The organism is Pseudomonas sp. FBCC-B545, assembly GCF_059134095.1.
Genome location: NZ_CP101441.1, coordinates 2171264 through 2285961, shown reverse-complemented (window position 1 = coordinate 2285961; position 114698 = coordinate 2171264). Strand labels below are relative to the sequence as shown.

The following is a 114698-nucleotide window of genomic DNA, read 5'->3' as shown; positions in this document are numbered from 1 at the left end:
CGCTGATGTGCTGACTGTTTGCGGCGTGCTGGCGGCGGTGTGGTGGTATTGGCGTGGGCCGGACGACACACGACTGGGGCGCTACACGGTATTTTTCCTGCTGTTGGCAGCCACCTCACTGTTCAAAGGCTTGATCGGTTTCGTGCTGCCGGGGCTGCTGCTATTGCCGCACCTGCTCAACGGGCAGCGCTACAAACGTCACCTCAATCTACGCCTGCTGCTGGCCGTGCTCATTGCCGCAGCGTTCTACGCGATCCCTTTCGTACTGTCCCATCACTACGGCGCGCCCACTTACGGCCAGAGCGGCCTGGAACTGGTACTGCGGGAAAACGTGGTGCGCTTCTTCGACCCCTTCGACCATATGGGGCCGATCTACACCTATCTGATCTACCTGCCGGTCTACACCCTGCCCTGGGCGCCCTGCTGGCTGCTCGGCCTGTGGCTGGCCGTGCGGCAGTGGCGCCATACCCCGCCCAACGTGCGCTGGCTGGTGTGGGGCCTGGGCCTGTTGTTTGTGTTCTTCACCGCCAGCGGCAGCCGTCGCAGCTACTACGTACTGCCGCTGGTGCCCTTTGCCCAATTGCTCGCCGCCTGGTGGCTGAGTGAACGCCTGCAAACAAAACCGGCGAGTTGGCCGCGTTGGCAGAAAGGTTTTGGACTCAGCGCAGGCTTGATGGTGTTGGTGCTGGGCGTGATCTACCCCTGGACCAACGGCAACGGTGGCGTGACCCGCTTTGCCGCAGACCTACAGGCCCAAGCGCTGAAAAGCGTCCCCTGGAACCAGTGGCAAATGGTGCTGGTGGAGGTCGACAACAAGCTGCCGATGTACCTGCAAAACCATGGCAAGCCCTTCTACTACGTCAGCGAAGCCCAGGACTTCCCCCGCCAGGGTGACAGCGCCGCATTCATGGCCTGGCTGGACAAAACCAGCGGCCAACGCTTCGACCCGCAGCGCACGATTATCGTCGTGCAGCATTCCAAGCAAGAGCCGATGCCGCTGGAGTTCCTGGGGGTGGATCATCAGCTGGTCAGGACGCAGCCGGATAATGGCGAGCGGTTGTTTCAGCCGCGTGAGGATGGGAGCGTGGCGTTTGTGCCTGCGCCGCGGTGAGCCTGTGTCGCTACTGGCCTTTCGTCATGGTTTGTAAAGGGCCAGCAAGTCGTATCCCTTTAAATTGCAGGACGTTTCCGAGACAATCCCCGCCGCCTTGTGCCGGTTGGAATCGGTGGCTAGTCTGCGATCCGTCACTGCTCATCAGTGATCGGGTTTAGTCGCCCGGATTCCAGTTGTGCGCAAGCTGTCACCCCGATCGTGGTGGCTGTGCGCAGGGCACCTTCGGGTGCGCCGGATCCAACTGGCCGGTCGACTAACCTGCGTACAGCCGCCTCCCAACGTTTAGTCGCGAAGGGTTCGGCTCCTTACCTACCAGTTGGAGTTACACCATGAATAAAGTCCTACCCGATCCACCCTTCGATCCCGCCAAAACCCGCGCCGCGTTCAACCGCGCCATCGACCACTACCTGCCCAGCCAGGGTTTCCACAGCGTCAACGACGACCTGAGTTTTGAAGATGCGTTGCTGTACACCGCCAGCCTGCTCGACAGTGCTTCGGCGACGGCGCTCGATTGTGGTGAATTGCTGGATAGCCCGGGGCGGGCGAAGATCCTCGCGGTGTGGCATTTGCTGGAGATTGCCAGGACCACAGTGGATCGCTCTATCGAGTGTATGAAACCCTTGAAGACAACACCTTAAAATGTGGGAGGGGGCTTGCTCCCGATGGCGGTGGCTCAGCTGATATATCCGCTGCTGACACTCCCTCATCGGGGGCAAGCCCCCTCCCACACTGTGCGCATTCCAATGCTTGGATTCGGCTTCAGCAGGCGAAGAGTTGAACGTTCCATCGAGTGTATGAAGCCCTTGAAGACAACACTTTAAAATGTGGGAGGGGGCTTGCTCCCGATGGCAGTGGGTCAGCTGATATATCCACTGCTGACACTCCCTCATCGGGGCAAGCCCCCTCCCACACTGTACGCATTCCAATGCTTGGATTCGGCTTCAGCAGGCGAAGAGTTGAACGTTCCATCGAGTGTATGAAGCCCTTGAAGACAACACCTTAAAATGTGGGAGGGGGCTTGCTCCCGATGGCAGTGGGTCAGCTGATATATCCACTGCTGACACTCCCTCATCGGGGCAAGCCCCCTACCACACTGTGCGCATTCCAATGCTTGGATTCGGCTTCACAGGCGAAGAGTGGAACGTTCCATCGAGTGTATGAATCCCTTTAAGGCAACGCCTTAAAATGTGGGAGAGGACCTGTCTGTCAGCCGAACCCCGGGCATTCAACTGGTTAAAACGGGGTTAGCGAGCGGTTCATTGCTGAAACGATTAAAGCCCTGTAGGAGATTGGCTATATGTAGCCGGTGCTAGCAGTCGATCATTTATCTAAATTAATATTTTTATCCTGAATATCAGCTACTTAACTGTCTGTAAAGATAATCCACCTGCCTTCGTTGCCGTTTTTACTCGCCAGAAACGTCGAATTACTGACGCGACTTTTATGGCAGCCTTTGTCCCGCGTTTCCGCTACATACGTAGGATAAATCCCTATGGCTTAATAAAATCTCGAACGCCGAGTTACGTTCAAGCAGTACGGACCGTCCCGCCCAGGCCTAGCGCGTCGGTTGACGGTTTTCGACATCAAGGACGAGATGGCTATGAGTCTGACCCGTAATATTGGCGACACACAGGGCCCGCATTTTTTTGCCGAAATGGGCGAGTTGATTTCAAGCAGTGGCAATGAACACTTCGCTGCCAACATGCTGCATCTGGTGGACAAGTGGGTGCCAATCCATTTGGTCGGCCTCAGCGAATGGACCCTGGACGAACTGCGCGACTGCGTGCTGGACATCAAGTTGCTGGGCAGCGCCGGGCTGAACAAGGATTTGTCTGTAGCCCAGACCCTGCGCCCGGTGAGCGACCACCCGTTGCTGCGCCAGATGCTGCGCATGCAAGACCCGTTGTTGATCCAGATGAAAGCCAAGGCCGACAGCGCACACCCACGGGGCAGTTCGCACCAGTGCAACCTGGTATCGCGCCAAGGCAATCGACGCTGCGTGATTTCGTTCTATCGGCCTGCGACCCAGCGTGGGTTTTCCCTGGCGCAGTTGTCGTTCCTCAAATGCTTGTCGGACACCCTGTTGCCGCTGATGGAGCGGCACGCGCAGCTTCTGCGCCAGGCACCGCAGGCCGAGACCGACCCGGCCCATACCCTGCTGGAGCAATCGCAATGGCAGCGCGAATTCTACAAACGCCTGACCCTCAGCGATATCACCTTGTCGGCACGGGAGCAGGAGGTTTGCCTTGGCCTGTTGACCGGCGGCACCGTGCCGCAGATCGCGGAAAAACTCAGTGTCAAAAACAGTTCCATCGAGACCTACCTCAAGCGTGCCGCCGCCAAGCTCGGCGTGAGTGGCCGGCACGGCCTGGCCAAATGGATGGTCGGCGCCTGATGAACAAACTGACACCGCAACCTGCGGGTGGCGGCCCTGAATGTGCAGGCGTTCCAGGCACAGTACCGCATCCAGCGCGCAGACCTGTTCCCGGCGATCACCCCGACTGCCGCAGCCGATACTCCCCCGGCGTCATCTGCGCATAACGCAGGAAAAACCGGCTGAAATATGCCGGGTCCTTGAACCCCAGCTGGTAGCAGATTTCATTTGCCGAACTACCGGTAAACAGCAGCAGGCGCTTGGCTTCCTGCATCAGCCGTTCAAGAATCAAACGCTTGGAAGGTAAGTCGGCGATGCGTCGGCATACCTCATTGAGCCGCGCCGGTGTCACGCCGATTCCCTCGGCATAGCGCGCCAACGACCAATGTTCCAGGTAATGGGCTTCGACCAGTTCGTTGAAACGATGAAAAATGCGCAAGTCTTCATGGGCCATCGGGCGTGCCGGCAACGCGTGGGCGCACAGGCGCAGCAGGCGGATCATGATCAGGCGCGTCAAACTGTCGAGGGCGGCAGCGCGTCCTGCCCGTTCGGCGTTGATCTCGCTGCACAGCGCTTCGAAGAGCTGATCCAGCCCTTCGGCGGCATCGCCCAGCGCGACACAGGCCGCACCTGAGGCGAGGCTTGGGTCGGCGTCGATCAATCCCCACACCAGTTGCTGGCGCACCGTCAACACATGCCCGTCGGCATCGGCTTCGGTAACGAAGGCATGCGCCACCGTGGGCGGCGTGAGAAAAAACATCGGCCCCGACTCGACGTATTGACGGTCATCCAGATAAACCCGCACGGCGCCACTCTTGACGTAATGCACCTGGAAAAACCGGTCATGCCGATGCACGGCCATGTTGCGCCCGAAAAACCCCGCCAGGTTGCCGAGCTTGTCGTAATGCACCTCGGCATCGCTGTAACGCTGGTCGTAGACCTGCCCGATGTTGATATTGGGAATCGGCTTCACGCGGCCCTCCTCTTGTTGTTCTGATGCCGTTGGAGTTTGCCATGCTTGACGTTAGTTAACATATTAATTATAACGTTAACAACTTAACGAACTGCCAACGCAGCCTTCGTCACCGCCAGGAGAAACGCATGAGCCGTACCCTGCATGATGTTGCCAGCGGCACCCTGTTCGGCGTTGCGCTGAACTACCAGGGCCTGCTGGAGCAACATCTCGCCGCCTTCGAGCAGGCGCCCTACCAGAAGCCGCCGACCAAGCCGGTGTTGTTTATCAAGACCCCCAACACCCGCAATGCCCATGGCGGTGTGGTGCTGCAGCCTGCGGGCGAGCGCCTGCAACCGGGCCCGGCGTTGGGCGTGGTGATCGGCCAGCGCGCCAGCCGCGTCAGTCTGGACAATGCCATGGCCCATGTCGCCGGGTATGTGGTGGTCAACGAGTTCAGCCTGCCGGAAGACAGCTACTACCGCCCCGCCGTCAAAGCCAAATGCCGCGATGGGTTCTGCGCCCTGGGGCCTGAGGTGGTTGCCCGCGACCAAGTGGCTAACCCCAACAGCCTGGACCTCAAGCTCTTCGTCAATGGCCAGTTGCGCCAGGAAAACTCCACCGCTAATTGGGTGCGCGATATCCCGCAATTGATCGTCGAGATCAGCGAGTTCATGACCCTGCATCCCGGTGACGTGCTGATCACCGGCACACCGGAAGGCCGCGTCGATGTGCAGCCCGGCGACCGGGTCGAAGTTGAAATCACCGGTGTGGGCCGTTTGCTCAACACCATTGAGGCAGAGGTATTGGCATGAAGCGCGCACGTATCCGCTTTGAAGATCAAATCCATTCCGTGCAGGTCGACGGCGACTGCAGCGTGCGCCTCAGCGATGGCCGCCGGCTCGCGCAAGAACAGGTGCAATGGCTGCCACCCGCCACCGGCAACATGTTCGCCCTCGGCTTGAACTACGCCGACCACGCCGCCGAACTGGCTTTCACACCGCCGACCGAACCGCTGGTTTTTATCAAGTCAGTCGGCACCTACACCGGCCACCGCCAGGTCACCTGGCGCCCGGACGACGTTGCCTACATGCACTACGAGTGCGAGCTGGTGGCGGTGATCGGCAAGACCGCCCGCAACGTCAAGCGTGCCGACGCCCTGGATTACCTGGCCGGCTACACGGTGTGCAACGACTACGCGATCCGCGACTACCTGGAAAACTACTACCGCCCCAACCTGCGGGTAAAAAACCGCGACGCCACCACCCCGGTCGGCCCGTGGATCGTCGACGTGGCTGACGTGCCCGACCCGGGCAACCTGAAATTGCGCACCTGGATCAACGGCGAGTTGCGCCAGGAAGGCAGCACCAAAGACATGATTTTCGATATCCCCTACCTCATCGAATACCTGTCCAGCTTCATGACCCTGCAACCTGGCGACATGATCGCCACCGGCACGCCCGAGGGCCTGGCCGATGTGGTGCCGGGGGATGAAGTGGTGGTGGAAGTCGAAGGCGTGGGCCGCCTGGTCAACCATATTGTCAGTGAGACGCAGTTTTTCTCCGTGCGCAAAGAGGCTTGAGCAACATGATCAAACATTGGATCGATGGCCGTGAGGTCGAGAGCAAAGACGTGTTCGTCAACTACAACCCGGCCACCGGCGAGGCCATTGGTGAAGTGGCCAGCGGCGGCGCCGAAGAAGTCGCCCAAGCCGTGGCGGCGGCCAAGGCGGCGTTCCCCAAGTGGGCCAACACCCCAGCCAAGGAGCGCGCACGCCTGATGCGCAAGCTGGGTGAACTGATCGAACAGAACGTGCCACGCCTGGCCGAGCTGGAGACCCTCGACACCGGACTGCCGATCCACCAGACCAAAAACGTGTTGATCCCACGCGCCTCGCACAACTTCGATTTCTTCGCTGAAGTCTGCACGCGCATGGACGGCCACAGCTACCCGGTGGACGACCAGATGCTCAACTACACCCTCTACCAGCCGGTGGGCGTGTGCGCGTTGGTGTCGCCATGGAACGTGCCGTTCATGACCGCCACCTGGAAGACCGCACCGTGCCTGGCCCTGGGTAACACGGCGGTGTTGAAGATGTCGGAGCTGTCGCCCCTGACCGCCAATGAACTGGGACGCCTGGCAGTGGAAGCCGGGATCCCCAATGGTGTGCTCAATGTGATCCAGGGCTACGGCGCCACCGCTGGTGATGCCCTGGTGCGCCACCCGGATGTGCGGGCGATTTCCTTTACCGGCGGCACCGCCACCGGCAGGAAAATCATGCAGACCGCCGGCCTTAAAAAGTATTCCATGGAACTGGGCGGCAAGTCGCCGGTGCTGATCTTTGAAGACGCCGACCTTGAGCGTGCCCTTGATGCCGCACTGTTTACGATCTTTTCCCTGAACGGCGAGCGTTGCACCGCCGGCAGCCGGATCTTTATCCAGGAAAGCGTCTACCCGCAGTTTGTCGCCGAGTTCGCGGCGCGGGCCAAGCGCTTGATTGTGGGCGACCCCCAGGACCCCAAGACTCAGGTCGGCTCGATGATCACCCAGGCCCATTACGACAAGGTCACCGGTTACATCAGGATCGGCCTGGAGGAAGGCGCTACGCTGCTGGCCGGCGGGCTGGAGCGGCCGGCCAACTTGCCTGCGCACTTGAGCCGCGGCCAATTTATCCAGCCGACGGTATTCGCCGATGTGAATAACAAGATGCGCATCGCCCAGGAAGAAATCTTCGGCCCGGTGGTGTGCCTGATCCCGTTCAAGGACGAAGCCCAAGCGCTGCAATTGGCCAACGACACCGAGTACGGCCTGGCCTCCTATATCTGGACCCAGGACATCGGCAAAGCCCATCGACTGGCCCGCGGCATTGAAGCAGGCATGGTATTTATCAACAGCCAGAACGTGCGCGACTTGCGCCAGCCGTTCGGCGGGGTGAAGGGTTCGGGCACCGGCCGTGAGGGTGGCCAGTACAGCTTTGAAGTGTTTGCCGAGATCAAGAACGTGTGCATTTCCATGGGCAGTCATCACATTCCGCGCTGGGGCATCTGAAACAGGCTCCTACCGACCTTACAAGAATAATTATTCAGGAGAATCATCATGGGCGAAGTGGTTCTGGCAGCGAAGATCTGCCACGTACCGTCGATGTACCTGTCGGAACTGCCCGGCAAGCATCACGGCTGTCGCGAAGCGGCGATTGCCGGGCACAAGGAAATCGGGCGCCGCGCCCGCGAACTGGGGGCCGACACCGCCGTGGTGTTCGACGTGCACTGGCTGGTCAACAGCGGTTATCACATCAACTGTGGCGAACGGTTCCAAGGCACCTACACCAGCAACGAGCTGCCGCACTTCATCAAGAACATGGACTACGCCTACCCGGGCTGCCCCGAGCTGGGTGAGCTGATCGCCGCCGAAGCCAACCTGGCCGGCGTGCGCAGCATGGCCCACAACATCCCCAGCCTGGAGCTGGAATACGGCACCCTGGTGCCAATGCGCTACATGCACATGGGCGTGCCCGAGGATGAAAAATTCAAGGTCATTTCCATCGCTGCCTGGTGTGCCTGGCATCGCCTGGAAGACAGCTTCGCCTTCGGCGCCGCCGTACGCCGGGCCATCGAAAAGAGCGAGCGCAAGGTGCTGGTGCTGGCGTCCGGGTCGCTGTCCCATCGTTTTTCCGACGACCGCCAGGCCGAAGCGAATATCCATAACTGGACCCGCGAATTCGACAAGCAGGTGGACCTGCACGTGGTCGAGATGTGGCAGCAAGGCCGCTTCAAAGAGTTCTGCGCCATGCTGCCGGACTACGCCGAACACTGCTTTGGCGAAGGCAAGATGCACGACACCGCCATGCTCCTGGGCCTGTTGGGCGGGCGGGACTATGCCCAGCCGGCCGAGATCATCACGCCGGCGTTCGGCAGTTCGGGCACCGGCCAGATCAATGCGATTTTCCCGCTGTAGACCAGGGAGAACACCATGCCGCACTTTATTGCCGAATACACCGACAACCTCGAACAACAGGCCGACCTGCCCGGCCTGTTTGAAAAAGTCCACCGCGTGCTGGGAGACAGCGGCGTGTTCCCCCTCGGTGGTATCCGCAGCCGCGGCGTGCGCCTGGACACCTGGCGCATGGCCGACGGCAAGCACGACTATGCCTTTGTACACATGACCCTCAAGGTCGGCCACGGCCGCGACCTGGCCACGCGCCAGGCGGTAGCCGAAGCCTTATTCGGGGTGATCACCGCGCACTTCGCCGAGCTGCAGGCGCAACGGTTATTGGCGCTGTCGTTCGAGATGGTCGAACTGCACCCGCAGCTCAACTTCAAGCAGAACAATGTGCATGCGTTCCTGAACAACGCGGCGAACTGAAAAGGGCCCCGCCCCCCTGTAGGAGCGAGCTTGCTCGCGAGAAACCTCCAGGCACCGCGGATCCAGCAGCGCTGCGTTTTCGTTGACGTTTTTCGCGAGCAAGCTCGCTCCTACAACAAAAAGTACAACATCATGAGCACAGCCCACTCCACCGCAAGCCTGCGGCTTGCCGAGCACGACCGCACCCATCGTTTGGTGACCTGGCGCCTGATGCCCTTGTTGCTGGTGTGTTACCTGTTCGCCCATCTGGACCGCATCAACATCGGCTTCGCCAAGATGCAGATGAGCCACGACCTGCAGTTCAGCGACACGGTGTACGGCTTCGGCGCCGGGCTGTTTTTTATCGCCTACGCGCTGTTCGGCGTGCCCAGCAACATGGCCCTGGACCGCGTCGGGCCACGGCGCTGGATCGCCTGCCTGATGGTGGTGTGGGGCCTGCTCTCCACCGGCATGCTGTGGGTGGAGAGCGCCCGCGGTTTCTATCTGCTGCGCTTTTTACTGGGGGTGGCCGAGGCCGGTTTTTTCCCTGGCATCCTGGTGTTTCTCAACCGCTGGTACCCGGCGCGTCGGCGTGCCCAGGTCACCGCCTTGTTTGCCATCGCCGTGCCCATGGCCGGGGTGTTGGGCGGGCCGATTTCCGGGGCGATCCTGGAGAACTTCCACGACGTCGGCAGCCTGCGCGGCTGGCAGTGGATGTTCCTGATCGAAGGTGCGCCCGTGGTGCTGCTGGGGCTGGTGGTGCTCAAGTGCTTGCCGGACAGTTTCGAGTCGGTAGGCTGGTTGAGCACCGAGCAAAAACAGCAACTGCGCACCCAGTTGAGCAACGAGGAACAACGCAAGACCATCACCTCGTTCAGCGGCATCCTGCGGGACCCGCAAGTGTGGCTGCTGGTGGCCGTGTACTTTGCGGTGATGCTGGCGGTCAACACCCTGGCGTTCTGGATGCCGACCCTGATCCACGGCGCCGGCATCGGCCGCGACAGTCAGGTCGGCTTGCTCAGCGCCGTGCCCTACCTGGCCGGCTGCTTCTTCATGATCGGCTGCGGGCGCTCCTCCGACCGTCACCGCGAACGCCGCTGGCACCTGTGCGTGCCGCTGCTGATGGCCGCGGCCGGCATCGCCGTGGCGGGCCTGGCGCCTGGCAACGCGCTGCTGGTGATGAGCGGGCTGGTGGTTGCCGGCATGGGCGCCAGCGCGGCGCTGCCGATGTTCTGGCAACTGCCGCCGGCGTTTCTCTCCAATACCACCCAGGCGGCGGGCATCGCCATGATCAGCTCGTTCGGCAGCATTGCCGCGTTCCTGGCGCCCTACCTGATTGGCTGGATGCGCGACGCCACCCAGAGCGCCAGCCTGGCCCTGTACGTACTCGCCCTGTTTATCGCCCTCGGTGGCCTGCTGGTGCTGCGCACCCACGCCGCCATCGTCAACCCCCACTAGAGACCGTTGCCATGCTCGACTCCCAGCAAATCCTCGCGGCCGCCGCGCACCTGGACCGCGCCGAACGCAGCCGCGAACAGGTGCGCCAGTTTTCCCTCGACTACCCCGGCATCACCATCGAGGATGCCTACGCCATCCAACGCGCCTGGGTGGCACAAAAAATCAACGATGGACGCACGCTCAAGGGCCACAAGATCGGCCTCACTTCACGGGCCATGCAGGTCTCTTCAAACATCACCGAGCCCGACTACGGCGCCCTGCTCGATGACATGTTTTTCGATGAAGGCAGTGATATTCCCTTCGAGCGCTTCATCGTGCCGCGTGTGGAAGTGGAACTGGCGTTCATCCTCGGCAAGCCGCTCAAGGGTCCGAACTGCACAGTGTTCGATGTGCTTGATGCCACCGAATGGGTGATCCCGGCGCTGGAAATCATCGACGCTCGCATCCAACAGATCGACCCACAGACCAACGCCACCCGCAAGGTGTTCGACACCATCTCCGACAACGCCGCCAATGCCGGCGTGGTACTCGGTGGCCGGGCTGTGCGCCCCACCGAGATCGACCTGCGCAAAGTGCCGGCGGTGCTGTACCGCAATGGCGTGATCGAAGAATCCGGCGTCTCGGCGGCAGTGCTCAACCACCCGGCCAAGGGCGTGGCGTGGCTGGCCAACAAGCTGGCGGCGCATGACGTCACCCTGCTGCCCGGCCAAGTGATTCTAGGCGGTTCGTTTACCCGCCCGGTGGCGGCCCGCCCTGGGGATACTTTCCACGTCGACTACGATCTGCTCGGCTCGATCGCCTGTCGCTTCGTCTGAATACTGGAGCACTGTCATGGACATGCCTGTCAACCGCTTCAAACAACGCCTTCACCAGGGCGAGGCGCAGATCGGCCTGTGGCTCGGCCTCGCCAATGCCTATAGCGCGGAGCTGGCCGCCAACGCCGGTTTCGACTGGCTGCTGATCGATGGCGAACACGCCCCCAACCACCTGCCGGGCATGCTTGCGCAATTACAGGCCATAGCGCCCTACCCCAGCCAGGCGTTGATTCGCCCGGTGATCGGCGACACAGCGCTGATCAAGCAACTGCTGGACATCGGCGCCCAGACCCTGCTGGTGCCCATGGTCGAAAGCCCATCCCAGGCCCGGGAACTGGTGCGCGCCCTGCGCTACCCACCCCAGGGTACTCGCGGCGTCGGCAGTGCCCTGGCCCGTGCTTCGCGCTGGAACAGCATCACCGACTACCTCGACCAGGCCGACGCGCAGATGTGCCTGCTGGTGCAGATTGAAAACCGCGAGGGCCTGGCCAATCTGGACGCCATCGCCGCCGTCGAAGGCGTGGACGGTGTGTTCATCGGCCCGGCGGACTTGAGTGCGGCCATGGGGCATCGCGGTAACCCCGGGCATCCTGAAGTGCAGGCGGCGATAGAGGACGCCATCGTGCGCATTGTTCGAGCGGGCAAGGCGGCAGGGATTCTCAGTGCGGATGAACGCCTGGCGCGGCGCTATATCGAACTGGGGGCGACGTTCGTGGCGGTGGGAGTGGATACCACGGTGTTGATGCGCGGGTTGCAGGCATTGGCTGGGAAGTTCAAAGACACTTCAGAGGCCGTACACACAGGCGGAGTCTACTGAGCTCAACATGTGGGAGCGGCGGTGCGACGATTCGACTTGCTCCCGATAGCGGTGTGTCAGATACACATAGGCTGGCTGACACACTGCTATCGGGAGCAAGCCCCCTCCCACATTTTGACCTGTTTTGATCATGAGATTGATTCAGCGCTTGATGTTCTTCAAGTCATCCAGCAACCCCAGCAAGGTCTGGAATTTCTCCTCGCCAAACTGATCCTGCAAGCGCTGGTAGTTGGCCTCCATGCACTGGCTCATGGACTCGAAACTGGCCTTGCCCTTGTCCGCCAAAGTAATGAGCACCCGGCGCTGGTCCTGTTCGGCCTTGCGTCGGTGCACCATGCCGGCGGCTTCCATGCGCACCAGCACGCCGGTCATGCTCGGCTTGAGGATGCAGGCCAGTTCCGCCAGTTGGTAAATCTCCAGCTCACCGTGCTGTTCGAGGATGCGGATGATGCGCCATTGCTGTTCGGTCAGGCCGTGCTCATTCAACGAGGGGCGGAAAAAACTCATCGCCGCTTCACGGGCTTGCAACAAGGCCAGGGTCAGGGATTGTCGAGGTTTGGACATAGGATCAGGGTCACGAAGTATTTAGTTAATAATTTAACGAAACTCTAACATTCCCCGCCAGTGAGCGCGCTATAACTTGTGTGTGCCCTCGCCCATGGCGCGCTGAATCAAAAACCCGGGCACGCAGGATCAAGACTTCCAGCCCGCCAGGGGCCCTAATGGAGGCATCCGCTTCAGCGCCTTCCTTCACTTTTTCAGGCTGCGCCATGATCAACATCGAAACCCCTACGTATTACACCGCCACCAAGAAATACAACCTCAGCTTCCCTACCCTGGAGCAAGACATCGACGCGGACGTCGTGGTGATCGGCGGCGGTTTTTCCGGAATCAATACCGCCCTTGAACTGGCGGAAAAAGGCATCACCAATATCGTCGTGCTCGAAGCCCGCTACCTGGGCTTTGGCGGCACCGGCCGCAACGGCGGGCAGATCATGGCGGGCATCGGCCATGACCTGGAGAAGATCAAGAAGGACGTCGGCGAAGACGGCCTGCGCCAGGTGTTCGAGATCAGCGACCTGGGCGCCGACATCATCAAGAACCGCATCGCCAAGTACAACATTGATGCGGACTTCTGCCACGGCTACGGCTACATGGGCTTCAACGCCCGCCAGGAAAAAACCCTGCGCGCTTGGGAAAAGGACTTCAAGTCGATCAACAGCCAGCACGAGATCCGCTTTCTCGGTGGCTCGGATGTGCAGCAGATCATCGGTTCCAACGCCTACACCAGCGCCCTGCTGCACATGGGTGGTGGGCATGTGCATTCGCTGAACCTGCTGCTGGGCGAAGCCACCGCGCTGGCCAGCCATGGCGTGCGCATCTTCGAGAACAGCCCGGCCCTGGAAGTCAGCTACGGCGAGCGCATTACCGTGCGCACCGGTCGTGGTTCGGTGCGCGCCAGCAAGTTGCTGTGGGCTTGTGACAGCTTCCTCAACAAGCTGGAACCGGAACTGCACCGCTCGACCATCAACACCTACGCGTTCCAGATGATGACCGAGCCATTGTCCGAAGAGTTGATCCGGCGCATCAGCCCGATCCGTGGCGCCTACAGCGACATCCGCCCGGTGATCGACTATTACCGCGTAACCAATGAAAACCGTTTGCTGTTCGGCGCCGCGACGCCCCTGGTGGAACACATTCCCGGCGACCTGAAAGCCTGGAACCGCACGCTCATGCTGAAAATCTTCCCCTACCTCAAGGACGTCAAGATCGACCTGGCCTGGGGTGGCCCGATGGCCTGCAGCCCCAATCTGTTCCCGCAGATCGGCACCTTGCCGGGGCGCAGCAATGCGTTTTTCGTGCAGGGCTATTCGGGCTTTGGCGTCACCCCCAGCCACATCATCTGCAAGGTCCTGGCCGAGGGCATGAGCGAAGGCTCGGCGCGCTATGACCTGGTCAGCTCGATCCACCGCCCGACCATCATCGGCAAGGACGCGATCCGCCCCTTGCTGCTGACGGCGGGTAAATCCTGGCACCAACTGTCCGGCTACTGGAACGGACGTCGTTGATCCACTTTTTCATTCATCAGGAACCACTGCCATGTCCCTTACTCCCCTCAAACACAACATCCAGCTATCGGAACTCGATGCCTGGGGCACCGTGGCCGACCTCGGCTCGCAGATCCTTGAAGGCGAGGTGCGCGCCTTCGGCAAGATGACCTTCGGCGTCCCCACCGATGCGGTCAGCAGCGCCTACTTCGGCACCACTCAGGGCAAGTTCCGCATGGTCTACCCCTTCGCCGAACAAGCCACCGTGGTCACCGGCGAAGTGGTGCTCACCGATGAGTCCACCGGCCAGTCGACCCGCTACAAGGCTGGCGACAGCTGGTTCGTGACCAAGGGCACGCCGGTGCTATGGGATGTGGTCAGCGAGAGTTTCGTCAAACACTACTTCGCCGTCGTTTAAGGGAGCATTGCCATGACCACTTCTTCTGACTGGATCACCGTAGGCGCCCTGGCGGACGGTTTTGCACCCGAGGCATTCATCCTGCCGAACCTTGCCGACCTGGCCGGGCAGACCTTCACTTTGCACTTCGCCAATGGCTGGCAGATCGAACACCGTTTCGAGCAAGAGCGCCTGGCTTGGCACGCCGCCGACGGCCACTCCAGCGGCAGCGCCGCCTACCGCGCCAGCTCGATTCGCCCGGGCCTGTACCTGGTGGACTTCATCAAGCATGAGGCCGGGCAAAGCTGGTCGATCAGCCTGGTGCTGGACACGCCAACGGCCTCCTTTACCGCGGTGATTGGCCGTATGCCGGAGCCGGCAGAGACCCACGAAGGTCTTTACCACCGCGCCCTGGCCGGCAAACCGCTGACCTCGGTGCACGCCGAGTTCCTCCACGGCAGCCTCGACCGGCCGTGGCAGGAAGGCCATTGCCTGCACGCCCCCACCGAGGAACTGGTGGGCCTGCGCAATCACTACCGCTACAGCCCCAGCGAGGTCTACGAGCACATCTACCTCAACCCGCAGTTCTACGCCTGGCAATGCCTTGAGGGTGTGGAGAAAGGCTTGTGCGACACCGACCGCTGCCATTACTACAAGATCGCCGAGCAGCTGTACCTGTTCGTCTGGCAGGAGAAGATCGTGCCCACCCTCGGCCTGGTGTTGATCGACCTGCAACAGCACCGCAGCGACGGCAAGATCTTCGGCTATGCGGGGGCGTCCTTCGATGCGCTGTCGAACTTCCCCATCAGCTCCTATTGCCAGGTGCTCAACCACACGGAATATCCCCGTGACTGAGGCGCGCACGGTGGTGATCACCGGGGCCGGCACCGGCATCGGTGCCGCCTGTGCCCAGCTGTACGCCGAGGAAGGCGCACGGCTGGTGCTGATCGGCCGGCGCCGTGAGCCGCTGGAGCAGGTGGCGCAGGCAACCGGCGGCCTGGTCCTGGTGGACGATGCGGCCTGCCCTGACAACTGGGACGGCTTTATCCGGCAGATCCACACGCACTACGGACGCATTGATGTGCTGCTGGCCTGTGCTGGCGGCCATGGCCTGGGCAGCGCCACCCAGACCAGCCCGGCTACCTGGGAAACGGCGCTGCGCAGCAACCTGGACAGCGCGTTCTACAGTGCCCGCGCCTGCCTGCCGCTGTTGCGGGAAAGCGCCGGCAGTATCGTGCTGATCGGCTCCATCGCCTCCCTCGCAGCAGGGCCAGAAGTGTGCGGCTACACCACGGCCAAACATGCGTTGCTCGGGCTCAATCGCTCGTTGGCACGGGACTATGGGCCCCACGGCGTGCGCGTCAACGCGGTGTGCCCAGGCTGGGTGCACACGCCGATGGCCGATGCAGAGATGCAGCCGTTGATGGACGCCTACGGCGACACCTTGCAGCAAGCGTACGAGCGTGTGTGTGCCGATGTACCCCTGCGCCGCGCCGCCCGTGCCGATGAGATCGCCAAGGTGTGCCGCTTCCTGGCCAGCGACGACGCTTCGATCATTACCGGGGCGACCTTGGTGGCGGACGGTGGGTCCAGCATCGTCGACGTGCCGACGCTGGCGTTTACGCGCCTGGAGCCTGCCCATGCCCAATGACCTGGATTTCAGCGGCCAGGTGGTGCTGGTCACCGGCGGTGCCCAAGGGATTGGCCTGGGCATCGTCCAAGCCTTTGCCCAACGTGGTGCGCGGGTGGTAATTGCCGATCGCCTGCTTGAACAAGCTGAAAGGGTGGCCGCTGGGTTGTGCGCGCAGGGCTATCAGGTCGAGGCCGTGGGCGTTGACCTGGCGCAAGCCGAGGCGGTAGTCGCCTGCGTTCAAGAGTTGGCGCAACTGGATATTCTGGTGCACAACGCTGGCTATTTCCCGCTGACCGCGTTCGCTGACATCACCCCGCAGATCCTGCAACGCACCTTGGCGGTGAACCTCTCGGCGCTGTTCTGGCTGACCCAGGCGGCGCTGCCGATGTTTCGCGAGCAAGGCCGGGGTTGCGTGCTGGTGACGTCTTCGGTCACCGGCAATCGGGTGGGTTATCCGGGGCTGAGCCACTATGCAGCGTCCAAGGCCGGGGTGAACGGGTTTATCCGTAATGCGGCGCTGGAACTGGCGCCGTTGAATGTGCGGGTCAATGGCGTGGAACCGGGCATGATCGCCACGCCGGCGATGGGTAACCTGGGTGATGCCGCCTTGAATGACAGCATCGCCAGCCGTGTGCCGTTGGGGCGTTTGGGTACGGCGGCGGATATTGCCGGGGCGATGGTGTTTCTGGCTTCTGATTTGGCTGGCTATATCACCGGGCAGACCCTGGTGGTAGATGGTGGCTCCACCCTGCCCGAAATCTGACACTCAACTCGGTCCAATGTGGGAGGGGGCTTGCTCCCGATAGCAGTGTGTCAGCCAGCACATGTGTAGCTGAAACAGCGCTATCGGGAGCAAGCCCCCTCCCACATTGGATCTCCTGCAGCCTGAAGGACCTGTTTACGCCCCCACCGCCTGCAACCGGCTGGTGCGAAAATCCTTGGGCGACACCTCGAACTGTTTCTTGAATGATCGGCTGAAGTGCGCCGAGTCGGTAAACCCCCATTTGTAGGCAATCGAGGTGATCGATTCACTGCGCAGGAACGGATTGGTCAAGTCGTCCGCACTGCGCTTGAGCCGCGCCCGCTGGATGTAGCGGCAGACGCTGTCGTCCTGTTCCTCGAACAAGCGGTACAGGTGCCGCACCGAGATATTCAGGCGGTTGGCCAGGCCAATCGGGCTCAGGCCAGGTTGGCCCAGTGACTCGTCGATGACTTTTTGCACATAGCTGCGCAGGTTATTGCCCTGCAACGAGGCTACACCTTCGTGGCAGTCATCGCCCTGCTCCAGCGCCGAACCCAACAGTGAGACGAAGGCCGCTTGCAGTGCTTCCACTTCCGTGGCGTTGTCTTCGGTATCGTCCTTGCACAATTGATCCATCAGCACATGCAACATGCGCCCACAGGCCTTGGTCGATGAAATCTTGCCAAAGGCCCGCCCCTGGCCGCGCAGGTGCTTGCACACCTCAGTGCGCGACAGGGACAACGAGGCGTGTTCGATCAAGCCGAAGGGCGTGATTTCGATGGAGCCTACCGAGTCCATCAGCAGCATCTCGCCAGGGGCCAGTTGCACAGTCTGGTCGTTCTGGGTGATCTGCGCATAGCCGCTGCGCTGGCTGACCAGGAAACATTCCTGGTCGTTGTCGTGGTCGGCATGGTGCGTGAGGCGCTTGATCAGCCCGGCATTGGTGCGCAGGATGGCCAGGCCACGGGGCAGGTTGTGAATCTCGCCGATAAACAGCGAACGGTTGAAGGCCAGTTCGGTGTCGAAGTGGCCGCACGCGGCGCGCAGTTCGCGGTTCCAGCTGTCGAGCCCGTCGGGTGCATGCTGTGGGATGCTCATGGGGTGTCTCCGCAGTGGCGTTCTTTTTGTTGTTCTGGTGCAATAGTTAACATGTTATCTATATGCGCGCAACAACAACTCGTTTGGCCTTTGCAGAAGCACTAATGATGCCAATCAGAGATTCGACAGTACCCGCTTCATGCCAGCCAACGCCGCCAGTAAATAGTTGCGTTGCTCCGGGCTTACAGCGATATAACGCCGAAACGCCGGCATGCGGTTGACCACTTCGCTGCCGCCCATATGCTCCAGGCGCACGCACCATTGCCGGTCCTTGAGGTCGATACGCAGACGCTTGAAATCCAGGGGCATCAGCGCTTCGAATAACCCTTTGTCCGCCAGCAAACGCGCCTGCAGCTCAGGCCCCAGGGCCTGGTTGCCAGAACGTTGCCGCACGCGGATGCCGTTGCGCCGAATAGCCCCGCCATGGTGCACCTCGAAGCTGCCCGCCCCTGGGGTAGGCGTGGGTACGTGCAACACGAACTCCGTCATGACCAGATGCATCAACAACTGCGATTCGGTGCGCTCGACCAGCTCAAATACCGCCCCACCCACGTCGAGTTTCGCCAGGCCAAGATCACGCCGCAAGCGCGCCAGGGTCACCCCGGGTCGATAGCCGCTCGGTGCGCGATCAGCGCTGAACAGTTCAAACAGTTTTTGCCGCAAAGTCGCTATAAGGCTCATGGGCATGTCCCGGTTCATGACTGAATTCCTTGGCCAACACCTCCTCGACGCAGGCGGGCTTGAAGGGGTTGACCTTCTGTACCACCAAGGTCCAGAACAACGCGTAGGTCGCCGTTACGCCAAGCATCACCCCGAACGGCACATAGATATCCGCCGGGTTCATGCCGGGTGGGGTGATAAACCACATGCCCAGCAGGATGCCGATGCTCGACACCACCTGCGGCAGCGGGAACCACGGCGAACGGTACGCCCGGGGCAAATCCGGACGGCGAATGCGCAGGATCACCACCGACAACGTCACCAGCAGGTAGGCAAAACTCCACGCGCACACCGCCGCCAGCACCAGGTGCATGATGTTGTCGGTGTTACCGCCCAGGTACAGCGCATGCAGGCACGGGATCAACATCGCTACGAGGATGCACAGCAGCGGTGTCTTGAAGCGCGGGTGCAGGTAGGTGAACACCTTCGGTAACGCGCCATCCACCGCCATGCCATAGAGGATGCGCGGTACGCCAGCCATCAGGGTATTAATGGTTGCAGCGCCGGCAAACAGGAAGCCAATGCCCAGCCACAACGGGCCGATCTGCCCCATCACCTGTTCAGCGAACCGTGGGATAGCCATGGGTGTGTCCAACAGGTGCACGCCGGAGGCGGCGTCGAGCACCACGTTTTCCACCTGGCGCTTCATCGCGGCGCCATAGATAAACATGCACGTCGCCACGCCCATCAGCCCGAGCATCATCGCCCGTGGCATCACCTTGGCCGATTGGCGCAGGTCCGGCGCCAGCGGGGTGACGAACTCGCAGCCGACGAACATGAACATCGCCATGCCCACCAGCGACAACACGGTGACCAGATCAGTGCCCACCAGCGATTCCCCGAACCAGCCGTCCAGTTGCACCGCTGGCGCGGCGATCAAGCCCAGCACGCCGAACACCATCAGGGTGGTCCACATGCCGAACGTAAGGATGATCTCTGCGCGGCCAAAGGCGCTGACCCCGAACGCGTTCAGCACCCCGAACACGATCACGAAACCCACACCCAGCAGCCATGAGCCGCCGGCCGATTCTGCCAGGGTATTGAGGTGTTCGAAGTTCACCAGCGCCATGACCCCGGCGAGGATGGTTTCGGCGGTGCCGGCGAACACATGCACGATCAGATACGCCGACAGGGTGCCGGTGATCGCGAAGAACCGGCCCATGCCGCAATTGATGTAGTCGTACACCGAACCGGTGGTGGGCAGCATCGACGCGGCCTCGGCGAAGGTGGTCGCCTGGGCCAGCATCATCACCACGGCGATCAGCATTGCCAGGGCAAACGCACTGCCGCCGATGCCGAAGCCCATGGTGGCGGTAAGAATCACCGGGCTGGCCATGATCAGGCCAATGGTGCTGGCCAACGCGGTGGGGAAACCTACCGTGCCTCGGTTGAGGTGCGCGGTGAGTCGGTCGTTGATCGACATGGTGGGGTCCTCGAAAGCGGTTTTTTTAGTGTGTCGGCACTCTGCGCCCCACCCGCGTTGATCGTCTTGCCCCTGTCTGCCGCTGGTTTTGTAGCTGCCTGCCACGGCGTAGCACCTGGCGGCCAGGGTCAATTCCCTGGCACGCATGGCAAAGACTTGGCTTGACGCCCCTCGCCCTAATGCGCCCTCACTCTTAACCAAGATGAGGACAATAACAATGGAGCACACACTGAAAAACCGCCGTCTACGCCAAGCGGTCGTCATAGGCGTCGCGCTGTTGGCCGGGCAAGCTCATGCCGTCGAGTTGTACGCCGATGCCGACACCCAGGTCACGGGAAACTTCCTCGCTGTGTATGGGATGTTCAACAGTCCGAAAAATTACGACGGCCGCCGCGGCGGCTCCACCTGGCGCGAGGCGTTTATCAAGTACGGCCTGAGCGTCGAGCAAAACCTGGGTAGCCTGGGCGGCGTGTATGGCACGGCTAACCTGGTGAGTTCCGGTACCTGGGGGGATGGCGATGCGTCCGGGGTCACCAATGGCACCGAGCGCACCACCAAGTTTGACGAAGCCTTCGCCGGCTGGCGCTCCGGCGAGCTGTTCCCGGCATTGGGCAAAGACGGTGTAGACCTGTCGTTCGGCCGCCAGATCATCATGCTGGGCGACGGTTTTATCATCAACGACGACGGCCCCAACCTCGGCAATGGCGTGGGCGATGGGGAGTTCAATCGCGGCGGCGCCTATTACATCGCTGCGCGCCATGCCTTCGACAAGACCGCGGTCATTCGCCTGGGCGGCAAGGATGGCGTGCATGGCAGCCTGATGTGGATCAAGTCCGACAACCGCGCCCAAGCCAGGACCGAAATGGCTGCGGGCACCCTGGAATACAGCGCCGCCCCGGGCACCCTGGGGCTCACCTATATACACGGGATCGACGTGGATGAGCGTTTCGCTACCGACCTGCAACGCCAGCGCAAAGGCATGAACCTCTACAGCCTGCGCGGTGCCGGCAGTGCCGGCATCGACAACGCCCACTTCGCCTTCGAACTGGCCCGCCAGGACCGCCGCGACAGCCAGCAGAGCGCCGGCTACGCCGAAGCCAGCTACACCTTCGCCGACCTGCCCTGGTCACCGGACCTGACCTACCGCTACGCCCGTTATTCAAAAAACTGGGACGGCATGTTCTCAGGCTTCAACCGCGGCTATGGCACCTGGGTACAGGGCGAAGTGGCGGGCAACTATTCCGGCCCCTACAACAGCAACACAGCGGTGCAACACGTGGCGCTCAAGGTCAAGCCGCTGGAGAACCTCACCCTCGGCGCGCTGTTCTTCGACTACAACACCGTCAGCACCCGCGGCCAGTTGAACCTGGATGGCCGCGAACTGGACCTGTACGCCGAATGGGCCGTCAATCAACACCTGATCATCACGCCGCTGCTGGGGCTGTACAAACCCGACAAAGATGCCGACACCGGCGGCAACCAGGTCGGCGGCAACGCTACCAATGTCTACAGTCAGTTGGTGGTGGCCGTACCGTTCTGACCCCCCTCGGGCGCGCACGGAGGCAGCGCCCGCACCTCGGCATAGGCGCCTTGATGATAGAGCAGCGGCGCACGGCCAAAGTCGTCGAAGGCCACCACCTTGCCGATCATGATCCAGTGGTCGCCGCCATCGATCTGCTGGTATTTCTCGCAGTGAAAGCGCGCCGAGCAATCGGCGAACACCGGCGAGCCGCCCTCCCCCGGCTCGTATTCGATCAGGGCGAAGCGATCTTCACGGGGGCGCGCAAAGTTGTTGGACAGGTGCACCTGGTCGGCCGCCAACACATTCACGGCAAAGTGGCTGGCCTCCTCGAACACCTCATGGCTATTGGAGCGTTTGTCGATGCTCCACAGCACCAGCGGCGGGTCGAGGGACACCGAGTTGAAACTGTTGGCGGTCACGCCCACCTTGCGCCCGGAAGCGGTGGCGGCGGTGACCACGGTCACGCCGGTGGCGAAGTTGCCCAGGGCGCGGCGAAAGGCACGTGGGTCAAAAATATCAGACATGCAAGGCTCCCGGGTGGCGTCTATTGGCCGCCCTGATGGTTATGGAGGAATACGCGACTACACCATGCTCGGGTCGGGCTCCAGGCCCATCAGCTCACGGCCGAGGATCTGCGCGCAGACGTCGTAGTCGGTGTAGGCATGGGCGCCGGTCATATGGGAATCGCGGAACAGGCGCTGCATCTCGTTATGTTCGAACCAGGCGTTGCCACCCGCGGCGGCAAACAGGCGATCCACCGCTTCGATGCACATTTTGGTGGCATAGGCCTGGTTGGTGCGCCAGAACGCCAGGGTCTGGCGCGTCGGGTAACGCTGGGCGGCGCTGTGTTCAGCGTGTTCCTGCCAGGTCTTCTCCAGGAACGCCCGGGCGGCGGCCACCTGATGGGTGGACTCGGCCAGGCGCATCAACGCCGGGGTGGCGGCGCCCACAGCGGCACCGGTGTAGGCGCGCACCCGGGTCTTGGTTTTTTCGCGGAACACGTCGAGCATGCGCTCGGCCACACCGAGGCTGACGGTGGAAAAGCCACTGGCGAAATACGGTCGATAAGGCGCATAGAAAATCTGGCTGTCCGGGTAGAGGCCAAAGCCTGCGGACTTGCCCTCCATCATGTCCTTGGCCTTCTGGATACGGTGCTCGGGCACCCAGGCGTTGTCGATGACCAGGGTTTTGGTGCCGCTGCCTTTCATGCCGGCAGCGAACCAGTCGTCGCGAATCTGATAGTCACTGCGCGGCAGCACGGCAAAGCAGTAATCCTGGGTGCCTTCGGCATTCTGGCGGCGGCAGCCGACAATCGCCCACTCACCATGGTCGCAGCCGCTGCTCCAGCCCATCTCGCCGCTGAAGTACACGCCGCCTTCGCCCTCGGTGACCCGACCAAACGGCGCAATACTGCTGCTGGCCGTGGCATCCGGGTTGGCGCCCCAGATTTCCTCCTGCAACCGAGCCGAGAACAGCGCCAATTGATGGCTATGGGTGCACAACAAACTCATGGCCCAGGCGGTGCTGGCACAACTGCCGGCAAGCAAGGCGATACAGTCGGCGAATTCGGGCAATGACAGCTCGAGGCCGCCGTACGCCTTGGGCTGAAAGGCGCGGTGCAGGCCGATGCTTTTGAGCAAGGCGATATTCTCATCCGGCACTTGGCGCAGCTGTTCGGCGCGGCTGGCATTGGCGGCGATGGCCGGCAGGATGGGCTTGAGGTCTTCGAGGAGCGGGTTTGGCTTTTTCATGGACGGCCCTGCTTATTATTGGAAGTCCGGCAGGCGCTCCGGATCGCGGAACGGCGCGGGATGCAGGGCCAGTATCGAACGGCTCACGCAGGCGGAGAATGCACATTCGGCAGGCAAACTTGTACTTTTCACAGGTGCGGCAGGCACAGGCATAAAACCTGGCAGGCACAGTCAAGCCGCTTATCGGTGCGTTGGTTACCCTCGGGTTTTCTTTATGAACTGCCAGGAACCTGCCATGAGCGATATCCCGCTGCTGCCCCAAGTCGAAGCCTTTCTGCGTCGCCGCCATGGGGTGTTTATCAACGGTGTCAGCGTACGCAGCCACGCCACTGAAAGCCTGAGCGTGACCAACCCTGCCAACGGCCAGGTCATCGCCGAAGTGGCCGACGCTGACCTGGCGGACATCGACGCAGCGGTCGCGTCCGCCAACCGTGGTTTCCAACTGTGGTCCCAGGCCGCCCCCGCCACCCGTGGCAACGTGCTGCTGAAACTGGCCGATCTGCTGGAACAGCACCGTGAAGAACTGGCGCAGATCGAAACCTGCCAGTCGGGCAAGATCATCCAGATTTCCCGCGCTTTCGAGGTCGACCAGGCCGCGCACTTCCTGCGCTACTACGCTGGCTGGGCCACCAAGCTCAGCGGCCAGACGCTGACTCCATCGCTGCCGTCATTCAATGGCGAGCGCTACACCGCCTTCACCCTGCGCGAACCGGTGGGCGTGGTGGTTGGCATCGTGCCGTGGAATTTCTCGACCATGATCGCCATCTGGAAACTCGCTTCGGCACTGGTGACCGGCTGCAGCATCATCATCAAGCCCAGCGAATTCACGCCGCTGACCCTGCTGCGCATCGCTGAACTGGCCATCGACGCGGGGTTACCGGCGGGGGTGCTCAATGTGTTGACCGGCAGCGGCCATGTCGGCAAGGGGCTGGTGGAACACCCCGGCACGCACAAGGTTTCATTCACCGGCTCAGTGCCCACCGGCATCGCCGTCGGCCGCAGCGCCATGGGTGCCGGGCTGACCCGTGCGACCCTGGAACTGGGCGGCAAGAATGCTGCGGGCTTCCTGCGTGACATGGACGTGGACAAAGCAGTGGACGGCATCATCGAAGCAGGCTTTTTGCACTCGGGGCAAATCTGCGCGGCGGCCGAACGCTTCTTCGTGCACCGCTCGCAAATCGACGCCGTGCTGGAAAAACTCGCGGCGCGCCTGAGCCGCCTGAACATTGGCTCGCCCCTGGACGAACACACCGAATTCGGCCCGGTCACGCACCAGCAGCACCAGCAGAAACTGCTCGGCTACTTCAACCAGGCCCGCACCGAAAACAACACGATCATCCACGGCGGCCACCTTATCGACCGGCCTGGTTGCTACGTCGAACCCACGGTGATCCTCGCCAACCACCTGCACGACACCCTGCTCAACGAAGAAACCTTCGGCCCCATCGCCACCTTCCTGCCCTACGACGACGAAGACGAGCTGCTAGCGCTGATGAACCACGGGCCCTATGGGCTGAGCGCCAGCCTGTGGACCAACGATTTGGGCAAGGCCCTGCGCATGATTCCGGCCATCAAGGCTGGCACCTTGTGGGTAAACATGCACACCTTGCTCGACCCGGCAGTGCCGTTTGGCGGCAGCCGGTCTTCGGGGGTTGGGCGGGAGTTTGGCAGTGCGTTCATTGAGGATTACACCGAGCTTAAGTCGGTGATGATTCGGTATTGAGGACTGAGTGCCGGCGACCGGAATCAGGGCTCAGGTTTGGCTGGTGGGCCACGAAACAGATTCCTGGAAATGATGTCGGCCTTCAGCATCTTGAGTTGCAGATGACGGTTTACTGCGCCAACGACTTCCATATAACGGGTGACGTGGCGCTTCCACGTATCGACCAGCAGGAAGGGCACCAAGCCAATAGCAACAAACGGCAAAATAACCACACCGAACAGGATTTTCAGAAGCTCCCAGCACCCTTGCAGCAAATCCACAGGTCCCAAGGATTTTTCATAATGCAACTTCTTAGTCAGTACGTCGGAAATCAGGTTCGTGCCGATGGCGGCGGTTACAAACGGGAAAACAAACAGGAACAGGTTGGAACGGTGTTTGACCTGGTCAAACAGATCACCGCTGATTTTGCCTTTTTCGTGTAGTGACTGAGCCAGCCCATTGAATGCGTCGATAGAGACCACGGCACACGCGGCAATCGAAATCAGCGCAACGCCGGTCGCCACGACAACTTGCGGCGTGGTGTCTTTGTCAAGAATGAAACCAATCACCGCCATCACCAACACAAAAGCCATCACCAAAAAGCCCAGTTGCACATCCAAGCCAAACAACAACGCATAATTCATCCGTGAATTCCTTTATTAAGACTAATTAAAATACCCAACTGTCACTGATAAGGAATCAAGCGATCGTGGTCCAGATCTCGCATCAAGTCGCTCAACATTTCGCTTTCACTGCGGGGCTCGGTCATGGGGATATACCAGGTCGTGGCCGTCCAGCCACCGCGTTTGTAGGCATAGGTTTTGAGCAGGTGCCCGTCTTTGTACAGCGAGCCGTGCAACTGGCGCTCATAGGTGTAGGGCACCGGCACGGTCAGCAGCGTCAGCGCGCCGAGTATCGCCGGGAGCGCACCGGCACCTTTACCGCCGCGTTGATCGACCAACAAGCTGTAGCCGGTCTTGCTGAAGCCGCCATCCATAAAACTGAAGGCACCTGTGTCACGCAACAGCTGGATGACCTCGCGCTGCGTCTGCTGTTCAAACCTCGACGTGGGCGACGGCATTGTGACGCTCATCGGCACATAGGCACGCTCTGCCTTGTAGTCCAACGGTTTGAGGGCGGTACCGCAACCGCCAAGCAACAGCACGGCAGCCAGTAGCGTAGTCCTGATCATTGTGCGTGCTCCTCGGGCAGCAAGCCGTCGCGCTGTACATCCTCGGCAAAAGCACGTGCAACACGATGACCGTTCTGTAACTCCATCCCGCCAGGGCCATCCAGCAACCAGGAGTATTTGTGGGTGACGTTGCGGTAGCTGTACTGCTTGAGCTGCTTTCCATTGTGCTGCAGGGAAAACTCGGTGGTGGTGTCGACGGTCACTGAAAGGGGCATTAGAAACAGGGTTGCCGCACTCAGCAATACCAAGGGGAAAGGCGGCATATCACGCTGGATGTTGTAGCGCACCCACACCGAATAATCCCCCGGGTTGCCCCTGCCGGTTTCGACACTGCGAAACACCCCGGTCTCGCGCAACTGATTACGGATGAGTGCGGCATTGAGCGGATCATCGATCATGACGTGGATCGGCTTGAGGTATTCCTTGCCATCCGGCAATGCACGCTCAGGCAGCGTATGGGTGGTTGCACACCCGGTCAGCAGCGCCAGGGCGCCGAGGGTCATAAAGCGGTTCATGGACGTGTCTCGTGAAGGGTGTTCTGGCCCGCGCCGGCTGGCAGAGGCACGATGATGTAAGGGGCGGCGCTGCGATAATCCAGGGGCAGCAAATCCAGGGTCGGCAGGCCCGGAACATAGTGGCGCGCAAGCGGCTCGTCACGACCTTGCTGGTCACGCCAGTGGAAGCCACACAGGGAAGCGCCAAGGCATAACGAGCGAAATTCTCCGAGGTAATAGGCGTTGCCGGCCTTCAGACGCAGTGGCAGGTTGAACTTCTCTCGCGCCTGCACCGAGGTGTAGGTGGTCCCCAGAGTCGGTGAGTAACTGCTGGAGAAAAACTGAAAATCATAAAACTCATAATCCCCAGGCTTGAGCGCCAGCACAAATACACTGGCGGCACCGGCCGCATCTTTCACATCCTGAGGGGTTTGGCGCCCCGCACCGACCCATATCGCCGCGGCACCAAACTCCGAACCACGCTTGCGAAACAGCAGACGCTGATTAGGCGCGGGGGACGCACTGAGGCTCTGCGGGCCGATCGACCCGACAACATAAGCGACTGGCTCCAGAGGGCCAGGTTGCAACGGCTGGCTGACCAGCGATGCCGGCTGAGTACCGCAACCCGTCAGGGCCGCCGTGATCAAGAACAAGGCCAAAGGCCGGGAGAAGCAAGACATATCGAATCCTGAACGCTGGCAAAAAGTACACTGCAGTCGCCAGGACAAATATGGGATGAGCCTTCCTGGCGCTGCGCCTCGCGTCACTGCGAGGGGGGGCGAATGGTACGGCGGGAATCGGGGTTTGACTACAAATGATGCTCAAAGCAGCGCAGATCAAATGTGGGAAGGGGCTTGCTCCCGATGAGGTAGTGTCAATCAATACATCTGTGACTGACCCACCGCCATCGGGGGCAAGCCCCCTCCCACAGTTGGATCGCAGTCCCCCGCGCCTGCGCCTCCATCTCGATCAACCTTGCGGCAACGACCACCCGCTGACGTTGATCCAAGGAGTGAGTTCATCAGACCGCTCTTACACAAACTTCGGGTTGCGTCCGATGAACCTCGCCGCTAACCTTCGCGGGTCGCTGCAAAATCAGCGAACGGGTGTGGAAGCCCGAACTCTCCAGGCGTATAAGCGCCCATAGCCTTAGCGGGCGCTTTTTTCATGCTCGCTATAAAGTGTTATGGCGGCTGTGCGCGGGGCACTTTCGAGTGCGCCGGGGTCCTGGAGTCCGGTCTTCCACACCTGCGTACAGTCGCCACCTCATCATGTGGAAGTGATTGTGGCGGCTCCTCTAACTCCAGGAGCAACCGTATGAAAAAAGTCACACCCAATCCCCCGCCATCCCCCTCGGATGACAACCCTCAGCTCCCCTCAGATGTCATCTTCACCGTCCGCCCCGGACTCAGCACTGAAGCGGCCTTGTGCAATGCCAGCGAAATGCTGGAGTCAGCGACTGTCTGTGCCTATGACTGTGCCGAACAGCTTGACGGCCAGAGCCGCAAGCATGTGCTGGCGGTGGTGCAGATGATCGAGATTGCGCAGTTACTGGTCGATGAAGCGCTGAACCGGGAATGCCCGGTGGCCTGATTAACAAGCGCAAACTCAACAGGCAATGACGTTCCTATGTGGGAGGGGGCTTGCCCCCGATGAGGTAGTGTCAATCAATACATCTGTGACTGACCCACCGCCATCGGGGGGCAAGTCGAATCGTCGCACCGCCCATCCCACATTTTGATCGGATTGCATCAGTGAGATAGCTGTCGTTTTCAGCCCCAGCGCCTGCGCCTCCATCTCGATCAACCTTGCGGCAACGACCACCCGCTGACGTTGATCCAAGGAGTGAGTTCATCAGACGGCTCTTACACAAACTTCGGGTTGCGTCCGATGAGCCTCGCCGCTAACCTTCGCGGGTCGCTGCAAAATCAGCGAATGGGCGTGGTAGCCCAGTTCTTTCATAGACCCCAAAACGCTCAAGGGCGTTTTTTTGTGCGGGCTGCTTTGTGGCGGCTGTGCATGGGAGGCTTCGGCCTGCCGGGTTTCTATGACCGGTCTACCACCCCGTGTACAGTCGCCTCCTTACTTCGTGTGGTAGCGAAATGGATGTGCTCATTCATAGGAGCTTCGCCATGAAGAAAGTCACACCCAATCCCCCGTCATCCCCCTCGGATGACAACCCTCAACTGCCCCCCGACGTCATCTTCACCGTCCGCCCCGGACTCAGCACTGAAGCCGCCTTGAGCAATGCCAGCTAAATGCTGGAGTCAGCGACTGTCTGTGCCTACGACTGTGCCGAACGGCTTGACGGCCAAAGCCGCAAGCATGTGCTGGCGGTGGTGCAGATGATTGAGATTGCGCAGTTGCTGGTCGATGAAGCGCTGAACCGGGAATGCCCGGTGGCCTGATGAACAAACGCAAATTCAACAGGCAATGATGTTCCTATGTGGGAGGGGGCTTGCTCCCGATTGCGGTGGGTCAGTCACAGATGTATTGGCTGACACTACCTCATCGGGGGCAAGCCCCCTCCCACATTTTGATCTCACTGCATCAGTGAGATAGCAATGCCTGGGAGCGGGTGCCAGGCTACCAGGTGCCCATCGCCAGGCTGTGCGGTGAGAACTGCGCGAACTGCCAGCGCAATGCCAAGGCTGCAGGACGGCGGACCACATGCTCCACCGTCACTGTCCACAAGCGTTGCGCGCCTTCAAACTCGGCCACTTGCGGCCCGCCAAGAATCAACGATGTACGCCCCGCCACTTGCAGCACGTCGCCGGTTTCAAAATCGACAAACAGCAACCCCGCTACCGGGTTGGCTTGCAGATTACCGAGGGTGTTGAAGAACAGGTTGCCGGCAAAATCAGGGATGGTCAGCACGTTGCCTTCTACCCGCACAAACCCCGTGTTGCCGCCGCGATGGGAAACGTCCACCGAGCGTTCGCCGTGCTGGTCCACGTAGCTGGCGACGAAGAAGGTGTCGGCGTTGCTGATCAGCGTTTGGGCGGCAGCGTCCAGGCTGGTGCTGCGCTCGGCTGTATCGCCAGGTTTGCGCGCAACCCCAGCGACGGGCCGCAGTTGGATGTACTTGGGGCAGTTGCCGAAAGTGTGCACCACATCAACCGCAAAGCCGTCATGATCCAGCGCTCCGATCCGACCGTTCATGCGGTTGCGACGCCGGTTGCCGAGATCGATGCCCAGCAGGCCAACGGACGCGCCACGAGTGATGCCAGCCGAGGCCGGATCGCTTCTGGTGGGCAGGCTGTCGATTTGCAGCGCCTGTGGATCCGGTGAATGGGCAAACCCTGGCGCACCCTCCAGCATGGTCGCCCAGGGGATACCCTGTTCGTCCACCACACCCAGAATGAGGTAAGGCAACAACGGATAAAAATCACGATGCTGCTCGGGCAAATGATCACGAATGACCTTCGGCCCGATCATGGCCATGCGTTCGGCAACGCCGGCGCTTTCCTGCAGTTGCCGTTCGCCGGCATGCCAAGGGGATTGTTCGATCGAGTTCATGGCGATCACCTCTGGTTGGATAACCGAATGCTGCGCCTGCCCAGCCATGCAGAGAATGCCCACCCCAGGCAATCCACTATTACGCCAACTGAAATGCCGGATGTTCGCGCAACGCGGTGACGCAGTAGTCGACAAAACTGCGCACGCGCATCGGCGCATGACGGCCTTCGCGGTAGATCACATGCACTGGCAGCGGCGGCAGTTCAAAGGCCGGCAAGACACGGCGCAGTCGGCCACTCATCAAGTGATCGTGAACCGGATAGCTCAGGCAACGAATCACCCCCGCGCCCTGCACCGCCGCATTGATCGCGCCTTGCACCGTGGCGCAACTGAGGCGTGCGCGGGCCTTGAGGGCGTAGTGGGGAAAACCCCAATGCACCGCTTCGGCGCTGGCAATCAGGTGATGTTGCTTGAGGTCAGCCGGATGCCGGGGCTCGCCCCTGGCCGCCAAATACGTGGGGCTCGCGCAAAGCAGGGTGCGCACTTGCCCGACCTGTCGTGCAATCAGCGATGAGTTGGGCAGCTCACCCACCCACACCGCCACGTCAAACCCCTCTTCGTGCAGGTTGGGGTAATAGTCGTGGTAATGAGCGATGACACGCACCGCCGGGTAGCGATCCATATAGCCAGCCAGCAGCGGCGCCATCACATAGCGGCTGAACAGCAACGGCAGGCATATCCGCAGGTTGCCCTGGGCGTGCACATGGGCGCCGTTGGCCGAGGCTTCGGCCGCATCCACCGCTGCCAGCAGGCGTACACAGTCGGCAAGATAAGCCTGGCCTGCATCGGTGAGGTTGACCCCGCGTGTGCTGCGCTGCAGCAACACCACCCGCAGGCGTGTCTCCAAGCGCGCAACCGCACGTACCAGGGTCGGGCCGGAAACCCGGGCATGGCGTGCCGCCGACGCCAGGCTGGGTTGCCCGGCCAGCGCCGCAAACAACTGCATATCGCGAAAGCGCTCCATCAGGCGCGCCGCTTCGTCGCTGGATTGAGGGCCGCGTCCTGTCCGAGGCGCTGGCTTAAGAAATCCACAAAGGTGTTGACCTTGGCCGGTATGCGGCCGTTTTGCTGGAACACGATGTGAATCGGCAGCGGCGCCGGTTCGAAAGCCTCCAGCACCAGCTCCAGCTCTCCCGCCGCCACCGCTGCCGCCACTTGATACGACAGCACCCGAGTCATGCCCCAGCCCAGGCGAGCCAGGTTGATCGCGGCATTGTTCGCCGTGACGCTCAGACGCGGCTCAATGGCTATCTTCAGCGGCTGGCCGGCGTCGACGAACGTCCATTCACTGACCAGTTGGCTGGACGATGAGGTGACGATCTTGGCTTCTCGCAATTGCTCAGGCCGCTGCGGGCGCCCATGTTGGTCCAGATAAGCCGGCGATGCACACACCACCCGGCGCACTTCGCCGACCTTGATCGCCTGCTGTCCGGGTTCTTGCAGATGGCCGATACGCACCGCTACATCAACGCCTTCGTCGGTCATGTTGACCACACGGTCGACCAGCAAGGCACTGATGTTCACCAGGGGGAACTGGTCCAGGTACTCCCCCAGCACAGGCGCCACATACAGCTCGCCAAACAGTACCGGTGCGGTCACTGTCAGGTGGCCGCCGGGGATGGAGTAACTGCCCGCTGCCGCTTCCTCGGCCTCTTCCAGTTCGGCGAGGATGCGCCGGCAATCTTCCAGGTAACGCTGGCCGGCATCGGTCAGGTGCAGGCTGCGTGTGGTGCGTGCCAGCAGTTGCGTACCGATGCGCTGTTCCATAGCGGCAATGGCGCGGGTCACGCTGGGTGGCGATGTCTTCAGGCGGCGTGCAGCAGCCGCAAAACCCTCCTCCTCGGCCACCGCCAGGAATACCTGCATCTCATGAAATCGGTCCATCGCTATCCCTTGATCGTTACTGTGATTGCAGCCCCACCGCCGTGCGCGGCATAGCGACAAACCCTGGCAAGGCTTCGATGCTGGCAAGCCAGGCACGCACCTCAGGGTAGTCGGCCAGCGAGACGTTGCCTTCCGGCGCATGGGCCACGTAGGTATAGAACGCAATATCGGCAATGCTTGGCTGATCACCAGCCAGAAAACGGCTCTCGCCCAGCTGCTGCTCCATCACGTTCAGCAGGGCATAGGCTCGGTTGATTGCGCTGACAGTGTCCACCTCGGCGCCAAACACTGTGGCCAAGCGCGCCGTGGCGGGCCCCGCATGGAGTTGACCGGCGGCGGCCGAGAGCCAGCGTTGGACCCGCGCTTGGCCGATGGGCTCGCTCGGCAACCACTGCCCTTTGCCATAGGTACTGGCAAGGTAGACCAGAATCGCATTGGAGTCGGCCAAGACAGTACCGCCGTCATCGATCACCGGTACCTGGCCGAAGCGGTTGAGATTAGCAATGAATTCGGGCGTTTTATGCGCACCTTGCTTGAGGTCCACCAGGATAAATTCATTGGGCAAGCCCAGCAGGGACAACATCAGCTCGACCCGATGGGAGTGGCCGGACAATGGAAAATCATAAAGTTTGATCGCAGGCTGGGTCATGAAAGGCTCCAAAAGAATGGGTATCGACGCCAGGCATATTCCACTGCCGCCTCAGTCGGCGGAATGACCAGGATTTACAATCCAGCATTTCATTGGACGAAACAATCACCTGTTGGAAGTTCTCGGCGCCGGCGTCGCAATTTCATGAAAAAAATTCAAACTATCGTCCTCCCCATCGTTCACACCTTCACGTGCAACGTTAAGTAGGAGGCGACATGCAATACCGACAACTGGGTCATTCCGGCCTGCTGGTATCGGAAATCATCCTGGGCACCGTGCCCTTTGGCGGTCGTGCGGAGTTCGAAAAATGCGGCGCGGTGGACGTGCCCCTGGCCAAGCGCATGTTCGACATCGCGTTCGATGCCGGGGTGAATATGGTCGATACCGCTGACCTCTACTCCCACGGCCTGGCCGAAGAGGTGGTCGGCAAGGCCCTGGGTGACAAGCGCAACGATATCCTGCTGGCTACCAAGGGCCGCAGCCCGGTGGACAGCAACCCGAACAATTCCGGCTCATCGCGCTATCACCTGATCCGCGCCTGCGAAGCGAGTTTGAAGCGTTTGGGTACCGACCATATCGACCTTTACCAACTGCATAACTGGGACGGCATGACGCCGATCGAAGAGACTCTCGAAGCCCTGCGCCTGTTAGTCGGTTCGGGCAAGATCCGCTACTTCGGCACCAGCAACTTCACGGCCTGGCAGATGATGAAGACCCTGGGTAAGGCCGAGCTGCACGGCATGCTCAAACCCATCACCCAGCAGATCTACTACACCCCGGAATCCCGTGAAGCCGAGTACGAATTGCTGCCGCTGGCCTTGGACCAGCACGTCGGTACTTTGGTATGGGGCCCGATGGGAGAAGGCCTGCTGACCGGCACGACCCGCCGCGGGCACAAGCCGCCACCCAATACCCGCCAGGGCAGCGGCTGGCCGGAACCCTATGTGCATGACCAGGAGCGCGCCCTGGACATTATCGAGACCCTCGCCGCCGTCGGCGATGAGCATGGCGTCTCGGTCGCCCGTACCTGCCTGGCCTGGCTCAAGGATCGTCCGGGGATCACCTCGCTGATCGTCGGAGCGCGTACCGAAGAGCACCTGCGCGACAACCTCGCCGCCACTGAGCTGAAGCTGACCGAAGCACAATCGTCACGCATCGAGGCGGTCACCCGTCGCCAGCCGCTGTACCCCTATTGGCATCGTTTTACGGCCGGGATCGATCGTTTTGATCCTGCGGAACAGCCGTTCCTGGCCGAGCATCAAAAGACCATGGATGCGCGCAAAGACAAATAACAGTGCGGTTCAAAAGTGGGAACACACCCTTCCCACCTTTGAATCAAGTGTCCCCAGCAAAGGAGTCTGGCTTTGATCGCGCAAATCATGATCGCCGCCCTCGGCGTCGTCGCTATCTGGTTCAGCCAGAGCAAACGCTTGAAAGTGCGCCGCTACGCCTGCCTGTTTGGCATGGCCGGCCAGCCGTTCTGGTTCTGGTCGTCGATCAACGCCGAGCAGTGGGGCATCGTCTTGCTCAGCTGTTTTTATACAGTGGCCTGGGCCAAGGGCATCAAGACCCATTGGATCGATCGCAAGGGTGATGGGCAAGGTTGATTTGCAATCGTGCGTCGCGCTGCCTATATTTGCGGCCTGGCGCTCTCCACGCCACCTTCCGCGGAAAGGGCTGCGCCCAGGACATCACAGCTCTACCTCATTTCTACGACTCCCAACCTTAAAGCGGAAAAGGTTCGAACAAGGAGCTCGTATGTCGCAACGCCCTTTCGCCTCAAACACCGACGGCCGCCTTAACCTTGAGCAGCAGCGCAAGCGCGCCAAGGAACTGTTGTCGCGCCTGAAAAGCCAAGACCCCAGCGCAACCTTGTCCCAGGCTCAGTGGCAGCTTGCCAAACAGCTGGGCTTCGCCAGTTGGCCCAAGCTCAAGGCCCATGTCGACGCCCTCGACTTTGCCGCCCGCCACCCTGGTTTCGAGGCCAGCGATGAATCGCGCACCACCCATTGGCGGTGTGGCAACGATATTGCCCACAGCCTGCAACTGGCCGGGTTCAAGGGCCAGTTCCGGATGCTCACGGACCCGTTGTGCATGGGGCCAGTGCGTGAACTGCCCAGCCAAGCGTTCCGCGCGATGCGCAGTACCTTTATCAGTCAGGCCTTTGCCCTTGACTCCACTGAAGTCGCGCATCGCGTCAACGATGAATACGACCAGCTACAAACCTTGGCCAATGCCGATCACAGTGTGCTGTGGTGCGAAGCGGACGCCTACGACCAACTGTTTCTGGTGCGCGCCCTGGCCGGCCTGGAGCGGGCGCCGCACAAGCTGGAGCTGATTGAGGCAGACCGCATTCCCGGGGTCGAGCGATTTATCGGCATAGGCCAATTGGCCCCCGATGTGCTGGCCTGGCTCTGGCCGCAGCGGCGCTTGATCGACGACAACGCAGTGCAATTGGCCAAACGCGCCTGGTCGGCTTATTGCGACAGCTCACCGCTCAAGCTCGCGGAACTGGCCCATGGCAATTACCCCTGCCTGCCCTTTCTCGCTCCGGCGCTGCTGCGCCAATTGCAGGAGTTACCCGGAACGCATGATGGCTTGTCGTTGACCGAACGCCTGGGCCTGACGTACATCGCCGAGGCCGGACCGGTGCCATTCGGCCGGGTGTTCGCAGAGCTGATGGGTAAGCGCGAGCCGTTGCCATTCCTGGGAGACATGATGTTCCATGCCCTGCTGCGGCCGTTGATTGATGCAGAGCAGCCGTTGCTGTTGGAAACCGAGACGCATCTGGAATGGCCTCGGCGCCACCTGGAACTGACAGCCTTGGGGCGGGAAGTGCTCAGCGAGAGCGCCTATTGGCCAGACCATAGCTCAGAAGCACGTTGGGTAGGCGGTACCTGTATCGAGCCAGGTCAGTCGCATTGGACAATCGACAGGTACGCTCAGCTTGTCTGGCGCAACGTCATCGCGTAAGCCTCCTCATCAGAGAAGCCCTCCATAATGAGCTCGATGATGGCTTCTCTGTACTCACTCACGTTAGCCGGGAGGTTGGATTTGTTCGCCTGATAGTAAGCCGCCATGCGTTCGCGTGCCTGCGGCTTCTTGACCTTTTTACGCGGCTTCACCGCTTTCTCGGTCACTTCGACAAAACCTGCAAAATCCGTAGTCGCGGTGTTCCAGTCAAACGCAAAGACCTGCTCACGCGCAGCCACCGGATCGAAATGGCGGGTGAAAAAGCTCCCACACTCCCCCGTGCCTTTACTGATTACCAGCGACGTCAGGACTGGCAACTTGCGCTCGTCAGTGAACAGCCTGACTACATCCAAGCGCCGCCCGGTGGATACAGGGATGGCATTCTGAACGACCCTATGGTCGGGGTTCTCATGCTTGGCCCGATCAACCAACTCGGTGTAGGTCAGGCAATGTTTATGCTTGGCCAGGTCGACCAGAATCGGGTAATAGACAGACGCCAATTGAATGTCAATAAGCGTGACATTTTCGTAAAAACCTTGTTGTGCGTTCATGTTGATCCTGAAATGCGCATGGTTTCCTTGAGTCGGGTAACATCTCACGCTTTGCAAATTATGGCTAATCGCCACTTATCTTTATCAAGGATGAACCTGTGCACTTGAAAACCGCGGCTGAGCTTTGGGACAGCTTGAATTCAGAGGGCCGGCTGGCCCCCATGAGCCACGATAAACAATTCGTCGTGGACCTACGGGCGGCGTTGCACATCCCCGCGTTCCAGGACGTTGGCGCTTACTTGCGGCTGCACGACGTCGACATCACGTCGTTCCTGATCGCGGTACTCAATGCCTTGCAGCCGTTCAGCATGATGCTCACTGACATCTATCAGATGATGATTGAGACAGGCGTATCCCATAGCAATGAGCGCCTGTTACTCGAGTTCAACTTTGATGAAGGCGAAAAGCTGTCTTTCGATGCAGAGGCCTTTCGCAGCGCACGCAACATCATGGAGCGACTCAATAGCACTGTTGCGCAACGCGCTTATAACCCCAGGGACTTGGTAGCGATCAGCGGGGGGCTTTTGACCACCTTTGCAGACACACTGGGCGAGGAAAATGCTCGGGCCGCCCTCAAAACGCCCATCGCGAGCGATGAGGTAAAAAACTGGATAAACAATTTAGACTGGCCTTACCAGACATCCGTACCACTGCCCCAGGGACCGATCACCGACCCACTGACCCGCGCACTCCAGCCTATCGCGGACCTGACCGAGCAATTGTGCCGTCGCACAGGCCGCTACGCCAGCCAGGCTGAACTGCGCAGCGTGCGCAGGACCGACGATCCAGCCATGCCGGGCCGCACACCTATCAGGCAATGGAGCGAGTCCTTGCTGGCTCATATCCAGGAAGACCACATTGCGCGCTTTCGTCTTCTGCCGGCGCTTTGGTATTGCCACCAACAGGTCCCTCATTCCCAGCGAGCCGTTTTGGCGAAAAAGGTCGAAACGCTGGTCAACGCTCACTCAGACGTGGTCGCGGCCAACGCGTTATCCCATGAACTGGAGGACTTGCTCGACCTGCCCATCTGGAAACACCGCTCACAGCTCTACTCCGTGTGGCTCGTTACCCTGCTCAAACGTGAACTGCAATACGCGGGTGAGCACTTTGAATTAATGGGCACGGACAATCGCCTGACATTCGCTTTCAGTCCCAGCCATATAGCTAACCTGCGCATCGGTAATGACGTTCTCGAATTGATCGCGGAGTTTCGCGTCGCGGCCCAAGGTATTGGGCTGACAGGAACGGGTCGCAAGCAACATATTCAACCAGACTATTCACTCCTGCAGCGCAAAGCGGATGGAAGCCATCGCATCATTTATGTACTTGAAGCCAAACAATATGCCAGGGCTAATACACGCAACTTCAATCAAGCATTGCGTGACTATGCAAAACTCAATACAGAGGCGCTGGTAGCGCTCGCCAACTATGGGCCGGTGCCCGCCTGCCAGCCCAGGAAACTCCGTGAGATGTGCAAACATAAAGGCGACGTGAACGTTAGCGAGCGCTGCGAGGCATTCGCCTGCGTGACACCCTCCAATGCGGCTTCAGCGCGCCAGTTGCGCGAGCACTTTCGTCGTGTCCTTACGGAACATATTCGGCCGCTACCCAAGCTGATTGTCGATGCAACAAGTTCGATGGCACATGTCTTGGCCCCTCGGGCGCAAGCCTGTTGGCCAGACATTGCCGGGTATATTGCCGACGCAGGCATGGAGTTGATCGTTAACGAATATTATCCGAGGTCGGTTCGTGCAGGAGTGCCTGCCCGCCACGCCATGCTTGGCTTGTTCGAAACCGCCAAACACGGCCCGTTGCTGGACATTTACGCCATCACCAGAACAGAGCGCGGTCCGTTGATGTTGTTTACCGACGAGGGCGGCTTCCATGAAGTACGCAGCTATCATGACAAACTCGACGGGATCATCATCCTGCAATCGGACGGTTCCCTGATGCTACGCATGAACACGCATGCAGAGAGCCTATTAAGAAGAGCACTCGCGCAATTGATTGCACACTGCTCGATCGGCGAGCCTTATTGAGTCATCCACGCCCAGGCGTCCACTGCGAGACCATTCCATGCGTAATCTGATTGTCGCGAGCCTTTGCTTGCTCACCACCGCCCTCACAGGCTGCCAACAGACCCCGCCGGCCAACGACCAACTCGACGCCGTGCTCTGGACCCAGACGTCCATCGAGCACGAGCTGATCTACCGCCAGCTCTTCGCCAACGCCACCCGCCAACTCGATGTAGCGCTGGCCGACCCCACCTGGGACGCCCTGCCCTTCCCGGCGCGCAAGCTGGCCGGCCTGCCACCGGCGGTGGTGGTGGATATCGACGAGACCCTGCTGGACAACGTGCCGCTCAACGCCCGCGACATCATCAATAACCAGGTGTATTCCTATGATCGTTGGAACACCTGGGTGGAGCAGGCCAAGGCCCAGGCACTGCCAGGTTCCGTGGCATTCCTGCAGGCTGCCAGGCAAAAAGGGATCAAGGTGTATTACCTCACCAACCGCGAACACAGCCAGGTCGCGGCTACGGCCAACAACCTGCGTTTACGCGGCTTTCCGATTGAGAGTAATGAACAGATCCTGGCGGCCAGCACGCCTACCGGCCACTGCGAAAGCGCCGGCTACGGCAAGAACTGCCGCCGCCAATGGGTCGCCAGCCAGGCACGCGTGCTGTTGATGGCCGGTGACTCCCTGGGAGATTTCGTGCAGGCCGAACACAACACCCTGGCTGCGCAGCGCAAGGCCGTCGAACCCTATGTGAACTGGCTGGGGCAACGCTGGTTCCTGCTGCCCAACCCGAGCTACGGCAATTGGTACAGCGCGCCGTATGGGGATGATGAAAAGTTGCCGTTTGCGCAGAAGCGCAGGCTCAAGCAGCAGGCGTTGTTGTTGCAGGAATAGGGAGTAGCCATGTGGGAGGGGGCTTGCTCCCGATAGCAGTGGTTCAGTCAACACATGCAGTGACTGACAATCCGCTATCGGGGGCAAGCCCCCTCCCACATTGGAAACCAGAGCGCCGTTCATCCCACTCATTTGCACCGCGGCCCTCTTATCATCACACTCGTCATCCACCCGCCGGCTCAGGAACCGCAAATGCCTCACTCCTTGCTCAAGCCTGCGCTGCCCGGCATTGCGCTGCGGCGATGGCGTTTGCTGCACCGCGTCAAGCAAAGCCATGCGGCGCAGCTATTCAACGTCACTCAATCGACTATTTCGCGCTGGGAAAGTGGCGTACAAGCGATGGATCCGGCCGCGCACCAACAGCTTGAGCAGTTGTTGGCAGCCCGGCTTGATGCAGCCGCCGACCAGGCATTGGCCCGGCTGGTCAGTGAGAGTTCGCAAGCGATGCATCTGGTGTGCGACCTGACGCACCGCCTGCTCGCGTGCTCGCCCTCCCGCGCACGCCAGTTCAGCAGCCCGCTCACCGATCTTATGGGCCAGTCGCTGTGGCGCTTCGCAACCCAGGAAATCCAGCTGATCGAAGCCACCCTGGAACACACCGGCTGGCGCGAAACCCAGGTCCCCCCAGCCCTTGAGTTCACCACTGGAAGCAACGATTCCAGCCTCGTGCCGATACGCCCAAGCCTGTGTCGCTGGACACGCATGACCCTGAGCGATGGCAGCGCCGCGCGCCTGGTCGAGACGCTCTGACTGAACACCGCGCATATTTTATGCGTGGACGATCTACGCTCGCGCACCTAGGCTTAGCTGCATAACCGACCTTGTGGGGGCAGCATCATGGACCTGGAAAAAATCAAAGGCCGTCTCGATTTCCTGCGCGAAGCGGAAAAACTCAAGGATGTGCTCAGAAGCGCCCACACGGCTTCGGGTCGCACTGAAAGCACGGCCGAACACAGTTGGCGCCTGTGTCTGATGGCGATGGTATTCGCCGATCAACTGCCCGGCCTGGACCTGCTGAAAATCCTCAAGATGTGCGTTATCCATGATTTGGGCGAAGCCATCCACGGCGATATCCCGGCGGTCAGCCAGGCGGCCTTTCCCAACAAGGGCGAACAGGAGCGGCTCGACCTGCTGGTGTTGGCGCAGTCCCTGGACAGCCCCCTGAAAGCCGAGATCCTGACGTTATGGGATGACTACGAGAACGCGCTTTCGCCGGAAGCAAAAGCCGTCAAGGCCATGGACAAACTGGAGACCCTACTGCAGCACACCCAAGGGCTGAACCCGCCCGATTTCGATTACGCCTTCAACCTGGCCTACGGTAAAAAACACACAGATGCCGACCCCTTGTTCGAAGCGCTGCGGGCGTTGATTGATCGGGCGACAGAGCAAAGGCTCCACGCCGCAGAGTGACGGGCGGCATCACACCGCCCGGGCAGCAATCGCCTCCACTTCCACCAACGCCCCCGGCAACGGCAGCGCCACCACTTGCAACGCGGTCCGCGCCGGTTTGTTCGGCTGCTCGGGCGTGCCGAAGAACTGCGTATACCCACGCTGCAGCCCGGCAAAATCCAGCTTGCCGTCGGTTTCTTCGGTCCCGACCAGAAATACCCGCAACTGCACGATATCGCCCAGGTCCAGGTCGTGTTGGCTCAGGATCTGGCGCAATTTGTTGAACACCGAAACAGTCTGCACTTCGGTATCGCCAAAAACCCCAGGCACGCTCGGGTCGGCAAGGTCCGGCAGGGTGCCACTGACGAACACCAGGCTGGCGGAGGCCGGCACGGTGACGGTTTGCGAGATGGGGAAGTCGCCGACGCTGGTGCGTTGGATGCTGTTGCTCATGGTGTTACTCCTTAGGAAGCGGCCACGGCCGCGGTCTGTCGTTGTTGGATGACGCGCTCGGCCAGTTGCGCGACCATATGGCGCGCTGAGTTGGCGGCTGACTCCTGCCAGATCCCCACGCCGCTTTGCACCAGGCCGTCGCCGGCGAAGTACACGCGGCCGTGGGGGCGCTCGAGCAAGGCGCTGGCCTCGGCCGGGAAGTGCTCACGTTGCAGCCATGGGCCTTCGCTGTAGGGGATCTGTTCCCAGGACACCGCCAGCGGATTGCGCAGGTGCCTGGCGTAACCCGGGTGCAGCAACTCCACGGCTTGTCGGGAGCTGGCGTATTGCTGATCGAGCGGCTGCGCACCAAACACCTCGGCGCCCTCCCCCGTCACATAACCAGCCACCAGCACACCGTCGCGGGTGTTGAGGTCGTTGCTGGGATACCAGAGCAAGCGCGCTGGGTGTTCGATCCACGACAGGCCGCCGTAGGTGCGGTAATCGGTTTCCCAGAAGCGCGGGGATTGCCACGCCACCTTGGTCGCCTGATCGCTGCGGGTGCTGCGCAACGCGGCCTTGATCGGGTCGCTGAAATCCGTATCGAGTTTGGCCAGCAATGGCAGCGGCAAGGTCGAGATCAAGTAATCGGCGCGCACCACCTGTTCACGGCCGCTGTGCTGGTCGTGATAGGTCACCGCCACGCCGTCCTCCAATTGGCGGATCTGCCGCACCCGGGCGCCCAGTTGCACCTGCTCATGCACGCGCCGGTAGAAGGCATCGGTGATGCGGTCCATACCGCCCACCGGTTGGAACATGGTGGCGGAAAATTCCGGAAACTCGGTGTGCAGCAAGGCGCCCCAGAGTTCCGGGTGCAGCAGGCGTTCGAGCCCCAGCGGGCGACAACGGGCGGGCAAGGCGCCAGGGTGGGCGGCGGATTCCAGGTGCCCCGAGCGCAGGGTGCCCTCGAAGGTCAGTTCCTGGGACAGGTCGCCATACACCTGCAGGAAACCCAGCAAGCGCGTGCGCTCTTCGCCGCTCAACACATCATCGAGGGCGTCACGCTGCACCGCCTTGGCCAACAGCCCGGACAGGTGCCCACGGGTATCGTTGAGCGCCTGGCCGACGCTGAACGCTGGCTGGCCCAGGTCCGGCCGCACTTGGGCGCCATGGCTGCTGTTGACCAGCACTTCCAGGGGCACACCCAGCTCACTGCAGTAATCGAGGATCGTGCGGTGTTGGCTGGGAATGCGCGCGGGGCCGGCGTTGAAATACTGGCCCGGATCAAACCCTACGGTCTGCGAGCGACCATCCTTGTAGTCCACGCGGTCACCGTTGCGCAGGGTCCAGGTGCGGCCCCCCACGCGCTCTCGGGCTTCGAGCACTTGCACGTTGAAGCCGGCGCGGCTCAGTTCCAGTGCCGTGACCAGCCCGGCAATCCCGGCGCCCAGTACCAGCACGCGGGTGCCCTGCCCCAGGCCGTCCTTGAGTTTCAGCGGTTGCGGCCGGCGATGTGAGGATGGGCCCAGGCCCAAGACCGCCAATGCATCCTTGACGGCCTTTTCACCGCCCACTGCGGCAATGCTCGACAACGCTTCACGTCGTGTCAGTCCCATGTCCAAACCTCCTTAGTCCGGCAGCCCGGGCGGGTTGATCAGCGATTGGTCGACCCGCTCCACATCCAGGCCCCAGCGCTGCAAGACCTGTTCGTATTGGCCACCGGCAATCGCGCCTTGCAAGGCGGTGTGGATCGGCTGGACCAGGCCGTTGTCCATGCGCGTGGTCACGGCGATATCGGCCTGCAGCGGCCAGCCACCGTTGACGGTGCCGACGCGCTTGATACCGCCGGTGATCGCCGCCGAATAGGCGTACACCGAGTTCGGCCCGAACAGCGCATCACTGCGCCCTGACTGCACCGCCAGTTGCGCGGCGGCCTGGTCGTCGAAGTACTGCAACAGCGCAGGCTTGAGGCCGGCTTTTTCATTGGCCTCGTTCCAGGCCAGCAGGACCTTTTCCTGGTTGGTGCCGGAGCCGACGATGATCTTCAGCCCGGCAATGTCCGCCGCCTGCTTGATCTCAGTGATCTTGCTGGTGCTCTTGACGTAAAAGCCGAGCACATCCTGGCGGTAGGTGGCGAAGTCAAAACGCTTTTTGCGCGCTTCGGTGACGGTGACGTTACTGATCACCACGTCATATTTGCCCGAGCTGACGCCCAGGGGCCAATCCTCCCAACTGGTCTGTACCACGTTGAGTTGCAGGCCGAGGCTGTCGGCGATCAGTTGTGCGGTGTCGGCTTCGCTGCCGATGGTGGTCTTGTCGTCACTGGCGAGCAGCGCCAGGGGCGGCCCGGCCACGCCGGACACGGCCACGGTGAACTTGCCCGGCTGGGCGAACTTGAACCCCGGCGGGATCTGCGCGATGGCCGCTTCATTGCGCGGCACATGGATGCGCGGGCGGTCGGGGCTCAGATCAACCTGTTGCACGGCGAAGGCGTATTGCGCGGTGCTGACGGCAAGCGCCAGCAAGGCCACGCGGGTGGTGTTGATGAACATGGGCAGTCACTCCTTGAACTAAAGCACCTTGCCGAGAAAGGCCTGGGTGCGGGGATGGCGGGGTTGGCGGAAGATCTGTTCGGGCGGACCCTCTTCGATCAGTTGGCCGTCGCAGAGAAACACCACGTGGTCGGCAACTTCACGCGCAAAGCCGATCTCGTGGGTGACGATCACCAGGGTCACGCCCAGCCGGGTCAGGCCCTTGATCACGTCCAGCACCTCGCCCACCAATTCCGGGTCGAGGGCCGAGGTGGGCTCGTCGAACAGCAGCACCTTGGGGTCCAGTGCCAGGGCCCGGGCGATGGCGACGCGTTGCTGCTGGCCGCCGGAGAGCTGGCGCGGGTAGGCGTCGGCCTTGTCCGCCAGGCCGACCTTGGCCAGCAATTCGGCGGCCTTGAAGTGGGCTTGGGCTTTGCTCCAGCGCTTGTGGGCCAACGGCGCTTCGGCGATGTTTTCCCAGGCGGTGAGGTGCGGGAACAGGTTGAAGTTCTGGAACACAAAACCCACGTCGATGCGGCGCTTGAGGATCTCGCGTTCCTTGAGTTCGAACAGCAGGTCACCCTTGCGCCGATAGCCGACGTACTCACCGTCGATAGTGATATGCCCGCTATCGATCTTCTCCAGGTGGTTGATGGTGCGCAGCAGGGTGGACTTGCCCGAGCCGGACGGCCCGAGGATCACCGTGACCTTGCCGGGGTCGATGGTCAGGTCGATGTTATCGAGCACCTGCTGGTTGCCAAAGCGCTTGCCCACGCCCTGGATCTGGATGCGCCCGGCGCGTGCTTCAGCCATGGGCCTTCTCCTTGAACCAGCGGCGCAGGCGCTGCAACGGCGTCGGCGGCAGCACCCGGGCGGTGCCGCGGGCAAAGTGGCGTTCGACGTAGTACTGGGCGCTGGTGAGCACGGTGGTGATGATCAGGTACCAGACGGTGGCGACGATCAGCAGCGGAATTACCGCCTGGGTGCGGTTGTAGATGACCTGCACGGTGTAGAACAGCTCGGGCAAGGCCAGCACGTAGACGATGGAGGTGCCCTTGACCAGGCCGATGATTTCATTGAACCCCGACGGCAGGATCGAGCGCAGCGCCTGGGGCAGGATGATGCGAAAGATACGCCGCGACGCCGGCAACCCCAGGGCCGCCGCCGCTTCATGCTGGCCGGCCTCCACGCCGATCAGGCCACCGCGGATGATCTCCGCCGCGTAGGCCGCCTGCATCAGGCTCAAGCCCAGCACCGCCACGGTGAATTGGCTGAGCACATCCACCGTCGACCATTGCGCGAACACCAGGTCGGTAAACGGCACACCGAGCAGGATGTGGTCATACAGGTAGGCAAAGTTGTAGAGGATGATCAGCACCAGCAGCGCCGGCATCGAGCGGAAAAACCAGATATAGCCCCAGGCCAATGCGGCCAGCAACGGCGAACCCGACAGCCGCGCCAGGGCCAGCGCCGTGCCAAGAATGACGCTGAACACAGTGCTCAGCAGCGTCAGCAACAGCGTCTGCCCCAGCCCGCGCAGCACTGACGGCGAGAAGAACCACTGGCCGAACACGCCCCATTCCCAGCGCGGGTTGGTGGCCAGGGAATGCACGATGGCCAGCAGCACCAGCGCGGCGAAGATCGACCCGGCCCAGCGCCAGGGATGTCGGGCGGGCACTACTTGCAGCGCCTTGATCGGCGTGGCGACACGGCGCTGACGCAGCGGTTGGACGCTGACCTCATCGAGCAGGTCGTAGGGTTTGGCAACAATGGGCATGTGCTATTCCTCGCAGGCCTTAGAAGGCGTAAGTCAGCCGGGTGTAGTAATACCCGCCGGTAAAACCGTAGGGCGAATAAGTGCCGTAGCTGGCGACCATGGTGCTGCTCGGCACCCCTTGCTTCTTGGGGTATTGGTCGAACAGGTTCTTGGCGCCGATGGCGATGTTCAGGTCTTGGGTGAGGTTGTAGCCAAGGTCGAGGTCGGTGATCCATTTGGCGCTGTAGACCCGGTCCAGGTCGCGGTTGGCCGAGGAGTTCACTTCCTTGTAGGAGCCGTAGCGGGTCAGGGCCAGGTTGAGGTTCAAGCGCCCGATGCTCCAGTCGCCGCCGAGGATCAGCTTGGTAGTGGGCTGCACGCCAGTGATCAGGTTGCGCGCCTGGCGGTCCATCAGATCAAAGGAAGTGCCGAGGATGTTGGTGGACTGCTTGTAATTGAGGATCCGGGTCTGGTTCCAGTTGAACGCGGCGGTCCATTTCAGGGCGCCGAACGTGCCCAGGTCCTGGTTGTAGCTGCTGACCAGGTCCAGGCCCTTGGTGCGGGTATCGGCGCCGTTGATAAAGTACTGGCCGCCGGAGGTGGAGTTGACGCCATTGTTCTGCAGCACCTGGGTGACTTGCGGGCCGAGCAAGGTGCCGGTGAGGGTGATGCGGTCGCGCAGGTTGATCACGTAGGCATCGGCGGTGAAGCTCAGGCGGTCGGTGGGGGTCAGGGTCAAGCCGAGGCTGAAATTGGTCGAGCGCTCGGGCTTGAGCTCTTCGGCGCCCAACGCCTTGGCCGCCGCCGAACCCACTGGCAGCACGCCGTAGTTGATCGACTGGTACACCCCGTCCACCACGCCGTAGGTGGTAGAGCGCGCACTGAACAAACTGTTGGCCAGGGACGGCGCACGAAAGCCATTACTCACCGTGGCACGCACCGCGATCTGCGGCGTGAAGTCGTAGCGGGTGGTCAGCTTGCCGCTGCGGGTAGCGCCCACGCCTTGGTTGTAATGCTCATAGCGCAGGGCGGTGCCGACATACCAGTCCGGCAACGGGTTGAAGCCCACGTCCACATAGCCGGCCAGGCTGTTGCGCGAGGCGCTGCTTTGTTCCTGCGCAGAAATGCCGTTGGTGACCTGGGCTCCCGAGGACGCACAATTACCCGGCGCCACGCAGTAGCCGCCGTTGGCATAGGAGGCGTAGTCACCGGCCTGCACCTCATAGGTGTCGCGCCGATGCTCGAAGCCATAGGACAGGTCCAAGGGTTTTTGCAGGCCGATATCAAAGCCGCGCTTGAAGTCCAGGTTGGTGGTCAACTCGGTGGAAATCCAGGTGCCGGACGTGAAGCTGTTCGGCGTGGCCTCGCCCAGGGACGGGTTCTGGTTGTGGGTGGTGCCCTGCTCCGCTTCGTTACGCCCGTAGGTGGTGGACAGGTCCCAGTCCCACTCGCCCACGCTGCCCTTGCCACCGAACGCCGCCTGGAAATCGTCCTCGTCGATGTACCAGGTCGGGGTGTACCCGGCCGGGTAGCCGTTGGGCCCGGTAGTGATGGTGTTGGTGATGGTCGGCAAGCGGAAGTTCTGGCCCTGCTCGGCCTTGCGTCGCGAGTAGGTGGTGAAGGAGTACAGGCTGAAACTGTCGTCAATCGGCAGCTCGGCGTTGTAGCCCAGGGTCAGCAGGTTGGTCTTGGGTGTGCCGTAGCCACCGTAGGTGGACTTGCCTGCCAGGTCATAGGCTTGTTCATAGCTATAGCCGTTGGCACTGGCCTTGTTATCGTCGTTCTGGCTGCGCGCATCCAGGGCCAGCTGCACGATGCCGCCATTGCCGATCTCGAAGCCCTTGTTGAGGCTTTGTTGCACGGTCTGCTTCTTGCCGTCATAGCCAAGCCCCGCGTTCGTTACCGAGGTGCCGCTGGCGTCGGCCTTGAGGATCACGTTGATCACCCCGGCGATGGCATCGGAACCGTACTGGGCGGCGGCGCCATCGCGCAGCACTTCCACATGGTCGATGGCGCTGATGGGAATCAGGTCCAGGTCGGCCGGTGCCGCACCGGTGTTGATACCGTTGATATTCAGGGTGGCGCTGGTATGGCGGCGCTTGCCGTTGACCAGCACCAGCACTTCGGCGGCGCTCAAACCACGCAGGTTCGGCGCCCGGGCGATGCCACTGGCGTCCCAGCCGGTTTTTTCCGGCAGGGTCAGCGATGGGATCACCGCGCTCAATGCTTCCATCAACCCGGGCTTGCCGGTGCTTTGCAATTGCTTGGCGCTGACCACATCAATGGGCACCGGGCTGCTGGTGACCGTGCGCTGCTCGGCGCCACGGTTACCGGTGACCACGACGGTGGAGAGTGTGCTGTCGTCCTGGGCCTGTGTCGCTGCGGCCAGCAGGGTCAACGCCAGGGCGGTGGTGGGTGGTAGAACGTGCTTCATATCCATTCCCAGCTTGTCCAAATCGCGAAGTCGGGCAGGCACGCTGCTTGGTGCGGCGTGGCCGGCGTTCCAGGGGGTGGGCGCGGTTTGGGCTAGGTGTGGGGCAAGCGCGGGGTGTGAGGTGGCAACATACGTTGAGCTCCCGTCCAACGATTCTGCTGCGGCGGGATTACCCGGTCAGGCGCGCAGAATCTGAATCACGCTGGGTACCATCCGAGGTCAGGGGTAGGCTGTTGAACTCAAACATAACGGAATGAATTTTAAAAATATAATGCTGTTTTGGTATAAGCTAATATTCTCTAATTTCATTATTTACAAATATCTTTATTCATAAAAATGATTATTTTTTTAATTTGAACGTGCGCATACCCTTGTGGGCGGGTTCTACACCCCGATGGCGTTGGGTCAGTCACAGATGTGCTCACTGACACTCCCTCATCGGGGCATGGGTATCTACACAACTCTGACGTAGCGACCGTCAGTAACCACGATGCGAAACGAGCCGCTCTTGATCTTGATCTGCTTTTGATCTTGATCTTAGGCGCCCCGTCAAACCACGCTGGCCGGAATTCGACAGGGATTTGGGGGGTAAACCGGCAGGGATGCCGGTTTAGCTGCCCCGCGCCATGGATGGCGCGTGGCGGCGGCCCCCCAAATCCCTGTCGGATTACGGGCACACCGAGCCTGGGCGAGGTGCCGAGTGGTGGGGCATGTACGGGACAACCACATGGGTTACAAAAAAGTATCTCTACATAGGTGACACTTTTATCGAAACGTACCCGTTCTTTGCCTCTCTAGCATAGACCCGGCCTAGGATCACCGGACCGAAGATCACCTCCCATATATCATCACCAATCATCTCCATTCCAATGGTCTGATGCTTAAGCACATTAGCGATGTAAATTCGCAGACCTGATCGATTGATAATTCCATTGCTGTCAGTCAGGTAACACTCTACGTGGCTTGGATAACTCATTTCAGGTAGCTTTTCTGGGTAAGGCCGGGTCGAGGGCGAATAGCAGGAAGCAGGCGTTTTTTGATCAAGCGCCTCGTGCCCTCGCTCATAATTGTAGTGCTGCATAAAGCGGTTAAAGTGTTTCTGCTGAGCTTCCCAAGGAGTCGCTGGCGGTTGTGGCAGGGTGCTTTTCAGCGTTCGGTGCATGCGTTCGTGACGCCCATTCTGATCTGGTCTGCCGGGTTCAATTCGCTCAGGAATAATCCCTAACCGCAGCCACCAGATCGACAGCTGCGATAAGCCGGCCTGGCCCGTACTAGCAAATGGCACGCCGTTGTCTGTCCTGATGCGTTCCGGTAAACCGTACTCGCGAAAAACCCGTTCAAAGGTCTGTTGAGTTTCCTTGAAGTTAGTGCTGGGCATGCTCTGACAGGCCAGTAGGAAACGGCTGGCGTGATCCATGATCGTCAGCGGATAGCACCAAACCCCCGCGCCTGTCAGAAACTGGCCCTTATAATCAGCGCTGAATAGCTGATTAGGCGTTTCCGCCTTGCTCAAGGGTTTGGGGTAGACCGCTACACGCCGCCGAATGCGTTGGGGCGTAATCAGGTCAGCTGCTTTGAGGATGTTGTAGATGGTCGTTTTTGACGGTGGATCCTGATCCGGAAAACGCTTGAGCAAGTCATTCTGGATTTTCTTCGGCCCTGGAGTCGTTTCTCCGATAGAGCGAAGCTCAATGATTGCCTGCCTGACGGCAACAGGCACTACATAACTCTGATTGTGTCGACGACGACTGCGCTCCTCTAGCCCGCCTGGCCCCTCAGATTCGTATCGCTCGACCCATTTGTAACCAGTCTTTCGACTGATCTCATAGTCGCTGCACAGTTTGCTAAAGGTGTGTTTCCCCTCCAGATAAGAGGCTATGAACATCACTTTAAGATCCATTGGTTTCAGCTCATTCCAGGGCACGGTCAGATCCTCTCGAAGTCAACCGTGCTAGTTAATAACTGTTACCTATGTGCGTGAACTGATTTGTAACCCATGTGGGTGAGTCATACCGGCAAGAGCGTTTTGGTTACTTTTGCGCTTTTCAAAAGTGACCCGCTGTAAAAGCGGAACCCTAAGTGGCCGTTGCCCAAATAACGGATATGTACTCGGTCTGATCCAGCATCTTGGTCGGCCCTAAGGCCGCCATCGGGGGCAAGCCCCCTCCCACATTTGGATCGCGGTGCATCAGTTAGATAGCTATAAGCTGCCAGGCAGCAAGCTCCATTGCAGAAGAGCAGCGGCGTACCAAAGTTGTGTAGATACCCATGCTCATCGGGGGCAAGCCCCCTCCCACATTGGTACTCGGTGCAGCCAGGATTATTGAGCGGGCCGCAACAGCTGCATCTGCTGGCGATAGTCATCCGTCACCTGCCGCGCCTGGCTGCTGCTGGTAATTACCCGAGGCGTGATCAACACGATCAACTCCGTACGGTCCTTGGACTTGCTGGTATTGCCAAACAACCAGCGCAACCCCGGGATCTTGCCCAGGTAAGGCACGGCACTGACACTCTCAGCGTTGTCCTGCTTGATCAACCCGCCGAGCAACACCGTCTGCCCACTCTGCACCGCCACCTGGGTGGACACCGAACGCGTGGAGATCCGCGGGTTGACCGGCGTGTCGCTATTACCGACCTGATTCTCGGCATCGCTGACCTGCTGCTGGATATCCATGTACACCAGGCCACCCGGATTGATGCGCGGCACCACGTCCAGAATCACCCCGGTCTGCACATATTCGACGCTGCTCAGGGTGGTGTCGGCGTCACCGGTGTTAACGGTGGTCTGGCTGATGGGAATGTTGTCGCCCACCTGGATCTGCGCCGGCTGGTTGTTCATCACCACCAGCGACGGCGCCGACAGCACCTGGGTACGGCCGTTGGTTTCCAGGGCGTGCAGGGCCACTTGCAGGTTGGAGCTGACAAAAGAGTAGAACAACGAGTCCGCCGCCCCCAGCCCTGCCCCACCACCGCCCAGTGCGCCCTGGCTGCCGGAAGCATTGGCCACCGTGGTGCTGGTGGAATTGCCGGCCAGGCGGCCGAGATACCACTGCACGCCCAGGTCCAGTTCACCGGTGAGCTTGACCTCGAGGATGCGGGTTTCGATCTGCACTTGCAGCGGCGGGTTGTCCAGGCGCTTGATCGCCGCTTCGATCTCTTTCCACTGCGCCGGGCGGGTGCGCACCAGCAGTTGGTTGCTGCTCTTTTGCGCAGTGATGCGGGTGCCGGCCTCGAGGTCGCTGGTGGGGGTCGCCGGGGTGTTCTCGCCGCTCTGCGGCTCGGGCTCCTCGGGGGCTGGCACAGGAGTGTTGGCTTGCAAACCGGCGCTGGTGGACGATGACAATGTAGTCGTACGCAAGCCCGGGGCGACCTTGGCGGGGGTGTCGTCCTTGATCGCGCCGTTGCCGTAGATCTGCCGCAGGTACTTGGCCAGGTCGGCGGCCTTCATATTGCGCACGTCGTACACATACATCTGCGGCTCGTTGCCGCCGCCCTCGTCAATGGTGCGAATCCAGTCGCCCACCTCGCTGAGGTACTCGGGCTGGGAAGAGATCGCCACCACCGAATTGGTGCGCTCGACCGGCAGGAAGCGCAGCATGCCTGCCAGGGGCGTGCCGCTGTCGGCGCCGAACATGGCTTGCAGCTCGGGCATCAGCTCGGCCACCGAGGCGCGTTGCAGGCCGAAGACCGCCACCGACATGCCCTTGAGCCAGTCGACGTCGAAGGTGTCGATGGTGTCCTGGTAGTTGGCCAACTCTTCCGGGGTGCCGGCCAGGCTCAGTACATTGCGTGCCGGGTCGACCAACAGAAATGCATTCTCTCGGGCAAACGGCTTGAGCAGTTTCTGCATCTCGGTGGCGGAGATATAGCGCAGCGGGAACAGCCGCGCCGAGAGGCCGCTGGACGGTTGCGCCACGCGCATCTGCGGCACCAGCTTGCCCGCCACCGCCTGGTTGGCCGGCAGGATGACGTAGCGGTTGCCCTGCTTGATCATCGCGTTGTCGGTCCACGACAGCAGCGTCTCGAGAATCGACAGCGCCTGTTGCTTGTCCACCGGTTTGGAGGTGGAGAAGCTGACATTGCCCTTCACCCCCTCGGCGATGCTGTAGTTCTCGTGCAGCAGGTCGCCCATCACGCTATTGATTACCGCCTCGATGGGCTGGTCGGCGAAGTTGAACACGATGTCGCCGCCCTGCTCCGGCACTTTCGCGGGCGCGGTGGGCTGGCGCACGAAGCTTTGATTGCCGCGAATCAACTGGCGTTGCGGCGGTGCCGGGGTGGCCGGCTGCGGGTTTTCAACCACGGGCGACTCGGGCGGCGGGCGTTGCGAGCCGGTACCCTGCAGTGCTTCGTGCAGCAGGTCGGCGTCCGGGTCGAGGGTATCAGGCAACGATCCACAGCCGCCCAGGGAGACGGCAGTGGCCAGGCAAAACAGCGAAGTGCGCATATCGATCAAGGGAGGGGCTCGCGGGGATGGGAAATCAGGGGTAACCGCTTGCCGTAGAGGCTCAGGGTCTGGGTGCGCCCGTCCAGGGCGAAACGGGCGTATTGCGGGGTCAGGTGTTCCAGGCGCCAGCCGTTGGGCAGGGTCTGGCCCAGGCGTACCGTCAGCGCCGGGCCATCGGCTTGCTTGAGCATGGCCATTTGCAGGTTGCCGGTGATCATGATGCCGCTGAGGGTCAGGTTGGCCAGGCTTGCCACCCGCACCTTGCCCATCACCCGGTCCGGGCGGCGGTCCGGGCTGAACAGCGGTGCTTGCCAGGTGGCAGCCAGATCCGGCAACGCCAGCGCAGGAGCGGCTTGCACACTGACGGAGGGCTGCGCAGGCACCGGCGCTGCGGGCAGCCACCGCGGTTCGTCGCCGATGCTGCTGAGGATCACCGCCATCAACAGCCCTAATAAGCCGGCCAGGCCGAGCAAGCTCCATTCCAATGGGCGTAGTGAGCCGATCATGGCGTCACCCGCGCAGGTTGCAGGTAACCACGCACCAGCAGCTGCACCGTCAGCTTGCCCGCCCCGCCAGTGGACGGCGCCTGTTTGCTGCGGCGAATGCGCAGCTCATCGACAAACAGAAACGGCGGCTGATATTCCAGCGCATGCAGGATCGCGGTCAGCGGTTCGATGGCGCAGTTGAGCGTGAGGCTGACCTTGACCTGGCGGTAAGGCTCGCTGTCGTCCTGTTCGGCAGTGATGGGTTTGCGTTGGGTCAGGGTGCAGCCGCCGCCAAGGTTGGCGTGGCTGTTGATCAGGTCGGCGAGGCGCTGCATCAGGTCGGCAGCGACCACATCGGGATCATCGCCGGGCAACAGGCTGGCGCTGCTGGCCGGGTCTAGCCGCGCCCGCTCAAGCTGCTCGCGCAACGCATCGCCCTGGCGCAATACGTTGGCGTAGCGTTGCTGCTGTTCACGCAATTGTTCGGCTTGTTCGCCCATGGCCCGCAGCGGCCCGGCAAACCAGCTGTCGATCAACAGCCAATAGGCCGCACCGAGCACCACGGCGAGAATCAACAAGGCCCCGCCGCGACGTTCACAGGGTGTGAGGGGTCGGCGCATCGGCGGCCTCCTGGCGTAAGTGGGCACGCAAGGCAAACTGGTCCTTGCCGGTGCGCGCATCGGGTTGGATCACCCCTTCGAACTGAGCATTTTCCAGGCGTCGGCAGGCTTTGATGCGGGTGATCAGGCCACTGGCCTTGGCACTCTGGCCAGAGAACGTCACCTCGCCCTCCTTGACGGCCAACTGGTCAAGCCAAGTGTCGGCGGGCAGGCAGGTGGTCAAGTCGTTCAGCAGTGCGGCCAGGGGCGGCTGTGCCAGTTTGCGCTGGGTGAGGTACTGTGCTGCGCCGCGGGTATTGAGCAGTTGCTGGCGTACCGCGTGCACCTGGGCGACCTGGGCTTTTTGCTGCTGTACGGTGGCGTGCATGGTGTCGAGTACGCGCTGGCGGTCGTTGAGCCATAGCAGCATCGCGGCGATCAGTAAGGCGCCGCACAACCACGGCAAGCTGCGCTGCAACTGCTTTCCGGCTGGACGTTGGCGCGGGCGCAGCGGCGCCGGCAGCAGGTCGATGCCCAGGCCCGCCACGTCCACGCGGTGCGGATGCAAGCCAAGGGCGGCGCAGTCACTAAGGATCTGGTCCAGGCGCTCGCGCAGGATCGCCACCAGTGTTACCTCAAGGTGACTGGACGTGCGCCGCTCCTGGCGAGCCACGAAGTACAGCTGCTCGGCGTCGAACGGGGTGTAGCGGTCCAGTTCATAGCCGACCACCTCCGTGAGGTTGCGCGCGGCAGCCAGGGGCAGTTGCACGCGTTGCTGCAACACCATGTCGTGGGCGAGCATCAGCACCTGGCGTGCATTGCCCGGCGCAACCGGTGCTGTCAGCGGCCAATGATGGACCTGCTCAGGTGGCTCTTGCAGGGCCAGCCACTTCGGCACACAGCCGCGCAACTCTGTGAGCCACAGCTGCCAGCCTTGTTGCAACAGGCTGCCGCGCCACTGCCTGGCGATAGGTTCGAGTCGATTCATTCTTGCCACCGCACGACCCGATAGGGCTGTGCGCTGTCCTCCGCGGGGCTCAATAAGACGGTGAGTTGCAGGCGCGCCTGATAGCCGCCGGGGCGTTCGGCGCGGCTGTCGATTTCCAGCACCTGGCCAGGGTCGACGCCCTCGGCGTTTTGGCGCGGCAGGTTCAGTGCCTTGCGCATCAAGGCGCTGGCGAAAGCCGGATCGGGTCGGTCCAGGTCGCTCCACAAGGTGAGTTCCGGCACCAGTTGGCTGTAGAGTGCCTGGGTCATACCGGGCAGTTGACGTACTTCTTCCAGCACCCGAAACGGTGCCAGGCCCTGTTTACGACGGGCCTCGAGGGCCTTGACCAATTGTTGGGCCTGGGCCGGTGTAGCACCGCAGGCCAGGGCCAGGCGCAGCAGGTCCTCGGTATGGACGTTGACCAGGTACAGCTTGCCGCGCTCACTGCGCAGGCGCACCTGTAGGCGGGCGTCGTCGAAGGTCAGCGCGATAGTGCGCCCATCCGCCACCCAATGCCCATCAGCCATGACCTGGGCGATCCCGGCTTCGGCAGCCAGCAGCGTCTGAGTGTGCTGGCGATGCCACAGCGCCTGGCGGCTTTCCAGCTGTACCCAACCCGCCAGACCGCCGAGCAACACGCTGAGCAAGGCCAGCACCCACAGCACCAGCAACAGCGCCGCACCGCGTTGGCGCCTCATTCCTCAATACTCGCGCTGGACAGGTTCAGGCGCAGGGCAATCACCTGGGTCACCCACGGCACCGGCCCGTTGACGCTGGCGTCGACGCGCACCGCAGCGGGCAACCGCTTGGGCCAGGGCCATGTGCTCAGCCAGCCGGTGGGCTGGCCCAATGGCGAGACACCACGAAAACTGAATCGCAGCGCCTCGACGTTATGCAGCAGCACCTGGGGATCGTCGCGCAGGGGATGTTTGTGCGATTCCGGCTGCGAGAACGCCACCTGCAGATCCTGCTCGACCCGTTGCAGGGTAAAGCGCTGGATGCCACCGCCGAGCACGCCGGGCAAGGTCGACACAAACTGCAAGCGCTCTGGCGTCGCGATAAAAAACCCATCGGCCTGGCTGTCGTCTTCAGCAACATCCAACGGCAGCGCCTCGCTGATGGCGGTGCGCAAGAACTGTTGGGCGGCGCGCATTTCATCCAGGCTGGCGGTATAGCCCTGGGCCTTGGCTACCGCCCGGTTGGCCCCGAGCAACGCACCGCCCACCAGCAGCACCAATACCGAGAGCAGGCTGAGCACCACGAGGATCTCCAGCAAGGTGAAGCCCTGCTCGCGGCGCTTCACAGGCGTGCCTTCAAGGTGCTGAAACGGGCCTGGTGCGAGCCTTCGCGCAGGCTCAGGTCGAGGCGAAACAGACGGGGCTGTTGTCGCGTGCTGGTCAACTGCCAATGGATGCCATCGAGTTCGCCCTGGCGGGTGCCCTCGGTCAACGGGCCGGCCGCTTCCTGGTCGAGCACCGTGAGCGCAGCATGGGTGAGCCGGTCGCTCCGGGCCACTTGCGATAACGAGCGCGCACTCTGGCCGAAGGCAACCAGCAACACACTGCTGCACACCGCCATCAACGTCAGGGCGGCGAGCATTTCCAGCAAGGTAAAGCCGGCCTGGTACTTCATGGCAGCGCCTTGGACTGCACGCTGCCCGTGAGCCAGCCAATGTCGATACGCCAACGCCGCGTGCCGTTGGCCAGCAACAGGTTGCCGCCGGTGGAGCTGCCATCGGGGTAGAACACCACGGCGGCGCCCGCCGCCTCGGCACTGTGCAACGTCACCTGCAACTGGGCCGGCCAGTGTTGCGGCGCACGCCCTGGGGCCTGGAAGCTCAGGCCCTGGAGGTCGAACTCGGTGCGTGCCGCCTGGCCGCTGATAATCGCCCCCGCCCGCGTGGTGCGCAGTGCCTCGACCATCTGCCCGACCACCCGGCGCTCCTGGGCCACCTGCAGCCCCTGGCGCACCCCGAACGCCAGCAACCCGGCCGCGATGCCGATCAATACAAGCACCACCAGCATCTCCAGCAGGGTAAAGCCGCGCTGGGTCATGGGCGGGTTATTCCCAGTTGCCCAGGTCGGCACTGTAGCCCTCACCGCCGGGCTGGCCGTCCTGGCCGTAGAAGACCAGGTCGAAGGCGCCGTGCTCACCGGGGAAGCGATAGCCGAAGCCATGGCCGAACGGGTCTTTCAATTCCGAAGGCTTGGCATAGGGGCCAGCCCAGCTGGAGGCGTTGGCAGGCTTGTCCACCAACTGTTGCAGGCTGTTGGGTGGCGCACCCACGTCCAGGGCGTAACTGTCGATCTTCATGCTCAAGCTGGCCAGTTGCGCTTTGCCCGCGCCGTATTTGCCCTTGTCCACATTGCCGCCGACCTGGCGCACCACAATGGTCGCGACGATACCCAGCAGCACGATCACCGCGAGCATTTCCAATAGGGTGAAGCCGCGTTGGCGATGCCTGGTTTTCATTGATTCAACTCCATGAAGGTTCATATATGGCTGGTAAGGCTCATCAGCGGCAGCATGATCGCGAGCATGATCACCGCCACCAGCACGGCCATGACCACGGTCAGGGTCGGCACCAGCGCCGCGAGCAGACGTTCGATTGCGCGTTTGGCTTCGATGTCAAAGATGTCGGCGACCTTGAGCAGCATGCTGGGCAGTTCACCGGCTTGTTCGCCGACCTCGATCATTTGCAGGGCCAACTCCGGCAGCAGCGGCTGGCGGCCAAACGCATCGGCAAGTGTGCCGCCGCCTTTGACCCGTTGCGCCGCCAGCGTCACTTGCGCCTGCAGTGCACGATTGCTGCAGACCTGCCGGGCGATGACCAACGCCGGCAGCAACGCCACGCCATTGCTGAGCAAAGTGCCGAGGGTGCGGGTCAGGCGGGCAGCTTGTACCCGTTGCAGCAGCGGGCCGATTACGCGCACGCCCAACAGACGACGGTCAAAACGTTCGCGCCGACCGGGGTCGCGCAGGCGTGCTGCCAGGGTCCATGTACTAATCAACAAGCCGGCCAGCAACACCAGGCCATGGGCGCCCAGAAACTCGCCAAGCCCCAGGATCACTTGGGTAATAAGCGGAATCGGCACGCCCAGGTCCTGGAAGATCGGCACGAATTGCGGCACCACATAAGCCAGCAACAGCGCCAGCGAACCCAGCACGCCGACCACCAGGAACGCCGGGTAGATCAGTGCGTTGATCACCTCGCCACGCAGTAACTGACTGCGTTCCAGATAATCGCTGAGCTGGCGCAGGGTCGCTTCCAGCGCCCCACCGGCTTCACCGGCGCGCACCATGCTCAGGTACAGCGGGGAAAACGTACCGCCCTCTTCCTCCAACGCGACCGACAACGGCTTGCCGGCCTTGACCTGCTCGCGGATACGTTCGATCAATGCCCGCACCTGGGGTTGGCCAGGTTGCTTGAGCAGCAGGCCCAGCGAGCGCTCAAGGGGCTGGCCAGCGCCGAGCAGCGTGGCCAGCTGCTGGGTGAAACTCACCAGCGCGGCGCCTTTCAACTGCCCGCGTGTCTTGTGCAACAAAGGGCTGCCCGCCGTTTCGATGTGCAGCAGCAACCAGCCACGTTTGTGCACGGCGGCGACGGCGGCGGCCTGGTCAGCGGCGTGCAGCGTACCGCTCTGGGCAACGCCCTGGCTGTCCAGGGCGCGGAATTTGAACAGGCTCACACGTCCTCTCCACGGGTCACGCGCAGCACTTCTTCCAGGGACGTGACGCCCGCCAGCGCCTGGCGCAAACCGTCTTCATTCAAGGTGCGCAAACCGCCGCGGCGGGCAGCCTGCTCAAGGGTGGCGGCGTCGGCGTGGCGCATCAGCAGGCTGCGCAATTCGTCGTTCATCACCAGCAATTCGGTGAGCGCGCTGCGGCCGTGGTAATCGCCACGGTAGAGCAGGATCGGACGTTGCTCGGTCAATCGATCCAGGCCATGTTCCTGGATCAATGCCGGCGGCGCTTCGAAGGCCACCCGCGTGGCCGGGTCCAGGCGCCGCACCAGGCGCTGGGCGAGAATGCCGCTGACGGTGGAGGCAATCAGGTAGCTCTCCACGCCCATGTCGAGCAAGCGCGTGATACTCGCGGCAGCGCTGTTGGTGTGCAGGGTTGAAAGGACCAGGTGCCCAGTGAGGGAGGACTGCACGGCGATGCGACAGGTTTCCAGGTCACGGATTTCGCCGATCATGATCACGTCCGGGTCCTGGCGCACGATGGCGCGCAGCACTCCGGCAAAGTCCAGGCCGATGGCCGGCTTGACCTGGATCTGATTGATCCCTTCGAGCTGGTATTCCACCGGGTCTTCCACGGTGATGATCTTGCGTTCGCTGGTGTTGAGCCGCGACAAGGCGGTGTAGAGCGTGGTGGTTTTGCCCGAGCCGGTGGGCCCGGTCACCAGCAGGATGCCGTGGGGCCGTTCGAGCAGGTCGAGGAAGGCCGCCAGGCGCTGGCCGTCAAAACCCAGGCTGGGGAAGTCGAACTGCACGGTTTGCCGGTCCAGCAGGCGCATCACCACCGATTCGCCAAAGCTGGTGGGCACCGTGGACACGCGCAGGTCCAGTTCCTTGCCCTGGATGCGCAGCATGATGCGCCCGTCCTGGGGCAGGCGCCGTTCGGCAATGTCCAGGCGCGCCATGATTTTCACCCGCGAGATCACCGCCGCCGATGAACTGGCGGGCGGCGCTTCGGCCTCGTGCAGCACACCGTCGATGCGATAGCGCACCTTGAACTGGTTTTCGAAGGGCTCGATATGGATGTCCGAAGCGCGCTGTTCCACCGCACGTTGCAGGATCAGGTTGACCAGGCGAATCACCGGCGCTTCGGACGCCATGTCCTTGAGGTGCTCGATGTCTTCAAGGGCGCCGTCCTGCTCGTCGAGATTCTCGATCAGGGTGCCCATGGCGGAACGGCCCTGGCCGTAATAGCGTTCGATCAGTGTGTCGACTTCATTGCGCGGGCCGACGGCCAGCCACACCGGCACCTGACAGGCATAGGCCAGGGCCTGGAACGGATACAGCTGCGCCGGGTTGGCGGCCAGTACGCGCAGGCCACCTTCACTCCAGCCCATGGGCACCACTTGGTAGTGCCGCATAAAGCGCTCGGTCAAGACCGGCAGCGGGTCAAGCAGCGGCGGCGCGGCGTCGGCCATCAGCAAGGGCGCATCCAGCAGATCGGCCCAGGCACGCGCCAGCTCGACCTCGGAAACCAAGCCCAGACGCGTCAGTAACCCCAGCAGGTCGCGGGGGTCAGTGGATAAGCGCTGGGCGCGCTCCAGGTCGAGGGATTTGAGCCCGGCATGCTGCATCAGCCACGTGCACACCTGGTCGGTGTGCGGGATAGGCAGCTTGCAGGCATCAATGGGGGCTGACGACATCATCTAGGAATATCTAAGATTGCGAAAAGTATGGCTATTTGGAACTACCGAACAATGCCATTAGTTCGCCACAGCCCATACGGGAGTTAGCCGGGGGTATCGACTGGAAGTTATAGCGCTAGTTCCGGATCACGGGAGAATTAAATACAAAACATTGCCAAACGCACTGATATAGAGCGTTAGCAGCCAATAGCCACTAGTTGCAATTAGCCATACTTCTTATTAATTCAGGCACTTTCCCGTTCAATTAACCGGCAATGCAAGAAGATCGTGTCGGGCCTGCTGGCTTGGCCCATCAGCGGATGGGTATCTACACAACTTCAGGTGCACCGCAGGCCCCTGTGGGAGGGGCGGTGCGACGATTCGACTTGCTCCCGATGGCGGCCTGGCAGCCCACCAGGATGTTGGAGTTAGCGACTATTGTTTTGTCGCCAAGACAAAACGGTGCACGAGGCCACCAGCCACTGCGCCAAGCAAAGGCATCACCCAGAACACCCACAACTGGGCCATCGCCCAATCGCCCTGGAACAGCGCCACACCCGTACTGCGCGCCGGGTTAACCGACGTGTTGCTTACAGGAATACTGATCAGGTGAATCAAGACCAGGGCAAACCCGATGGCCAGCGGCGCAAAACCCGCCGGCGCCTGTTTATCGGTGACGCCCAGGATGGTCAGCAGGAAAAACGCCGTGAGCACAAACTCGGTGACCGCTACCGACAGCAACGAGAAGCCCCCGGGTGAATGCTCGCCATAACCATTGGTGGCAAACCCCGCCGTTACATCAAACCCGGCCTTGCCGCTGGCGATCAGGTACAACACCCCGGCCGCCGCAATCGCGCCCAGAACCTGAGTGAGGATATAGGGCACCACATCCTTGCCATCAATACGCCCAGCGGCGAGCAAACCCAAGGTGACCGCCGGATTGAAATGCCCGCCGCAAATATGGCCGACGGCGTAGGCCATGGTTAATACCGTCAAGCCAAATACCAATGCCACGCCTACAAAACCAATGCCCAACTCAGGAAATGCGGCAGCCAACACAGCACTGCCGCAACCACCCAGTACCAACCAGAATGTACCGAAGAACTCGGCGGCTAGACGTTTTGTCATCGGGAAACTCCTTGAAGTAGGTCAAAGAGTTGGAGCCTAACAACCGGGTATCGGGGTTGGATGTGGGAAATTTCCTTGGCGCGTGTCTATGCGGTTTCCAGCGCCACTGAGGTGCTTGCCGCTTTCGGCGCCCTGCCGAGCATAGACACCGGGATAGCCAGGATCAGCCCGCCACTGACGAACAGACACAGGGCCAACACATAGGTGCCATTGTTGATGTTGCCGGTGAGGTTCTCAGCCACTGCAGTGATCATCGCCCCGGTGAACCCCGACAGGTTGCCGATGGCGTTGATCATGCCAATGCCGGCTGCAGCCGCTACGCCCGACAACAAGGTCCCCGGCAGGGTCCAGAAAATCGGCATCAGGCTGAGAATCCCGGAGGCGGCGACGCTCAGGAAGAGTACGGACAACACCAGGTTGTCGGCGAAGAAAGCGCTGAAGATCAAGCCGCCCCCACCGATAAAGGCAGGTATGGCCGCGTGCAGGCGCCGCTCGCCGGTACGGTTGGAGTGTCGAGCGTTGAGCAGCATCACCACCGTGGCGACCGCATAGGGTATGGCGGTCAGGAAGCCAATGTGCAAACTGTTGGTGATACCGCTGCTCTTGATAATCGAGGGCATCCAGAATGCCAGGCCGTAGAAGCCCGTGTTGAAGGTCAGCAAAATCAACACCAGCAACCACACCTTCGGGTTGAAGAACACCTCACTCAAACGCGTCGCCTTGCCGTGGTTATCGGTTTGCAGGTTGGCCTTGAGCAGGGCTTTTTCCGCCGCTGAAAGCCACTTGGCCTTGTCGATGTTGTCCGCCAGGCAAACGATCACGATGAAGGCCATGATGATCGACGGAAGACCCTCGATGATCAGCATCCACTGCCAACCCGACAGGCCGTGCACGCCCTGCATGCTGTTCATCAGCCAACCGGACAACATGCCGCCCAGTGTCAGGCTGATCGGCATGGCCATCAGGAAGCCGGACATCACGCGGCTTTGCCGGTGCGTTGGAAACCAATAATTGAGGTACAGAATCACGCCGGGGAAGAAGCCGGCTTCACACACACCCAGGAGGAAGCGCAACACATAAAACATGCTGCTTGACTGGATACCAAAGAACCCCGCCAGCGGCACGGTGTAGGCCACTGCCATGGAGATCACTGCCCAACTGAGCATGATCCGGGCGATCCAGAATCGTGCCCCGAAGCGATGCAGCAGCAGATTGCTGGGGACTTCGAAGAGGAAATACCCCCAGAAAAACATACTGGCGCCCAACGCATAGACCGTGTTGCTGAACTGCAGCTCATTGAGCATATCCAGTTTGGCAAAGCCGATGTTGACCCGGTCCAGGTAGGCTGCCATGTAACACAAGAGCAGGACGGGAAGGATGCGCCAGATGACTTTGCGGTAGGTCTGGTTTTCAAAGTCGAGTTCGCGAGATGGCGCCTGCGCGGGCGAATGCTCGGATATGGTTTGCATGAGGTAACCCCTGGGCATATGGATATGCCTGATTATTTTTATCGAATGGGTCAAGCCGAATGAGCACTCATCCGGCAGTGCAGCCGTTATTACAGTGACTGGGCCGTGTGTTCTCCATTGACCAGGCGCATCAGCCCCAAGGGATTGCTGTTCTTCAAGGCGTCGGGAAGCAAGCCATCGGGGAAGTTCTGGTAGCACACCGGCCGCAGGAACCGATCGATGGCCAAGGTGCCTACCGAGGTGCCACGGGCATCGGATGTCGCCGGCCAAGGCCCGCCATGGACCATGGCATCGCAAACCTCCACCCCGGTCGGGTAACCGTTGATCAGCACCCGCCCAACTTTTTGCTCAAGCACGGCCACAAGGTCAGCACACTGCTCGAGTTCAGCCGGCTCACCGATCAGGGTGGCTGTCAGTTGGCCGCGCAAACCCTGCAAGGCTGCCAACAGTTCAGCCCGATCAGCCACTTCCACCACCACCGTGGCCGGGCCGAAGATTTCTTCCTGCAGCATGACATTGCTCGTCAGAAGCAGCTCGACATCGGCCTGGAACAACTGCGCGCTGGCCTGATTACCCTGCCGTACGTGCCCGGCCAAATGGTTGATCTGCGGATGCTCCAGCAAGGCTTCACAGCCCTGGACATAGCTGCGCAGGCCATTGGCATTGAGCATGGTTTGCCCCGGCTGATCGGCCAGCAATGTACTCAGCGTTTGCACGAAGCGGCTGAATGCCGCTGAGCGAATGCCGATGACCAAGCCAGGATTGGTGCAGAACTGCCCTGCCCCCATGACCACCGAAGCCGCCAGCTCGGTCGCGACACGCTCGCCCCGTACCTGCAAGGCTTCCGGCAATACCACTACCGGATTGATGCTGCTCATCTCGGCAAACACCGGGATCGGTTGCGGGCGCGCAGCCGCCATGTCACACAGCGCCCTGCCGCCCTTGAGTGAACCGGTGAAGCCGACGGCTTGAATCATGGGGTGCTTGACCAAAGCTTCTCCCACACCGGCACCGAAGACCATGTTGAACACGCCTCTGGGCATGTCGGTCTGCTCGGCGGCCCGGATGACGGCTTCGGCCACCCGCTCCGCGGTCGCCATGTGCCCGCTGTGGGCCTTGAATACGACCGGGCAGCCCGCGGCGAGCGCGGCAGCGGTATCACCGCCTGCGGTGGAGAATGCCAGCGGAAAATTACTCGCGCCGAATACCGCTACCGGGCCGAGGCCCAAGCGGCACTGGCGCAGATCGCCCCTGGGCAAGGGTTGGCGGGCGGGCAACGGCAAGTCGATACGCGCTCCGTAAAAGCCGCCGTGGCGCAGGGCCTGGGCGAACAGGCGCATCTGGCCACTGGTGCGGGATCGTTCACCCTGAATACGCGCCGCCGGCAATGCAGTTTCCTGACAGACAAGGGCCACGAAGTCATCGCCCAAGGCGTCCAGTTCACTGGCTATGGCCTCCAGAAATTGCGCCCGGCGCACGGCCGACAGATTGCGAAAGGCGGGATAAGCCCGGGCAGCCGCCACGGCAGCGGCATCCACTTCCTCGACCGTGGCCTGGACGAAACCTGTGGGCAGTGGTTGCCCGGTGGTAGCATCAACGCTGTGCAGCAACACCGACCCGGCAGCGCTGCGGCCACCGGCGATAAAGTTGTATCCGGACAGTTCGGGCATGAGAGTCTCCTGACCCAGATGGGCATCTGGTGGGTACTCTACTGCCGCCAAACGATTCTTTCCCAATGGCATTTGTTGATTATCCGATAACGATCCGTTATCGCAACAACCGCCATTTTTCGCCCCTTAACCCGGTTGATCCCTGGCCAGGCGTGCGTTTTCCTTGAGTATTTCGGCGAACTCCAGTGCCGCCCCTACCAGTTGTTCGCCTTTGCGCGTGAGAATTCCGTAGTCCTGCGGCACCAAGTGCAGCGGGGTGTCGAGCGTCTTCAATTGGCCGCTTTCGAGCAGCGGGTTGACCATGGCGCTGGGCAGCATCCCGATCATCGGCCCGCGCTGCAAGACCTGGAGGAAGGTCTGCATGGAAATGGTGTCAATGGTGTTGCGTGGCATCCCGACCCCGGCTTCGGCAAAGGCTTGTTCCATGCGACCACGAATCGGTGTGCCGACCGGATAGAGAATCCACGGCAAGTCCACCAATTGTTGCAACGAGAGGCGGCCGGCGTCCGCCAGCGGGTGACGACCGTTAACCACGATCGAGAACGGTTCGGGGGCCAAGGGCTCGAAGTCATAGCGTCGCTGCTGGCTTTGATCGGTAAACCGGGCCACCGCAAGGTCCAGCTGCTTCTCTTCAAGCATCTCCATCAGGCGATTACTGGTCTGCTCCACTACTTCAATCGAAAGCAGCGGCCAGCGCTGTTTGATCTGCAGGACCGCTTCGGGCAAAGCCGCCGCCGTTGCGGCAAAAATCCCGCCGACCTTGAGGGAGCCATGACCGCCCTCGCGCAGGCTGCTGATTTGCTCGACAAACGAACGCGCGTCGTTCAAGGCAATCTGCGCATAACGCAGCACGTGCTCACCCAGGGCGGTCGGCGGCATGCTGCGCGGCAATCGTTCGAACAGGGCGAAGCCGAGCAGGCTTTCGATTTCCTTGAGCATCTTACTGATGGCCGGCTGACTGAGGTTCATCTGTTGCGCCGCCAGGTGCATGTTGCGCGTGCGTCCCAACGTATCGATCAACACAAGATGACGGAATTTCAGCCAGCCGCAGAAGCTGGAGAAGGACAGATCGGACATGACTATTCCCTGGGCTACTAATAACCTGACGTTATCAAATACTGAATATATCTCATTGGAGTTTATCGACTCGCCGCCCTAGCGTGAAGGCTTTACGAACCAGGAAAATTCGCCATGCCGTTATTGCTGACTCCCGAAAATACCCTGCCGGTCGATGGTATGGCCGCCACCCTGATCGGCCGCGCATGGGTGCCAGGCAGTATCGCGGGCCCCTCGCCGATAGTGCTGCGCAGCGACGGTGTGTTTGATCTGTCGGAGCGTTTTGCAACACTGAGCGACCTGCTGGAAACGCCATCTCCACTGGCGGCCGTAAGGCAGACGCCCGGCACCTTCATCGCCAGTGTCGAAGCGCTGCTCGCCAACACTGGCCCCGCTCCCGATCCGTCCAGACCCTACTTGCTGCCGCCCCTGGACTTGCAAGTGATCAAGGCCGCCGGGGTCACGTTCGCCGCCAGCATGATCGAGCGCGTGATCGAGGAGCAGGCCGGCGGTGACATGGCAAAAGCCGAGGCTGTGCGCGCCACCGTCCGCAGCGTAATTGGCGACAACCTGCGCTCGATCGTACCGGGCTCGGAGCAAGCCATGCGTCTCAAGGCATTGCTGATCGAACGGGGGATGTGGTCGCAATACCTGGAAGTCGGCATTGGCCCGGATGCGGAGATCTTCACCAAGGCACCTATCCTCGCGGCGGTGGGAAGCGGTAGCCACATCGGCATTCATCCCGGCTCGCAGTGGAACAATCCGGAACCCGAAGTGGTGCTGGCGGTGAACAGCCGTGGCCAGATCCACGGCGCCACCCTGGGCAACGACGTCAACCTGCGCGATTTCGAAGGCCGCAGCGCGCTGTTGCTGAGCAAGGCCAAGGACAACAATGCCTCCTGCGCCATTGGGCCGTTTATTCGCCTGTTCGACGAACACTTCGGCCTGGATGATGTGCGGGCCTGCGTGGTCGATCTAGAGGTACAAGGCGAAGACGGTTATCGGCTGCAAGGCTCAAGCTCCATGAGTCAGATCAGCCGCGACCCACAGGACCTGGTGGGTCAGACGCTCAACGCCAATCACCAATATCCCGATGGTTTTCTGCTGTTTCTCGGTACGCTGTTCGCCCCCACTGAAGACCGCGATCAGGCCGGCAGCGGTTTTACCCACAAGCTGGGCGACCGCGTCCGTATCAGCAGCCCGTTGCTCGGTAGCCTGCATAACCAGGTGACCCACAGCTCTGCCGCTACCCCCTGGACATTTGGGGTCGGCGCCTTGTTGCGCAATCTGGCGTCCCGCGGCCTGCTCGCCCGCTGAATCCCAACCGATTGTCGATTCAGCCAATAATGACAAGAGAGAAATGAATCATGAATGAAATGCCAAAACGTCGCCTGCGCAGCGAGCAATGGTTCAATGACCCTGCCCACGCGGACATGACTGCCCTGTATGTTGAACGCTACATGAACTACGGGATGACCCGCGAAGAACTGCAATCGGGACGCCCGATCATCGGCATCGCCCAGACCGGCAGCGACCTGACCCCCTGCAACCGTCATCATCTGGAGTTGGCGCAACGCGTCAAGGCCGGTATTCGTGATGCCGGCGGCATCCCCATGGAGTTCCCGGTGCATCCGATCGCTGAGCAATCGCGTCGGCCCACGGCCGCACTGGACCGTAACCTGGCGTATCTGGGGTTGGTGGAGATCCTCCACGGTTACCCGTTGGACGGCGTAGTCCTCACCACCGGTTGCGACAAAACCACGCCGGCCTGCCTGATGGCTGCCGCAACCACCGACCTGCCCGCCATTGTCCTGTCCGGCGGCCCGATGCTCGACGGTCACCACAAGGGCGAGTTGATCGGCTCCGGCACCGTGCTCTGGCATGCGCGCAATCTGATGGCCACCGGCGAAATCGACTACGAAGGCTTCATGGAGATGACCACGGCGGCCTCGCCGTCCGTTGGGCACTGCAACACCATGGGCACCGCCCTGTCGATGAATGCGTTGGCCGAAGCCTTGGGGATGTCATTGCCTGGCTGTGCGAGCATTCCCGCGCCCTACCGTGAGCGCGGGCAAATGGCCTATGCCACCGGCAAGCGCATTTGCGAGCTGGTCCTGCAAGACGTAAGGCCGTCGCAGATCATGACGCGTGAGGCATTCGAGAACGCGATCGCCGTCGCCTCGGCACTCGGCGCATCCAGCAATTGCCCTCCGCACCTGATTGCGATCGCCCGGCACATGGGCGTCGAACTGAGCCTGGATGACTGGCAACGGATTGGCGAGGACGTGCCGCTGCTGGTCAATTGCATGCCGGCGGGTAAGTACCTCGGCGAAGGCTTCCACCGCGCCGGCGGGGTGCCGGCCGTGATGCACGAACTGCAAAAAGCCGGGCGTCTGCATAAAGACTGCGCGACGGTAAGCGGCAAGACCATCGGCGAAGTCGTCAGCAGTGCCATGACCAGCAACGCCGATGTGATCTACCCCTTTGAAACACCGCTCAAGCACCGCGCCGGCTTCATCGTGCTCAGCGGCAACTTCTTCGACAGCGCCATCATGAAAATGTCGGTGGTGGGCGAAGCGTTTCGCAAGACCTACCTGTCCGAACCCGGCGCAGAAAACAGCTTCGAGGCCCGGGCGATCGTGTTCGAAGGGCCAGAGGACTACCACGCCCGCATCGACGACCCGGCGCTGGATATCGACGAGCGCTGCATCCTGGTCATCCGCGGTGTGGGCACCGTGGGCTACCCCGGCAGTGCAGAAGTGGTGAACATGGCGCCTCCCGCCGCCCTGATCAAACAAGGCATCGACTCCCTGCCCTGCCTGGGCGATGGGCGCCAAAGCGGCACGTCGGCAAGCCCGTCAATTCTCAACATGTCCCCCGAAGCAGCGGTAGGCGGTGGCTTGGCGCTGCTCAAAACCAACGATCGCCTGAAGGTCGACCTGAACACACGCACGGTCAACCTGCTGATAGACGAGGCCGAGATGAGCCGGCGTCGACTCGAGTGGACGCCGAACCTCCCACCCTCCCAGACACCCTGGCAGGAACTGTACCGGCAACTGGTGGGACAGCTTTCTACAGGTGGGTGTCTGGAGCCTGCAACTCTGCATCTGCGCGTGATTGCCCGCAGTGGTGAGCCGCGACATTCGCATTGACAAGCGAGCGAGGGCATAGCCGCCCCGCTTGAGAAGCCAACGCAGAAAAGCCCAGCAGACATGCCGGGCTTTTACCGTTTAATCAAATAGGCGTCAGGCGTTTTATTGCTGATCAAAGGCCAGGGTCTTTGCGAACGCAATGCCGGTGCGATTGGCAAGGAATGCTCCGGACACCGAACGTTTGCGCGGCGCCCCACCTCCATTACCCCTTGCTCAATTTAGGTATGGCGATGCGACTACCGGCCTTGATTTCGCGCAAAGCCAGGCTCGACTGAATAGACGCGATACCCACCTGCCGCCTCAGCACTTGCTCGATAAAGTCGCTATAGCTATCAAGATCCTCTGCCAACACCTGGAGCACGTAGTCGGCGTCACCGGTGATCTTGTGGCAGGCCAATACCTCTGGCAATTGCGCAATCACTGCCTCGAAGGCGTCCGGAGCGTGATCGGCGTGGGTAGAAAAGCGGATGTGCACGAATGCCATGATATCCAGCCCCAGCATTCTTCGATCAAGGGTTGCCTGATAACCCTTTATCACCCCCGCCTCCTCCATTCTCTTGCGCCGTCGCCAGCAAGGCGTGAGGCTCAACGAAAGTCGCTCACTGAGTTCGGCGTTGGAAATGCTCGCGTCCTCCTGCAATAACTCAAGAATGGCCAGATCAGTCTCATCGAGGCTGATACGCCTGGATATATTTTTCTTCATTACGTCATTTCCGAGTTAAATCACCCGATAAATATAGAGAATCCCGAAAACAAAGCAAAGAAATCGCGCCCTTACCAGAACAGAATATTTTCACTGGCTCACATTAACGGATGCGCAGAATGTTTACAGTTTTCAGTGATTCCCACCGTCTGCACCATGGCACTGAATTGAAGGATGGCGTGCTCAAGCCGTCGTTCGAGCAGCCCAGTCGGGCCGACACCGTTCACAACCGTGTCAAGCAAGTAGGCCTTGGCCAGATAGTCGAACCCCGCGTGTTTGACCGGTCGTGCTACGTCAACGCGCACAGCGAGCGCTACGTGAGCTTCCTGGAAAGCGCGTGGTCAGAATGGTGCGCGACAGGACGCACTCATGATGCATTGCCACTGGTATGGCCTGTACGCGATTTGGCCAACGACCAGGTGCCAACCTTTATTGACGGCAAACTCGGCTTTTATGCAATGGATGCCGGTTCACCCATCACCGCCACCACCTGGCAGGCGGTCAAGACCAGTGCCGATATCGCACTGACAGGTCTGGCACTTATCGATGAAGGCCACGACAGCGCCTTTGCCCTCTGCCGTCCGCCGGGCCATCACGCGGCGCGTGAATACATGGGGGGTTACTGCTATCTCAACAATGCGGCAATTGCCGCACAGCAGGCGATCACCCAGGGCGCCAAACGTGCCGCGGTACTCGACGTCGATTTTCATCACGGCAACGGCACCCAGAACATTTTTTACCAGCGCAATGATGTCATGTTCGTCTCGCTGCACGGCGAGCCAAGCGTGTCCTATCCGTACTACTCAGGGTTCAGCGGTGAGGTCGGTGCCGGCCGTGGCGAAGGGTTCAACCTCAATTACCCATTGCCGAAAAACACCGCCTGGGACAGCTACCGCGACGCCCTGCTTCACGCCTGCAAGAAACTTCAGCAATTCGCGCCGGAAGTATTGGTGATCTCATTGGGCGTCGACACCTTCAAGGACGATCCCATCAGTCATTTCCTGCTGGAAAGCGAGGATTTCATCGGGATTGGCGAGCTGATAGCGAACGTTGGTTGCCCCACCCTCTTCGTGATGGAAGGCGGCTACATGGTCGATGAAATCGGAATCAATGCGGTGAACGTATTGCATGGCTTCGAGAGCAAACGCGCCTGAACGCCCCCGGCCAAAGCCGCCTATATGCGCACGGCCAGTTCACCTGTAAGTGACGCCACAGGCATGTGCAGGGGGACGTCATCACCCAGATAAACCAATGCCGTCACCCGCCATTGCATCCTGACAGTGGCGCTGGATACCCACTTTTCTGCCAAAACTCAAAAACATAAGATCAAGAGGTTTTGAAATGAAATCGAATTCATCAGAGCGGGTTGAACAACCCACGCTGCAGCGCACGCTCAGCAATCGTCACATCCAGCTAATGGCAATGGGCGGCGCCATTGGTACAGGTTTGTTCATGGGCTCCGGAAAGATCATCGCCCTCTCCGGCACCTCGATCATCCTCATCTACATGATCATTGGCCTGTTCGTTTACTTCGTCATGCGTGCCATGGGCGAAATGCTGCTTTCCAATTTGAATTTCAGAACCTTTGCCGATTTTGCCGGCGCTTACCTGGGACCTCGCGCCGCATTTTTTCTCGGCTGGTCGTATTGGCTGAGCTGGTGCGTTGCCGTGATCGGCGATGCCGTCGTCGTTGGTGGCTTTTTCCAGTACTGGTTCCCCCATCTGCCTGCCTGGATACCGGCTATCGGGATGCTGGCGACACTGTTTGCCTTGAACGTACTGACGGTCAGGCTTTTCGGTGAAGTCGAATTCTGGTTCGCGATCATTAAGATCATCGCCGTCGTGACGCTTATTGGGGTCAGCATCGTGCTGATTGCCAGCTCGTTCGTATCCCCCAATGGCGTTACCGCGTCCCTGAGCCATCTAGTGAACAAGCAGGCTGCATTCCCTAACGGTTTGCTTGGTTTTTTTGCCGGTTTTCAGATGGCGATATTCTCATTTGCCGGCACCGAGCTGATCGGCACCGCTGCGGCAGAAACCCGGTCTCCGGAGAGGACCTTACCCAAGGCAATCAACTCGATTCCGTTGCGAATCATCCTGTTCTACGTGTTGGCATTAGGCTGCATTATTGCGGTAACGTCCTGGCAACAGGTGTCACCTGTAAAAAGTCCTTTTGTCGAACTTTTCCTCGTCGCCGGCTTTCCCGCAGCTGCCGGCATCGTTAACTTCGTGGTGCTGACATCCGCCGCTTCATCGGCCAACAGTGGCGTATTCTCCTCCAGCCGTATGCTGTTCGGGCTGGCGAATCAGGACAATGCTCCGGGTATTTTTCGGCGACTGTCGAGCAACAGCGTGCCTCTGCTGAGCCTGGCCTTCACCACGCTGTTGATGCTGCTGGGCGTACTCGTGCTGTTCATCGTTCCGGAAGTCATGACGGCCTTCACCATCGTTTCCACTGTGTCAGCGATTCTGGTGATCTTCACGTGGTCGACCATCCTCGTGTCCTACATCGCCTATCGCAAAAAGCGTCCTGAGCTTCACGCAAAATCTGCTTACAAGATGCCAGGTGGCGTGCCAATGGCATGGCTTTCACTGGCTTTTATGGGTTTCGTTCTGTGCCTGCTGGCATTGAGACCTGACACCCGCGTTGCCTTGATGGTCATGCCAGGATGGTTTATATGGCTGGCCGTTGCTTATCAGCTAACGCGCAGCAGGCGTGACACAGGAAGATCAACGCAGGCTGCGATCTGAGCCGCAGGGGGCCGAAAGCTTTTGAGAATCGTCTCATTCCTACCCGAGCCCCACGTCTCTATGTTTGTCACAATGAAACTCAAGACGTACCTGCACCAGATCAATCCCCTCCTCTCCACCCCAAACGCCGCACGCCGTTTACTGCGCATTTTCGGTGTGGTGCTGCTCGTTGGCATATTGAGCGGTGTCTATAGTTTTCTGCTGCTGACGTTCAATGCCGAAGTGTCGCGCAGGCGCAGCCATATGAGCAGTGCGATTGCCGAGGCACATACGTTTTTCACCACCCGTGAAGCCGGTAGCGAAATACGCCGGTCCGAGGATCTTTAACGACCAACCGAAGCGGTCGGCTTTGTTCGCGTGTTAGCACCAACTAGCGAGCAAAGGGGCGGTTAATCTATTTGCCGCTCCGTCGCGTACCTCTGAAACCGTTAATACCCAAACAATGACTTGTTCTCCAGGTATTCTTCAAACCCCAACTCGCCCCACTCCCGCCCATTACCCGACTGCTTGTAGCCTCCAAACGGCGCTGCCTGGTCGGCCCGGGCGCCGTTGAGATGGACCATGCCGGTGCGCAATTGCCGCGCAACCCTACGGCTGCGTTCAAGACTGGTCGAGGCGACGTAGCCTGACAAGCCATAAGGGCTGTCGTTCGCGATGGCTATCGCCTCGGCTTCGCTGTCGTACGGTATGATCGCCAGGACCGGGCCGAAGATTTCTTCCCGCGCCACGAGCATGTCCGGGGTGACGTCGGCAAATACCGTAGGTTGCACGTAGTACCCGCGCTCAATCCCCCGTGGTCGTCCCAGTCCTCCGGCGATCAATCGCGAACCCTCGGCGATGGCCTTAACGATCATGGCCTGAACCCGTTCAAATTGCAGGGCGTTCGCCACAGGGCCGATGGCGCAGGTCGGCTGACTGTCGTCGAAACACACCTGCGCCAGCACTTCCCGGACGATATCAATCACAGCCTGTTGCTGCGCGCGCGGTACTAGCAGGCGCGTCGGCGCATTGCACGACTGGCCGCTGTTACGGATGCACGCCTGTAACCCGTGACGCACCGCGCTAGGCAGATAGGCGTCGTCGAGCAGAATATTCGCGGATTTGCCGCCCAGCTCCTGGGACACACGCTTGACTGTATCGGCCGCCGCCTTGGCCACTGCGATGCCGGCGCGGGTCGAGCCGGTAAACGACACCATATCCACCTCGGCATGGCTGGCCAGCGCAGCGCCAACCACCGGCCCATTACCGTTGACCAGGTTGAACACCCCCTTCGGCACCCCGGCCTCATGCAGGATTTGCGCGACGATATGCGCCGACAACGGCGCACACTCACTTGGCTTGAGTACGACGGTGCAGCCCACCGCCAGGGCGGGTGCGAGCTTGCAGGTGAGTTGATTGAGTGGCCAGTTCCAAGGGGTAATCAGGGCGCACACACCGATAGGCTCACGCACCACTAGCGTCTGGCCGACGCGGCGTTCGAAGCGGTAATCGCGTAGCACTTCCAGCGCCTGCACCAGATGGCCCAGGCCTGCCGGCACATGTGCACTGCGGGCCAGGGACAGCGGCGCGCCCATTTCCAGGTGAACCGCTTCGACCAGCGCTTCGCTGTGGAGTTTGTAGGCCTGGATAATGCGTTGCAGCAGGTCGACACGCGCCTCAAGCGAACTTGCTGCGAACCCGGCAAACGCTTGCCTGGCCGCGCCGACTGCGCGGTCCACATCGTGGCTGTCGCCAAGGGTGATGCGCGCAACCACCTGCTCGGTGGATGGATTTACCACGGGCTCAATGGCCGTGCCGTGAGGCTTGACCCAGGCACCGTCAATATAGAACTCAAACAGATCCGACATACCTTGGACTCCCTTCAGGCGACGTGTTTCAGGGCACTCGCCAGGGTTTCGAACACCTGGGCGATCTCCTGCGGGCTGATGACCAGCGGCGGCGAAATCACAATGGTGTCACCCGAGCCGCGCACCAGCACGCCGTTGTCGAAGCACCACTGCGCAACCTCGCTGCCACGCGCGCCGGGGAAACCAGGACGCGGCTCGAGCTCCACCGCGCAGAGCAAACCGATCGCGCGTACGTCCAGCACCGCGCCGATGCCTTGCAGCGCGAGTGCGGTCGACTGCCACAGCCCACTCACCGCGTTGACGTGCTGGTTGATGCCCAATTCACGATGCACCTCCAGGGTCGCCAACCCGGCCGCACACGCCAGTGGGTGCGCGGAATAGGTGTAGCCGTGCATCAGTTCGATGACATTCTGCGGCCCGGCCATGAACGCTTCATACACCGCGCCACTGACCAGCACGCCGCCCATGGGCACGGCGCCGTTGGTCAGGCCCTTGGCGGTGGTGATCAGGTCCGGCAGCACGCCAAAGGCTTGCGCGGCAAAGGGCGCGCCGACGCGGCCAAAACCGGTGATTACCTCGTCGAAAATCAACAGCACGCCGTGCCGTGTGCAAATCTCGCGCAAGCGTTGCAAATAGCCTTGGGGCGGCGCATAAACCCCGCCGGAGCCGGTCACCGGCTCGACAATCACCGCGGCCACGGTGCTCGGGTCCTGGATATCCAGCAGTTGTGTCAGCGCATCAGCGTAACTGGCGCCCTGCTGCGGCTGCCCAACGCTGAAACGCATGCCCGCGTCATAGGGCAATGGCAGGTGCGAGACCTCCCCCAGCAGCGGGCCAAAGTCACGTTTCTGGCGACCGATACCGGATACTGACAGCCCACCGAAGCCCATGCCATGGTAGCCTTTGGCACGCCCGATAAATTTGGTCCGACGGCAATCACCACGCGCCTGGTGATACGCCCGCGCGATCTTCAACGCAGTATCCACCGCTTCAGATCCGGAGTTGGTGAAGAACACCTGCTCCATACCGGCGGGGCTGATGTCGATCAGGCGCTCGGCCATTTCCAGGGCCTGGGGATGGCTCATCTTGAACGACGAGACAAAGTCCAGGCGCCCCGCCGCTTCGCGAATGGCTTCGACTATTTTCGGCTGGCCATGCCCGGCGTTCACGCACCACAGCCCCGCCATTGCGTCGAGTACGCGGCGCCCATCGGTGGTGGTGTAGTGCATACCGTCGGCGCTGGCGAACATCATCGGTTGTTGCTGGAACTGGCGCATCGGGGTAAATGGCGCCCAGAACGCGCCGCGCGCGGAAACTGAAGGGTTGGAAAAATCGTTCATGGCGACTCCTGCGAAGCGATGGTTGGATGGCCGGCCAGCGTCGGGCGCTGCAACGGGCCTGCGTTTACGTTGACGCTGCGGTCCACGTACAAGGTGCCGTGTTCGATACGGCAGGTGACCCGATCACAAAACGCCGTCTCGACAAACTGCCAGGTCATGCTCAACACCCGGTCTTCGGTCCAGCGCGCCTGCGCCACCACGGGGGTGAGTTCCGGCTGGTATTGGTGATGCAGATAGTGGCCGGTCATGCTGGTCTGGGTTTCGATGCCGGCGCTCAACCCGGCCCGGATGCAATGGGTGCCACGGGGGTCGGTGAGGTAAAAGTCACAATACTCAGGCCCGAACTCCAGGCGCACTTCGCTGACCTGGTCTTCGTTGGCCTGCATGGCAAACGTAGTGCTGAATTCAGCCTGGCGCGGCGAGCTCGCGGCGCCAGACATGACTGGCCGTTGTTGATGGGCCAGCAGCGCCGCCAGCGCGGCATCCGCCGAGCCTTCGCTGGGTACGTCCAGCGCCGGCAAAAGATGCTCCCAGAGCAGGCTGTGCAAGCGCCGCTCGCCCAGGGCGAGTCCCGCGGTAAACGCAATCACCGCGTTATGGCGCGGTAGCACAATGCACTGCTGGCCAAACACGCCGGAGGCGTAATACCCACCGTGCAGGGTCATCCACCACTGGTAGCCGTAGCCTTCGCGGCGCGTGACAGCCGCGCCGCTCGACTCGTCGCGACTCAGGTAGCGCTTGCCATCGAAGGCGCCCATCCATACATCATCGACGTGCCCACGGGTCGCTTCGGCCACCCATTCTCGGGACAGCAATTGCTGCCCCTGCCAATTGCCGTGTTGCAAGTGCAACACGCCGAATTTGAGCAAGTCTTCGGTGCGGCAACTGAGGCCATTGCCACCGGTGTTGAAACCGCCAGGAGCCAGATCCCACTCGATGGGGCCCATGCCCATGGGTTGGAAGATACGTGCGTTGCACAGCTCGAACGCCGTCTGGCCGCTGACTACGCTGACAATCGCCGAGAGCATGAAGCTCGACGCACTGCTATAGATAAACCGGTGCCCTGGCGGGTCTTCGACCGGCTCATTGAGGAACAACCGCACCCAACTGTCACTGCGCCCGCGCCAGGCGCCACCAGAAATGCCCTGGCGATGGCCGGTGCGCATGGTCAGCAAATCCCGCACGGTCATGGCCGCCAGGTTGGCGCTGATGGATGCCGGGCAATCGGCGGCAAAAAAATCCACCACCTTGGCGTCCAGCGACAGCACGCCGTCATCCACCAACAGCCCGACGGCCATGGACACCCAGCTTTTTGTCGCCGAATGCTGGACATGCAGGCGTTCGGCGCAATAAGGCGCCCAAAACGCTTCGGCTACCACCGCGCCATCGCGGTACAGCATGAAGCTGTGCAACTCCAGGTCCGCAGCGTTCACCGCTTCGATGAAATCACTTACGCCACGCGCCGATACGCGTTGTTGACTGGGCAGTGCCCGCCGCAACGGCAAACTCGTCATCTGATCTATCCCCTCTTTCCACTGCTTGGGCGTGCAACAGGCTGTTCCTGTTGCACGCCATTACCGCTACCAGAGCGCCACGGTGTAGCCCAGGATCACTCTGTTTTCGTTGGTGTCACGGGCGAAGTTGCTCGTAGCGCTGGCGTTCTGCCAACGCAGCGAGACATCCTTGAAGGTGCCGCTCTGCACCACATAGCCGAGGCTCAAGTCCCTCTCCCACTCGCGTCCTTCGCCGTTGAAGCCGATGACCTTGGCGTTGTCGCCCTTGGCATAACGCGTCGAGAACAGCAGGCCCGGAATGCCCAGCAAGGCGAAGTCATAGTCATAGCGGGCATGCCACACGCGCTCGCCGGTTTGGGAGAAGTTGGCCAGTTGATACTCGGTGAACAGGTAGGTGTTGGTTCCGTCCACATAGGTGAACGGCGTCGAGCCGTACTGTTCCTGGTAACCGCCGCTGAGGTTGTGGCCGTAGAGGCCATAGCCGATGCGCGTACTCAACGCCCGGTTATCCACCTTGCCGGCCAGGCCTGCAGCGTCTTCACTGGCGCTGAAATAGCGGATATCGGTCTTGAACGTGCCCGGGCCCAACTTAAAGCTGTTTTTCAAGCCCAGGTAATGCTGTTGGTACAGGCTTTCCAGTTGCGCGAACTGGTAGGTCACAAAGGTCGTCGGCGTGAGTGCGTACTCGCCGCCGGCGTAGCGGAACTCATCGCTCTTGGCGCTGCTTTTGTAGGCGCCGTACTGGCTGGTAAGCCCCATATCCTCGTAGTGGGTTGAGTCGCGCTGCTTGACCTGGTCCAGTTGGCCGGCGGTCAGTGTCAGCTTGTCGATGTCCTTGGAGGTCACTGCGGTACCGCTGAAACTCTGCGGGAACAGGCGGCTCAGGTTCGGCTGCAGCGTCGGCAGGTCAGGCACCATGTAACCCACGCGCAACTCGCTTTTGGCCAGGCGCGCCTTGCCGGTGAGGCCCAGTTTTGAGTAGTTGTCATGGGCGCGGCGGGCGTAGCTGGGGGAGCCTGGCTCGGCCATGCTGGAGCGTGCCAGCAGCCCGGTGCCGGAGTTGGCCGGGCTCGAATCGAGCTTGATGCCCAACATACCCACCGCGTCCAGGCCAAAACCCACGGTACCGTCGGTAAAGCCCGACTCGAGTTTGAGGATAAAACCCTGCGCCCATTCGGCACGTTTGTTCTGCCCGCTGGACTCGCGGTAGTCGCGGTTGAAGTAGTAGTTCTTCAACTCCAGCGCCGCTTTGCTGTCGGCGACGAAGTCGGCCTGGGCAAACAAGGGCATGAAACCGGCGCCCATGACGCTGGCACTAGCGACAACTTTGTTGATGCGGTTATTCATGTGTAGGTTCCTGGCAGACAGGTTGAGTGGGGTTGTTTTTGTTTTCTTCGGCCATGGCTTCGCCCGCTTCGCAAATCGTCGATTTGCGAAGGGCTGGGTTTAATGCCGTGGCCTGGGGTGCAGCAGTACCTAAATCACACTGGCACGGAGGCGATAGCTGCCGTCCGCACGTTTCTCCAAGGGGCTGGCCGCGGCGAGTAGCCGACGGGTGTAAGGGTGTTGTGGGGCGTCGAAAATCGCGTCACGCGGGCCCATTTCGACCACCTCGCCCTGGTTCATCACCGCCACACGGTGGGCGATGCGTTCCACCGCTGAGAGATCGTGGGAAATGAACAGGCAGGCAAAGCCGTATTGGCGTTGCAAGCGCTCGAACAGTTCGAGGATCTGCTTCTGGATGGTCATGTCCAGCGCCGAAATCGGCTCGTCGGCAATCACCAGCTTGGGCCGGCGCACCAACGCCCGGCCAATCGCCACGCGCTGGCGCTGACCACCGGAGAGTTGATGGGCAAAACGCTCGCGAAACTGTTCGGGCAGGCCCACGTCGACCAGGGTGTCGGTGACCCGCTGGCGCTTTTGCGCAGCCGTCAGGGCGGGTTCATGGCGCAGCGGTTCGGCGAGGATCTGGCCGACAGTCATGCGCGGGTCGAGGGACGAATACGGGTCCTGGAAGATCATCTGGCATTGCAGGCGATGTGCCCGGTTGGCGGCTTTGAGGATATCCACGCCTTGGAACAGGATCGCCCCGGCACAGGGGTTGACCAAGCCGACGACCGCACGCCCGAGGGTGGTCTTGCCCGAACCGCTGCCACCAACCAGGGCCAGGGTCTCGCCCGGCGCGATACTCAGGCTCACCGAGTGCACCACGCGCTTGGGCACGCTGCGCCCCCAGAAGCTGCGCGGCCCCGGGTGTTCGATACACACATCCCGGACCTGCAACAACCCGCTGTCGGCCGCCGGCACTGGCACCAGTTCCCCGCGCCGTGGCAGCGCTTCGAGCAATTGCCGGGTGTATTCGGCCTTGGGCGCAAAGAGGATGTCTTCGATACGGCCCTGCTCTACCGCCTTGCCCGAGCGCATCACCACCACTTTGTGGGCATAACGCGCCACCAGGGACAGGTCGTGGCTGATAAACAGAATCGCGGTGCCCTGCTCGCGAGTCAGTTCCAGCATCAACTCGATCACATCCAGTTGCGCCAGGCAATCCAGGGCCGTGGTGGGTTCGTCGGCAATCAGCAGCGCCGGGCGCAGCAGCATCACCGAGGCCAGCATGATGCGTTGGCGCATGCCACCGGAGAATTGGTGCGGGTAGGACACCAGGCACTTTTCGGCGTCCTTGATGCCGATGCGTTGCAGCATGGCGATGCAGCGCTCACGGATCGTCGCCGCATCCAGCGTGGTATGCAGTTTGAGTGCCTCGCTCATCTGCCGGCCGATGCTCAGCGCGGGGTTGAGCGAGACCATCGGCTCCTGGAACACCATGCCGATCCGTGCGCCGCGCACTGCACGCATGGCCTTGGCATTGCTGCTGTCCAGAGCCTGGCCCTGAAAGATGATGCGCCCACCGCACACCTGCATCGGTGCTGGCAGCAAGCCAATGGCAGCGCGCGCGGCCATGGTCTTGCCGCTGCCCGACTCGCCCACCAGTGCGACGATCTCGCCGGGGGCCATGGTGAAGCTGAAGTCATCGACGGCCAGCGGACCGTCCACGCCGACGCGAATCTGTAGATTTTCAACGGCCAACAAAGGCGCGGGTACGCTCATGCTCATTTCCTCATGCGCGGGTCGAGACGATCACGCAAGGCATCGCCGAACAGATTGATAGCAAGCAACGTCAGGCTGATAAAGATGCCCGGGAAGATCCCCAGCCACGGCGCGTTCGAGATATAGGTGCGGCTCGCCGAGAGCATGCTGCCCCAGGTCGCGGCCGGTGGTGGCACGCCAAGGCCGAGGAAGCTCAGCGCGCTCTCCGAGAGCAACGCCCAGCCGAACATGCTGGTGGCCAGCACACACAACGGCGCGAGGCAGTTGGGCGTGATGTGGCGGAACATGGTGTACAGCTCGGAGTTGCCGATCACCCGCGACGCCTCGATAAACTCCAGCTCACGCAGTGACAGCACACTGCCGCGCACCACCCGCACCACCGAAGGCGTGTAGGCAATGCCCAGGGCGAGCACGATGCCGTACTGGCTGGCCCCGACAATCGCCATGATGCCCAGGGCCATGAGGATGCCGGGGAACGCGAGCAGCGCATCGTTGAGCATCATCAGGATGCGGTCGGTCCAGCCGCGCAGGTAACCGGCGAGCATGCCGATCAGCGTGCCGCAGACCACCGCCACACTCACCGACAGCAGGCTGATCCACAGGCTGGTGCGCGCACCGATGATCAAGCGGCTGAACACATCCCGGCCAAATTCATCGGTGCCCAGCCAGTGCACGGCATTCGGTGCGTGCAGGCGCGAGAGCAGGTCGAGCTTGAGCGGGTCGTATGGCGTCCACACCACGCCGAGCAAGGCCAACAACACCAGGGCTGCGAGCAAGCCGCCGCCAATCAGCGCATTCAGCGGCGGGTAGCGTCGGCGTCGACGCGGCGGGATCGCCGCAACGCCGGGCAAGGCAGGCGTCTTCAAGTTCATAGCTTCACCCTTGGATCGAACAGCGGATACAGCAGATCCACCAACAGGTTGACCAACACATAGATGCAGGTGATCAGCAACAGACAGCCCTGCAACACCGGGTAGTCGCGGGAGAAGATCGCGTCGACCATCAGCCGGCCGATACCGGGCAAGGTGAACACGGTTTCCAGCACCGCAATGCCGCCGAGCAGGTTGCCGAGGATCAGGCCGATCAGGGTCCAGGTCGGTGCGAAGGCATTGCGCAGGGCGTGTTTCCACAGCACCGCGCCCTCCGACAAGCCCTTGGCCCGGGCATGGGCGATATATTCCAGGCGCAACACTTCAATGGTGCTGGCCCGTGCCATTCGGGCGATGGCGCCGAACTCAACCAGGGTCAGGGTCACGATTGGCAGCACCACATAAGTCAGCGCTTTCATCGGGTCGCTGCCAAAGCCGACGTAGCCGATCACTGGCAGCCAGCCCAGCTGGATACCGAACACGTAGAGCAGCAACAAGCCCAACCAAAAGCTCGGAACCGACAGCAACAGCGTCGCCGTCATCACCAGACCCAGGTCCATCGCGCTGTTTTGCTTCCAGGCCGCGAGCAGACCCACCGGCACCGCCAGCAGGGTTGCCAACAGCACCGCCACCAGCACCACCGTGGCGCTGACGCTGAAGCGCTCCACCAGCAAATCCAAAACCGGCTGGCGGCTGCTGATGGACACCCCGAGGTCGCCACTGAGCACCGACTTTATCCAGATCAGGTACTGGGTCACCACCGAGTGGTCCAGCCCCAGGCTGCTGCGCATATCGGCCAGGCTTTGCGGGTCGGCCATGTCGCCGAGCATCAGCAAGGCCGGGTCGCCGGGGATCAGGCGGATCAAGGCAAACACAATCACCGAGATCAGCAACAGGGTCGGCACCGCCATGCCGAGCCTGTGTGAGATGAATCGAAACATAGCGCTACGCCTTACTTGGAAGTGTCGGCCAGCTTCACGCCCCACAGGCGCGGCTTGGCAACAGGCCAGGAACGATAACCCTCGACACGCTTACCCATGGCGCCGATGGCAGTGCCGTTGTAAATGACCACCATCGGTACATCCTTGAGCATCAGCGTGTGCAGTTGGTCGAACAGGGGCCGGCGCTTGGCGGGATCCACTTCGCGCTGGGCCTCACGCAGGATCGCCAGGGCCTCGGGGCTGTCCCAGACTTTGCGCGGTTCCTTGTCCTTGTCGCCGATCACCGACTCGTAGCTTTGCGCCGCATCGAAACGTCCCGAATAGGAGAACGACATCATCTGGTAGCTACCGGTCTGGTAACGCTCCAACTGTGTGCCCCACTCCAGGGTTTCCATCTCGATGTTCAGCCCTGCCGCCTGGGTCATGGCCTGGCTGAGCAAACCCATGTCGAACATCTGCGGGTAGCGTTTGTTGACCAGCATGCGGATTTTTTCACCGCGGTAGCCGGCCTCCTTCAACAGGCGCCGGGCCTCGTCGAGGTTGTAGGTATAACCCTGGTGCGCGGTGCTGTCGTAGTACGGACTCGCAGTGGGAATGATTGAGTTGTTGGCCACCGACAAGCCGTCGGACAACGCCGCGACCATCTGCGAGTAATCCAGGGATAACGCCACCGCACGGCGGATGCGCACATCCTTGAGCAACGGGTCGCGGGTCTGGAAAAGCAGGCCGCTGATGGTCATGATAGGGCTGACCTGGACCTGCAGATTCTTCACCTGCTTGAGTTGCGCAGCGTCCATCGCCGTGACATCCGGCAGCAGGTCCACGCCACCCGACAGCAACGCGGCCTTGGCCGAGGCGGAATCGGGGATCACTTCAAACCGCACCTTGTCGACAAACGCCTGCTTGTTGCCGGTGTAGCCGTCCGCCGTGGCCTCGGCCCGTGAGCTGTAGTCCTTGAAACGCTCCAGCTCGACGTACTGGCCCTTCTGCCATTTGCCCAGGGTGAACGGCCCGGTGCCAATAGGTGCGTGCCAACTGCCATCGGCAGCCAGGGAGTCCGGGTGCAGGATGCCGCCGCCGGCACAATCCGGGCGCGCCATGGCGGCGAGGAACAAGCCGTTGGCCTGGTCCAGGGTGAACACCACGGTGTTTGCGTCGGGGGCGGCGACATCGATAATCTTGGCCGCACCGCGCCCATCGAACTCCGCCAGGCAACGCCACTGGGTCTTGGGGTCGAGGTAACGCTGCCAAGTCCATTGCACGTCCTTGGCGGTCAGCAACTGGCCATTCTGGAAGTGCACGCCGTCGCGCAGGGTAAAGGTGTAGCGCAGGCCATCCGGCGACACGGCGACTGCACTGGCGAGCATCGGCGCGACGCTGGTGTCTTCGCGGTACGCCACAAGGCCTTCGACGATATGCATCATTACCGCATCGGTATTGTCATCACGGTTGACGCCCGGGTCGGTGCTGCGGATATCACCGTTGAGGCCAACGCTGATGACCTTGTCTTGGGCGACGGCCATGGAAAACGTGCACGCCGATAACGCGACGGCCAGTGCCGTCTTTACGTAATTGTTCACGGGAGAAAGACTCCTTGAAGAAATGTCCCGGTCGTTGGCGTGGGCCAAGGCAGGACCGGCATCAGAATGAGTGAATCCTTGGTTATTGTTATACGGTCTGTTCTGAGTGCAGCTTGCAGCGGTGAATCAGCCCAGGCTGCGCTTGTGGCGCAACACCTTGGCGAAAAAATCCTGGGCCGCCGGCATGGCCTTGATGCCCTGGTGCGCGACGTTGGGCAGCAGGTCAAAGTGCACCTGCACACCGGCGGCCTCGAAGCTGGCCTTCAAGGTAGCCAGACGTTCCGGTCGCGTACGCCCGGCAGCGTTGGCACCGGCCATGAAGTGCTTGCCGCCTTCACGGTGGGTAATTTCCCAGGTTTCGAGGTCTGAATCCCCCACCACCATATGCACGGGCAATCGCCGCAAAGCTGGCAGGTTCAACGGTTTGCCAAAGCGTGTGGCAAAGTCCCGCACGCCGACCCACCAGTCCTGATCGGCATCGAGCAGGGTCACCGAACCCGGTGCGCCGATGGACGCCGCCCAGAGTTTTTCGGGATGCAGGTAGCAGAAGCGATGGGTGAATTGCCCACCACCGGAATAGCCGAACAATGCAAAGGTATCGAAGCTGCGACCGTAGCGCTTGCCAACGCTGGCAATCATGTCGAGCAACACTTGGTCGTAACGGATATCGCCTTCGACCATCTGCTTGTAGCCATCACCATTGCCGTCGCCCAACACGCCGACCGGGAACAGCGGCGACAGGATCACACAATCGTTCCAGCGGCCAAATTCCGCGAAACCATTGCGATAAATCTCCATTGCGCGGGTCGAGCCGTGCAGCGAAACCACCAGGTCTACCGGCCGGGTGCGGTCCTCGATGCTTTCAGGCACGTAAAGGGTGTAGGCAAACCGGCTGTCCTCATAGTGGGAGTACACGGTGGTGGCGCCGAGGTGATACACGTTTTTTGCCGCACGTAATGCTGCGCTTTCAGGGCTGATATCTGGATTGCTCATTTGGAAAGTTCGCCGAGTCAGTTCGGACTTGAGTATTGGTCGAGCACTATAAAAAGAAAAACTAATTTAACTTTAACCAGAGTAAACAAAAGCTTTACTATGCCGACGTACCCATGAGCGCGGGTCTACCCATGAGCAACATTCGTTTCTTCAAGACGTTTATCGCCGTCGCCGAGTACGGCAGTTTTGCCGCCGCCGCCGACCGTGTGGCCCTCACCAACGCCGCCGTCGGCCAGCAAATGCGCGCCCTCGAAGAAGAGATGCGCCGGCCGCTGTTCGACCGTAGCCAGCGGCAGATCAAGCTGAGCCGCGATGGCGTGTTGTTGCTGCCCAAGGCCAAGCGCCTGTTGGCGGACTACGAGCAAATGATTGCAGAGGCGCCCGATGGCATGGCCATGGAAGGGGAAGTGTCCATCGGCGGCATTACCTCCGGCATGGGCCTGCTCGCCAATTGCCTGGTGCAACTGAAAAAGCTGCACCCGCGCATATCGGTCAACCTGATGACCGCCCGCTCCGACGAAGTGGTCAACCTGGTACACGCTGCCAAGCTCGACGCGGCATTGCTGATCGAGACCGCGCGGCAGAACTTCGATGGATTGAGCTGGACCCTACTCTACAACGAGCCCATCGTCATGCTCGCCAATACTGCGCAAACCGCAGGCATCAATGACGCTGTGGAACTGCTCAGGACCCAGCCGTTCATTCGCTATGACCGTTCCACCGCCGTGGGCCGCAAGGTGCAGTCGATCATCAAGAGTGAATCGGTCGAACCGCTGGAAATCCTCGAGCTGAACTCGATCATCGGCATCGCAGACCTGGTACGCCAGCAAGTCGGAGTTGCTATTGTGCCGCTGCTGAAAAATTTCGACTGGCACAAAGACCCAAGCCTGCGTGTACTGCCATTGCCGGGAGACTTGGCGGTGCGCCGAGTGGGGATCTTGGAGCAAGGCACCAAAAGTGCAATTACCGGGGAAATTCGCAAGCTGCTGATGTCGGCTGTGGCAACGTAATCATCCCCTTTTGCCTGTAGTACACAGCCCCTGAAATCGCAGACAAAGAAAAGCCCGCGATGGGGCACGGGCTAAGAGGTTTTCACCAGGAGCTGGAGTAACCATAAACACATAAATGTGAAGAGGGTGTGAAAGGTTGTACTCAGTACGCCACGACGATCGCTCGCGCCAACTGCATGTCAGACATTAGCGGCGAGTTATAGGTCGAGCGATAGTAGCGAGAAGCTTGCTCAAACTGCGCGCCGCGGATCTCACCATCAGAGCCTATGAATGCGAGCGCATCGTTCTTGGCTTTTTTCATCAACGAGGGACCATACATTGTGAATGCTGTTGTTCCGCCGAGGATCATGGTCGGAAACAGCGTCGTGACGGTCAGCGCCCGCTCTACTGGATTTTCGACATACCACGCCATTACGTCAGCACTGATCGACACCGTGATGATGGCTGCCAACGTCTTCCATAAATCCATGCTTCGATGCTTCCACTGCGATACGAGCGGGCAAGATAGCAAAATAGAGGGCTAGCGCAAGCGATGGGAGTGAGCAATGCGGGTGCACTGACCACTCCCCAATAAAGCTATAAAAATCACACTGACGGTTCGCTGCCAAGGCGCCAGGACGAACGCCCGGTCGCTGATGGACCCGACGTGATCGGCTTTCAACTTCAATCCGCACTCGCACCAAGGGTTACGCAATAGTCATGTATGCCTCCTGCCTTGGCCTGATTGGGTAATTTCAGCCAATCAATGACTTCTATGTCGAGGCCCCTTATGTCACTTACTCACACCGCCTGCGTCATCCTGTATTTCCTGTTGCTCGGCACTGTCTGGCCCAGCCACGCCAGAGACCTGGCTGAGGGACTTACTGAACAGTCACCTTCCGTGGCACTTGAAAATAAAAACCAACGGTATCCGCAGTGGACCGGCATCGGTTCACTGAAAAACGCCTTAGGCCAGACCTGCAATGCCGTTCTGCTCGACACGCGCAACCGCCAGGGTAAGGCCGTCGGCCCGGCTTATGTGCTGACCGCCGGGCATTGTGTGTTCTACAGCTACGGTACGGCGCGCGTGCGCCAGGCATTTACCGCAGAGGTGACCTTCAATTACTTTCATGACACGCCCGAACAGCGTGTCACCTACACAGTCAAGACAGCACATTGGAGCAGCATGGCGGGCACTGACCTGGCCGTGCTCGAACTGGATACATCACTGGGCGTGCTGGTGGCCGGCGCGATCATGCCACTCAAGCTGGCCTCCCAACGGCAGACGTCGGATCGAGAAGTGATTAACGTGGGAGCGCCGACCGGATTCCTGAAAAAAGGCCTGCGCATGAGTGCCTGCGTAGAGTCGACCCTCAACAGTTTTGCCGAACATCCCGGCGTGTTCCCCAGCGCCTTGCGCAACCGCTGCAACGGCCTGCGTCCAGGCAGCTCCGGCAGTCCGATGCTGGACCGTAACACCAATGAGATCACCAGCATCATCAGCAAAGTCGCGTCTGCCATTCAGAAGGACATTCTCAATAGCTGCCAGAACAACTCGGCGTGCGAAGCTGCCAAATTCAACTACAGCTACCCCGCCAACGACTTGTACTACTGCTTTGTAGACGGCGTTTTCCGTAACGACACCCCGACCTGCCAGCTCAAGGCCGTTGAAATCACGCTGGACGAACCGTGGAACCTGAAACCCTATGTGCATTTACAACGTGACGCCGCCGACAAAATTATTCGTCCGACCTGGAACCTGAGGTTTTCAATCCAGGAACCGTTCTACCGATTCAAAGCCGTGAATGACATCAGCGATTGCGCACGCACGCACGGTTACCAAGTGGCTGCCGCCTCTGATGAAGCCTACATCAATCAGCCCATCGGCCCAGAGCTGGGGCCGCATGTGCTGTGCATACTCGGGGTGCAAAAGGCCGAGCAGCCGCTGACCGAAGCGCTGCTGCGCAATGCGTTCACCCATTCGGTATTCCTGACCAACCCGGCACCGGCACCGCAGCTCAAGCACCGCTATCACGTCGCCTGGGAAACCCAGCACAACGGTTTCAGCCAGCATTACTACTACAGCGTGAACGCGGCGGTCAGCACCACATGTGGCGATATTGACGACGATCGCTACACCCTGGCCATGGACGGCATTTTCATTGACATAGCAGAGTTGCCGATCACGTTATGCAGCTATGCACGCAACAACGCTGGCCAACCGTCGGCCATTCGCACAGATGTGATCAGAGGAGCAACGGTTCGCTCGCAGCGTCATGCCAGGTGATGCGGCAATCTCTGATCTTGCTAACCAGGGTGACTACCATCCGGATTCGACCATGCACTCACTGTGGCACGCCCGCCCTGGCGATCAACTCACGCAGTCGGGAATCTTTAGGCTCAAACACATCGAGGAGCCCGATCGCCTTTAGAGCGGGTAAAGATTGAATAATCTCGCGCTCGGCTAGCAGTTGATCATCCATGCTCGCGTCCGAATCACTCCAAACCCGTACGTTTGCCAAAAAGGCGCCCACCGTCCCTTTACGTACGGTCACGCCTTCAAATGTTGCTTCGTTTGTGTCGTCGGCGAGAATGTCTTCGGCACGCATATCAGTCTCCGCAGCTGGGTTGCTTTAACTTCTCGGCCTTTTCGATAAGCCTCATGCCGACAATAGCGTAATTATTTTGCGCTGGCATTTAAATGCAAACCGAGCCCCGACAGCGACTTGTACGTCGATCTATCCAGCTTCTAACGCTGAAAAGCCAATGGCCTATTAGGCAAACCCGGCGCTTGGCCGGGTCCGTTGATCTAAATGCTCAGTTATCAGGATGCTCACTGGCTACTGAGTCGGCAGCGTCCACGTCCGACATATCTTCCTCGAGGGGTGCCTCATCGTCCGGTGGCAACGGGACATGCTCCTCATCGCGCTTTGGATCATGACCGGTCTCGTTGTCCGTGCCGCGCGTTACTGCCTGCTGTGAAATATTGCCTGGGGCGTTCTCGTTGATTTCCATGCTGTCTCTCCGCTGTAAAAGCACGACAAATACGCACTTAAACCATTGGACTTGGCCTGTAGCTGCGAGTGCCGGGCATTGGACGAACGGAGGATCGGAAGGCTGTGTTGGGGCGTAAGGGTGGTAGCTGCTTCGCTTAAGCACTCCTACAACCCATCCAGCGGTCATCTCCTAAGGAATTTGAAGGCAAGAAACGGATAGCGAGCCTGCGAGGGTGCCTGTCTTATGCGCAGACACAAACGACAGGAGCCACACATGACTTTTCGTATTTCCGGCCTTTCTCCAGAGCCGTTCAAGGCGCTTTTTGGGCTATCTGACCCCGAGCTGGACTCGCTTAATATCAAGCGCTACCGCGTGGACATCAGGCCAGGATTCCCTGATCGCATCGAAATGAAAGAAGCCGAGATAGGCCAGAACGTACTTTTGCTGAACCATCTTTGTCAGCCCGCCCACACGCCTTACCGTGCCTCACACGCTATATTCATACGTGAGGGTGCCAGTCAACAATACAGCGCCGTCGATCATGTGCCCGAATCCGTTAGAATTCGGCTCCTGTCACTGCGCGCTTACAGTGAGAGCGGAATGATGATTGATGCTGATGTGGTCGAAGGGGCAACTGTTGAGGAGGGAATAGCTAGGTTGTTCGCTAACCCGGAAGTCAGCTATATCCACGCTCATAACGCAAAACGAGGTTGCTACTCTTGCCGGATAGATCGCGCGTGAGTGTCCGTGTAGAGTAAGCGTCCGGTAATCCCACCTCTAGATCCTAGGCTGCACAGCGCTGCCCATTCAGCACTGACGCACCTGAATCAAAGCAACCAACTGAATACCTGAAAGCAGCTGCATTAAGCTGGCTTTCAATGTGAGTTATGGTCGAGCCAACCTGGGTCGGTCAACCAAATTCTGATTTACAACAGTCAACGTCTTGGATTTGTATAACGCGTATTCGCCGCGGCTCGACAACTTCATCAGCTCACTTGGGCATTGCTGTCAGCACCGATAAATCCCTGATAGCGAAAAAGACCGCCCCCCCACGCAGGCCAGTGACAATTCATCCCGTCTTATCGAAACGAGCTATGGAGAAAGCAGGGGCGATGTGCTGCAGCGACTCACCAAAAACCGCCTGGGACAGCCACTCTCCCAACCCCGTTGCAAATTTAAAACCGTGTCCCGAACAGGCAGACGCATAGAACACACCTGGCAGTTGCGCTGACTCCCCCAAAATAAACGACTCATCCGGGCTCATTGTGTAGACGCACTTTTTAGCGGCATAGGGTGTTGGATCCAGGGATGGAAAAAGCGCTGCCACACACTCGGCGATTTCCTGCCTTGCCGCAAGACTGACGGGCTCGAGCTGGGTATCCATATCCAGCTCCACTTGCTGACTGTTATGGAAGCCTATCTTGATTCCCGGCTCGGCCTCAGTGATCTGTGGGGTGCCATATAGCAAGCGTCCATCAGAGAGTTCATACAGGAAAGCAGGAAAGTTCTTAAAGGCATCTGCGCTGCCGGGCCGAGGATTGAACCAATAAATCGGCACGCTCTTGGGACGCAACAACCCCGCCAGATCGGGGATAAGACTATCTGTCAAGCGGCCGCCGGTCGCCAAAACAACCCGCTCCGTCTCAATGACTTCGCCATCGGACAATTGGATTAAAAGACTACCTTCGCTGCGATGTATTTCAAGAACGTCGCTACCAAAACGAATCTGGGCACCACTGCACACGGCAAGATTGAGCATGTGTAGCCTGCTGGCATCAGCTGCGATCGTGTAGGCACCGTCCTCGACGATACCTTCCATGTCTGGCAATACTCGAAACGCCGGAAACATTTGCGTGATCTGTTGCGCATTTAATTGCTGATGGTCAATCCCGCCTGCTCGCGCCGTCGCGGCACTCTTGGGTACCACGCCTGAACGCTGCGGCCCTATGAAAAGACCACCACTACGCAACAGCAATGGCTGATCGCTGGACCCGTCCAGTTCGTGCCAAAGATCATTGGCTTGGGAAAGCAAAGGGAGGTATTGCGTCCCTTCCCAATATGCTTGCCGGAAAATCCGGGAGCCACCATGGGATGACCCTAATCGGTTGATCGGCGCTCCAGCGTCGATGCCCAGGATGTTGGTCTCGCGAGTCGACAGACGCCACAACGTCGCGCTTCCGACAATGCCCAACCCAATGACGACAGCGCTATATTTTCGTGCCATTTTCTTCAACTCCGTTTGATCCAGAAAAGCGTTTCAATACAGGCTCAAGGATGGCCAGCATCATGCCGAATGTAATGGCCGCAAAAGCCAGCAACGTATACGTAGAAGCGGGTTGCCCGTAGATCTCGACCGCCACAATGAACTGGGTGAGCGGCAGGATGAACTGCAACAGCCCCATAACCGAGATGGGCAAACGCCCGGCAGCGAGCGAAAACAACGCCAGCGGAATGATCGACACTAGCCCGCAGCCAATCAGCAACGCCTGTTCGTACACGCCGAAGCTGACGGGCAAGGGGACGAACTCTCCGAATAGAAACAGCAGCGGGCACAACGCGCAGGTGAGCACCAGGGACTCCACGAACAACCCATTGAGCGGGCTTAATGACGTGAGCTTCTTCAGCCAGGTGTACAGCCCCCATGTCACGCCAATGACGACGTAGACTCTGGCATCCAGATCGCCGCTGCCGATGAACAGAAAAAGGACGCTCAAGCAAACGATGCCCAATGCCACCGCTTTAAGGTTGCTGAGCCGTTCCCGATACATCAGTAAACCCACTGCGATACTCAAAAAGGGCGCGATCAGGTAACCCAGCCCACTTTCAAGTACCCGACCGTGAATCGACGCCCAGATAAAGGTCCCCCAATTAACAGCCACCAGTACCGCCGCACTGCCATGAAGTAATATTTGACGTAGTTTCAGCCTGCGAAACAGTATGAACAGATCTCGCCTCACCCACAGGATAAGCGTGACGGTCGCCAGCGAAAGCACCACTCTGTAACCCACCAGAGCAATAGCATTCATGTCGTGGAATATCCGCCAATAAAGCGAAGACAGCCCTAAAAAGAGGTTGGACAGCCCGGCAGCGAACATCCCGCCCAGAAAAGGTAAACGTTTATTGCCCGTCGCCATCAATTGACCTTCTGCTGAATGTCAGCTCAAGGATTTCATAGGACCAAATGATTTCGCCCTGCTCGCTGAAGCGACAATAGGCCGTGCCCTGACGTTGCCAATCGACGATTTCCTCGTGGATCAATCCCTGAAGTTGCCGCCACTGTTGCGTGTACAACATCAGCGGAAATTCATGCCGCTCCAACAAGCACCAGTCAATGTGGTAATCGGCATCGTGTTTTTGACACAATGCCTGCATCACGGCCGGAATGCCCACCAGCGAGTTCAGACCAATGATAAGTTTTGCGCCAGATTTGAGAAATAAAGGCACTTCATCAAAGAAGCGCTTGAGCGTGCGATCACCATAAAACATCGCCTCAATGGCCAGCCCCTGGGCAGACTCCGAGTGTTGCAGTGCCTGTAGAAACTCTGCCGACGGGGTCTGCCAGCCTGGCGGGTTGAACAGAATCACATCAAAGGCGTCGGTGGTGGGGTCCATGCCATCAAACAGATCACTGAGGATAAACCGGACATCCTCAGTGCCAAGATTGGCGACCTCATTGATCTTCGCCACGTCGATAGCCTGGGCTGAAATGTCCGTGGCAGTGACCGACTTCATGCCCAGGCGGCGCAAAAGCAGCGAGTGCACTCCACTGCCCGTTCCTATATCGAGAAAGCGAGCATCGGCGTATTGCCTTCCGAAGCGCCTTGTCAATAATGAACCGAATGCTTTTCCGGCTGCGCTGACCTTGAACACTTCAGGGTGATCCAAAAGCGTGAGTGACTGACCCAAACCAAAATAGAGGGAATAACTGACATCCTCCTTCGGCTGAGGATCGATGTTCGGAGAGTCTGATTGCAAGTTTACCTGAGCACTCATCGGGCTATCCTTTTCTGGTTATTGTCCCAGCTCTACCGAGCGACGCGCCGCCGCCTGTAGGGCTGCCTTGACGATACCCTTGAGATCCGCATCAATGAACGTATCGATGGCACGCTCCGTTGTACCGCCTTTGGTCTGTACATCCTTACAGACTTGCCACGCGGGCTTGCCGGTTTCACGTATCAACCGGGCAGTGCCGTGCAGTAACTGAGTGGCAATCAGCGCAGCCTGTTGGGCATCGAAACCTTCGTCATGAGCATACTCCTGCAAGGCGTCGGCAAAAAAAGCAACCAACGCTGGGCCGCCACCGCCCAGGGCCGTACCTGAATCAATCTGCGTTTCGTCCTCAACACGAATCACAACGCCGATTGCACCGAACACCTGCTGTGCAGCAGATGTCAGCTCAGGACTGGCTGACTTCGGGGCGTAATACAGCGTCACGCCTTCCCCCACCTGCGACGGTGTGTTGGGAATCGAACGCACGACGTTGCAATGTCCCAACTCACGGGTCAGCGTATTCAAAGTAATGCCTGCCATGACGGAAATAACCGGGCCGCGATGCCGTTTGAGTCGTTCGTTCTGCATCAACGCCTGCGCGAACTGCTGCGGAGGAACTGCCAGAACAATAATGTCGTCATCCTCAATCGTTTCGAGGCGGGTACTGACTTGGAAACCATCACTGGAATACCGGGCGCTACGTTCGGCATCAACCTCGATGACACGAAGACTATCAGTACCCTTCAGTTGTTGGCGAAGGCCGTAAAGAATGGCTCCCCCCATGTGCCCTGCGCCCAACATATGTATAGTTCTCATAAACAGTCCTTTATGTATGAAACAAGCCTGAGCAAACTCGATACGACACAATTACATCAATGAAACGATTCAGGCACTCCCCTGCACAGCGCATAAATTTCCTGCAACTCAAAGGGCAAAACTTGTTGCTCAAGGGCACCAGACAACACACTCAACTTCCATTGATTGACGAGCGCATCCCCTTCGGCTCCCGCTTCAAGGCAGGATGCCCCTAACGCCTCAAGTTCCCGATAACAGGCACTGAATACATCCGCCATAGCGTCCAACTCGAAATCCAACTTTCCAGTCACCTGATTAATGGAGAGGGCCCCGGCGTCGCGCAACCTCACCCACAGGTAAACCCCGCCCCAAGCATCATTGTCAGTGTTCAAGTCACCGTGCTGTACGCTGACGCTATATCCCTTGCGGGCATACCAGAAAATACGATTCAAAAAGATGAACAGCACAAGCTCCGGGAATTCCTTGGCATTTTCAACAAGCTGTAGATCAGCCCAGAGCTCTCCAACAATCGCTAGGTTCATGCCACTGATGCACAACGATTTGTCTTTTGAAGGAATCACTCGCCACACGCCAACCCGATGACACATTTCATGCAACAGGGAGTACAGGCAAACAACCTCTTCTAATCGTTTGGAAAGCCGTTCTTCAACTAACGCCTTTGCATTTTTCGAACCGATAATTTCCAATGCCGGAATACGTATTTCATTGAAAATCCTGGTGGACACCGCTACCAGTTCGAAGCCGAATATATGTTGTTCTTCTTCGCTGCGAAGTCCGGCCCCGAACGGAAAATAGAGAAACACATTATTCAACAATGCAGCATTGTAATCGGAGTCGACGATCTGTACTGGAAAGTGCTGTGGCCATTGCACCCTTTCGCCCAAGCGACAACGGTGGGAGAGGCGAGAAAGCAGCATGTCTGCAGAAACGCGGGAGGCCACCCAGTCCTGCATGCGAACCTCCAGATCCAGCCTCCTGACCAACGTGGCTCGCAAATAAACCTCTCGGTCTTTGGTAAAACTGTATTTACCCTCCAATAAGACAGGCTCTACGGCACAGACCTTCCTCCCCAATTCGGCGAGGTCCTCCAATGAGCGTACTTGACTCACTCTGCGCACCCCTGCGGCTCGGTAATAGAGGTAAAGATGCTACCCGCGGCACTCAGTACCGTGATGGCGTGATCGAGCGACTTTTCTTTTACAAAAAAGTAGTCACCGGCAAAAGAGGAAATCGTCAGCATACTGATACCTGCGCCGGCTAAAGTATTACTGACAAAGGCTATCAAACCCACGACATCCGCTGGATGTTCGCTGACCACTTCAAGGCAACGCCAGGCAAGACTGGCCTGCTCGACTACACAACCCGCGAGTTGAATATTGCTCGTGCAAATCAGAGTGGTTTCATTCAGTGCAATCGATAACGATACAAAATCCGTGCCCACTGATAAGCAAGCAGCCTCTGGAACACCTTTCAACTTATATATCGAATACGCAGGTGCGTGCACTCTGAACACCAACTCAAAATTGACCATACCCATTTACCATTCCGTTAAAATATTCCGACCAAACAACCGCCCACAACCCTTCAATTCAAAACTTAATTAGACTGACGTCAACGCACAACTCACTCATCCTGAAGGCACGCAAATAATATTGTCAAGCCATATCAAAAACGAATACCTTACAGAAAATCGGATATTTTTCTTCTCTGCAGTTTTGATATAGCTTTGACACAAAGTAGGCGGTGCGTTTCTTATACCTACCTCAGTCCGCAAACTTTTCACTTAGCCTGCATCACTTTGAAGATGCCTATTACAGCACCGCTGTATAAGTCTTCATAACGACTGGGCGCTGCAAAATTTGACAGCATCACATGGATTTGAATAGATAGAGGCCCAGGGTATGTTTAACGAATGCTTACATGACTTTCTGACTGCGCGAGCAACGCTGGCTCCCGACGCTACAGCGGCGATGTTCAATGACTTACCAATAAGCAATGCGCAACTGGAACAACGGGCTGACCAGGTTGCACGCAGCTTGATCGCCGAGGGCATCCCCACCGGTAGCAGAGTTGCGATCCAGGTTCCGCGATCATTGGACATGCTGGCGGGGGTCATTGGCATCCTCAAGGCCGGCTGCACATGCGTCCCCATCGACCCGGAAGATACGGACGAGCGCCGAGCTGCGATCTTGAACCATTCCGACGCTCAGGCGTTGGTGACAGACCGGGCAAGCGAGCACTTTGTCGGTTCATGGGCTGGAGTCAGGCTGACCCTGATTCGACTCATTGACACGCTGCACGCCCACGACCTGCAGAACCTGCCTGCCGTCGACGCCGATAGCCTAGCCTTCTTGTTTTACACCTCGGGTTCCACCGGGCAACCTAAAGGGGTCATGCTATCCCATCGCGCCTTGGTCAGCGGACAGCGCTGGTTGCAAACGCGATTCCCTCTAAGCAAAAAAGACCGACAGTTACTGCGCACCACCTTGAGCGTCACCAACCTTGTCCGGGAAATTTTCTGGCCTCTGCTGTCAGGCTGCGTGATCGTTGTACTGCCGCCCGGCGAGCATAGAAGCCCGTCGAAACTGGTCAATGCCATCAATCAGAGCGGGATCTCGGTATTCCTGGCGGTGCCAGCCCTGTTGGCCGGGATGATTGAAGAACCTGAGTTCAAACAGAACCGGACGCTACGCTATGTGTTCAGTAGCAGCGATGTAATGCCTGGCGATCTTCCCTCAAGATTTTTCGCCTGTGATATTCCCGCCCGATTGTTCAACCTGTACGGCCTGACAGAAGCGCTTTATAGCTGCCATTGGGAGTGCCACCCTGAACAAGAATATGCCGGCTTCGTGCCGGTGGGTTTCCCTGCGGAATTGACGCCTATCATTGTCGATGAGTCGCTGCGCAAAGTCACCGACGCACAACCTGGCGAACTGCTCATCACCGGCCCCGGTATTGCCGACGGCTACTTCAAGCAGCCCGAGCTTACCCGCGAACGCTTTATCGATACCCCATACGGAATGGCGTTCCGAACAGGGGACATCGCAAAACAAGATGCTGATGGCCGCATCGACCTTTTGGGACGGATAGACGACCAGTTGAAAGTGGCCGGACATCGCGTAGAGCCCGGAGAGATCGAGGCGCACCTGAATCGTTGCCCAGGGGTAAAGGAAGCTGTGGTAGTGGGCATTCGGGCGCCGAGTGGCAACACCCGTCTTTCGGCATATCTAACATTCGAACCCGGCGTAGAACTGAGCGCGGCGGCTATTCGTACCAGCTTGGCTGATCGCCTCCCCGACTACATGGTACCGGCCAGGTTCCTGGTGGTAGAGGCTATTCCCTATACCGATAACGGCAAAGTCGATCGCAAGACACTACGTGAGTCACACTCTTGGGAACTTGAGTTGTCGGAAGACAAGACTCGCCCCACTACTGAGACCCAGGCCCGGATCCGACTCTCTCTCAAATGATCAAACATTTATGTTGGGGCTTGCGGCGCTGGCGGCACCCTTCCTGGTCTCCTCTAGCGCCCTTGTCATACCGACCTACTTTATTTTCATGTTCATCTTCGAAGTTGTTTTCATGCGTGCTTACAATGACCTGCTGACCGAAACACCCGTACAAGAGATCAGCGTCGTCATGGTGACCTTCCATTCGATTGCGCCTTTGGGCATGGCTGTTGTGGCGGTGGCAGGTGGGTACGCAATTGATCATGTCAGCGCGCTCCCCGTAATCGCCAGTCTCATTATCGTTGCTTTGTTTACTTTATGTTCGGCCCGCTGGTTTTCAACCCGTCCGGCCAGCGCTGCTCAGTAACCGCACACTCGTTAAGGATTATCATGACAAAAGATCTACTCGATTCAATCATCCCGGCGATCCACTCAGTTGGCACGCCGCTCTGGTTATACGACGCGCCAATCATCCGTCGGCAGATCAGAAAACTGAAGTCCTTCGATTTCATACGTTATGCGCAGAAGGCTTGCTCCAATATTCACATCCTGTCGCTGATGCGCGAAGAAGGCGTGTTGATCGACTCCGTGTCGCTGGGAGAGGTCGAGCGTGCCCTGAGCGCGGGCTATTGCGTTGACGGCCCCCACTCACCCATCGTTTTCACCGCAGACTTGATTGACGCAGGCACCCTAGCCCGCCTGGTTGAACTGAAGATCCCGGTCAACGCAGGCTCCCCGCAGATGCTTGAACAGTTGGGAGCCCTGAGCCCTGGGCATGAGGTATGGTTGCGGATCAATCCGGGGTTCGGTCATGGCCACACGCGCAAGACGAATACGGGTGGAGAGCACAGTAAACACGGAATATGGCACACCGAAATCCAAAGCAGCATCGAGTTGATTCACCATCATGGGCTGAAACTGGTGGGCCTTCACATGCACATCGGTTCGGGAGCCGACTATGAGCATCTGGCGCGTGTCTGCGACGCTATGGTGAACGAGGTCAAGCTCCTGGGGGTCGATATTGAAGCGATATCAGCGGGCGGCGGGCTGTCGATTCCATACACTGACCGTGAGGAGGAAATTGACCCCGAGCATTATTTTCAGCTCTGGCACTCAGCACGTCAGAAGATAGAAGAATTCCTGGGACACCCAGTCAGCCTGGAAATCGAGCCTGGCCGCTATCTGGCTGCGCAAGCCGGAATCTTGGTCGCAGAAGTGCGGGCTTACAAACCCATGGGCCAGAACTTCTTCGTTCTCGTGGACGCCGGTTTCAACGATCTGATTCGTCCGGCCATGTATGGCTCAATCCATCGTGTGAGTGTTATGAGCCCAACAGGGCAAATAAAGAGCGAAGGCCTACGGCCGACAGTGATTGCCGGTCCCCTTTGTGAGTCAGGCGATGTGTTTACTCAGAAGGAAGGTGGGGAAGTCATTTCCTACCTCCTGCCCGAGGTAGAGATTGGTGACCTGCTGATCTTTCATGATTGTGGGGCTTATGGTGCAAGCATGTCGTCAAACTACAATACGCGTCCGTTGCTCCCGGAGGTATTGAAAGATGGAGACCAACTGAAAGTGATCAGAAACCGCCAAAGTTATGCCGACCTTCTGAAGCTGGAGCTAGAAGCCGGACAATTACTGCACGCGCTGTAACTCATGCTGTGGTTCCTACTCAGCAATTGAATAGGAGCCATTTTTTCCACTTCAGTTCGCTAACTTGATACCTGTGGCGGCCGAAATCATATTGATCGTCGCCTTGGCTTGATCCAGAGCAGTCGAGTAGTGTTCAGCAACGATATGAATATAACCCAGAGAGGAGTCATTACCGGTCATCGGTAATATCGTCTGCCCTTTGTGAATAGCAATTGAGTGTTCCCTGACCCACGGAAAGTGCTCTTTAATGTAACCCGCATCAACAGTAGCCTGTGCAACCGTTTTTTCCATGGGTGCGAGGCGCCGAGAAGTAGAGAACAGCCTAGATTTTGTCTGAACATCTACAACCTTCCCTAGATAGGTATCCAGCAAAATATCAAAAGCACTCAGCGATGTGGATTTCTGAAAGAGCGTCGACAAAGCGCCCCCCATAAAACGCGGGTTCACCTCAACCAAATCAACGCCCCCCTCGTTGACAATGACCTCGATGTGAAAAATACCGACATCAAGTTTCAGGCAATCGACTACTTTTTCACAGTATTCAAAAATCGCACTCTCATCAGGATAGTGACCACGCGGGGCCATGGTTGACTCAATCTCCAATAACTCATTGTGCTTTGCACGATCGCGCTTAGTCAGCATTAATGGATAAAAACCGTGCTCATTTTTCGCCACTTCCGCAGAGTACATTTGCCCGCAGATATATTCCTCAACGGTGTACTCGTCTGAAATAAAGGCGCGAAAAGCGCTGTCTATGTCGTTACGCGTCGACACATATTCATCCATGAATTTTCGTAGGTCTTGCGGTGTCTCAAGGTGCGCCGTCAGATATTTGGCAAATCCAGACACGGGTTTGACGATACAGGGATAACCTATAAAGCTCACCGCCGCCGGCAGCTCGCCGAGCGTTCGACATGTGCGATATCCACATTGAGTCAACCTTTCGGCTTTAAGGAGTTCCCGGGCCAGGCCCTTATTCTTGGCATTGGCCACACCTAGATGGGATGTGCCTTTAAGGTTCGCACCCTTGGCTGCCGCAGCAACCAGTTCAACAATATCGTCAAGGGGAGTAAAGACGGCTGATATTGGATATTTTTTGCTGATGAGCCTCATGACCTCTTCAATTTTTTTTGCATCAAGAGGCGACTCGATATCGTAAGTCTCTACAGCATTTTCACTAAAGAAGTCATTCGTTAACGACGTGTGATTACGTGTCAGCTCAGACCTGACAAAGATAACGCCGACTCCTCTTTTATTAGCGGCGATGATGATTGCCGAAGTGACATCCGTGCAGTCAACCATCAGTACGTAGTCCATATCTAACTCCCTGTTTTTTAATTGAGCGGAACCCGTGTTCCTTTGAAATGACTCTAGCGATTCCTAGCGATAGAAACGCTATTTTTATAATTGAACATTCATCCAATAAAAACCCGACTGGGTTCATCGTAAATTTCGACCAATCATAGCAATCCGTAGCAACCGCGTCACCACCTGGTGCTTGGCACTCGCCTGTTTGCCCTGCGGTGACTATTCACCTCCCTGCGTACTAAAATTGTGTCCATTAGTTTATAACTAGCATGCGCAGGTGTATCATCACTCGGCGATCATGGATTTCAGCCGGTAGGCGCGTTGCCCCCCGCCTCAAATGGGTGGATGACTCGCAGTCCGAAAGTTAGAGGCTTCGGCGCCTCAATAATAAAAAATTATTCTGTGAAATTTCTTAAAATTAAAACGTGCTGCCAATCAATCAGGGACTGACCATGAAGGTTTCAATAAGACACGTTGAAATATTTAAAGCGGTTATGGCGTCCGGGAGCATTACCGGAGCCGCTGACGCGCTAGGCACCTCACAACCGACTGTTAGCCGCGACTTATCCAGCTTCGAAAGCTGCATAGGCATGCAATTATTCGAAAGATCCAAAGGTCGACTGAAAGCGACCAGACAGGGTCTAGCCCTTTACAACGAAATAACTAAAACTTATGATGGCTTATTAAAAATCGGCCTAGCGGCCGCAGAAATAAAACAAGGCTTATTTGAAAAAATAACCATTGCAAGCTTGCCCATTCTGTCGCAAACATTACTCCCTGGTTCGATTTCAAAGTTCCTCTTAAATTATCCTGAATTGAACATTAGCCTAACCACACATGACTCTCCCGTATTAGAAGAAAGTCTATCATCGCAGTCCTATGATCTCGGTTTGATCGAAGGTTCCACAGCCCCCATGGGGACAATCGCTGAGCCTTTACTGAGGCTTGATGAGGTTTGCATACTGCCTCCTCATCACCCTCTGTGTCACCAAACGGTAATCGACCCAGCCTCCCTGGCGAACCACACCTTCGTCCATCTCGCACCCAACGATCCTTATCGGCATCAATTAGACAACCTGTTCAGCACACAGGGCATCAATCGTCGGCAAATCCTCGAAGTCGACAATTCGGCAACTATTTGCCAGATGGTTTTACATGGGGTGGGCGTATCAATCACCAACCCTCTTGCGGCGAACGCTTATGCAAGCCAAGGCCTCCAAGTTCGAAGGCTTTCAACTTCCATTCCTTTTACAGTAAGCATTGTCAGACCCATCCAGCGAAGTAAATCACACATCATTGAGTCCTTCATAGACTGTATTCGCATTACCGGCAATGATCTAGCCTTCCCAAGGCAGGAGCCTCAGTTAATAACCAACTAGTTGGGGTCACTTAAATAAAATCTCCTTCTGACTGGCTGTACTTGCTCAATCAGCCAGCAGTCGGAGATTGCCCGTCAATTATCGGAACATCACCCTCGTTCCCGAAGAGTTTGCCGAACTCCGCCGTCGCGTCACATCAACATGATAGCAGGCGCGCACGAGTCACTTTGTTAGCCGTCTAAGGGTATTCACATGTAGAAATATCACACTTGGTGAGTGTCTTCATTGCGTTCAGTGACTCGCTGGTATCAGGGTTTCAAGAACTGAGTTTATAGGGGCTACAGCACCGGCCAGAGTGCTCGATCAAGTGGTTAACCTCTCATCGGTGAGCCGACCACGCTGCTGCCAAGTAACGGATGAACCAAAGATATATCGAAGAGCTCCGCGACAAGTGCCTTTCAAATGAGAGCCTTCGTTGGCGTCAACATACATGGCGTCTGCGTACGCAACTGCCCCTTACGCAGACATCGAGCCCCTCTGGGTTTCACCCTCAGGTACTGCGTATTCTCATCCTTGGCCAGGTAGTGCATTGCTTTGTGCACCTTGCTGCGCCTGCGAGCGTCACCCTGACAGATGATCCCTATGCCTAGATCACCCGCGGAACCCAAAGAACGTGAAATCGAAAAAGCGTACGAAACAGTGCGCAAGAGTGCTTTAGCACGGACTGCAAAACTAACGCACCTATCGCAAAAGCAGCTGGCTGCAATCATTACGCGACCAAGCAACGAACAGATCACAATTAGTGTGGCCAATATCTTGGGGGTGACCCGGCACAACCTTCCGCACCAGAAGTCGGACCTTCCAACTCTCTAGAGCTAGCCGCCCAGGAAGTCGAGGCTCACAGGGCCATGACCCCTACCCCAGTACGACCAGAAGCCCAATTAGAAGAGGAACGCTCCATTGAGCATGATCAGGATTACCCTCCTGACACGTCGAGCCTAGACGATGCCGTGGAGCTTCCCGGAGAACCAGGCGCTTGAGCCGCCGGAGCTTCGGCGTCCGAGTAATTCCGTTGCTGGCGCGACGTTCCAAAAGCGCAAGCAACCTCCGCTCGCTATGTTGAAGCTGCTTCCGCAACCTGGCGCTGCGTCCGAACTCGAGGGGCTCATCTCATTGGATATCAGTGAGGTCGATGATTGAATGTCACATCGCGCTGGACGCTCAGCCCCCCACCCTAATTATCAGCACCTCTTCAAGTTTTCACACGACAGAAATATAGGATTCTGAGTGGGACAAAAAGTGGGGGCAAATTTCCACTTCACGTAAAACCGACAGCCATAAAAAAATCCAATCACCGCTAAGTGATTGGATTCTTTAAGAATATATGGTCGGGACGGAGTGATTCGAACACTCGACCCCTAGCACCCCATGCTAGTGCGCTACCGGACTGCGCTACGCCCCGACTAGGCGTGTTACTGGGTTCGCTTCTTAACGAAGCGAATCGGAATATACCGCAAGCTTTTGAAATGTGGAAGTATTTTTAAAGCTTGAATCATTTCTTCAGCACCACCAGCACATCTTCCAGTTCGGAGATCATCTGGCGGATCAGTTGCTTGTACTGGGTGGTGTCGTCTTTGGCTTCATCACCGGACATACGCTGGCGTGCGCCGCTGATGGTGAACCCCTGGTCGTACAGCAACGCGCGGATCTGTCGGATCATCAGCACATCCTGGCGCTGATAATACCGACGGTTCCCGGTGCGTTTGACGGGGTTGAGTTGAGGAAACTCCTGCTCCCAATAGCGCAGCACGTGAGGCTTTACCGCACACAGCTCGCTGACTTCACCAATGGTGAAGTAGCGTTTGCCTGGGATGACGGGTAGCTCGTCGTTATGACTTGGTTCCAGCATAAGCCTCAACTCGGGCCTTCAACTTCTGCCCTGGACGAAAGGTGACCACACGGCGAGCCGTGATCGGGATTTCTTCTCCCGTTTTTGGATTGCGGCCAGGCCGCTGGCGTTTGTCCCGCAGGTCAAAATTGCCGAAACCGGACAACTTGACCTGTTCGTTGTCTTCCAGAGCGTGGCGGATCTCTTCAAAAAACAGCTCGACCAATTCCTTGGCCTCGCGCTTGTTCAGACCCAACTCTTCGTACAGACGTTCCGCCATCTCAGCTTTCGTCAAAGCCCCCATACGTCACTTCCTTAACGTGGCGTTCAACCTTTGTTCGAGCGAGGTGAGGATATTTTGCGTCGTGGTATTCACCTCATCGTCATTAAGAGTGCGCGATGGATGCTGCCAGGTCAAGCCAACGGCAAGGCTTTTTCTATGCGGATCAATGCCTTTACCCTGATAGACGTCAAATAGCCTGAGGTCTGTCAGCCATTCCCCTGCATTTTCACGGATTACATCCAGAACGGCAGTGGCGGCGACGTCACGGTCGGCGATCAGCGCCAGGTCACGACGCACTTCAGGGAAGCGCGACAACTCGCTGAATTTAGGCATCTTGCCCGTGGCAACTTCAGCCAGGACCAGCTCAAAAACGAAGACTGGGCGATCCAGCCCCAAGGTTTTCGACAGTTCCGGGTGAATAGCACCAACAAAGCCCACCAAACGACCTTCGCGCTCGATACGCGCAGTCTGGCCCGGATGCAATGCTGGGTGGCTGCCCGGCACAAAGGTGAAGGCATCCAGCGCACCGGCAAAGCCCAGTACCGCTTCCACGTCAGCCTTGACGTCGAAGAAGTCTACGACGTCGCGGCCCTGCGCCCAGCCTTCCGGCAGGCGGCTACCGCAGACGACGCCGGCCAGCATCGGTTCCTGTTTAAGACCATCGAGCTGCCCCACGAAACGCAGGCCGCTTTCGAACAGGCGCACGCGGTCTTGCTGGCGGTTCAAGTTGTGGGAAAGCGCTTTCACCAGACCCGGCCACAGCGACGAACGCATGGCGGCCATGTCGTTGGAGATCGGGTTAGCCAGCAACAGTGGCTCAACACCGGGGTTGAACAGCTCGAACTGCTTTGGATCGATGAAGCTGTAAGTCACAGCTTCCTGATAGCCACGGGCTACCAGCAGGCGACGCAACTCTGGCAGGTGCGCACGCGCCTCGGCCTTCGGCTGCGGCGCCAGGCGCGCTTGCGGGTAACGAACCGGCAGGCGGTTGTAGCCGTACAGCCGCGCCAGCTCTTCGATCAGGTCGACTTCCAGGCTGATATCGAAGCGATGACTTGGTACTTCAACCTGCCACTGCCCTTCCCCACTCGAGGAAATGCCCAGGCCGAGGGCCGACAGCAGTTGCTCGATTTCAGTCGGTTCGATCACCAGGCCAAGCATTTGCTCGACGCTTTTGGCGCGCAGGGTGATAGGCGCAATCGACGGCAGGTACTGTTGATTGACGGTTTCGGTGATCGGGCCGGCTTCGCCACCAGTGATGTCCAGCAGCAGGCCAGTGGCGCGCTCCATGGCTTCACGGGCAAGCTTCCAGTCCACGCCACGCTCGTAGCGGTGCGACGCATCGGTGTGCAGGCCGTAGGAACGCGCCTTGCCAGCAATAGCGATCTGGTCGAAGAATGCGCTTTCAAGGAACACGTCACGGGTGGTCGCTGACACGCCGCTGTGCTCGCCGCCCATTACGCCGGCAATCGCCAAGGCGCGGGAGTGGTCGGCGATGACCAGGGTGTCGGCACGCAGGCTGACTTCCTGACCATCCAGGAGCACCAGCTTCTCGCCTTCTTCGGCCATGCGCACGCGGATGCCGCCATTGATTTCGGCGAGATCAAAAGCGTGCAGCGGCTGGCCCAGCTCCAGCATCACATAGTTGGTGATGTCGACAGCGGCGTCGATACTGCGCACGTCTGCGCGACGCAAACGTTCCACCATCCACAGCGGGGTTGGCTTGGACAGGTCGACGTTACGGATCACACGCCCCAGGTAACGCGGGCAGGCGTTTGGCGCCAGCACGTCAATCGAGCGTACTTCGTCGTGCACTGCCGGCACGGCAGCGACGACTGGACGGGTGACAGGCGTGTTGTACAGCGCGCCCACTTCACGGGCCAGGCCCGCCAGGGACAGGCAATCGCCGCGGTTCGGGGTCAGGTCGACCTCGATGCTGGCGTCTTCCAATTCCAGATAGACACGGATGTCCTGGCCCACTGGCGCGTCGGCCGGCAGTTCCATCAGGCCATCGTTGCCCTCTCCCACCTGCAACTCGGCCTGGGAACACAGCATGCCGTTGGACTCAACACCACGCAGCTTGGCCTTCTTGATCTTGAAGTCGCCCGGCAGTTGGGCGCCGATCATGGCGAACGGGATCTTCAGGCCCGGACGCACGTTAGGCGCTCCGCACACGACCTGGAAGGTTTCCGCGCCATTGCTGACCTGGCACACACGCAACTTGTCGGCATCGGGATGCTGCTCGGTGCTCAACACCTCGCCCACCACTACACCGCTGAAAACACCGGCGGCCGGCGTAACGCTATCGACCTCAAGACCGGCCATCGACAGACGCGCAACCAGCTCGTCACGACTTACCTGCGGGCTTACCCAGCCACGCAGCCATTGTTCACTGAATTTCATCCTGCTCTCCTAAAGATTCGTTACGACTAGCGAAATTGCGCGAGGAACCGCAAGTCGTTGTCGAAGAACAGACGCAAGTCGTTCACGCCGTAACGCAGCATGGCCAGACGCTCGACACCCATGCCGAAGGCAAAGCCCGAGAACTCTTCCGGATCAATCCCGGACATGCGCAGCACGTTGGGGTGGACCATGCCGCAACCCATGACTTCCAGCCAACCGGTCTGCTTGCAGACGCGGCAGCCTTTACCGCTGCACATCACGCATTCCATGTCGACTTCAGCCGATGGCTCGGTGAACGGGAAGAACGAAGGACGGAAACGCACGGCCAATTCTTTCTCGAAGAACACCCGCAGGAATTCTTCGATGGTGCCCTTGAGGTCGGCGAAGTTGATATCGCGATCCACCAGTAGGCCTTCGACCTGATGGAACATCGGCGAGTGGGTGATATCCGAGTCGCTGCGGTACACACGGCCTGGGCAGACGATGCGGATCGGCGGCTTGTTCGCTTCCATGGTGCGGACCTGTACCGGCGAGGTATGGGTGCGCAACAGCATGTTCGCATTGAAATAGAAGGTGTCGTGCATCGACCGGGCCGGGTGATGGCCTGGGATGTTGAGCGCCTCGAAGTTGTGATAGTCGTCTTCGACCTCAGGGCCTTCGGCAATGCCGTAGCCGATGTGAGTGAAGAACTGTTCAATACGTTCCAGAGTCCGGGTGATCGGATGCAGACCGCCCGAGGCCTGGCCACGGCCAGGCAAGGTAACGTCAATGGACTCGGCGGCGAGCTTGGCCGCAAGATCGGCCTCCTCGAGCGACGCCTTGCGCGCATTGAGAACCTCTGTGACACGCTCCTTGGCGACGTTGATCAGCGCACCGACTTGCGGGCGCTCTTCAGCTGGCAAATTCCCCAGGGTCTTCATCACCTGAGTCAATTCACCTTTCTTGCCAAGGTAGTGAACCCGGATTTGCTCCAGGGCGTTTACATCTTCAGCGCTTTGCACAGCCTCGAGGGCTTGGGCGACGAGCGCGTCCAGGTTTTCCATGTACAGACTCCAGATACAAAATAGGGGAAGAGCTTGAAGGCTCTTCCCCTATTTATGACGTTTAACACCTTGGGCTACAGGAGTAGCCCAGGGTGACTGTCGGGGGTACTTAAGCCAAGGTGGCTTTAGCTTTCTCGACAATCGCAGCAAACGCCGCTTTTTCGTTCACTGCCAGATCAGCCAGAACCTTACGGTCGATCTCGATGGACGCTTTTTTCAGGCCAGCGATGAAACGGCTGTAGGACAGACCGTTAACACGTGCACCAGCGTTGATACGAGCGATCCACAGAGCGCGGAACTGACGTTTTTTCTGACGACGGTCACGGTAGGCGTATTGGCCTGCCTTGATTACCGCTTGCTTGGCAACACGGAATACGCGTGAGCGTGCGCCGTAGTAGCCTTTAGCAAGTTTCAGAATTTTTTTGTGACGTTTACGGGCAATGACGCCACGCTTTACACGAGCCATGAGTTACTTCCTCTATTCTTGATCCAAAAATTAACGAAGGCGCAGCATGCGCTCGACTTTTGCCACGTCAGACGGATGCAGCAAGCTGCTACCGCGCAGTTGACGCTTACGCTTGGTCGACATTTTGGTCAGGATGTGGCTCTTGAAAGCGTGCTTGTGCTTGATACCGTTAGCAGTTTTCAGAAACCGCTTAGCAGCACCACTTTTAGTCTTCATCTTTGGCATGTTCGGATACTCCGCATTCAGTTGATAAACATAATCAGAAGGCCTGCCGTGCCCTGTTGATTACTTCTTCTTTTTCGGGGCGATGACCATGATCAGCTGGCGTCCTTCCATCTTAGGATGCTGTTCGACCGAACCGTACTCGAGCAGGTCAGCTTCAACCCGCTTGAGGAGTTCCATCCCCAGCTCCTGGTGGGCCATCTCACGGCCGCGGAATCGCAAGGATACCTTGGCCCTGTCCCCATCACTCAGGAAACGTACCAGGTTGCGCAGTTTTACCTGGTAATCCCCTTCCTCCGTCCCTGGACGAAACTTGATTTCTTTAACCTGGATCTGCTTCTGGTTTTTCTTGGCTGCGGCAATCTGCTTCTTCTTCTCGAAGATCGATTTGCCGTAGTCCATCAGCTTGCAGACAGGCGGTACAGCATCGGCGGAAATTTCCACCAAATCGAGCTTGGCTTCTTCAGCCTTAAGAAGCGCGTCTTCAATTGACACAATCCCAAGCTGCTCACCCTCAGCCCCAATTAACCGAACCTCGCGTGCCGAGATATTCTCGTTGATCGGGGCTTTCGGTGCAGCTCGTTTATCTTGTCTCATTTCACGCTTAATAGTAATTACTCCGAATCTGGGCGACCACGCCGGGAAACCGCTTGCGCGAGGAACTCAGCGAACTGGGCGACGGGCATCGAGCCCAGGTCAGCACCTTCACGAGTACGCACAGCGACAGTCTGCATCTCGACTTCCCGATCTCCGATAACCAAAAGATAGGGAACCTTGAGCAAAGTATGCTCGCGGATTTTAAAGCCGATCTTTTCATTTCTCAAGTCGGACTTGGCACGAAATCCGCTTTCATTGAGAGTTTTTTCAACTTCAGCGGCAAAATCTGCCTGTTTATCAGTGATATTCATGATCACTGCCTGGGTTGGAGCCAACCACGCAGGGAACGCGCCCTCGTAGTGCTCGATCAGGATGCCGACGAACCGCTCGAACGAGCCGAGGATCGCCCGGTGCAGCATGACCGGGTGCTTACGGCTGTTGTCTTCGGAGACATATTCGGCTCCCAGACGGATCGGCAGGTTAAAATCGAGCTGCAGGGTACCACACTGCCAGACGCGGCCAAGGCAATCTTTCAGCGAGAACTCGATCTTCGGACCGTAGAATGCGCCCTCCCCCGGCTGCAGGTCGTACGCAAGCCCCGCACTATCCAGCGCTGCGGCCAGTGCCGCTTCGGCGCGATCCCACAGTTCGTCGGAGCCGACGCGTTTTTCCGGACGAGTGGACAGCTTCATCTCGACTTCGGTAAAGCCGAAATCGCGATAGACATCCATGGTCAGCTTGATGAACGCGGCGGATTCGGCCTGCATCTGCTCTTCGGTGCAGAAGATGTGGGCATCGTCCTGGGTAAAGCCACGCACGCGCATGATGCCGTGCAGCGCACCCGAGGGCTCGTTACGATGGCAGGCACCGAACTCGGCCAGGCGCATCGGCAACTCACGGTAGCTCTTCAAGCCCTGGTTGAACACCTGCACGTGGCATGGGCAGTTCATTGGCTTGATGGCGTAGTCGCGGTTTTCCGACTGGGTGGTGAACATGTTGTCGGCGTAGTTGGCCCAGTGCCCGGATTTCTCCCACAGGCTGCGATCAACGACCTGGGGCGTCTTGATCTCCAGGTAACCGTTTTCGCGCTGAACCTTGCGCATGTACTGCTCGAGTACCTGGTACAGGGTCCAGCCGTTCGGGTGCCAGAACACCATGCCCGGCGCTTCTTCCTGGAGGTGGAACAGATTCAAGCGCTTGCCGATCTTGCGGTGGTCGCGCTTTTCGGCTTCTTCGATGCGCTGGATATAGGCGGCCAGCTGCTTCTTGTCTGCCCAGGCCGTGCCGTAGATCCGTTGCAGTTGTTCGTTTTTTGCATCGCCGCGCCAGTAGGCACCGGACAGCTTGGTCAGCTTGAACGATTTCAGGAAGCGCGTATTCGGCACGTGTGGGCCGCGGCACATGTCGACGTATTCTTCGTGGTAGTACAGGCCCATGGCCTGCTCGTCCGGCATGTCTTCGACCAGGCGCAGCTTGTAGTCTTCGCCACGCGCGGTGAACACGTCGATCACTTCGGCACGCGGGGTGACCTTCTTGATGACGTCATAGTCTTTTTCGATCAGCGCGTGCATGCGCTGCTCGATGGCCGCCAGGTCGTCCGGGGTGAAGGGACGCTCGTAGGCGATATCGTAATAGAAGCCTTCTTCGATAACCGGGCCAATCACCATCTTGGCGGTCGGATACAGCTGCTTCACCGCATGACCAATCAAGTGTGCACAAGAGTGGCGAATGATCTCCAGCCCCTCTTGGTCCTTGGGCGTGATGATTTGCAGGCTGGCGTCGCTGGTGATCAGGTCGCTGGCATCAACCAGCTTGCCGTCGACCTTGCCGGCCACGGTGGCCTTGGCCAGGCCGGCACCAATGGATGCGGCGACCTCGGCGACGGAAACCGCATGATCGAATGAACGTTGACTGCCATCGGGAAGAGTAATAGTTGGCATGGCGCCTCCTCTCCTAGTGGTGACCCCTACCAAAGGTCACGTGGGTTGGGATGAGCCAGTACAAGATCCAACACCAGGCCGTTCAATGAAGAACGCCTGCCTTACAGCGGCAGGAGCCTTTCGGCCAACCGATAATCGAACCAGAGTGACTGGAGTGAACAAAAAGGACCTGGCAAGGCGGCAAATGGCGCGCCGGGAAATAGCCAGGCGAGGATGCTAGCACAGATGAACGGTCGTCGCGCCGGCGAAGCTTTGTGTAAACAGCATTTCGAGGCTTTATAGCTGCAAAAGTGAACTTGAGCTGTACGCCGGGCCTCAAACCCACTGAGAATCGCCGTTCGTCCTCGACCCAAAGGAGCATCCCATGATGCGTTTCACCTCTACCCTCGCTGTCGCCGCTACCCTGAGCCTCCTTTCCCTCGGCGCACAGGCCGCAGCCCCCTCCAACTGGCCAGCTGGTGCCCGTGACAGCTTTGTGAGCGACTGCAGTGCCACCGCCAGTCGGAACGTAGACGTCAAGACTGCCAAAGCCCACTGCGAGTGTGGCGCCGACAAGATCAATGCCGAATTGAGCTCTGCCGAGATCAAGGAACTCATGACCAACCAGAACGCCAGCCCGGAGCTTAAAAACAAAGCAGTCACGGCTATTTCGTCCTGCAAAGTCGTGAAGAAAAAGTAAGATTGACCACTGATCAGACGGCCATTTCACTGAAAAAACGGCCTCAAAACTGCTATTTCGCACAAAATATGCAGGTTTTACGGCTTTTTTTAACAGCTGATATTTCACCGCAAAGCCCCGTAGATCGGGGCTTTCAGCCGGTCCAAGGATCAAACGCAACGCGATTGATTGGCAAACAATGCCTTGGGGGGGCTCCCAAGTCGAACATTTCGACTATGATAGCCCAGTGTGCCCAGTTGGCCTGAGCAGCACAGCACTACTGAAAATATATGTTTCTTGGAGATACACCATGTCTAATCGCCAAACCGGCACCGTTAAATGGTTCAACGATGAAAAAGGCTTCGGCTTCATCACTCCTCAAGGTGGCGGTGACGACCTGTTCGTACACTTCAAAGCTATCGAAAGCGACGGTTTCAAAAGCCTGAAAGAAGGCCAGACTGTTTCCTTCGTGGCTGAGAAAGGCCAAAAGGGTATGCAAGCTGCACAGGTTCGCGGCGAGTAATTCCCCGCTGAGCTAAAAAAACCCCGTCCATGTGGCGGGGTTTTTTATGGGCGATGCAAAAGCCGCAGGGCGATCAGCCGCAATTGACCCGAGTGATTACCAGGTTGTTATCGGTATTCAGGTTCAAGCGGTCGGAGCGATACTCCAGCGTGATCATATCGTTGGGCTTGAGAATGCGCGCATTCTGCGCACCGGCACGCGTACGGGCCTGCTCCAGCAACTGGGGCGAGGCCTTCTGGCCGATTGCAAACTCGGCGGCCTTCGACTCACAGCGGCTATGACCGGCATCGGTCGCGGTGGCGTCTTTGCCTGGCTCAGAGGCACCCGGGGTGCTGCAACCCGCCAACGCGAGTGCTGCCAACAAAGTACCGAATGATGCGAGCTTCCAAGGCATGAAGCCTCCTATGATAAAAAATGGACAGAGATCGTGCGACAGCAGTCAAAGCGATTGGTTTCAAGACGTTAACCGCCTGCGCGCAAGTCTGCCTCACTCACAGCAGTCAAGCGCCCTGTCAATCGTGACTAGATATGAACGCACTTAGTAGATATCAATGTAGTCAGAAGAAGGTGTAGGCCAATTCTGCTTCAGCGCGTTAAAAATCTGCATGACCCAGACTTCGTCGCTTGCCGCGACGATGCCGACATACCCGGAGCCCTTTGACCAGGTCTCCAGGCGAAAGAGCAGGCCGTCGATGTCAACGCCTCCCACGATCCCTGAAGAAATATAGGCAATACCCTCCTTGGTCACCCGCAGTTGGGTATGTTCATCGTCACTGGCGCTGGCAAGCAGTTCGCGCACGGTCGCCTGGGTCAGCTCCTCAGGGTTGTTCAAATTGATCTGCACGCGTTGTTTCCCGGCTATTGGACAGGCTGGCAGTGTCGCACACCCCTTCCTTCATGCCTAAGTAGCAGTGCCAAATGCCGCGTAAAATGCTTAACTGCGCCCGCTGGAACCGCATTCCAGCGCATTGCCCAGTACTTTCAGCCCGTGAGACGTCCATGACCACCGTAACGATCCAAGCCGACATCAAAGCCAAATGGCCCCAAGGGCAAAGCTCCTACAGCCCCGCAAGCCCGGAAGAAATGGCGATCATCGGTATCGACCTGCTGGTCAAGGAGCTGGGCACCCAAGCCGCACAAGCCTTCATCGGCCAGGTATTCGAGAAATACCCGGCCGACCACATGGGTGCACAAGCGCACAAATAAGAACCGGCCAGCGGACGCTGACCGGTAAACGCCTTACTTCAGACGCGCCAGACGCTCGGTCAGCAGATCGAAGAAGCCTTGGGCGTCGCCGTTCTCCACCCAGAACACATTTTTCTCCTGCTTGAGTCCGTCATACCAATCGACGATGGTCTGGCCGAAAGTCGGACCTTCGCGGCTGTCTACGACCATATTGGCCTGACGACCGCTGAACAGCGAAGGCTTGAGCAGGTAGGCAACCACGGTCGCATCGTGGACCGGACCGCCCGGAATGCCGTAGTGCTCCATGTCACCCTTGACGTACTCATTCAGAATGCTGCTGACGACCTTGCTCGCGTTGTTGTTAAGGTCCGCAATTTTTTTCAGGCGCGCATCGCTGGTGAGGACTTTATGGGTCACATCCAACGGCAAGTAAGTCAACTTCACACCGCTTTTGAGCACGATCTCAGCCGCGACTGGATCGGCGAACAGGTTGAACTCGGCCACCGGTGTGATATTGCCGCCATTGAAGTGCGCACCGCCCATCACCACCACTTCCTTGATGCCTTGGGTGATTTCCGGCGCCTGAGTCAGCGCCAGCGCCAGGTTGGTCTGCGGCCCGAGCATGGCGATGGTAATGCTGTGCGGCTTGGCGCTGCCCAGGGTCTTGATCAGGTAGTCAACGGCATTGCCTTCGGCCAGGCCTTTTTTCGGTTCGTGCACGGTGACGCCGGAAATGCCTTCCTTGCCATGGATGTTCTCGGCATAGATCGGCTTGCGCAACAGCGGCGCGGGTGCCCCGGCATACACCGGGATATCCTCGCGCCCTGCCCACTCGCGCGCCAGGCGTGCATTGCGGGAGGTCTTGTCCAGGCGCACGTTACCGGCGACGGTGGTCAGCGCACGAATGCTCAATTCCTCTGGCGAAGCCATGGCAAACAACAGCGCCACCACATCATCGGCGCCCGGATCAGTGTCGATGATCAGGTCGATTTTTTCCGCCGCCTGGGCGCTTGCTGCTGTGAGCGCGGACAAAAGCAGGACACTCCGGAACAGGTTTTTCAGGGTAGCTAGACCACGTTGCATAAAGCACTCCTTGTCATAGGGGGGACGCTAGAACGTTACGCCGGACACCAGCGCGATATTGCAGTAAGGCTGGCATTCGCCGGTGCGCACAACCGCGCGGGCGTTGCGACTCAGTTGTTTGAACTGATCATGGCTGAGCAGGCGTCGTTCACCCAACGCAGCCTGCTCTGTGAGTGTATTGAGTTCGGTCAGAGCCGGCGGTTGCTTAAGCAGGATTTCTTCGGCCAGCACGTGGCTTTCAACCTGCATTTCGCTCAGCACAATGCGTAATGTGCTGATGAAATCCGGAATGCCCTGGGTCAGCGCCAGGTCGATCAGCTCCACACCGGGAGGTACCGGCAGGCCGGCATCGCCGATGACCAGGATGTCACCATGGCCCAGGGACGCGATTACGCGTGACAAGGCAATATTGAGCAGTGGGGTCTTTTTCATGAGGGCACAAAACCTTGTACGTCCTGCAGCGTAGGAATGGAAGGCTGAGCGCCGTTACGGGTGACTGACAACGCTGCCGCGACCTGGCCAAAACGGATGGCCTCGGGCTCGCTCTTGCCAGCAGCCAACGCAGCGGCAAAGCCACCGACGAAGGTGTCGCCGGCGGCCGTGGTGTCCACCGCCTTGACCTTCGGCGCGACCAGATGCTCGAAGCTTTTACCATCGGTGAACAGCGCGCCCTGGGCGCCCAGGGTGATGATGACTTTACCCGCCCCCGCCTTGATCAGCGCCATCGCGGCGACCTTGGCGCTGTCGAGCGAGTCGACCGCTACACCGCTCAGGGCGCTGGCCTCACTTTCATTAGGGATCAGGTAGTCGATCGAGGCATACCACTGCGCGGGCAGGGGTCCGCTTGCCGGGGCCGGATTGAGGATGACCGTCTTGCCCAACTCACGACCGCGCTTGAGCGTATAGCCTACGGTGTCCATCGGCACTTCAAGCTGGCAGATGATCACCTCTGCGGCCTGCAGCACAGCGTCGCAGGTTTTCAGCGACTCGGGCGTCAGTTCACCGTTGCTACCCGCCACAATGACAATTGCGTTCTGGCTGCTGTCATCCACCACGATCAACGCCACACCACTGGAACCTTCTACGGTGCTGACCGCTTGGCAATCGATGCCTTCCGCCACCAACGCCTCGCGCAATTGACTGCCGTAGGCGTCAGTACCGATGCAACCAATCATCGCAACATCGGCCCCCAGGCGCGCCGACGCGACGGCCTGGTTGGCGCCCTTGCCTCCGGGAACGGTGGAAAAACTTTGGCCGACCAGGGTTTCACCGGCACGCGGCAAGCGACTGGCGCGGGTGACCAGGTCCATGTTCAAGCTGCCTACTATCACTACTTTTGCTGGCATACATCAGTACTCATCAATTCGGTTCAGCGGTATTGGGCGAATACACCGCCCAGTGGCGCCGTTGACTCACGCAAAACAATACTCGGCGTCACGATACGTTGATCGATCGGCAGTTGGGGTGTTGCTATACGGTTGAGCAGTAATTCGGCGGCCATCTCGCCCAGTTGCAGGATCGACTGCCCGACCGTGGTCAGCGCCGGGTAGACGTAGCGCCCCATCTGAATGTCATCGAAGCCGATCACCGACAACTCGCCTGGCACGCGGATATTACGTTCAGCGGCGGCGCGCAGCACGCCAAAACCGATCATGTCGTTGCTGGCGAAGATCGCACTGGGCGGGTTCTCCGATAGCATCTGCACCGCCGCGGCGTAACCTCCGGTGCTGGTAAAATCGCTTTCCAGGATACGATTGGCCAGCACCTCGACGCCGGCCTCACGCAATGCACGCTGGTAGCCTGCAAGCCGCATCTGCGCCACGCGGGTATGCCCCGGGCCGCCGATACAGGCAATGTCCCGATGCCCCAACTCCAGCAAGTGCCGTGTCGCGAGGTAAGCGCCCTCTTCGTGATCAATGCGCACCAGATCGACATCGATGCCATCCAGCGCCCGGTCGACAATCACCATGGGCGTGCGCACCGCACTCAAGCCAGCGGCAAGGCCACTGTCATCACCACCTACCGACGTCACGATCAAGCCGTCGACACGCTTTTCCAGCAGTACGCGCAAGTAACTGCGCTGCTTTTCAGCGTCGTCATCGGAGTTGCAGAGGATCACGCAGTAGCCATTACGCTCGCAGTAATCCTCGATGCCGCGGGCCAGCTCCGCAAAATACGGGTTGAGGCTGTTGGGCACCAGCAAGCCGATGGTGGCCGTGGTCTTGGCCTTGAGCGAACGTGCTACGGCGCTGGGCACGTA

Annotated in this window: 112 protein-coding genes, 1 tRNA gene and 3 pseudogenes (2 of these 116 running past the window's edge); 43 read left to right on the top strand and 73 right to left on the bottom strand. The window is 59.6% G+C overall.

All coding sequences use genetic code 11. From position 1 onward, the window contains the following. The 4 genes and pseudogenes from NMB39_RS10680 to NMB39_RS10665 all read left to right on the top strand — a co-directional run. On the top strand, positions 1-1111 hold the 3' portion of the coding sequence (locus NMB39_RS10680; RefSeq protein WP_494339273.1) for an ArnT family glycosyltransferase. Its footprint begins 407 nt before the window's first position; only the last 1111 of its 1518 coding nucleotides appear in the window; its start codon lies beyond the left edge, outside the window; the stop codon is at positions 1109-1111. Between the two features lie 332 nt (positions 1112-1443). Next, positions 1444-1752, top strand: coding sequence for a DUF6124 family protein (locus tag NMB39_RS10675; RefSeq protein ID WP_056846655.1), 309 nt, complete (start codon positions 1444-1446; stop codon positions 1750-1752). Positions 1753-2714: 962 nt separating this feature from the next. After that, positions 2715-3509 (top strand): helix-turn-helix transcriptional regulator, encoded by a 795-nt coding sequence (locus NMB39_RS10670; protein WP_056846656.1) that lies wholly within the window; start codon positions 2715-2717, stop codon positions 3507-3509. A 12-nt stretch (positions 3510-3521) separates the two neighbouring features. Then, positions 3522-3608 (top strand): annotated as a pseudogene (locus NMB39_RS10665) (hypothetical protein); the annotation flags it as partial. On the opposite strand, the gene hpaA reads toward NMB39_RS10665, so the two are convergent. Continuing rightward, positions 3607-4461 (bottom strand): 4-hydroxyphenylacetate catabolism regulatory protein HpaA, encoded by an 855-nt coding sequence (gene hpaA, locus NMB39_RS10660; protein WP_494339274.1) that lies wholly within the window; start codon positions 4459-4461, stop codon positions 3607-3609. The pseudogene NMB39_RS10665 and the gene hpaA overlap by 2 nt on opposite strands. Positions 4462-4589: 128 nt before the next feature. Between hpaA and NMB39_RS10655 the strand changes: the two genes are divergently transcribed. From NMB39_RS10655 to hpaI, 8 genes are all read left to right on the top strand, one after another. Continuing rightward, complete coding sequence (locus NMB39_RS10655; protein WP_046068790.1) at positions 4590-5255, top strand: fumarylacetoacetate hydrolase family protein; 666 nt, start codon at positions 4590-4592, stop codon at positions 5253-5255. Then, entirely contained in the window at positions 5252-6022 is a 771-nt protein-coding gene (locus tag NMB39_RS10650; RefSeq protein WP_494339275.1) for a fumarylacetoacetate hydrolase family protein, read from the top strand. The genes NMB39_RS10655 and NMB39_RS10650 overlap by 4 nt, the downstream gene beginning before the upstream one ends. Positions 6023-6027: 5 nt before the next feature. After that, entirely contained in the window at positions 6028-7488 is a 1461-nt protein-coding gene (gene hpaE / locus NMB39_RS10645; RefSeq protein WP_494339276.1) for a 5-carboxymethyl-2-hydroxymuconate semialdehyde dehydrogenase, read from the top strand. Between the two features lie 48 nt (positions 7489-7536). Beyond that, positions 7537-8394 (top strand): 3,4-dihydroxyphenylacetate 2,3-dioxygenase, encoded by an 858-nt coding sequence (hpaD, locus tag NMB39_RS10640; RefSeq protein ID WP_494339277.1) that lies wholly within the window; start codon positions 7537-7539, stop codon positions 8392-8394. Positions 8395-8409: 15 nt separating this feature from the next. Beyond that, a complete protein-coding gene (locus NMB39_RS10635) occupies positions 8410-8802 on the top strand; it encodes a tautomerase family protein (RefSeq protein WP_046068794.1) in 393 nt (130 codons plus the stop codon). 132 nt (positions 8803-8934) lie between these two features. Further along, complete coding sequence (locus tag NMB39_RS10630) at positions 8935-10239, top strand: MFS transporter (protein WP_494339278.1); 1305 nt, start codon at positions 8935-8937, stop codon at positions 10237-10239. An 11-nt stretch (positions 10240-10250) separates the two neighbouring features. After that, positions 10251-11054: a 2-oxo-hept-4-ene-1,7-dioate hydratase gene (gene hpaH / locus NMB39_RS10625; protein WP_057024938.1), complete on the top strand. Its 804-nt coding sequence runs from the start codon at positions 10251-10253 to the stop codon at positions 11052-11054. A gap of 16 nt (positions 11055-11070) precedes the next feature. Continuing rightward, positions 11071-11871: a 4-hydroxy-2-oxoheptanedioate aldolase gene (gene hpaI, locus NMB39_RS10620; RefSeq protein ID WP_494339279.1), complete on the top strand. Its 801-nt coding sequence runs from the start codon at positions 11071-11073 to the stop codon at positions 11869-11871. A 141-nt stretch (positions 11872-12012) separates the two neighbouring features. Here the strand turns inward: hpaI and hpaR are convergent, their stop codons facing one another. After that, entirely contained in the window at positions 12013-12435 is a 423-nt protein-coding gene (gene hpaR / locus NMB39_RS10615; RefSeq protein WP_043049367.1) for a homoprotocatechuate degradation operon regulator HpaR, read from the bottom strand. A 206-nt stretch (positions 12436-12641) separates the two neighbouring features. Here hpaR and NMB39_RS10610 point away from each other — a divergent pair, with 206 nt between their 5' ends. The 5 genes from NMB39_RS10610 to NMB39_RS10590 are packed head-to-tail and all read left to right on the top strand — an operon-like array spanning position 12642 to position 16712. Further along, positions 12642-13940 carry an NAD(P)/FAD-dependent oxidoreductase gene (locus tag NMB39_RS10610; protein ID WP_198721039.1) on the top strand — a complete coding sequence of 433 codons (1299 nt, stop codon included), beginning with the start codon at positions 12642-12644 and terminating at the stop codon, positions 13938-13940. 31 nt (positions 13941-13971) lie between these two features. Beyond that, on the top strand, positions 13972-14337 hold the full coding sequence (locus NMB39_RS10605) for a cupin domain-containing protein (RefSeq protein WP_494339280.1): 366 nt from the start codon (positions 13972-13974) through the stop codon (positions 14335-14337). A gap of 12 nt (positions 14338-14349) precedes the next feature. Next, on the top strand, positions 14350-15171 hold the full coding sequence (locus NMB39_RS10600; RefSeq protein ID WP_494339281.1) for a molybdenum cofactor biosynthesis F family protein: 822 nt from the start codon (positions 14350-14352) through the stop codon (positions 15169-15171). Beyond that, a complete protein-coding gene (locus tag NMB39_RS10595) occupies positions 15164-15967 on the top strand; it encodes an SDR family NAD(P)-dependent oxidoreductase (RefSeq protein ID WP_494339282.1) in 804 nt (267 codons plus the stop codon). The genes NMB39_RS10600 and NMB39_RS10595 overlap by 8 nt, the downstream gene beginning before the upstream one ends. Beyond that, a complete protein-coding gene (locus NMB39_RS10590) occupies positions 15957-16712 on the top strand; it encodes an SDR family oxidoreductase (protein WP_057024944.1) in 756 nt (251 codons plus the stop codon). The genes NMB39_RS10595 and NMB39_RS10590 overlap by 11 nt, the downstream gene beginning before the upstream one ends. Before the next feature lie 135 nt (positions 16713-16847). Here NMB39_RS10590 and feaR read toward each other — a convergent pair whose 3' ends face one another. The 3 genes from feaR to NMB39_RS10575 form a co-directional block, all read right to left on the bottom strand. Continuing rightward, positions 16848-17789 carry a transcriptional regulator FeaR gene (gene feaR, locus NMB39_RS10585; protein WP_057024945.1) on the bottom strand — a complete coding sequence of 314 codons (942 nt, stop codon included), beginning with the start codon at positions 17787-17789 and terminating at the stop codon, positions 16848-16850. Between the two features lie 114 nt (positions 17790-17903). Beyond that, on the bottom strand, positions 17904-18470 hold the full coding sequence (locus tag NMB39_RS10580) for a DUF3156 family protein (RefSeq protein WP_274354940.1): 567 nt from the start codon (positions 18468-18470) through the stop codon (positions 17904-17906). Beyond that, a complete protein-coding gene (locus tag NMB39_RS10575; protein ID WP_494339283.1) occupies positions 18433-19932 on the bottom strand; it encodes an APC family permease in 1500 nt (499 codons plus the stop codon). The genes NMB39_RS10580 and NMB39_RS10575 overlap by 38 nt, the downstream gene beginning before the upstream one ends. A 217-nt stretch (positions 19933-20149) precedes the next feature. Between NMB39_RS10575 and NMB39_RS10570 the strand changes: the two genes are divergently transcribed. Then, on the top strand, positions 20150-21472 hold the full coding sequence (locus NMB39_RS10570) for an alginate export family protein (RefSeq protein WP_494339284.1): 1323 nt from the start codon (positions 20150-20152) through the stop codon (positions 21470-21472). A 32-nt stretch (positions 21473-21504) separates the two neighbouring features. On the opposite strand, the pseudogene NMB39_RS10565 reads toward NMB39_RS10570, so the two are convergent. Continuing rightward, a pseudogene (locus tag NMB39_RS10565) lies at positions 21505-21978 on the bottom strand (flavin reductase family protein); the annotation flags it as partial. Between the two features lie 57 nt (positions 21979-22035). Next, positions 22036-23205: a p-hydroxyphenylacetate 3-hydroxylase oxygenase component gene (locus tag NMB39_RS10560; RefSeq protein ID WP_494339285.1), complete on the bottom strand. Its 1170-nt coding sequence runs from the start codon at positions 23203-23205 to the stop codon at positions 22036-22038. 235 nt (positions 23206-23440) lie between these two features. Here NMB39_RS10560 and NMB39_RS10555 point away from each other — a divergent pair, with 235 nt between their 5' ends. Continuing rightward, on the top strand, positions 23441-24928 hold the full coding sequence (locus NMB39_RS10555; RefSeq protein WP_494339286.1) for an aldehyde dehydrogenase family protein: 1488 nt from the start codon (positions 23441-23443) through the stop codon (positions 24926-24928). Between the two features lie 23 nt (positions 24929-24951). Here the strand turns inward: NMB39_RS10555 and NMB39_RS10550 are convergent, their stop codons facing one another. Genes NMB39_RS10550 through NMB39_RS10535 form a run of 4 tightly spaced genes read right to left on the bottom strand, consistent with a single transcriptional unit; the run spans position 24952 to position 27273 of the window. After that, positions 24952-25551, bottom strand: a complete 600-nt coding sequence (locus NMB39_RS10550; RefSeq protein ID WP_306958341.1) for a hypothetical protein — start codon at positions 25549-25551, stop codon at positions 24952-24954. Between the two features lie 41 nt (positions 25552-25592). After that, a complete protein-coding gene (locus NMB39_RS10545) occupies positions 25593-26099 on the bottom strand; it encodes a hypothetical protein (protein ID WP_043049353.1) in 507 nt (168 codons plus the stop codon). After that, positions 26096-26614: a hypothetical protein gene (locus NMB39_RS10540; protein WP_057024953.1), complete on the bottom strand. Its 519-nt coding sequence runs from the start codon at positions 26612-26614 to the stop codon at positions 26096-26098. Before NMB39_RS10540 ends, NMB39_RS10545 begins: the two co-directional genes overlap by 4 nt. Continuing rightward, a complete protein-coding gene (locus NMB39_RS10535) occupies positions 26611-27273 on the bottom strand; it encodes a hypothetical protein (protein ID WP_057024954.1) in 663 nt (220 codons plus the stop codon). The genes NMB39_RS10540 and NMB39_RS10535 overlap by 4 nt, the downstream gene beginning before the upstream one ends. Positions 27274-27910: 637 nt before the next feature. On the opposite strand from NMB39_RS10535, the gene NMB39_RS10530 reads away from it, so the two are divergent. Both NMB39_RS10530 and NMB39_RS10525 read left to right on the top strand, forming a co-directional pair. Next, on the top strand, positions 27911-28186 hold the full coding sequence (locus tag NMB39_RS10530; protein ID WP_057024955.1) for a DUF6124 family protein: 276 nt from the start codon (positions 27911-27913) through the stop codon (positions 28184-28186). 665 nt (positions 28187-28851) lie between these two features. After that, the gene (locus NMB39_RS10525) at positions 28852-29001 is read left to right on the top strand and encodes a DUF6124 family protein (RefSeq protein ID WP_494339287.1); all 150 of its coding nucleotides are present in this window, start codon (positions 28852-28854) and stop codon (positions 28999-29001) included. A gap of 178 nt (positions 29002-29179) precedes the next feature. Here the strand turns inward: NMB39_RS10525 and NMB39_RS10520 are convergent, their stop codons facing one another. The 4 genes from NMB39_RS10520 to NMB39_RS10505 all read right to left on the bottom strand — a co-directional run bounded on the left by NMB39_RS10520 (position 29180) and on the right by NMB39_RS10505 (position 32645). Continuing rightward, complete coding sequence (locus NMB39_RS10520; protein ID WP_494339288.1) at positions 29180-30112, bottom strand: flavin-nucleotide-binding protein; 933 nt, start codon at positions 30110-30112, stop codon at positions 29180-29182. Between the two features lie 79 nt (positions 30113-30191). Then, entirely contained in the window at positions 30192-31076 is an 885-nt protein-coding gene (locus NMB39_RS10515) for a LysR family transcriptional regulator (RefSeq protein ID WP_494339289.1), read from the bottom strand. Next, positions 31076-31996, bottom strand: coding sequence for a LysR family transcriptional regulator (locus NMB39_RS10510; RefSeq protein WP_494339290.1), 921 nt, complete (start codon positions 31994-31996; stop codon positions 31076-31078). Before NMB39_RS10510 ends, NMB39_RS10515 begins: the two co-directional genes overlap by 1 nt. Positions 31997-32012: 16 nt before the next feature. Further along, positions 32013-32645, bottom strand: coding sequence for a glutathione S-transferase family protein (locus NMB39_RS10505; RefSeq protein WP_494339291.1), 633 nt, complete (start codon positions 32643-32645; stop codon positions 32013-32015). Positions 32646-32860: 215 nt separating this feature from the next. On the opposite strand from NMB39_RS10505, the gene NMB39_RS10500 reads away from it, so the two are divergent. From NMB39_RS10500 to NMB39_RS10490, 3 genes are all read left to right on the top strand, one after another. Next, complete coding sequence (locus NMB39_RS10500; RefSeq protein WP_057024958.1) at positions 32861-33937, top strand: aldo/keto reductase; 1077 nt, start codon at positions 32861-32863, stop codon at positions 33935-33937. Between the two features lie 72 nt (positions 33938-34009). After that, complete coding sequence (locus NMB39_RS10495) at positions 34010-34252, top strand: hypothetical protein (RefSeq protein ID WP_052501140.1); 243 nt, start codon at positions 34010-34012, stop codon at positions 34250-34252. Between the two features lie 151 nt (positions 34253-34403). Continuing rightward, positions 34404-35618, top strand: a complete 1215-nt coding sequence (locus NMB39_RS10490) for a DUF1835 domain-containing protein (RefSeq protein WP_494339292.1) — start codon at positions 34404-34406, stop codon at positions 35616-35618. On the opposite strand, the gene NMB39_RS10485 is transcribed toward NMB39_RS10490, so the two are convergent. After that, complete coding sequence (locus NMB39_RS10485; protein WP_494339293.1) at positions 35588-36169, bottom strand: hypothetical protein; 582 nt, start codon at positions 36167-36169, stop codon at positions 35588-35590. The two genes, NMB39_RS10490 and NMB39_RS10485, sit on opposite strands and share 31 nt — an antisense overlap. A 98-nt stretch (positions 36170-36267) precedes the next feature. Between NMB39_RS10485 and NMB39_RS10480 the strand changes: the two genes are divergently transcribed. The 4 genes from NMB39_RS10480 to NMB39_RS10465 all read left to right on the top strand — a co-directional run bounded on the left by NMB39_RS10480 (position 36268) and on the right by NMB39_RS10465 (position 40492). After that, positions 36268-38208, top strand: a complete 1941-nt coding sequence (locus tag NMB39_RS10480) for a DUF8600 domain-containing protein (protein WP_494339294.1) — start codon at positions 36268-36270, stop codon at positions 38206-38208. A gap of 37 nt (positions 38209-38245) precedes the next feature. After that, entirely contained in the window at positions 38246-39082 is an 837-nt protein-coding gene (locus NMB39_RS10475; protein WP_494339295.1) for a 5'-nucleotidase, lipoprotein e(P4) family, read from the top strand. A gap of 192 nt (positions 39083-39274) precedes the next feature. After that, positions 39275-39832, top strand: a complete 558-nt coding sequence (locus NMB39_RS10470) for a helix-turn-helix domain-containing protein (protein WP_494339296.1) — start codon at positions 39275-39277, stop codon at positions 39830-39832. An 87-nt stretch (positions 39833-39919) separates the two neighbouring features. Next, on the top strand, positions 39920-40492 hold the full coding sequence (locus tag NMB39_RS10465; RefSeq protein ID WP_124401235.1) for an HD domain-containing protein: 573 nt from the start codon (positions 39920-39922) through the stop codon (positions 40490-40492). Positions 40493-40501: 9 nt separating this feature from the next. Here NMB39_RS10465 and NMB39_RS10460 read toward each other — a convergent pair whose 3' ends face one another. The 22 genes from NMB39_RS10460 to NMB39_RS10355 form a co-directional block, all read right to left on the bottom strand. Continuing rightward, the gene (locus NMB39_RS10460; RefSeq protein WP_494339297.1) at positions 40502-40924 is read right to left on the bottom strand and encodes a RidA family protein; all 423 of its coding nucleotides are present in this window, start codon (positions 40922-40924) and stop codon (positions 40502-40504) included. Between the two features lie 11 nt (positions 40925-40935). After that, on the bottom strand, positions 40936-42519 hold the full coding sequence (locus NMB39_RS10455; RefSeq protein WP_494339298.1) for a flavin monoamine oxidase family protein: 1584 nt from the start codon (positions 42517-42519) through the stop codon (positions 40936-40938). 12 nt (positions 42520-42531) lie between these two features. Further along, the gene (locus NMB39_RS10450) at positions 42532-43455 is read right to left on the bottom strand and encodes an ABC transporter substrate-binding protein (protein WP_494339299.1); all 924 of its coding nucleotides are present in this window, start codon (positions 43453-43455) and stop codon (positions 42532-42534) included. Between the two features lie 18 nt (positions 43456-43473). Beyond that, entirely contained in the window at positions 43474-44247 is a 774-nt protein-coding gene (locus NMB39_RS10445; protein ID WP_032880317.1) for an amino acid ABC transporter ATP-binding protein, read from the bottom strand. Then, positions 44240-45211 (bottom strand): amino acid ABC transporter permease, encoded by a 972-nt coding sequence (locus tag NMB39_RS10440; protein WP_057024967.1) that lies wholly within the window; start codon positions 45209-45211, stop codon positions 44240-44242. Before NMB39_RS10440 ends, NMB39_RS10445 begins: the two co-directional genes overlap by 8 nt. Positions 45212-45230: 19 nt before the next feature. Next, positions 45231-47624: a TonB-dependent receptor plug domain-containing protein gene (locus NMB39_RS10435; protein ID WP_494339300.1), complete on the bottom strand. Its 2394-nt coding sequence runs from the start codon at positions 47622-47624 to the stop codon at positions 45231-45233. A 748-nt stretch (positions 47625-48372) separates the two neighbouring features. Continuing rightward, the gene (locus NMB39_RS10430; protein WP_494339235.1) at positions 48373-49548 is read right to left on the bottom strand and encodes an integrase core domain-containing protein; all 1176 of its coding nucleotides are present in this window, start codon (positions 49546-49548) and stop codon (positions 48373-48375) included. A 396-nt stretch (positions 49549-49944) separates the two neighbouring features. Beyond that, entirely contained in the window at positions 49945-52071 is a 2127-nt protein-coding gene (gspD, locus tag NMB39_RS10425; RefSeq protein WP_057024968.1) for a type II secretion system secretin GspD, read from the bottom strand. A 5-nt stretch (positions 52072-52076) separates the two neighbouring features. Further along, positions 52077-52577 (bottom strand): type II secretion system protein, XpsN-like, encoded by a 501-nt coding sequence (locus tag NMB39_RS10420; protein ID WP_494339301.1) that lies wholly within the window; start codon positions 52575-52577, stop codon positions 52077-52079. Further along, on the bottom strand, positions 52574-53176 hold the full coding sequence (gspM, locus tag NMB39_RS10415) for a type II secretion system protein GspM (RefSeq protein ID WP_494339302.1): 603 nt from the start codon (positions 53174-53176) through the stop codon (positions 52574-52576). The genes NMB39_RS10420 and gspM overlap by 4 nt, the downstream gene beginning before the upstream one ends. After that, a complete protein-coding gene (locus NMB39_RS10410) occupies positions 53151-54143 on the bottom strand; it encodes a type II secretion system protein GspL (protein WP_494339303.1) in 993 nt (330 codons plus the stop codon). Before NMB39_RS10410 ends, gspM begins: the two co-directional genes overlap by 26 nt. Beyond that, complete coding sequence (locus NMB39_RS10405) at positions 54140-54841, bottom strand: type II secretion system minor pseudopilin GspK (protein WP_494339304.1); 702 nt, start codon at positions 54839-54841, stop codon at positions 54140-54142. Before NMB39_RS10405 ends, NMB39_RS10410 begins: the two co-directional genes overlap by 4 nt. Further along, a complete protein-coding gene (locus tag NMB39_RS10400; RefSeq protein WP_057024973.1) occupies positions 54838-55446 on the bottom strand; it encodes a type II secretion system protein GspJ in 609 nt (202 codons plus the stop codon). Before NMB39_RS10400 ends, NMB39_RS10405 begins: the two co-directional genes overlap by 4 nt. Beyond that, positions 55443-55775 carry a type II secretion system protein gene (locus NMB39_RS10395; protein ID WP_057024974.1) on the bottom strand — a complete coding sequence of 111 codons (333 nt, stop codon included), beginning with the start codon at positions 55773-55775 and terminating at the stop codon, positions 55443-55445. The genes NMB39_RS10400 and NMB39_RS10395 overlap by 4 nt, the downstream gene beginning before the upstream one ends. Further along, positions 55772-56197, bottom strand: a complete 426-nt coding sequence (locus NMB39_RS10390; protein ID WP_057024975.1) for a GspH/FimT family pseudopilin — start codon at positions 56195-56197, stop codon at positions 55772-55774. The genes NMB39_RS10395 and NMB39_RS10390 overlap by 4 nt, the downstream gene beginning before the upstream one ends. Positions 56198-56204: 7 nt before the next feature. Beyond that, complete coding sequence (gene gspG, locus NMB39_RS10385) at positions 56205-56615, bottom strand: type II secretion system major pseudopilin GspG (protein ID WP_124356208.1); 411 nt, start codon at positions 56613-56615, stop codon at positions 56205-56207. 20 nt (positions 56616-56635) lie between these two features. After that, positions 56636-57832 carry a type II secretion system inner membrane protein GspF gene (gene gspF / locus NMB39_RS10380; RefSeq protein ID WP_494339305.1) on the bottom strand — a complete coding sequence of 399 codons (1197 nt, stop codon included), beginning with the start codon at positions 57830-57832 and terminating at the stop codon, positions 56636-56638. Next, entirely contained in the window at positions 57829-59526 is a 1698-nt protein-coding gene (gspE, locus tag NMB39_RS10375; RefSeq protein ID WP_494340600.1) for a type II secretion system ATPase GspE, read from the bottom strand. The genes gspF and gspE overlap by 4 nt, the downstream gene beginning before the upstream one ends. 417 nt (positions 59527-59943) lie before the next feature. Beyond that, positions 59944-60636: an aquaporin Z gene (aqpZ, locus tag NMB39_RS10370; protein WP_494339306.1), complete on the bottom strand. Its 693-nt coding sequence runs from the start codon at positions 60634-60636 to the stop codon at positions 59944-59946. Between the two features lie 86 nt (positions 60637-60722). After that, positions 60723-62105, bottom strand: a complete 1383-nt coding sequence (locus NMB39_RS10365) for an MFS transporter (RefSeq protein ID WP_494339307.1) — start codon at positions 62103-62105, stop codon at positions 60723-60725. A gap of 89 nt (positions 62106-62194) precedes the next feature. Next, positions 62195-63775 (bottom strand): aldehyde dehydrogenase (NADP(+)), encoded by a 1581-nt coding sequence (locus NMB39_RS10360; protein ID WP_494339308.1) that lies wholly within the window; start codon positions 63773-63775, stop codon positions 62195-62197. Positions 63776-63901: 126 nt separating this feature from the next. Next, a complete protein-coding gene (locus NMB39_RS10355; RefSeq protein ID WP_057024982.1) occupies positions 63902-64852 on the bottom strand; it encodes a LysR family transcriptional regulator in 951 nt (316 codons plus the stop codon). Between the two features lie 114 nt (positions 64853-64966). Here NMB39_RS10355 and NMB39_RS10350 point away from each other — a divergent pair, with 114 nt between their 5' ends. Together NMB39_RS10350 and NMB39_RS10345 are read left to right on the top strand one after the other, a co-directional pair. Beyond that, positions 64967-66148, top strand: coding sequence for a fumarylacetoacetate hydrolase family protein (locus NMB39_RS10350; RefSeq protein ID WP_059397223.1), 1182 nt, complete (start codon positions 64967-64969; stop codon positions 66146-66148). Between the two features lie 50 nt (positions 66149-66198). Then, positions 66199-67983 carry an IlvD/Edd family dehydratase gene (locus NMB39_RS10345; RefSeq protein WP_494339309.1) on the top strand — a complete coding sequence of 595 codons (1785 nt, stop codon included), beginning with the start codon at positions 66199-66201 and terminating at the stop codon, positions 67981-67983. A gap of 202 nt (positions 67984-68185) precedes the next feature. Here the strand turns inward: NMB39_RS10345 and NMB39_RS10340 are convergent, their stop codons facing one another. Further along, positions 68186-68686 (bottom strand): Lrp/AsnC family transcriptional regulator, encoded by a 501-nt coding sequence (locus NMB39_RS10340; protein WP_057024985.1) that lies wholly within the window; start codon positions 68684-68686, stop codon positions 68186-68188. Positions 68687-68805: 119 nt separating this feature from the next. Between NMB39_RS10340 and NMB39_RS10335 the strand changes: the two genes are divergently transcribed. The 3 genes and pseudogenes from NMB39_RS10335 to NMB39_RS10325 form a co-directional block, all read left to right on the top strand. Beyond that, entirely contained in the window at positions 68806-69840 is a 1035-nt protein-coding gene (locus NMB39_RS10335) for a histone deacetylase family protein (protein ID WP_057024986.1), read from the top strand. Positions 69841-70027: 187 nt separating this feature from the next. Continuing rightward, positions 70028-71437 carry an amino acid permease gene (locus NMB39_RS10330; RefSeq protein ID WP_494339310.1) on the top strand — a complete coding sequence of 470 codons (1410 nt, stop codon included), beginning with the start codon at positions 70028-70030 and terminating at the stop codon, positions 71435-71437. Positions 71438-71509: 72 nt separating this feature from the next. Further along, positions 71510-71731: pseudogene (locus tag NMB39_RS10325) on the top strand (hypothetical protein); the annotation flags it as partial. A 134-nt stretch (positions 71732-71865) separates the two neighbouring features. On the opposite strand, the gene NMB39_RS10320 reads toward NMB39_RS10325, so the two are convergent. From NMB39_RS10320 to NMB39_RS10280, 9 genes are all read right to left on the bottom strand, one after another. Beyond that, entirely contained in the window at positions 71866-73284 is a 1419-nt protein-coding gene (locus tag NMB39_RS10320; protein ID WP_494339311.1) for an aldehyde dehydrogenase family protein, read from the bottom strand. A 14-nt stretch (positions 73285-73298) separates the two neighbouring features. Further along, complete coding sequence (aptA, locus tag NMB39_RS10315; RefSeq protein ID WP_494339312.1) at positions 73299-74624, bottom strand: omega-aminotransferase AptA; 1326 nt, start codon at positions 74622-74624, stop codon at positions 73299-73301. Beyond that, the gene (locus NMB39_RS10310) at positions 74621-76138 is read right to left on the bottom strand and encodes a serine hydrolase domain-containing protein (protein ID WP_198721021.1); all 1518 of its coding nucleotides are present in this window, start codon (positions 76136-76138) and stop codon (positions 74621-74623) included. The genes aptA and NMB39_RS10310 overlap by 4 nt, the downstream gene beginning before the upstream one ends. A gap of 66 nt (positions 76139-76204) precedes the next feature. Further along, positions 76205-77485: an OprD family porin gene (locus tag NMB39_RS10305; RefSeq protein ID WP_494339313.1), complete on the bottom strand. Its 1281-nt coding sequence runs from the start codon at positions 77483-77485 to the stop codon at positions 76205-76207. Positions 77486-77614: 129 nt separating this feature from the next. Next, on the bottom strand, positions 77615-79246 hold the full coding sequence (locus tag NMB39_RS10300) for an ABC transporter ATP-binding protein (RefSeq protein ID WP_494339314.1): 1632 nt from the start codon (positions 79244-79246) through the stop codon (positions 77615-77617). A 2-nt stretch (positions 79247-79248) separates the two neighbouring features. Continuing rightward, the gene (locus NMB39_RS10295) at positions 79249-80118 is read right to left on the bottom strand and encodes an ABC transporter permease (protein WP_046068846.1); all 870 of its coding nucleotides are present in this window, start codon (positions 80116-80118) and stop codon (positions 79249-79251) included. Beyond that, positions 80115-81056 carry an ABC transporter permease gene (locus NMB39_RS10290; protein WP_059397217.1) on the bottom strand — a complete coding sequence of 314 codons (942 nt, stop codon included), beginning with the start codon at positions 81054-81056 and terminating at the stop codon, positions 80115-80117. Before NMB39_RS10290 ends, NMB39_RS10295 begins: the two co-directional genes overlap by 4 nt. Before the next feature lie 11 nt (positions 81057-81067). Next, positions 81068-82636, bottom strand: coding sequence for an ABC transporter substrate-binding protein (locus NMB39_RS10285; RefSeq protein ID WP_494339315.1), 1569 nt, complete (start codon positions 82634-82636; stop codon positions 81068-81070). 126 nt (positions 82637-82762) lie between these two features. Continuing rightward, a complete protein-coding gene (locus NMB39_RS10280) occupies positions 82763-83629 on the bottom strand; it encodes a hydrolase (RefSeq protein ID WP_059397215.1) in 867 nt (288 codons plus the stop codon). 131 nt (positions 83630-83760) lie between these two features. On the opposite strand from NMB39_RS10280, the gene NMB39_RS10275 reads away from it, so the two are divergent. Next, a complete protein-coding gene (locus NMB39_RS10275) occupies positions 83761-84639 on the top strand; it encodes a LysR family transcriptional regulator (protein WP_043049434.1) in 879 nt (292 codons plus the stop codon). A 142-nt stretch (positions 84640-84781) separates the two neighbouring features. Here NMB39_RS10275 and NMB39_RS10270 read toward each other — a convergent pair whose 3' ends face one another. Then, entirely contained in the window at positions 84782-85108 is a 327-nt protein-coding gene (locus NMB39_RS10270) for a DUF2388 domain-containing protein (RefSeq protein ID WP_043049594.1), read from the bottom strand. Positions 85109-85408: 300 nt separating this feature from the next. On the opposite strand from NMB39_RS10270, the gene NMB39_RS10265 reads away from it, so the two are divergent. Beyond that, positions 85409-86905: a trypsin-like serine peptidase gene (locus NMB39_RS10265; RefSeq protein WP_057024997.1), complete on the top strand. Its 1497-nt coding sequence runs from the start codon at positions 85409-85411 to the stop codon at positions 86903-86905. 58 nt (positions 86906-86963) lie between these two features. Here NMB39_RS10265 and NMB39_RS10260 read toward each other — a convergent pair whose 3' ends face one another. Both NMB39_RS10260 and NMB39_RS10255 read right to left on the bottom strand, forming a co-directional pair. Next, positions 86964-87227, bottom strand: a complete 264-nt coding sequence (locus NMB39_RS10260) for a hypothetical protein (protein ID WP_124401264.1) — start codon at positions 87225-87227, stop codon at positions 86964-86966. A 208-nt stretch (positions 87228-87435) separates the two neighbouring features. Then, entirely contained in the window at positions 87436-87633 is a 198-nt protein-coding gene (locus tag NMB39_RS10255; RefSeq protein WP_057024679.1) for a hypothetical protein, read from the bottom strand. Between the two features lie 255 nt (positions 87634-87888). Here NMB39_RS10255 and NMB39_RS10250 point away from each other — a divergent pair, with 255 nt between their 5' ends. Continuing rightward, positions 87889-88356, top strand: a complete 468-nt coding sequence (locus NMB39_RS10250; RefSeq protein ID WP_494339316.1) for a DUF1203 domain-containing protein — start codon at positions 87889-87891, stop codon at positions 88354-88356. Between the two features lie 328 nt (positions 88357-88684). Here NMB39_RS10250 and solA read toward each other — a convergent pair whose 3' ends face one another. The 6 genes from solA to NMB39_RS10220 all read right to left on the bottom strand — a co-directional run bounded on the left by solA (position 88685) and on the right by NMB39_RS10220 (position 93958). After that, the gene (gene solA, locus NMB39_RS10245) at positions 88685-89839 is read right to left on the bottom strand and encodes an N-methyl-L-tryptophan oxidase (protein ID WP_367236253.1); all 1155 of its coding nucleotides are present in this window, start codon (positions 89837-89839) and stop codon (positions 88685-88687) included. Then, complete coding sequence (locus tag NMB39_RS10240; RefSeq protein WP_494339317.1) at positions 89823-90749, bottom strand: EamA family transporter; 927 nt, start codon at positions 90747-90749, stop codon at positions 89823-89825. The genes solA and NMB39_RS10240 overlap by 17 nt, the downstream gene beginning before the upstream one ends. Beyond that, the gene (locus tag NMB39_RS10235; protein WP_367236255.1) at positions 90733-91608 is read right to left on the bottom strand and encodes a methyltransferase; all 876 of its coding nucleotides are present in this window, start codon (positions 91606-91608) and stop codon (positions 90733-90735) included. Before NMB39_RS10235 ends, NMB39_RS10240 begins: the two co-directional genes overlap by 17 nt. Before the next feature lie 18 nt (positions 91609-91626). Continuing rightward, positions 91627-92421, bottom strand: coding sequence for a pyrroline-5-carboxylate reductase family protein (locus NMB39_RS10230; RefSeq protein WP_494339318.1), 795 nt, complete (start codon positions 92419-92421; stop codon positions 91627-91629). Between the two features lie 56 nt (positions 92422-92477). After that, a complete protein-coding gene (locus NMB39_RS10225; protein ID WP_494339319.1) occupies positions 92478-93374 on the bottom strand; it encodes a hypothetical protein in 897 nt (298 codons plus the stop codon). A 152-nt stretch (positions 93375-93526) separates the two neighbouring features. Beyond that, the gene (locus NMB39_RS10220) at positions 93527-93958 is read right to left on the bottom strand and encodes an ACT domain-containing protein (RefSeq protein ID WP_057024675.1); all 432 of its coding nucleotides are present in this window, start codon (positions 93956-93958) and stop codon (positions 93527-93529) included. Positions 93959-94322: 364 nt separating this feature from the next. Between NMB39_RS10220 and NMB39_RS10215 the strand changes: the two genes are divergently transcribed. Genes NMB39_RS10215 through lysA form a run of 3 tightly spaced genes read left to right on the top strand, consistent with a single transcriptional unit; the run spans position 94323 to position 97520 of the window. Further along, positions 94323-95891, top strand: coding sequence for an amino acid adenylation domain-containing protein (locus NMB39_RS10215; protein ID WP_494339320.1), 1569 nt, complete (start codon positions 94323-94325; stop codon positions 95889-95891). A gap of 10 nt (positions 95892-95901) precedes the next feature. After that, positions 95902-96237 (top strand): hypothetical protein, encoded by a 336-nt coding sequence (locus NMB39_RS10210; protein WP_057024673.1) that lies wholly within the window; start codon positions 95902-95904, stop codon positions 96235-96237. A gap of 23 nt (positions 96238-96260) precedes the next feature. Further along, on the top strand, positions 96261-97520 hold the full coding sequence (gene lysA / locus NMB39_RS10205; RefSeq protein ID WP_057024672.1) for a diaminopimelate decarboxylase: 1260 nt from the start codon (positions 96261-96263) through the stop codon (positions 97518-97520). Between the two features lie 51 nt (positions 97521-97571). Here lysA and NMB39_RS10200 read toward each other — a convergent pair whose 3' ends face one another. After that, on the bottom strand, positions 97572-98837 hold the full coding sequence (locus NMB39_RS10200) for an ATP-grasp domain-containing protein (RefSeq protein ID WP_494339321.1): 1266 nt from the start codon (positions 98835-98837) through the stop codon (positions 97572-97574). A gap of 443 nt (positions 98838-99280) precedes the next feature. Here NMB39_RS10200 and NMB39_RS10195 point away from each other — a divergent pair, with 443 nt between their 5' ends. Next, on the top strand, positions 99281-100207 hold the full coding sequence (locus tag NMB39_RS10195) for a LysR family transcriptional regulator (protein ID WP_494339322.1): 927 nt from the start codon (positions 99281-99283) through the stop codon (positions 100205-100207). A 1325-nt stretch (positions 100208-101532) separates the two neighbouring features. On the opposite strand, the gene NMB39_RS10190 is transcribed toward NMB39_RS10195, so the two are convergent. The 9 genes from NMB39_RS10190 to thrS all read right to left on the bottom strand — a co-directional run bounded on the left by NMB39_RS10190 (position 101533) and on the right by thrS (position 108989). Continuing rightward, a tRNA-Pro gene (locus tag NMB39_RS10190) sits at positions 101533-101609 on the bottom strand. Positions 101610-101699: 90 nt separating this feature from the next. Next, positions 101700-102056, bottom strand: a complete 357-nt coding sequence (locus NMB39_RS10185) for a MerR family transcriptional regulator (protein WP_003174972.1) — start codon at positions 102054-102056, stop codon at positions 101700-101702. Then, positions 102037-102339 (bottom strand): integration host factor subunit alpha, encoded by a 303-nt coding sequence (gene ihfA / locus NMB39_RS10180; RefSeq protein WP_002553164.1) that lies wholly within the window; start codon positions 102337-102339, stop codon positions 102037-102039. Before ihfA ends, NMB39_RS10185 begins: the two co-directional genes overlap by 20 nt. Positions 102340-102342: 3 nt before the next feature. After that, positions 102343-104721, bottom strand: coding sequence for a phenylalanine--tRNA ligase subunit beta (gene pheT, locus NMB39_RS10175; protein WP_494339323.1), 2379 nt, complete (start codon positions 104719-104721; stop codon positions 102343-102345). Positions 104722-104747: 26 nt separating this feature from the next. Next, the gene (gene pheS / locus NMB39_RS10170) at positions 104748-105764 is read right to left on the bottom strand and encodes a phenylalanine--tRNA ligase subunit alpha (RefSeq protein ID WP_003192486.1); all 1017 of its coding nucleotides are present in this window, start codon (positions 105762-105764) and stop codon (positions 104748-104750) included. Between the two features lie 109 nt (positions 105765-105873). After that, positions 105874-106230 (bottom strand): 50S ribosomal protein L20, encoded by a 357-nt coding sequence (gene rplT, locus NMB39_RS10165; RefSeq protein WP_002553161.1) that lies wholly within the window; start codon positions 106228-106230, stop codon positions 105874-105876. Positions 106231-106260: 30 nt separating this feature from the next. Further along, positions 106261-106455 carry a 50S ribosomal protein L35 gene (gene rpmI, locus NMB39_RS10160; protein WP_002553160.1) on the bottom strand — a complete coding sequence of 65 codons (195 nt, stop codon included), beginning with the start codon at positions 106453-106455 and terminating at the stop codon, positions 106261-106263. Between the two features lie 60 nt (positions 106456-106515). Beyond that, a complete protein-coding gene (gene infC, locus NMB39_RS10155; RefSeq protein WP_169960276.1) occupies positions 106516-107067 on the bottom strand; it encodes a translation initiation factor IF-3 in 552 nt (183 codons plus the stop codon). Continuing rightward, on the bottom strand, positions 107067-108989 hold the full coding sequence (thrS, locus tag NMB39_RS10150) for a threonine--tRNA ligase (protein WP_046068907.1): 1923 nt from the start codon (positions 108987-108989) through the stop codon (positions 107067-107069). The genes infC and thrS overlap by 1 nt, the downstream gene beginning before the upstream one ends. Positions 108990-109353: 364 nt before the next feature. Here thrS and NMB39_RS10145 point away from each other — a divergent pair, with 364 nt between their 5' ends. Both NMB39_RS10145 and NMB39_RS10140 read left to right on the top strand, forming a co-directional pair. Then, positions 109354-109668 carry a hypothetical protein gene (locus NMB39_RS10145; RefSeq protein ID WP_082636714.1) on the top strand — a complete coding sequence of 105 codons (315 nt, stop codon included), beginning with the start codon at positions 109354-109356 and terminating at the stop codon, positions 109666-109668. A gap of 289 nt (positions 109669-109957) precedes the next feature. Then, entirely contained in the window at positions 109958-110170 is a 213-nt protein-coding gene (locus NMB39_RS10140; RefSeq protein WP_003234260.1) for a cold-shock protein, read from the top strand. 73 nt (positions 110171-110243) lie between these two features. On the opposite strand, the gene NMB39_RS10135 is transcribed toward NMB39_RS10140, so the two are convergent. Together NMB39_RS10135 and NMB39_RS10130 are read right to left on the bottom strand one after the other, a co-directional pair. Further along, complete coding sequence (locus NMB39_RS10135; RefSeq protein WP_057014284.1) at positions 110244-110564, bottom strand: I78 family peptidase inhibitor; 321 nt, start codon at positions 110562-110564, stop codon at positions 110244-110246. 144 nt (positions 110565-110708) lie between these two features. Next, positions 110709-111014, bottom strand: a complete 306-nt coding sequence (locus tag NMB39_RS10130; RefSeq protein ID WP_057024667.1) for a hypothetical protein — start codon at positions 111012-111014, stop codon at positions 110709-110711. A gap of 155 nt (positions 111015-111169) precedes the next feature. Between NMB39_RS10130 and NMB39_RS10125 the strand changes: the two genes are divergently transcribed. Next, entirely contained in the window at positions 111170-111376 is a 207-nt protein-coding gene (locus NMB39_RS10125; RefSeq protein ID WP_057024666.1) for a hypothetical protein, read from the top strand. A gap of 33 nt (positions 111377-111409) precedes the next feature. On the opposite strand, the gene NMB39_RS10120 is transcribed toward NMB39_RS10125, so the two are convergent. The 4 genes in view from NMB39_RS10120 to NMB39_RS10105 are tightly spaced (at most 27 nt apart) and all read right to left on the bottom strand, a layout consistent with a single transcriptional unit that may run on beyond the window. Then, positions 111410-112438, bottom strand: coding sequence for a nucleoside hydrolase (locus tag NMB39_RS10120; RefSeq protein ID WP_057024665.1), 1029 nt, complete (start codon positions 112436-112438; stop codon positions 111410-111412). A gap of 27 nt (positions 112439-112465) precedes the next feature. Then, positions 112466-112870, bottom strand: coding sequence for a D-ribose pyranase (gene rbsD, locus NMB39_RS10115; RefSeq protein ID WP_046068911.1), 405 nt, complete (start codon positions 112868-112870; stop codon positions 112466-112468). Then, the gene (rbsK, locus tag NMB39_RS10110; protein WP_057024664.1) at positions 112867-113784 is read right to left on the bottom strand and encodes a ribokinase; all 918 of its coding nucleotides are present in this window, start codon (positions 113782-113784) and stop codon (positions 112867-112869) included. The genes rbsD and rbsK overlap by 4 nt, the downstream gene beginning before the upstream one ends. Positions 113785-113807: 23 nt before the next feature. After that, positions 113808-114698: the 3' portion of a LacI family DNA-binding transcriptional regulator gene (locus NMB39_RS10105; RefSeq protein ID WP_198721031.1), read on the bottom strand. The gene runs 132 nt beyond the window's last position; 891 of the gene's 1023 nt are visible here — the last part of the coding sequence; the start codon falls outside the window, past its right edge — the gene reads right to left on this strand; it ends in the stop codon at positions 113808-113810.

Coding starts and splice junctions, on each gene's coding strand:
- NMB39_RS10675 (WP_056846655.1), top strand. CDS start 1,444: ATGAATAAAGTCCTACCCGATCCACCCTTCGATCCCGCCAAAACCCGC.
- NMB39_RS10670 (WP_056846656.1), top strand. CDS start 2,715: ATGAGTCTGACCCGTAATATTGGCGACACACAGGGCCCGCATTTTTTT.
- NMB39_RS10655 (WP_046068790.1), top strand. CDS start 4,590: ATGAGCCGTACCCTGCATGATGTTGCCAGCGGCACCCTGTTCGGCGTT.
- NMB39_RS10650 (WP_494339275.1), top strand. CDS start 5,252: ATGAAGCGCGCACGTATCCGCTTTGAAGATCAAATCCATTCCGTGCAG.
- hpaE (WP_494339276.1), top strand. CDS start 6,028: ATGATCAAACATTGGATCGATGGCCGTGAGGTCGAGAGCAAAGACGTG.
- hpaD (WP_494339277.1), top strand. CDS start 7,537: ATGGGCGAAGTGGTTCTGGCAGCGAAGATCTGCCACGTACCGTCGATG.
- NMB39_RS10635 (WP_046068794.1), top strand. CDS start 8,410: ATGCCGCACTTTATTGCCGAATACACCGACAACCTCGAACAACAGGCC.
- NMB39_RS10630 (WP_494339278.1), top strand. CDS start 8,935: ATGAGCACAGCCCACTCCACCGCAAGCCTGCGGCTTGCCGAGCACGAC.
- hpaH (WP_057024938.1), top strand. CDS start 10,251: ATGCTCGACTCCCAGCAAATCCTCGCGGCCGCCGCGCACCTGGACCGC.
- hpaI (WP_494339279.1), top strand. CDS start 11,071: ATGGACATGCCTGTCAACCGCTTCAAACAACGCCTTCACCAGGGCGAG.
- hpaR (WP_043049367.1), bottom strand. CDS start 12,435: ATGTCCAAACCTCGACAATCCCTGACCCTGGCCTTGTTGCAAGCCCGT.
- NMB39_RS10610 (WP_198721039.1), top strand. CDS start 12,642: ATGATCAACATCGAAACCCCTACGTATTACACCGCCACCAAGAAATAC.
- NMB39_RS10605 (WP_494339280.1), top strand. CDS start 13,972: ATGTCCCTTACTCCCCTCAAACACAACATCCAGCTATCGGAACTCGAT.
- NMB39_RS10600 (WP_494339281.1), top strand. CDS start 14,350: ATGACCACTTCTTCTGACTGGATCACCGTAGGCGCCCTGGCGGACGGT.
- NMB39_RS10590 (WP_057024944.1), top strand. CDS start 15,957: ATGCCCAATGACCTGGATTTCAGCGGCCAGGTGGTGCTGGTCACCGGC.
- feaR (WP_057024945.1), bottom strand. CDS start 17,789: ATGAGCATCCCACAGCATGCACCCGACGGGCTCGACAGCTGGAACCGC.
- NMB39_RS10580 (WP_274354940.1), bottom strand. CDS start 18,470: ATGAGCCTTATAGCGACTTTGCGGCAAAAACTGTTTGAACTGTTCAGC.
- NMB39_RS10575 (WP_494339283.1), bottom strand. CDS start 19,932: ATGTCGATCAACGACCGACTCACCGCGCACCTCAACCGAGGCACGGTA.
- NMB39_RS10570 (WP_494339284.1), top strand. CDS start 20,150: ATGGAGCACACACTGAAAAACCGCCGTCTACGCCAAGCGGTCGTCATA.
- NMB39_RS10560 (WP_494339285.1), bottom strand. CDS start 23,205: ATGAAAAAGCCAAACCCGCTCCTCGAAGACCTCAAGCCCATCCTGCCG.
- NMB39_RS10555 (WP_494339286.1), top strand. CDS start 23,441: ATGAGCGATATCCCGCTGCTGCCCCAAGTCGAAGCCTTTCTGCGTCGC.
- NMB39_RS10550 (WP_306958341.1), bottom strand. CDS start 25,551: ATGAATTATGCGTTGTTGTTTGGCTTGGATGTGCAACTGGGCTTTTTG.
- NMB39_RS10545 (WP_043049353.1), bottom strand. CDS start 26,099: ATGATCAGGACTACGCTACTGGCTGCCGTGCTGTTGCTTGGCGGTTGC.
- NMB39_RS10540 (WP_057024953.1), bottom strand. CDS start 26,614: ATGAACCGCTTTATGACCCTCGGCGCCCTGGCGCTGCTGACCGGGTGT.
- NMB39_RS10535 (WP_057024954.1), bottom strand. CDS start 27,273: ATGTCTTGCTTCTCCCGGCCTTTGGCCTTGTTCTTGATCACGGCGGCC.
- NMB39_RS10530 (WP_057024955.1), top strand. CDS start 27,911: ATGAAAAAAGTCACACCCAATCCCCCGCCATCCCCCTCGGATGACAAC.
- NMB39_RS10525 (WP_494339287.1), top strand. CDS start 28,852: ATGCTGGAGTCAGCGACTGTCTGTGCCTACGACTGTGCCGAACGGCTT.
- NMB39_RS10520 (WP_494339288.1), bottom strand. CDS start 30,112: ATGAACTCGATCGAACAATCCCCTTGGCATGCCGGCGAACGGCAACTG.
- NMB39_RS10515 (WP_494339289.1), bottom strand. CDS start 31,076: ATGGAGCGCTTTCGCGATATGCAGTTGTTTGCGGCGCTGGCCGGGCAA.
- NMB39_RS10510 (WP_494339290.1), bottom strand. CDS start 31,996: ATGGACCGATTTCATGAGATGCAGGTATTCCTGGCGGTGGCCGAGGAG.
- NMB39_RS10505 (WP_494339291.1), bottom strand. CDS start 32,645: ATGACCCAGCCTGCGATCAAACTTTATGATTTTCCATTGTCCGGCCAC.
- NMB39_RS10500 (WP_057024958.1), top strand. CDS start 32,861: ATGCAATACCGACAACTGGGTCATTCCGGCCTGCTGGTATCGGAAATC.
- NMB39_RS10490 (WP_494339292.1), top strand. CDS start 34,404: ATGTCGCAACGCCCTTTCGCCTCAAACACCGACGGCCGCCTTAACCTT.
- NMB39_RS10485 (WP_494339293.1), bottom strand. CDS start 36,169: ATGAACGCACAACAAGGTTTTTACGAAAATGTCACGCTTATTGACATT.
- NMB39_RS10475 (WP_494339295.1), top strand. CDS start 38,246: ATGCGTAATCTGATTGTCGCGAGCCTTTGCTTGCTCACCACCGCCCTC.
- NMB39_RS10470 (WP_494339296.1), top strand. CDS start 39,275: ATGCCTCACTCCTTGCTCAAGCCTGCGCTGCCCGGCATTGCGCTGCGG.
- NMB39_RS10465 (WP_124401235.1), top strand. CDS start 39,920: ATGGACCTGGAAAAAATCAAAGGCCGTCTCGATTTCCTGCGCGAAGCG.
- NMB39_RS10460 (WP_494339297.1), bottom strand. CDS start 40,924: ATGAGCAACAGCATCCAACGCACCAGCGTCGGCGACTTCCCCATCTCG.
- NMB39_RS10455 (WP_494339298.1), bottom strand. CDS start 42,519: ATGGGACTGACACGACGTGAAGCGTTGTCGAGCATTGCCGCAGTGGGC.
- NMB39_RS10450 (WP_494339299.1), bottom strand. CDS start 43,455: ATGTTCATCAACACCACCCGCGTGGCCTTGCTGGCGCTTGCCGTCAGC.
- NMB39_RS10445 (WP_032880317.1), bottom strand. CDS start 44,247: ATGGCTGAAGCACGCGCCGGGCGCATCCAGATCCAGGGCGTGGGCAAG.
- NMB39_RS10440 (WP_057024967.1), bottom strand. CDS start 45,211: ATGCCCATTGTTGCCAAACCCTACGACCTGCTCGATGAGGTCAGCGTC.
- NMB39_RS10435 (WP_494339300.1), bottom strand. CDS start 47,624: ATGAAGCACGTTCTACCACCCACCACCGCCCTGGCGTTGACCCTGCTG.
- gspD (WP_057024968.1), bottom strand. CDS start 52,071: ATGCGCACTTCGCTGTTTTGCCTGGCCACTGCCGTCTCCCTGGGCGGC.
- NMB39_RS10420 (WP_494339301.1), bottom strand. CDS start 52,577: ATGATCGGCTCACTACGCCCATTGGAATGGAGCTTGCTCGGCCTGGCC.
- gspM (WP_494339302.1), bottom strand. CDS start 53,176: ATGCGCCGACCCCTCACACCCTGTGAACGTCGCGGCGGGGCCTTGTTG.
- NMB39_RS10410 (WP_494339303.1), bottom strand. CDS start 54,143: ATGAATCGACTCGAACCTATCGCCAGGCAGTGGCGCGGCAGCCTGTTG.
- NMB39_RS10405 (WP_494339304.1), bottom strand. CDS start 54,841: ATGAGGCGCCAACGCGGTGCGGCGCTGTTGCTGGTGCTGTGGGTGCTG.
- NMB39_RS10395 (WP_057024974.1), bottom strand. CDS start 55,775: ATGAAGTACCAGGCCGGCTTTACCTTGCTGGAAATGCTCGCCGCCCTG.
- NMB39_RS10390 (WP_057024975.1), bottom strand. CDS start 56,197: ATGACCCAGCGCGGCTTTACCCTGCTGGAGATGCTGGTGGTGCTTGTA.
- gspG (WP_124356208.1), bottom strand. CDS start 56,615: ATGAAAACCAGGCATCGCCAACGCGGCTTCACCCTATTGGAAATGCTC.
- gspE (WP_494340600.1), bottom strand. CDS start 59,526: ATGTCGTCAGCCCCCATTGATGCCTGCAAGCTGCCTATCCCGCACACC.
- aqpZ (WP_494339306.1), bottom strand. CDS start 60,636: ATGACAAAACGTCTAGCCGCCGAGTTCTTCGGTACATTCTGGTTGGTA.
- NMB39_RS10365 (WP_494339307.1), bottom strand. CDS start 62,105: ATGCAAACCATATCCGAGCATTCGCCCGCGCAGGCGCCATCTCGCGAA.
- NMB39_RS10360 (WP_494339308.1), bottom strand. CDS start 63,775: ATGCCCGAACTGTCCGGATACAACTTTATCGCCGGTGGCCGCAGCGCT.
- NMB39_RS10355 (WP_057024982.1), bottom strand. CDS start 64,852: ATGTCCGATCTGTCCTTCTCCAGCTTCTGCGGCTGGCTGAAATTCCGT.
- NMB39_RS10350 (WP_059397223.1), top strand. CDS start 64,967: ATGCCGTTATTGCTGACTCCCGAAAATACCCTGCCGGTCGATGGTATG.
- NMB39_RS10345 (WP_494339309.1), top strand. CDS start 66,199: ATGAATGAAATGCCAAAACGTCGCCTGCGCAGCGAGCAATGGTTCAAT.
- NMB39_RS10340 (WP_057024985.1), bottom strand. CDS start 68,686: ATGAAGAAAAATATATCCAGGCGTATCAGCCTCGATGAGACTGATCTG.
- NMB39_RS10335 (WP_057024986.1), top strand. CDS start 68,806: ATGTTTACAGTTTTCAGTGATTCCCACCGTCTGCACCATGGCACTGAA.
- NMB39_RS10330 (WP_494339310.1), top strand. CDS start 70,028: ATGAAATCGAATTCATCAGAGCGGGTTGAACAACCCACGCTGCAGCGC.
- NMB39_RS10320 (WP_494339311.1), bottom strand. CDS start 73,284: ATGTCGGATCTGTTTGAGTTCTATATTGACGGTGCCTGGGTCAAGCCT.
- aptA (WP_494339312.1), bottom strand. CDS start 74,624: ATGAACGATTTTTCCAACCCTTCAGTTTCCGCGCGCGGCGCGTTCTGG.
- NMB39_RS10310 (WP_198721021.1), bottom strand. CDS start 76,138: ATGACGAGTTTGCCGTTGCGGCGGGCACTGCCCAGTCAACAACGCGTA.
- NMB39_RS10305 (WP_494339313.1), bottom strand. CDS start 77,485: ATGAATAACCGCATCAACAAAGTTGTCGCTAGTGCCAGCGTCATGGGC.
- NMB39_RS10300 (WP_494339314.1), bottom strand. CDS start 79,246: ATGAGCGTACCCGCGCCTTTGTTGGCCGTTGAAAATCTACAGATTCGC.
- NMB39_RS10295 (WP_046068846.1), bottom strand. CDS start 80,118: ATGAACTTGAAGACGCCTGCCTTGCCCGGCGTTGCGGCGATCCCGCCG.
- NMB39_RS10290 (WP_059397217.1), bottom strand. CDS start 81,056: ATGTTTCGATTCATCTCACACAGGCTCGGCATGGCGGTGCCGACCCTG.
- NMB39_RS10280 (WP_059397215.1), bottom strand. CDS start 83,629: ATGAGCAATCCAGATATCAGCCCTGAAAGCGCAGCATTACGTGCGGCA.
- NMB39_RS10275 (WP_043049434.1), top strand. CDS start 83,761: ATGAGCAACATTCGTTTCTTCAAGACGTTTATCGCCGTCGCCGAGTAC.
- NMB39_RS10270 (WP_043049594.1), bottom strand. CDS start 85,108: ATGGATTTATGGAAGACGTTGGCAGCCATCATCACGGTGTCGATCAGT.
- NMB39_RS10265 (WP_057024997.1), top strand. CDS start 85,409: ATGTCACTTACTCACACCGCCTGCGTCATCCTGTATTTCCTGTTGCTC.
- NMB39_RS10260 (WP_124401264.1), bottom strand. CDS start 87,227: ATGCGTGCCGAAGACATTCTCGCCGACGACACAAACGAAGCAACATTT.
- NMB39_RS10255 (WP_057024679.1), bottom strand. CDS start 87,633: ATGGAAATCAACGAGAACGCCCCAGGCAATATTTCACAGCAGGCAGTA.
- NMB39_RS10250 (WP_494339316.1), top strand. CDS start 87,889: ATGACTTTTCGTATTTCCGGCCTTTCTCCAGAGCCGTTCAAGGCGCTT.
- solA (WP_367236253.1), bottom strand. CDS start 89,839: ATGGCACGAAAATATAGCGCTGTCGTCATTGGGTTGGGCATTGTCGGA.
- NMB39_RS10240 (WP_494339317.1), bottom strand. CDS start 90,749: ATGGCGACGGGCAATAAACGTTTACCTTTTCTGGGCGGGATGTTCGCT.
- NMB39_RS10235 (WP_367236255.1), bottom strand. CDS start 91,608: ATGAGTGCTCAGGTAAACTTGCAATCAGACTCTCCGAACATCGATCCT.
- NMB39_RS10230 (WP_494339318.1), bottom strand. CDS start 92,421: ATGAGAACTATACATATGTTGGGCGCAGGGCACATGGGGGGAGCCATT.
- NMB39_RS10225 (WP_494339319.1), bottom strand. CDS start 93,374: ATGCAGGACTGGGTGGCCTCCCGCGTTTCTGCAGACATGCTGCTTTCT.
- NMB39_RS10220 (WP_057024675.1), bottom strand. CDS start 93,958: ATGGGTATGGTCAATTTTGAGTTGGTGTTCAGAGTGCACGCACCTGCG.
- NMB39_RS10215 (WP_494339320.1), top strand. CDS start 94,323: ATGTTTAACGAATGCTTACATGACTTTCTGACTGCGCGAGCAACGCTG.
- NMB39_RS10210 (WP_057024673.1), top strand. CDS start 95,902: ATGTTGGGGCTTGCGGCGCTGGCGGCACCCTTCCTGGTCTCCTCTAGC.
- lysA (WP_057024672.1), top strand. CDS start 96,261: ATGACAAAAGATCTACTCGATTCAATCATCCCGGCGATCCACTCAGTT.
- NMB39_RS10200 (WP_494339321.1), bottom strand. CDS start 98,837: ATGGACTACGTACTGATGGTTGACTGCACGGATGTCACTTCGGCAATC.
- NMB39_RS10195 (WP_494339322.1), top strand. CDS start 99,281: ATGAAGGTTTCAATAAGACACGTTGAAATATTTAAAGCGGTTATGGCG.
- NMB39_RS10185 (WP_003174972.1), bottom strand. CDS start 102,056: ATGCTGGAACCAAGTCATAACGACGAGCTACCCGTCATCCCAGGCAAA.
- ihfA (WP_002553164.1), bottom strand. CDS start 102,339: ATGGGGGCTTTGACGAAAGCTGAGATGGCGGAACGTCTGTACGAAGAG.
- pheT (WP_494339323.1), bottom strand. CDS start 104,721: ATGAAATTCAGTGAACAATGGCTGCGTGGCTGGGTAAGCCCGCAGGTA.
- pheS (WP_003192486.1), bottom strand. CDS start 105,764: ATGGAAAACCTGGACGCGCTCGTCGCCCAAGCCCTCGAGGCTGTGCAA.
- rplT (WP_002553161.1), bottom strand. CDS start 106,230: ATGGCTCGTGTAAAGCGTGGCGTCATTGCCCGTAAACGTCACAAAAAA.
- rpmI (WP_002553160.1), bottom strand. CDS start 106,455: ATGCCAAAGATGAAGACTAAAAGTGGTGCTGCTAAGCGGTTTCTGAAA.
- thrS (WP_046068907.1), bottom strand. CDS start 108,989: ATGCCAACTATTACTCTTCCCGATGGCAGTCAACGTTCATTCGATCAT.
- NMB39_RS10145 (WP_082636714.1), top strand. CDS start 109,354: ATGATGCGTTTCACCTCTACCCTCGCTGTCGCCGCTACCCTGAGCCTC.
- NMB39_RS10140 (WP_003234260.1), top strand. CDS start 109,958: ATGTCTAATCGCCAAACCGGCACCGTTAAATGGTTCAACGATGAAAAA.
- NMB39_RS10135 (WP_057014284.1), bottom strand. CDS start 110,564: ATGCCTTGGAAGCTCGCATCATTCGGTACTTTGTTGGCAGCACTCGCG.
- NMB39_RS10125 (WP_057024666.1), top strand. CDS start 111,170: ATGACCACCGTAACGATCCAAGCCGACATCAAAGCCAAATGGCCCCAA.
- NMB39_RS10120 (WP_057024665.1), bottom strand. CDS start 112,438: ATGCAACGTGGTCTAGCTACCCTGAAAAACCTGTTCCGGAGTGTCCTG.
- rbsD (WP_046068911.1), bottom strand. CDS start 112,870: ATGAAAAAGACCCCACTGCTCAATATTGCCTTGTCACGCGTAATCGCG.
- rbsK (WP_057024664.1), bottom strand. CDS start 113,784: ATGCCAGCAAAAGTAGTGATAGTAGGCAGCTTGAACATGGACCTGGTC.